The 82,452-nt window shown below is 55.9% G+C and carries 73 protein-coding genes (1 of these 73 cut by a window edge); 38 read left to right on the forward strand and 35 right to left on the reverse strand.

Annotated features, from left to right (window positions below):
* The 3 genes from DMG62_08440 to DMG62_08450 form a co-directional block, all read left to right on the forward strand.
* On the forward strand, positions 1–764 hold the 3' portion of the coding sequence (locus tag DMG62_08440; GenBank protein PYY23388.1) for an acyl-[acyl-carrier-protein]--UDP-N-acetylglucosamine O-acyltransferase. It extends 19 nt beyond the left edge of the window; only the last 764 of its 783 coding nucleotides appear in the window; its start codon lies beyond the left edge, outside the window; its stop codon occupies positions 762–764.
* 116 nt (positions 765–880) lie between these two features.
* Positions 881–1,309, forward strand: coding sequence for a DUF971 domain-containing protein (locus DMG62_08445; protein ID PYY23389.1), 429 nt, complete (start codon positions 881–883; stop codon positions 1,307–1,309).
* A gap of 273 nt (positions 1,310–1,582) precedes the next feature.
* Positions 1,583–1,822, forward strand: a complete 240-nt coding sequence (locus tag DMG62_08450) for a hypothetical protein (GenBank protein ID PYY23390.1) — start codon at positions 1,583–1,585, stop codon at positions 1,820–1,822.
* 195 nt (positions 1,823–2,017) lie between these two features.
* Here the strand turns inward: DMG62_08450 and DMG62_08455 are convergent, their stop codons facing one another.
* Together DMG62_08455 and DMG62_08460 are read right to left on the reverse strand one after the other, a co-directional pair.
* Positions 2,018–2,218 carry a hypothetical protein gene (locus DMG62_08455; GenBank protein ID PYY23391.1) on the reverse strand — a complete coding sequence of 67 codons (201 nt, stop codon included), beginning with the start codon at positions 2,216–2,218 and terminating at the stop codon, positions 2,018–2,020.
* 39 nt (positions 2,219–2,257) lie between these two features.
* The gene (locus tag DMG62_08460) at positions 2,258–2,497 is read right to left on the reverse strand and encodes a hypothetical protein (GenBank protein PYY23392.1); all 240 of its coding nucleotides are present in this window, start codon (positions 2,495–2,497) and stop codon (positions 2,258–2,260) included.
* A gap of 253 nt (positions 2,498–2,750) precedes the next feature.
* On the opposite strand from DMG62_08460, the gene DMG62_08465 reads away from it, so the two are divergent.
* Both DMG62_08465 and DMG62_08470 read left to right on the forward strand, forming a co-directional pair.
* Positions 2,751–3,098, forward strand: a complete 348-nt coding sequence (locus DMG62_08465; GenBank protein PYY23393.1) for a hypothetical protein — start codon at positions 2,751–2,753, stop codon at positions 3,096–3,098.
* Between the two features lie 187 nt (positions 3,099–3,285).
* Positions 3,286–3,522, forward strand: a complete 237-nt coding sequence (locus DMG62_08470) for an NrdH-redoxin (GenBank protein ID PYY23394.1) — start codon at positions 3,286–3,288, stop codon at positions 3,520–3,522.
* Positions 3,523–3,721: 199 nt separating this feature from the next.
* Here the strand turns inward: DMG62_08470 and DMG62_08475 are convergent, their stop codons facing one another.
* Positions 3,722–4,339 carry a hypothetical protein gene (locus tag DMG62_08475; protein PYY23395.1) on the reverse strand — a complete coding sequence of 206 codons (618 nt, stop codon included), beginning with the start codon at positions 4,337–4,339 and terminating at the stop codon, positions 3,722–3,724.
* Between the two features lie 713 nt (positions 4,340–5,052).
* Between DMG62_08475 and DMG62_08480 the strand changes: the two genes are divergently transcribed.
* Complete coding sequence (locus DMG62_08480; protein ID PYY23396.1) at positions 5,053–8,778, forward strand: hypothetical protein; 3,726 nt, start codon at positions 5,053–5,055, stop codon at positions 8,776–8,778.
* Positions 8,779–9,340: 562 nt separating this feature from the next.
* Here DMG62_08480 and DMG62_08485 read toward each other — a convergent pair.
* Positions 9,341–11,239 carry a hypothetical protein gene (locus DMG62_08485; protein PYY23397.1) on the reverse strand — a complete coding sequence of 633 codons (1,899 nt, stop codon included), beginning with the start codon at positions 11,237–11,239 and terminating at the stop codon, positions 9,341–9,343.
* A gap of 295 nt (positions 11,240–11,534) precedes the next feature.
* Between DMG62_08485 and DMG62_08490 the strand changes: the two genes are divergently transcribed.
* The 3 genes from DMG62_08490 to DMG62_08500 all read left to right on the forward strand — a co-directional run bounded on the left by DMG62_08490 (position 11,535) and on the right by DMG62_08500 (position 15,550).
* Positions 11,535–13,877 (forward strand): hypothetical protein, encoded by a 2,343-nt coding sequence (locus DMG62_08490; protein PYY23398.1) that lies wholly within the window; start codon positions 11,535–11,537, stop codon positions 13,875–13,877.
* Positions 13,878–14,201: 324 nt separating this feature from the next.
* Positions 14,202–14,816 carry a hypothetical protein gene (locus DMG62_08495; protein ID PYY23399.1) on the forward strand — a complete coding sequence of 205 codons (615 nt, stop codon included), beginning with the start codon at positions 14,202–14,204 and terminating at the stop codon, positions 14,814–14,816.
* A 224-nt stretch (positions 14,817–15,040) separates the two neighbouring features.
* Positions 15,041–15,550, forward strand: coding sequence for a hypothetical protein (locus DMG62_08500; protein PYY23400.1), 510 nt, complete (start codon positions 15,041–15,043; stop codon positions 15,548–15,550).
* Between the two features lie 26 nt (positions 15,551–15,576).
* On the opposite strand, the gene DMG62_08505 is transcribed toward DMG62_08500, so the two are convergent.
* Both DMG62_08505 and DMG62_08510 read right to left on the reverse strand, forming a co-directional pair.
* The gene (locus tag DMG62_08505) at positions 15,577–16,665 is read right to left on the reverse strand and encodes a hypothetical protein (GenBank protein PYY23401.1); all 1,089 of its coding nucleotides are present in this window, start codon (positions 16,663–16,665) and stop codon (positions 15,577–15,579) included.
* Positions 16,666–16,772: 107 nt separating this feature from the next.
* Positions 16,773–17,645, reverse strand: a complete 873-nt coding sequence (locus DMG62_08510) for a LysR family transcriptional regulator (GenBank protein PYY23402.1) — start codon at positions 17,643–17,645, stop codon at positions 16,773–16,775.
* Between the two features lie 101 nt (positions 17,646–17,746).
* Between DMG62_08510 and DMG62_08515 the strand changes: the two genes are divergently transcribed.
* The 4 genes from DMG62_08515 to DMG62_08530 all read left to right on the forward strand — a co-directional run bounded on the left by DMG62_08515 (position 17,747) and on the right by DMG62_08530 (position 20,830).
* On the forward strand, positions 17,747–18,634 hold the full coding sequence (locus tag DMG62_08515) for a hypothetical protein (protein ID PYY23403.1): 888 nt from the start codon (positions 17,747–17,749) through the stop codon (positions 18,632–18,634).
* Positions 18,635–18,956: 322 nt separating this feature from the next.
* Complete coding sequence (locus DMG62_08520) at positions 18,957–19,505, forward strand: DNA-binding protein (protein ID PYY23404.1); 549 nt, start codon at positions 18,957–18,959, stop codon at positions 19,503–19,505.
* A gap of 50 nt (positions 19,506–19,555) precedes the next feature.
* A complete protein-coding gene (locus DMG62_08525) occupies positions 19,556–19,741 on the forward strand; it encodes a 50S ribosomal protein L32 (protein PYY23405.1) in 186 nt (61 codons plus the stop codon).
* A 21-nt stretch (positions 19,742–19,762) separates the two neighbouring features.
* Positions 19,763–20,830: a phosphate acyltransferase PlsX gene (locus tag DMG62_08530; protein ID PYY23406.1), complete on the forward strand. Its 1,068-nt coding sequence runs from the start codon at positions 19,763–19,765 to the stop codon at positions 20,828–20,830.
* A 17-nt stretch (positions 20,831–20,847) separates the two neighbouring features.
* On the opposite strand, the gene DMG62_08535 is transcribed toward DMG62_08530, so the two are convergent.
* On the reverse strand, positions 20,848–21,246 hold the full coding sequence (locus DMG62_08535; GenBank protein ID PYY23461.1) for a hypothetical protein: 399 nt from the start codon (positions 21,244–21,246) through the stop codon (positions 20,848–20,850).
* A gap of 90 nt (positions 21,247–21,336) precedes the next feature.
* Between DMG62_08535 and DMG62_08540 the strand changes: the two genes are divergently transcribed.
* Both DMG62_08540 and DMG62_08545 read left to right on the forward strand, forming a co-directional pair.
* Positions 21,337–22,308 (forward strand): ornithine cyclodeaminase family protein, encoded by a 972-nt coding sequence (locus DMG62_08540; protein PYY23407.1) that lies wholly within the window; start codon positions 21,337–21,339, stop codon positions 22,306–22,308.
* On the forward strand, positions 22,305–23,459 hold the full coding sequence (locus DMG62_08545) for a hypothetical protein (GenBank protein ID PYY23408.1): 1,155 nt from the start codon (positions 22,305–22,307) through the stop codon (positions 23,457–23,459). The genes DMG62_08540 and DMG62_08545 overlap by 4 nt, the downstream gene beginning before the upstream one ends.
* A 142-nt stretch (positions 23,460–23,601) precedes the next feature.
* On the opposite strand, the gene DMG62_08550 is transcribed toward DMG62_08545, so the two are convergent.
* Both DMG62_08550 and DMG62_08555 read right to left on the reverse strand, forming a co-directional pair.
* On the reverse strand, positions 23,602–24,300 hold the full coding sequence (locus tag DMG62_08550) for a hypothetical protein (protein PYY23409.1): 699 nt from the start codon (positions 24,298–24,300) through the stop codon (positions 23,602–23,604).
* A 3-nt stretch (positions 24,301–24,303) separates the two neighbouring features.
* Entirely contained in the window at positions 24,304–24,696 is a 393-nt protein-coding gene (locus DMG62_08555; GenBank protein ID PYY23462.1) for a MerR family transcriptional regulator, read from the reverse strand.
* An 808-nt stretch (positions 24,697–25,504) separates the two neighbouring features.
* On the opposite strand from DMG62_08555, the gene DMG62_08560 reads away from it, so the two are divergent.
* From DMG62_08560 to DMG62_08580, 5 genes are all read left to right on the forward strand, one after another.
* Positions 25,505–27,010, forward strand: a complete 1,506-nt coding sequence (locus tag DMG62_08560) for a 5-oxoprolinase (GenBank protein PYY23463.1) — start codon at positions 25,505–25,507, stop codon at positions 27,008–27,010.
* A gap of 97 nt (positions 27,011–27,107) precedes the next feature.
* Entirely contained in the window at positions 27,108–27,485 is a 378-nt protein-coding gene (locus DMG62_08565) for a hypothetical protein (protein PYY23410.1), read from the forward strand.
* A 131-nt stretch (positions 27,486–27,616) separates the two neighbouring features.
* On the forward strand, positions 27,617–28,672 hold the full coding sequence (locus tag DMG62_08570; protein PYY23411.1) for an L-threonine 3-dehydrogenase: 1,056 nt from the start codon (positions 27,617–27,619) through the stop codon (positions 28,670–28,672).
* Between the two features lie 49 nt (positions 28,673–28,721).
* Entirely contained in the window at positions 28,722–30,263 is a 1,542-nt protein-coding gene (accC, locus tag DMG62_08575; protein PYY23412.1) for an acetyl-CoA carboxylase biotin carboxylase subunit, read from the forward strand.
* Positions 30,221–30,754, forward strand: coding sequence for an acetyl-CoA carboxylase biotin carboxyl carrier protein subunit (locus tag DMG62_08580; GenBank protein PYY23413.1), 534 nt, complete (start codon positions 30,221–30,223; stop codon positions 30,752–30,754). The genes accC and DMG62_08580 overlap by 43 nt, the downstream gene beginning before the upstream one ends.
* A 51-nt stretch (positions 30,755–30,805) precedes the next feature.
* Here DMG62_08580 and DMG62_08585 read toward each other — a convergent pair whose 3' ends face one another.
* The 4 genes from DMG62_08585 to DMG62_08600 all read right to left on the reverse strand — a co-directional run bounded on the left by DMG62_08585 (position 30,806) and on the right by DMG62_08600 (position 36,761).
* Positions 30,806–31,801: a gfo/Idh/MocA family oxidoreductase gene (locus tag DMG62_08585; GenBank protein PYY23414.1), complete on the reverse strand. Its 996-nt coding sequence runs from the start codon at positions 31,799–31,801 to the stop codon at positions 30,806–30,808.
* The gene (locus DMG62_08590) at positions 31,798–32,871 is read right to left on the reverse strand and encodes a peptidylprolyl isomerase (GenBank protein ID PYY23415.1); all 1,074 of its coding nucleotides are present in this window, start codon (positions 32,869–32,871) and stop codon (positions 31,798–31,800) included. The genes DMG62_08585 and DMG62_08590 overlap by 4 nt, the downstream gene beginning before the upstream one ends.
* A gap of 137 nt (positions 32,872–33,008) precedes the next feature.
* Positions 33,009–33,794 carry a hypothetical protein gene (locus DMG62_08595; protein PYY23464.1) on the reverse strand — a complete coding sequence of 262 codons (786 nt, stop codon included), beginning with the start codon at positions 33,792–33,794 and terminating at the stop codon, positions 33,009–33,011.
* A 240-nt stretch (positions 33,795–34,034) separates the two neighbouring features.
* Positions 34,035–36,761 (reverse strand): LPS-assembly protein LptD, encoded by a 2,727-nt coding sequence (locus DMG62_08600; GenBank protein PYY23416.1) that lies wholly within the window; start codon positions 36,759–36,761, stop codon positions 34,035–34,037.
* Here DMG62_08600 and DMG62_08605 point away from each other — a divergent pair.
* The 4 genes from DMG62_08605 to DMG62_08620 all read left to right on the forward strand — a co-directional run bounded on the left by DMG62_08605 (position 36,552) and on the right by DMG62_08620 (position 40,703).
* The gene (locus DMG62_08605; protein PYY23465.1) at positions 36,552–37,580 is read left to right on the forward strand and encodes a hypothetical protein; all 1,029 of its coding nucleotides are present in this window, start codon (positions 36,552–36,554) and stop codon (positions 37,578–37,580) included. The two genes, DMG62_08600 and DMG62_08605, sit on opposite strands and share 210 nt — an antisense overlap.
* A 53-nt stretch (positions 37,581–37,633) precedes the next feature.
* The gene (locus tag DMG62_08610) at positions 37,634–38,398 is read left to right on the forward strand and encodes an ABC transporter ATP-binding protein (GenBank protein ID PYY23417.1); all 765 of its coding nucleotides are present in this window, start codon (positions 37,634–37,636) and stop codon (positions 38,396–38,398) included.
* Positions 38,399–38,400: 2 nt separating this feature from the next.
* Positions 38,401–40,128 (forward strand): hypothetical protein, encoded by a 1,728-nt coding sequence (locus DMG62_08615; protein PYY23418.1) that lies wholly within the window; start codon positions 38,401–38,403, stop codon positions 40,126–40,128.
* 116 nt (positions 40,129–40,244) lie between these two features.
* A complete protein-coding gene (locus DMG62_08620) occupies positions 40,245–40,703 on the forward strand; it encodes a glutamyl-tRNA amidotransferase (protein PYY23419.1) in 459 nt (152 codons plus the stop codon).
* A gap of 158 nt (positions 40,704–40,861) precedes the next feature.
* On the opposite strand, the gene galT is transcribed toward DMG62_08620, so the two are convergent.
* The 4 genes from galT to DMG62_08640 all read right to left on the reverse strand — a co-directional run bounded on the left by galT (position 40,862) and on the right by DMG62_08640 (position 44,764).
* Entirely contained in the window at positions 40,862–41,893 is a 1,032-nt protein-coding gene (galT, locus tag DMG62_08625) for a galactose-1-phosphate uridylyltransferase (GenBank protein PYY23420.1), read from the reverse strand.
* A gap of 32 nt (positions 41,894–41,925) precedes the next feature.
* Positions 41,926–42,369: a hypothetical protein gene (locus DMG62_08630; protein PYY23421.1), complete on the reverse strand. Its 444-nt coding sequence runs from the start codon at positions 42,367–42,369 to the stop codon at positions 41,926–41,928.
* A gap of 126 nt (positions 42,370–42,495) precedes the next feature.
* The gene (locus DMG62_08635; protein ID PYY23422.1) at positions 42,496–43,860 is read right to left on the reverse strand and encodes an acetyl ornithine aminotransferase family protein; all 1,365 of its coding nucleotides are present in this window, start codon (positions 43,858–43,860) and stop codon (positions 42,496–42,498) included.
* A gap of 307 nt (positions 43,861–44,167) precedes the next feature.
* Positions 44,168–44,764, reverse strand: coding sequence for a hypothetical protein (locus DMG62_08640; GenBank protein ID PYY23423.1), 597 nt, complete (start codon positions 44,762–44,764; stop codon positions 44,168–44,170).
* Between the two features lie 95 nt (positions 44,765–44,859).
* Here DMG62_08640 and DMG62_08645 point away from each other — a divergent pair, with 95 nt between their 5' ends.
* Together DMG62_08645 and DMG62_08650 are read left to right on the forward strand one after the other, a co-directional pair.
* Positions 44,860–45,843 carry an EamA family transporter gene (locus DMG62_08645; protein PYY23424.1) on the forward strand — a complete coding sequence of 328 codons (984 nt, stop codon included), beginning with the start codon at positions 44,860–44,862 and terminating at the stop codon, positions 45,841–45,843.
* Between the two features lie 118 nt (positions 45,844–45,961).
* Entirely contained in the window at positions 45,962–46,642 is a 681-nt protein-coding gene (locus DMG62_08650) for a hypothetical protein (protein ID PYY23425.1), read from the forward strand.
* A 52-nt stretch (positions 46,643–46,694) separates the two neighbouring features.
* Here the strand turns inward: DMG62_08650 and DMG62_08655 are convergent, their stop codons facing one another.
* Positions 46,695–47,021, reverse strand: a complete 327-nt coding sequence (locus DMG62_08655) for a transcriptional regulator (GenBank protein ID PYY23426.1) — start codon at positions 47,019–47,021, stop codon at positions 46,695–46,697.
* A 303-nt stretch (positions 47,022–47,324) separates the two neighbouring features.
* Between DMG62_08655 and DMG62_08660 the strand changes: the two genes are divergently transcribed.
* Positions 47,325–47,564 carry a hypothetical protein gene (locus DMG62_08660; GenBank protein PYY23427.1) on the forward strand — a complete coding sequence of 80 codons (240 nt, stop codon included), beginning with the start codon at positions 47,325–47,327 and terminating at the stop codon, positions 47,562–47,564.
* Between the two features lie 340 nt (positions 47,565–47,904).
* Here DMG62_08660 and DMG62_08665 read toward each other — a convergent pair whose 3' ends face one another.
* A complete protein-coding gene (locus tag DMG62_08665) occupies positions 47,905–48,327 on the reverse strand; it encodes a hypothetical protein (protein ID PYY23428.1) in 423 nt (140 codons plus the stop codon).
* Between the two features lie 224 nt (positions 48,328–48,551).
* Here DMG62_08665 and DMG62_08670 point away from each other — a divergent pair, with 224 nt between their 5' ends.
* Positions 48,552–50,585, forward strand: coding sequence for a M13 family peptidase (locus tag DMG62_08670; GenBank protein PYY23429.1), 2,034 nt, complete (start codon positions 48,552–48,554; stop codon positions 50,583–50,585).
* Between the two features lie 74 nt (positions 50,586–50,659).
* Here DMG62_08670 and DMG62_08675 read toward each other — a convergent pair whose 3' ends face one another.
* The 3 genes from DMG62_08675 to DMG62_08685 all read right to left on the reverse strand — a co-directional run bounded on the left by DMG62_08675 (position 50,660) and on the right by DMG62_08685 (position 54,251).
* Positions 50,660–51,040 carry a hypothetical protein gene (locus tag DMG62_08675; GenBank protein ID PYY23430.1) on the reverse strand — a complete coding sequence of 127 codons (381 nt, stop codon included), beginning with the start codon at positions 51,038–51,040 and terminating at the stop codon, positions 50,660–50,662.
* Positions 51,041–51,233: 193 nt separating this feature from the next.
* A complete protein-coding gene (locus DMG62_08680; GenBank protein PYY23431.1) occupies positions 51,234–53,909 on the reverse strand; it encodes a hypothetical protein in 2,676 nt (891 codons plus the stop codon).
* 9 nt (positions 53,910–53,918) lie between these two features.
* On the reverse strand, positions 53,919–54,251 hold the full coding sequence (locus tag DMG62_08685) for a PadR family transcriptional regulator (GenBank protein PYY23432.1): 333 nt from the start codon (positions 54,249–54,251) through the stop codon (positions 53,919–53,921).
* 34 nt (positions 54,252–54,285) lie between these two features.
* Between DMG62_08685 and DMG62_08690 the strand changes: the two genes are divergently transcribed.
* The 4 genes from DMG62_08690 (at position 54,286) to DMG62_08705 (ending at position 58,321) form a co-directional block, all read left to right on the forward strand.
* Positions 54,286–54,843 (forward strand): DinB family protein, encoded by a 558-nt coding sequence (locus DMG62_08690; protein PYY23433.1) that lies wholly within the window; start codon positions 54,286–54,288, stop codon positions 54,841–54,843.
* Positions 54,844–54,961: 118 nt separating this feature from the next.
* A complete protein-coding gene (locus DMG62_08695; protein ID PYY23434.1) occupies positions 54,962–56,494 on the forward strand; it encodes a glucose-6-phosphate dehydrogenase in 1,533 nt (510 codons plus the stop codon).
* A complete protein-coding gene (gene glk / locus DMG62_08700; GenBank protein PYY23435.1) occupies positions 56,491–57,495 on the forward strand; it encodes a glucokinase in 1,005 nt (334 codons plus the stop codon). Before DMG62_08695 ends, glk begins: the two co-directional genes overlap by 4 nt.
* A gap of 19 nt (positions 57,496–57,514) precedes the next feature.
* Positions 57,515–58,321, forward strand: a complete 807-nt coding sequence (locus DMG62_08705; GenBank protein PYY23436.1) for a DUF3037 domain-containing protein — start codon at positions 57,515–57,517, stop codon at positions 58,319–58,321.
* A 25-nt stretch (positions 58,322–58,346) separates the two neighbouring features.
* Here DMG62_08705 and DMG62_08710 read toward each other — a convergent pair whose 3' ends face one another.
* The 4 genes from DMG62_08710 to DMG62_08725 all read right to left on the reverse strand — a co-directional run bounded on the left by DMG62_08710 (position 58,347) and on the right by DMG62_08725 (position 62,488).
* Positions 58,347–58,589, reverse strand: a complete 243-nt coding sequence (locus DMG62_08710) for a hypothetical protein (protein ID PYY23437.1) — start codon at positions 58,587–58,589, stop codon at positions 58,347–58,349.
* A 106-nt stretch (positions 58,590–58,695) separates the two neighbouring features.
* Positions 58,696–59,835 carry a 5-(carboxyamino)imidazole ribonucleotide synthase gene (gene purK, locus DMG62_08715; protein ID PYY23438.1) on the reverse strand — a complete coding sequence of 380 codons (1,140 nt, stop codon included), beginning with the start codon at positions 59,833–59,835 and terminating at the stop codon, positions 58,696–58,698.
* Positions 59,832–60,326 (reverse strand): 5-(carboxyamino)imidazole ribonucleotide mutase, encoded by a 495-nt coding sequence (gene purE, locus DMG62_08720; protein PYY23439.1) that lies wholly within the window; start codon positions 60,324–60,326, stop codon positions 59,832–59,834. Before purE ends, purK begins: the two co-directional genes overlap by 4 nt.
* 176 nt (positions 60,327–60,502) lie before the next feature.
* A complete protein-coding gene (locus DMG62_08725) occupies positions 60,503–62,488 on the reverse strand; it encodes a tRNA uridine-5-carboxymethylaminomethyl(34) synthesis enzyme MnmG (GenBank protein ID PYY23440.1) in 1,986 nt (661 codons plus the stop codon).
* Between the two features lie 677 nt (positions 62,489–63,165).
* On the opposite strand from DMG62_08725, the gene DMG62_08730 reads away from it, so the two are divergent.
* Entirely contained in the window at positions 63,166–64,152 is a 987-nt protein-coding gene (locus tag DMG62_08730; GenBank protein ID PYY23441.1) for a hypothetical protein, read from the forward strand.
* A 197-nt stretch (positions 64,153–64,349) separates the two neighbouring features.
* Here the strand turns inward: DMG62_08730 and DMG62_08735 are convergent, their stop codons facing one another.
* From DMG62_08735 to DMG62_08750, 4 genes are all read right to left on the reverse strand, one after another.
* On the reverse strand, positions 64,350–65,555 hold the full coding sequence (locus DMG62_08735; GenBank protein PYY23442.1) for an ABC transporter permease: 1,206 nt from the start codon (positions 65,553–65,555) through the stop codon (positions 64,350–64,352).
* Positions 65,552–67,252, reverse strand: a complete 1,701-nt coding sequence (locus DMG62_08740) for a glycosyl transferase (protein ID PYY23443.1) — start codon at positions 67,250–67,252, stop codon at positions 65,552–65,554. Before DMG62_08740 ends, DMG62_08735 begins: the two co-directional genes overlap by 4 nt.
* 23 nt (positions 67,253–67,275) lie before the next feature.
* The gene (gene asnB, locus DMG62_08745) at positions 67,276–69,219 is read right to left on the reverse strand and encodes an asparagine synthase (glutamine-hydrolyzing) (protein PYY23444.1); all 1,944 of its coding nucleotides are present in this window, start codon (positions 69,217–69,219) and stop codon (positions 67,276–67,278) included.
* Between the two features lie 424 nt (positions 69,220–69,643).
* Positions 69,644–69,874, reverse strand: a complete 231-nt coding sequence (locus DMG62_08750) for a hypothetical protein (GenBank protein PYY23445.1) — start codon at positions 69,872–69,874, stop codon at positions 69,644–69,646.
* A 265-nt stretch (positions 69,875–70,139) separates the two neighbouring features.
* On the opposite strand from DMG62_08750, the gene DMG62_08755 reads away from it, so the two are divergent.
* Both DMG62_08755 and DMG62_08760 read left to right on the forward strand, forming a co-directional pair.
* Positions 70,140–70,832 carry a DNA-binding response regulator gene (locus DMG62_08755; GenBank protein PYY23446.1) on the forward strand — a complete coding sequence of 231 codons (693 nt, stop codon included), beginning with the start codon at positions 70,140–70,142 and terminating at the stop codon, positions 70,830–70,832.
* On the forward strand, positions 70,829–72,610 hold the full coding sequence (locus DMG62_08760) for a two-component sensor histidine kinase (protein PYY23447.1): 1,782 nt from the start codon (positions 70,829–70,831) through the stop codon (positions 72,608–72,610). The genes DMG62_08755 and DMG62_08760 overlap by 4 nt, the downstream gene beginning before the upstream one ends.
* Here the strand turns inward: DMG62_08760 and DMG62_08765 are convergent.
* The 4 genes from DMG62_08765 to DMG62_08780 form a co-directional block, all read right to left on the reverse strand.
* A complete protein-coding gene (locus tag DMG62_08765; GenBank protein PYY23448.1) occupies positions 72,607–73,632 on the reverse strand; it encodes an anion permease in 1,026 nt (341 codons plus the stop codon). The genes DMG62_08760 and DMG62_08765 overlap by 4 nt on opposite strands.
* A 33-nt stretch (positions 73,633–73,665) precedes the next feature.
* Positions 73,666–74,280 carry a DUF47 domain-containing protein gene (locus tag DMG62_08770; protein ID PYY23449.1) on the reverse strand — a complete coding sequence of 205 codons (615 nt, stop codon included), beginning with the start codon at positions 74,278–74,280 and terminating at the stop codon, positions 73,666–73,668.
* Positions 74,281–74,496: 216 nt separating this feature from the next.
* Positions 74,497–77,157, reverse strand: coding sequence for an ATP-dependent chaperone ClpB (gene clpB, locus DMG62_08775; GenBank protein PYY23450.1), 2,661 nt, complete (start codon positions 77,155–77,157; stop codon positions 74,497–74,499).
* A gap of 121 nt (positions 77,158–77,278) precedes the next feature.
* Complete coding sequence (locus tag DMG62_08780; GenBank protein ID PYY23451.1) at positions 77,279–77,785, reverse strand: molecular chaperone; 507 nt, start codon at positions 77,783–77,785, stop codon at positions 77,279–77,281.
* Between the two features lie 174 nt (positions 77,786–77,959).
* Between DMG62_08780 and DMG62_08785 the strand changes: the two genes are divergently transcribed.
* The 3 genes from DMG62_08785 to DMG62_08795 all read left to right on the forward strand — a co-directional run bounded on the left by DMG62_08785 (position 77,960) and on the right by DMG62_08795 (position 81,024).
* Positions 77,960–78,637 (forward strand): hypothetical protein, encoded by a 678-nt coding sequence (locus DMG62_08785; protein PYY23452.1) that lies wholly within the window; start codon positions 77,960–77,962, stop codon positions 78,635–78,637.
* A 58-nt stretch (positions 78,638–78,695) separates the two neighbouring features.
* Entirely contained in the window at positions 78,696–79,745 is a 1,050-nt protein-coding gene (gene selD / locus DMG62_08790; protein ID PYY23453.1) for a selenide, water dikinase SelD, read from the forward strand.
* Between the two features lie 67 nt (positions 79,746–79,812).
* Positions 79,813–81,024, forward strand: coding sequence for an 8-amino-7-oxononanoate synthase (locus DMG62_08795; GenBank protein ID PYY23454.1), 1,212 nt, complete (start codon positions 79,813–79,815; stop codon positions 81,022–81,024).
* 14 nt (positions 81,025–81,038) lie between these two features.
* Here the strand turns inward: DMG62_08795 and DMG62_08800 are convergent, their stop codons facing one another.
* Positions 81,039–82,337: a hypothetical protein gene (locus DMG62_08800; protein ID PYY23455.1), complete on the reverse strand. Its 1,299-nt coding sequence runs from the start codon at positions 82,335–82,337 to the stop codon at positions 81,039–81,041.
* Between the last annotated feature and the right edge of the window lie 115 nt (positions 82,338–82,452).

Below are 82,452 nucleotides of genomic sequence, written 5' to 3' on the forward strand. Positions count from 1 at the left end.
CAACTGCGATCGTCGATGCACGCGCAAAAGTTCCCGAAAGCTGCATGATTGGGCCTTATTGCGTGGTCGGTGCAGACGTCGTTCTGGGCGAAAATTGCGAGCTTCTGTCCCATGTAGTGCTCGGCGGACCAACAAAAATCGGCGATAACAACCGCGTTTTCCCCTTTACAACGCTCGGATTAGAGCCTCAAGACCTCAAATTCAAAGGTGAAAAGACCCGTCTTGAGATCGGCGACAACAACATAATCCGCGAAAGCGTGACCATTCATCGCGGCACCCCCGCCGGAGGCGGCATTACACGCGTCGGAAGTAATTGTTTAATCATGGCTTATACGCACATTGCGCACGACTGCATGGTCGCCGATAACGTGATTATGGCGAACGCTGCAACGCTTGCCGGACACGTTACAGTCGAGGAATATGCCGTCGTTGGCGCGCTATGCCCGGTACATCAGTTCGTAAAAATAGGCGCCTATTCGTACATTGGAGGCGGTACAACCATCACTCAGGACGTCTTACCGTACTCATTAACCAGCGCAAAACGTGAAGTTCACGCCTTTGGGATGAACTCCGTAGGCCTTCAGCGCAAGGGATTCAGCAAGGAAAGGCTGCGAAAAATCCATCGTGCGTACCGTGTATTGCTGAATTCCAAGATGAATATCGGCGATTCCGTCGCCAAGTTAAAGGCTGACGGCGACTTAGGAGACGACGTAGAGCGCCTGATTAAGTTCGTTGAGGGCTCGCAACGAGGCATTTTGAAGTAGATTTGCGGCCTGTAAGCGGACGTTTAGCGCACTATAAACGCCAATTCGCGGCACTACCGACGCCATCACAGTCACTTCCGCGCGACCTAATCGCCCCTTGATGTCATACTTTTTGTATGTCCCACGACCCTATTAAGACCGGATCAGCCGAGCAAATGCGCCGCGTTCAGGCCGAAGAGGCGCGTGTTCTGCCCCTTGCGGCCACCGATCCAAGCTCTGTCAGAGTGGAAAAAAGCACTGGTAAGGGCATGGATATTGACTGGAAAGACGGTCACCGGAGCCACTATTCGTTCCCCTGGCTGCGCGATGCGTGCCCTTGCGCGACCTGTAATGAGGAACGCGGGGCCTCGGGACGCAAAATCGGGGAGCCTCCAAAGCCCAAACCGGGCGCCCTGCCTATGTATAAGGAGCCTGCGCGCCCACTCGAAATCGCTCCTGTAGGCAAGTACGCCATCAACTTTCACTGGAACGATGGCCACAGCAGCGGCATTTATTCCTGGGAATTTCTGCGGCGGGAGTGCCCGTGTCCGGAGTGCAAAAAGTAGCTGTCGGCTCGCGGCGTTCGGCCTCTGAATCTAATAGTGCAAACACGAACTCAGCGCCGTTTTGCTGGTAGGAATCCTACAATTCCTAGCTCGCAAAGATGTTAACTGGCCGAGCGCCAATTGCCGCATGCCGAGTGCTCGGCGCGCAGCGCCGCTGCCCAGAGCTGCCACAACCCTTGTGCGGCAAACTCTAATGGTCCCACGGCATCTTTAATTGTGCGGCCGGTAGGATTAGAACGAAACTTCCCCCGTACAATTTAGCTGGAGGACTGCATGAAAGGTTTTCTCATTGGACTCGGAATTGGTGTTGGACTGGGCGTATTGTTCGCGCCCATGAGCGGCGAAGAGACCCGCAACAACCTGGCGGAGCGCGCAAGCGATCTGCAGGACAGCGCTCGTGAGCTGGTCGATCAGGGCAAAGAGCGCGTACGCTCGGGCATCAGCGCCGTTCGTGGCCAGGCACAGAACGTGATGGGACGCACACCGGCGACGGGCACCGAAGGCAACATCTAGCGTCCATCGATTTGAATCAAAAAGGCGGCTTCGGCCGCCTTTTTGCTACTTCACAACCGATCTTTCAACAAGCGTTCTGTGTGTCGGTGACCAGCTCAATGGTAACGTCAGCTTATGAAGTCAAGAACTCACCCCAGCGGCAGCCCGCCTCAGTGATCTCCGTGTTCCGTTTTAGGCTTTTGCGTCGGACGCAGCTCAGTCCTGGCTGAGGGCCTGATCGCCCAGATCCATCCAGCGCCGGATTCGCGCATTTTCTGGACGCCTGCGATCGCGAGTGACCCAATCCGTGCCCGAGGAAATAGTGCTATTGCGCGAGCTCCGCAAGCGGGAAGTATTCGCATCGGGATCTTCTGCCCGTCGCGTCTGATCTGCCGAATTGTTGTCCTCGATGGCCATAACAAACAAATAAAGCGTGCTTGGGGCCCGAAGGGGTGGCTAGCTGTTCTCTTCCTGGTGATCTTCAGCCTTCAGGAGCGTGTCTGCCAGCTCCAGGTAGCGATTCATGTTGCTCTGATCACTCTTTAGCGAGCTTTCCACAAACTTGGGTAATGGGCTCATATGCCGGCGAAGAAGCTGGTGATCAATCCACAAGCCGCGACCTTCCTGTGGAATTTTCCTGGTTTCGGATTTTGGGTCGCGTTTTCCGAGCTTTGCGCGTTTCGTACCAGCACCCATCGTTTGGATACACTCCGACTTTAGGCGTAGTGAGATGCACAACCAGCAGCTCTGGGTTGGCGCTCTCTGTGACTTTTTTTAGGCTCCTTATTACCTCAGTGCCTTGATCCCAAAGGCCCAACTGGTCAAGACTTTGGGGACCAGCCGAGATCGCTATGCCTCCCCAACTGCTGATCGCCGAGAAGAGCGCCTCCGAGCTGCGCGGCGCTTGTTCGGTGGTTACGAATCTGCAATCGTGCCAGGGAGCGCAACCATGATTTCCGCCGATAAACGCGCCAGAGTGGGAAAAAGCGCGGAGCGCCGCCATCCTCGGTTCCTGGTCAACTGCGACGTGCAGGTGCGCTCCGGCGCAACCGCCATACCGGGCCGCGTTCTCGATGTAAGCGAGAGCGGAGTAGCCATTCAAATCTCCAATCCCCTGAATCCGGGAGAACGGGTCATCCTGCAATTCATGCTTCCCAATTCCGAACACCACTTCGGAGTACAAGCCACGGTCAAATACTCCAAGGACGCCCGCCACGGACTCGAATTCCACAAACTACGTCGTCGCGAATCCGACGAATTGTGGCGCATCTGCCGCGCATTATCAGCGACGGCGTAAGGCGCGGCATTCATCTCCTTAATTTTGTCTCGTCTTCAGCAGCCTCGCGTGCGCCCGCGCGTGTGTTGCCGTTGACGTTGGTCTTTCCCTGTTCCCTCTGCCCTGTAACCTGTACCCTACTCTTATGAGCTGGCTCAGATGGCCGTGGCGAAGGGCTGAGGCCGTAGATGGCGCCCCGAAGGTCTCGATGTACACACTCTCAACATGTCCATCGTGTGAGAAGGCGAAGAAATTCTTCACCGAGCGCCACATTCCCTTCCAGTTCACCAACTACGATCTGGCCGACAAGGACACCCAAGACAAGATCATGCGCGAACTGGAAGCTGAGGAACTCCAGGCCTTTCCCTTCGTTCGCATCGGCGATCACACCGTTCAAGGATACGATCCAAAACGGTACGCCAAGCTGCTGGACACTAACTCCTGACTGACCGACGCTGCTGAAGACGAGACAAAATTAAGGACAACCGGCCGCCCTCGGCCGTGTGTTTGCTTCGATCTGCTACGAGGCTTGAAGCTGCAGCGCGATTCCTGCCTTTGCGCAGTTGCAGGCAAAAACACGGCCGAGGGCGGCCGGTTCTCCTCGAGTCATGGCGTGTGTTTGCTTGCACTATTGTGCACTGTTTTTATTCTTGAACGTCCTGCTCATACCATAGCCAGCGATATCTCTCGGGAGTATCTACAAGCCCTCTACGTACGGGATTCATTTTGATGTAGTCAACGCAAGGTTCAAACTCACCGCTGCGCAGCATGCGATCAAACGCTTCGTTTACCCAGACCTTGCCCTGCCGATTCAGTGCTTTGTTGATTCTGTGCGCAGACGCGCTCTTGATTGTGCCGAGAACTTTATAGAACGGAATGGGATTCCCGGTGTTGTCGTTCAGCACTGTCACCAGGAAGTGCACGTGTTCAGGCATCACTACTAAGGCGTGCATGCGGACGCTGCGCTGATGCTCATACATGCAGCTCTCAAAGACAATCGTTCGCGCTTCTTCGGGCAAGATCCATCTTTGATGAGTCGAGAAGCTGACGAAGAGCGGCGGGCCGAGTTGAATATGCGGGAGCTTGCGCCGGTATCGGTAAGGGTTGCGCTGCAGCTTCAAGCGTCGAAGCATAACAGACGCAAGCAAACACAAGCCATGACTCAAGGAGAACCGGCCGCCCTCGGCCGTGTTTTTGTCTGCAACTGCGTAACGGCAGGGATCGGGCTGGAGCATCAAGCGTCGGAAGCATAGCGGATGCATGCAAATACGAGATAACAGGAGAACCGGCCGCCCCCGGCCGTGTGTTTGCCTGGAACTGCGTAACGGCAGGAATCGCGCTCCAGCGTTAAGCCCCCGGAAGCATAGCAGCTGCAGACAAACACACGGCCGGGGGCGGCCGGTTCTCCTTAACTTTATGTCCTTGTTTATCTCCTCTTATCTCGTGTTCGTTATCTCCTCTTCCGGAGTGCTGCGGCACGAGTAGTTCAACGACTTCCGTTTTGGGACGAAGTTACACGCGCGTTTATGAGCAGGATCTTCAGGAATTAGAGACTGCATAGCAGTTCGCAGCCAACACACTGCCGGGGACGGCCGGTTGTCCTTACTTGAGCGCGGCATCATTGAATTGTTTTTGGAATTGAAACAAAGAAAACCCACCCGCTTGTCCCGGTTTTCCTGCGTCCCGTCTCCTCCAGCTTATTTCCCGGCGATTTTGGTGTGATACGACGGCCAATTGTTCTCAAGAGATGATCGACCCTTCAGACATACTACTTACGTTTTCCCGCTTCGGGAATTAGCTTGCCCAAAAACCGGCAACCACACGCATCCATTACCCCGGTAACCTTGTGCACTTAAATAAGGATGGTCAATAGTATCGGCACGAGATTCCAACCTTTTTCCAATCTGGGATTGGGTCTTCAGTAGGCTCGGCGCGCACGCCGAATATCTCCGCACCGGTTGAGGGAAAGCACACTATGAAGCTCAGAACCAGTATTTCGTTGCTGGCTATCCTCTTTTTACTTCCGCAGTTCATGATGGCTGCAGAAACTCACAAAGCTAAGCATGGACCCATGGCCACAACGGCATTGGCTAAACTGCCAATGAGCTTCGAGCCTGCGCAAACCTCAGGTCGTTTTATCGCAAACGGCGGCAGCTACAGGGTCTCCATCGGCGCTGGCGATTCTTATATCGCCATTAACGATGGCGTCGCCGGGCCGAAATCCACGCTGCACTTTGCATTCGAGAACGCGAACCCCGCGGCTTCATTACAAGCTATGGACCCGCTGCCCGGAGTCATCAACTATTATCGCGGTCAGGATTCCCGAAATTGGCGGCTGGGAGTTAAGCCCTACGCAAAAGTTCAGGCGAAGGCGGTCTATCCCGGCATCGATGTTATTTATTACGGAGATGGTCGTCGCCTCGAATTCGACTTTGTCGTGGCAGCCGGCGCTGATCCGAAGGCAATCGCATTCAAGGTGGATGGGGCGGATGAGCTCTCACTGTCGGACCAAGGCGACCTTGTTAGCGGCCTCAGTGGACAAGAATTTCGATTCCACAAACCGTATGCCTATCAGTTAATCCGAGGTAAACGGGTTCCTGTCGCCGTGGAGTATGCACTTAACGCGGCCAACAAGGCCAATCTACGGTTGGGTAGCTACGACAAGAGCAGGAAGTTAATTATCGATCCAACGCTCACTTACTCCACATTCCTCGGCGGCAGCCAGGCCGATACGGGAAATGGAATCTCCGCCGATAGTACCGGCAATGCTTATATCGCCGGGAAGTCCTGCTCGAGCGACTTTATTGGCGGCGCCAGCTTCAAGGGCACGCAAAATGCTTGTGATGCCTATGTGACGAAACTCGACCCAACCGGACAAACCGTGCTGTGGACTACTTTCATCGCGGGCGCGGCACCGGTGCCGAATCCAGCGACAGCTGCGGCAAATGGCGTGGCGATCGACGCCGCCGGAAACGTGTATGTCATCGGCACTACCAACTTCTTCGATCTGCCGTTGCTTACGACACCGGGTGCAACCGATCACAGCTCCGCATACAACGGAGGTGACAGCGATGCGTTTCTCTCGATTCTCAGCTCCACCGGCACCTTGCTTCGCGAGACTTATCTTGGCGGCAGCAACATCGACCAGGGCTTCGGAATAACCGTCGATCAGCAACAGAACGTCAGCGGTGTGGGACAGACATGTTCTCCAGACTTTCCCGCCTATAACTCGATTCAGCCAATGGTCGAAGACTGCGTGGCGTTCATCACAAAACTTGACTTTGGATTGCATATCGCAGGACCGATTCTTCCGGGCGCTTCACCTCTTTCGCCCAGACCCGTCTCGCTTACCGATACAAGCTGCAGTACCGGCGCACTTTGTCCGGCTACGCCCGACGCTACACAAACCTACTATTTCTTTTCCGCATTGTTTGGAGGACAGCCGTTGCCGCCAGAGGGGAGCTGGCCGAGTTTAGGGGGGCCGAGTTATCAGTCGGGGGTGCAAGTTCCGCTAGGAGCCATTACGATTGGCACTCCCAATTGCGGCTTGACGGATCAAAAGCCACCCCAGGTTCTAGTAGCGGAAGGCACGGGAACCGCTGCAGGTTTGACGTGGCCCTGCGGGTCGATCAAGCCCAAAGCGGGAATCCCCGATGGCGCAGGGTTCGCGTGGCTTGACCTTGGTGACGTTCCGCCGGCGCACATCTTTGCAACGACTTCAGCCTACGGAGTGGCGCTCGATCCTGTCGGTGACGTTTTCGCCGTTGGTGGAACCAGTACCGCTGATTTAACTCCATTCATGTTTTATGCAGGTTACGCGGGGATCCATTTCGGAAAGACAGGCGCCTGGGTACTCAAGCTAAGTGGCCTCGACGGCGCCCAAATTTACGCTACTGCGCTTACAACCGGTGCGGACACCGATGCTGCTCCCAATTCCGCCAGGGCAATTGCTGTTGATACCTCCGGACAGGCCTACATTACCGGAGTGTCGTCAGGCAGTCTGATGACGACTCCGGGTTCGGCTAACTCGGGTGCACTAGGCGGGAAGGATGCCTTTGTAGTCAAACTAGACATTCCCGCTTCTCATTTTCTGTACAGCACCTACCTGGGCGGTAGCGGAGACGACCAGGGACTTGGGATCGCGATCGATAACGGTGGCGCCGCTTACGTTGCGGGCAGCACTACTTCACCGAACCTGAAGGTCATCAACCCCTTGCTGGATTTGGCGGGCAATGCCGAGACATCGCTCCTTGGTCCTCAGGATGCCTTCATTGCAAGACTGAACCCCAGCGGTTCGGCATCGACGATGATGGCATACCTGGGTGGAGCTTCTTCTGATCAGGCAAACGGAATCGTATTGGACCAGAAAGGGAATATTTTCCTGGCCGGAACCACGCAGTCGCTGGATTTTCCCATCGTGCCGGCCGCGGCTGGTGCGGCTGGGAAAACGACCTTTGGCGGCGGCACAAGCGATGCGTTTGTGGCGCTGATTAATGGAGCAACCTTCCCCATCGCGGCAATGACTCCGCCGGCTCTGAACTTCGGCAACCAAAATGTCGGCGCAACCTCCGCAACTCAGACGGCGACATTGAAGAATACGGGCACCGGCATACTGAACATCACTTCGATTGGTTTCGCCGGCGCCAGCGGTGACTACACCCAAACCAATAACTGCGGCTCGCAACTTACGCCGGCGGGAGGGGCAAAAGACAACTGTACGATTACAGTTACATTTGCCCCGACGGCTGCGGGATCGCGTCCTGACATCATCCAAATCGCGGACGATTCCGCTAACAGTCCTCAAGCCGTTGCGTTGGCCGGCACCGGTGTCGCCGTCCAGGGTACGATCCAGCTTTCGCCCACGACCGTGGCCTTTGGCAATCAACCGACCGGCACAACCAGCACAGCGAAGACGGTTACGTTAGCAAATACTTCTTTGACCTTTCCGCTAACCATCTCCAGCATCACAACCGGAAATGCCGCATTCAAGCAGACGAACAACTGCCCAGTCAGTCCGGCGACTTTGGCCGCCAACGCTAACTGCGCGATTCAGGTGACCTTTGCGCCTAGCGCCGCGGCCAACCTCACTGCCAGCCTGACAGTTACGGCGGTAGCGGCAAATTCACCGCAATCAGTCTCGCTGACCGGCACTGGCACTTCAGCGGGAGCTTCGGGTGCTCCGGACTTTACGCTGACCAGTTCCCAGCAGTCGATCACCGCGCCCTCGACAGGCGGGACAGCTTCGTTCCAGGTTAGTGCAGCTCCGCTCAATGGCTTTAATCAGGCATTGGGTCTAACGTGCGCGGCTCCTTCTGGAGCAACCTGCTCGGCCTCTCCCAGTTCGTTAGCTATGGACGGCACATCGGTTCCATCAGCAGCAGTGACCGTGTCCATCGCGTCAGGGAGCAGCGGAGGAGGAATCAATCCGAGAACAGAGCTGAGGTTCGGAGCACGACCGATCTTCGCTTCCATTCTTCCCTTCGGCATGTTGGGTGTGGTGGTGGCGGGAAGAAGGCGCCGAGTAATGTTTGTGCTGTTGCTGGTTCTGCTTGGGACAGTCTTGTTCTCCGTCAATTGCGGCGGAGCCAATACAAGCGGCGGCGGCATGGCCCCTGGGACGTATCAGGTGACGGTGACCGGTGCGGCCAGCGGAACTAACGCCATCAGCCACTCGGCAACAATTACCCTGACGGTGAATTAACAAAAATGGGAAAGCTCTTCAGGCCACCTTCGGGTGGCCTGAAGTTTTTTTTGCTGGATCGGCGTGCGTCGCAAGTCTGCGGTAAAGAAGCCCCTCCCCTTCCTCCGTGACTTCCGTGTTCAATTTTTTGGGTTTCGTAGTTTACTCGGCGAAAAAAAGACTGAACACGGAGGTCACGGAGATTGGGGAGGAAAAACGCCGAAACCGCCGCTAAGTCCGCAATCTCACATTTCATCTGAATGAGGGCATACGCGTTGTAAATGGCCCCAATCTAAAATTGCCCAACCGGTATCCACGATCGTAAGGAAGCCCTCCCCACTCTCCGTGACCTCCGTGTTCAAATTTTTTGGGTTTCGTAGTTTACTTCGAGCCCGCGGTCCCATCCGAATGAGGGCATTCATCGCGTTGTAAATGGCCCAAATCTAAAATTACCCAACCGGTATCCACGACGGTTATCCGCGTGAGTAGTTGGTATTGACGGTTTACGTCCAATCGACCGTCACCCAGCGGCTACCCATCCTGGCAACAAAAACGGCGCTGCCGGGATCCCGATTGCCGCTGTTCAGAACGTGGGTCCGACCTCTTGCGATGGGTCACAGACGCCGCTTGTTGGCTGTGTGGGTAATGCAGGCGGGATCTTCCAGGGCGGCGGCTGCGTGAAATCGAAGAACTCGGTCATGTCGTCGGCCCAGGCGTCGCGCCTGGTTAGGGGAGGCACGTTGAAGGTTGTTTCGACCAGCTTCAGGATCGAGGTCAGCTCGCGCGGTTTATGAGAGACGAAGTGCGGCTTCACCCAGGGCGAGATTACCATAATGGGAATGCGCAATCCGGAGAGGTTGAACCGGCCTTGTACGTCGCTTGATGCCAGGATCGGCGCGATGTCGTCGGGCGGCGGAACCTGGAACGGCGGAACGTGCTCATACAGTCCGCCTCCCTCGTCGTAGGTCAGGACAAATGCCGATGACTGCCAGGCGGTGCTCTTCATCAGTGCAGAGAGAATCTTCTGTACCAGAGCCGCGCCGCTCTGAATGTTGTTCTCCGGATGTTCGTCGAGGCCGGTGCTGCCGGCGCGCTCGATAAAGACGAACTGCGGAAGATCGTCATCGGCCGTGGGCGACGACAGCACCGAGTACAAGTTGCTGATGTTATAGACCTTCGGCTTCACATCGCTGCGATAGTAGTCGGCAAAGTCGCTGAGATAGATGTCGCTGTCCTGGTAGTAGTAACGCCAGCTCACTCCTGCCTCGTTCAATGCCCGGAAGATCGTCTTCTGCGACCAGCCTGCTGAGCCGGGAGTGTCGTCGTCTCTGTGCCCGAACGACGTGCCGGTAAACATGTACATGCGATTAGGATTTGTATTTGTGGGCACGGACGAGAAGAAGCGATCGCTGGTGGCAAACTGCGTTGCCAATTCGTAGTAGTAGGGCAGGTCCGTCTGATCGTAGTGTCCCATCTGCCGCGTGCCGTCGGGATCCTTCGTGGTCAGGTTGACGTTCTGCGGGAACTTGTCCATCAGGAACTTGGCATTACTGAAGTCCGTATTCAGGAAGGTATCGGGCGGCTGCAGATCCATATATGCATGGCTTTCATTCCATGCAAACACGAAGGCCTCGGTGCAAACGGTTTTGTAGTGATACGGCTTGACCAACTTTCCCGTTTTGGTCTTCAGGGCGAGGTTGGGGTCGAAGCCGTCAATGTCCGCCGCAGTGGCTCCAGGGACTCTCGCGGCGCGATATGCTCCCAGCACGCCAAAGTAATTGTCGAAACTCCGGTTCTCCTGAAGCATGACGATGATGTGCTTAATGGGATGGGTCGGGACTGGAGGCTGCGCCACACTCACTACAACCTGCTGTGTCAGCTTCGCGCCGCTCTGAGCCGTCGCGGTCGCTGTGTACGTGGTGGTTGCTCCGGGCGACAGCTTGAGCGATCCATTGGGCAACAAAGAACTCACGTCGCCGACGCCTTGGTCGATGGAAAGTGAAGTGATGCCTTGGGAGGCCCAGCTTAGAGTGGCGGTGCCTCCGGGCTGAATCGTGTCGGGCTCGGCGGAGAAGTCGAACTGGACCGGCAAGACCGTGATAGTCAAGTTGGCGCTGGCCTGCTGTCCGTTGGAATTCGTAACGGTGGCAACGTATGTCGTCGTGCCGCTCGGCGGAAATGTCTCTGAGCCTGTGGGCAGCGTGAGTTGACGCTCTTCAGGCGCAGGCAGCGCGGGAGCGAAGCTGATGCTGGACGCATTGCTGGCGGTCCAACTCAGAGTCGTAAGCTGGCCGGCGACAACTGTCTGTAGGTTCGCCGAAAGCAAAATTGTTGGCGAGCCCGGAGGCGGGGCTGCGCCTTTTCCTACCGAGCTCGTCTCTGGGGCTGCGGACCCGGCGGCTCCACATCCGACACAAAGAGCAAGAACAAAAACGGCGGCAACAATCAGCAGCGACTCGAATGTGCGACGGCGAAGATTCACAACCAGGCTCGACCCAGCAGCTTGGATTCAGCAACTCCGGCGAGAGTTGCCGGTAAATCGTCATTGCCATCCTGGCCTATTCGCGTTGCTTATGGCCCCATAAGCGAGGCCTATTTTGGGAACCGCGATTTATGCGGTTACGGGGCGTTCACGTTTTGCGAATGACAGAGCGCTCAGGCCGCGGTTTCTGTGGGTTGCAGCCGGTCTTAAGACCTGGCAACTCGGAATAACACAACCAGCATCTGTGGCTCTGGCCTAAGGCATCCGCACGCGCAACGGCCAGGAGAAGAGTCCGATGAAAAAGCTGCTGTTCATGCTGTGGTTGGGGAGCACTCTGCTTTTTGGCGCAGCGTCGCTGGCGGCGCAGAACACGGTTGACGTTCTCGGCGGCGGGCCACAGCCTGGGAACACCATTGGCTGTGCGGTCAATCCGAATTGCATTCCCGCGGTTTGGTCAACCACCTCGAACGCGGGCTCCGATATTTCTTCGGCGATTGCGGCGAACTTTGTCTTCGCGAAGAATGGCGGCGCACTCGCCACAGACTTTTCCGATTCCACAAATGGGCAAATCTGTCTGGCCGATACTCGCGACCTCACCGGAACTACGCTGTTCGCGCAGATCGCCGCGAATTGTCACGCCAAGGGAGGCCGCGCGCTTCTGCTCATACGCGACAGCGGAGTCACTGCGCCGTCGGCGATTCCGGTATTCACCATATCCACGACGAACGGCGATTTTCTAAAAAACGGTGTGGGATTCAATACGACTACCGGAGTCTCTAACGATCAGATTCGGATCAATGTGGCTGTCGCGACACCGCCGGCGAATCCTACCGGTCAGCATAATTGCCCGGATGGGCAAGCGACTGCTGCATACGCTGGTCCGGGCACGGCGACCTACACGCCGAATGAGAGTCTGTGCCTGCCTGCCGGAGCAGGGCAGGCGGTGGAGCCGAGCATGACCGTCGACTCGCAGGGCACGATTTACATCGAGTCGATTCGCGGCGTGCCGGGAGGCCTTGATCTGTGGCGCTGGTACAAAACTGCTGATGGCGGTCCCAATGCCGACGGAACGTTGCCCTTCAAGTATGAAGGCCAGCCCGATTGCGGAATCTTCTTGAGCGATTTCTGCCGCGAAAGCGGAGTGGTTCCGGGAGGAGGCGATGGCGATGTTGCCTTCAACGGTCCTGATCCCGCGAACATGAGCATTCCCAATTTGGCCGTGGTCAGCCTGAGCGCTGCAGAGGTCACGGGCAGCAACTCCACGAATCGTGCAGATACGTTCAGCACTCCGAACCCGGCTACAGCGGCAGTTCCCTTCGATGATCGCATGTGGATCAATGGCTTCAATGACCCGAACCACGTGTACATGGAGTACCACGATTTTGGAACGACGTCGCAGATCTTTGTACAACGATCAAGCAATGGCGGCCAGAGTTATACCGACGCTACCGGAGTAGCAATTGACGCGGCCACGGAGCCGAGTGTTGGTCCGCCGACCGGCAATATCGCCGGACAGATCAAAGTGGACAACAGCAGTTGCTCGAGTCACGGCAACCTGTACCAGATCTTTGTTGGTCCAGACAATCCCACCGACAATTCGCACAACAGCAGCGCTTATATGAATGCAGCTTATGTGGGCGTCGCTGCAGGCGTGAGCCTCGCGAATCCGGCGCTCACGTTCAAGGACTACAAGATCTTCAGCTGTGGCGCGGGATCGACGTGTTCTACCGGGTTGGGATTGGGCAACCTGTTTCCCGCGTTAGCCGTGGATAACTTCGGCAACGTTTACGCCACGTGGTCGGACAACGCCAACATTTATTACTCGTACTCAAACACGCTCGGGACGCGATGGTCTCCGGCGATCAAATTGACTCAGGGCACTTCCCAAGCTGGGAAGTCAAACCTGTTTCCCTGGATCGCTGCCGACGGCAATGGACACGTCGCCGTCGCGTGGTATGGGGCGGACCAAAGCGGGAATTCGAATACCGTTCCCGCAGCCAGCACTCACTGGAATGTTTTTGTCTCAGAGAGTGTGAATGGCCACGCGATGTCCCCGGCCTTCACCATGAGCCAGGCCACGGACCATTCCAACCACACCGGGCAGATCTCAACCGGAGGCCTGCTCGGCAGCTCCGATCGCAGCCTGGCAGACTTCTTCCAGATTGGCATTGATCCGAATCATCTCGTCAATATCGCCTATGCGGATAACCATGCCGGTCCCTCGGTCTCGTACTTCACCCGGCAAAGGACGGCAGCCGCAGGCATCGCCACGAAAGGGAAATGCGCAGGCACGTCGCATGAGGCTGGCGGCAAAGGCCACGTGAACAGCAAACGCAGTGGACAGGCGACGTTCAGTTTCGGCTACGACGATTCCGTCCAGCCAACCGGCAGCGCCTCCTACAGTGATTCCGGATCTGGGATCAACTTTCAGTCCACCCAACTTCCTACAGCAACGTTTGACGAAGCGGGGCACATCGTGAGCCTTACCGGATCGGGGACCAACAACGGTTCGCCGGTGACCTACAGCATTAGTGCTGCGGACAGCTCGCTGGCCGCTCCAGGGCTGTTCACCATCACTCTGAGCAATGGCTACAGCAACACCGGTACGCTGCTCGACGGAAGCATCACGGTGTATTGACCCGTAACGAAAGACGGAGTCTGCATTGAAAAGCCCGCGCAGTTTGCGCGGGCTTGCTTTTACTGTCCTTGATCATGCGCATGTCTGGGTAAGAGCTGCAGAAATTCAAGGAGAGCATCTAAACCCCTGCACTTGCGATAGATGGCCAACCTTCCGCTGATTTGTGGAGTCCGCAGCTCTCGAAATCGACTCTCGAAAGGCGTCTTCTCCCGGATTTAAGGGTTCTAAATAAGTACAGACTTCGGAGATACCAAATGGGAGCAGCTGCGGTAGATCCCGTGTTGGTACAGGTGTGAAGAAGGACTTCACTGGAGGGAGAAGCCAATGAAATTATTCAATAAGCACTTAGCGTGGACTCTTGCCGTGGCCCTCGGAGGATCGGTGGGCGCAATGAGCGCAGCTGCCCAGGATCGCGACTGGCGTGACCATGATCGCTACGGCCAAGATGGTTATCAGGACTCGTCGAACAATCGTGCCTACCAGGATGGCATGAGGGATGGGCAGCGCGACCGCGCCAGCAATCGCGGTCAACGGTACCGGGGAAGGTACAGCAACGATCCCTCGTATCAGGCAGGGTACAACCGCGGCTACGGCCAGATGAGCGGCAACGGTCGCTGGGACCGTGACCGAAACCGAGCTGGCAACGGCGGATACTACGGGAATGGTGGCTACACCAATGGCGGTTACGGCAATGGGGGCTACAACCGTGGCAATAACCCAGCCCAGCAGGTTGGCTATCAGGATGGTGTGAATGACGGCCAGCAGGATCGCCAGACCGGACACAGCTTCCGTCCGACTCAGCAGCAGGCCTACAAGAACGCTGACCACAACTACAGCCAGGCTTATGGCGACCGTCAGCAATATAGGGACGCGTATCGTTCAGCGTACCAGCAGGGCTATCAACAGGGATACAACGGCGGCGGATTCTATCGCCGTTAAGAGTTAAGCAGAGGCGAACGAAAATGCCCCGCTGCGGCGGGGCATTTTTTGCTGGTAGGCAGATAACGGTCGGCATTCGGGTGCGGCCTCAGATCATCCGTCCAGAGCCAATCGAGGGCAAAAAAGACCCAAACTGCTGCATAACAGTGCAAAATTTGCCTAGTTCCACGGTCTTCGACATGCCGTGATTCCACGGATTCAGAGACTTAGCCTTGGCTCTATAGATGCACAACTTTAAGTTCTTCCCCCAAACACAACGAGGCTATATGTTGCACTCGAGCGCACAGGTTCGGCCAATCAGGGTGGGTATCGACTGGGAACGGCGCCGGCAGCCTCGCCTGTATCTTCCGGTTTCGGTTCGCGTCTCCTGCTTAAGTTCCGTGAGCGATTCGCGGATAGCGGTTATGCGAGACGCAAACATATGCGGCGCCTTCTTCTTTTGTGATCTGGACGTGGCCATCGGGCAGACCGTCTATATACAGCTTGCCAGTCAACAGGCAAAATCTCGCCTCACTGTGAATTGCGAAGCGAGCGTTGTGCGAGTAGAGAAGCCGGCGGTGAACGGCCTCACCGGTGTAGCCGTCGAGTTTTATCGCTTCGAAGTCGAGGATCCCGCGCATGCCAGCGCACCCCTAGGACCTCTTGCCGACTGGAGTGTCGACAGCTTCGACCGGATGTTTGCGCAAAGGCTCGAACTGGAAACGTGCGCGTTCCGCATCCAGGGCGCAGCCTAGCCGGTCTCTCCGGCACGACCTTGATGCTAGTTGTTGGCAGCGTTTTCGTTGGCGGGAAGAAAACGAACTGTAATCGCGTCTGGTCCTAACACCGTAAAAATCATGTGGGTCTCGACCTCGACCGCCTGCCCGTTCCTCATGTAAGGCTCATATCGCCACTGTCTGACGGTCTTGGCGATCGCCGTGGCGAGAACGGAAGCCTGGCCTGGAACCTGGACGTCGTCAACCATCCCCTCGCCGTTGACAATCGCCTTTACGAATATCTGCTTTTTCTCATTTCCGGAAAGTCCTGAATCGGGAATCGAAGGATAAATGACCCTTCGCGGCGCGAGAAATACGCGAAGGCGAGAGCTCGTGTCTGCTGCGGCATCAGCGATTGCTGCATCGCCCAGCACCGATGTCGGGCGAATCGCTTTACCTTTGTCTGGAGACGAGATTGCTGGACGCATTTGCAATGCTGCTGGCGTTACCCCATTGCCAGGAACCGTTTCCCTGGCTGGTGATGTAGCTGCCGCAGCGGCTGACTGGATTCCCGTTGCGGTATGAGCTTGCTCCGACGTATCCGGGCTTAAAGGCTGGCTGACGGGGAGAGGTTCGCGGTGCTTGATCCAGAGGCGTTGTGCCAATGCGCCGCTGAGTGCGACTAGAGACGCTGCGGCCAGAGCTAACGTTAAAGAATATCGGGCAGGCTTTCTCATTGCTCGAGCAGAATTCGCAGCCGCCTCGGCGGCGTGGTGCGCTATCACCCGTGGGAGCTTCCCTAACCGATGCACACTGTTCAGTGACCGCATGCGAGACAAAACGTGCTGCATCATTGCGCCTGGCGGGGCAGATTCGACGATCAAAAGCTTTCGCGGAGGGAAGGCGGCAAACTCTGCTCTTCCAATGACTGGTGCTGGATTCGTCTTTTTATTCGCGGCCCCATAAGCTGTTTGCGAGAGGCACTCCACCATTTTGAGCTGTGTTTGATTCAATATGCGCACGGAGAGACGGCGGAAGTTGCGGAACGTCCAGATAAGATATGCGCGTTGCAAGAAGGATGGTTCTGCATAGCGACATTCGTCGCCGGCAGCGAGTTCCACCACACCACGGCGCAGCTTATCCAAGACCTTCACTGGAACGACCTTGCTGGGGAGGGGCCTAGAATTCTAGCAAAAACCATGCCGTAATTAGATAGCTAACGTCGTATGTTCCGACCTAGCAGTTTTGACGGTTCTTGCGATCAGGCCACGGCCAGACAAATCTCAACAAAGTTCCTTACCAGGGCAGATTCGTGGAGCTTATGCCAGGCCACCCCCACGTCCCACTCAGCTTCGCGCCGGTTGATGTCGCTGAAGCGTACGCCGCTCACGCGCATTTGCCTTGCAGATCGGGGCACGAGTGCAACACCGATGCCGGCGCGCACCAGATTGAGCAGCGTAAACGTGTCTCGCGCCTCCTGCACGACGCGCGGGCTGAAGCCGGCGCTGCCGCATAGCCTGATGCAGTGGTCGTAATAGGTGGTCGATACTTCCCGGCCGATCACGATGAACGGTTCGTGTGCGATCTTCTCCAGCGTTAGCGCGCCGCGAAAACTGCTGGAGGCTGCGATGGTCAGTTGCTCCTTGAGGACCTTTTTCACTGCCAATTCCGCCCGGCGGATGGGTAGACGGAGGAAGCCTACGTCCACCTCGCCGGCGAGCAGGGCCTCGATTTGCCTGGGCGTGGACATGTCCCCGATCTGGATCTCCACACGGGGATGCGCCTCGCGAAATTTGCGCAGCGCGGGAGGAACCAGGCTATGTATGGTCGCGATGCCTACCGCCACACGAAGGCGTCCGGCTTCTCCGCGGACTGCAGCCTGCGTCGCGTCGAAGAGCGAGTCGAGATCGCGAACGATACGACGGGCTTCGCCATACAGAAGAGTGCCGGCGGCCGTGAGGCGAACATCGCGACGGTTGCGTACCAACAGCGGGCCGCCAAGCTTCTCCTCCACACCTTTGATTTGTTTACTTAGCGCCGGCTGCGAAATGTGCAGCAAGTTCGCCGCGCGGCCAAAATGCAATTGTTCCGCCAGCACGAGAAAAGAACGCAGTTCTCGATCCTCCAGTGCCATAACCAATAGTTATCACACGTTGAATTAAGTTTCATTGGAATTATCGAGCAGGGAAGCTTCTAATTGAGAGTTGAGGGTTGTTTCGGGAACAGGAATTAGTCATGACTAGTGCAGGCTTAATTGGGCTCATCGGTACTGTTGCAGCGCTGTGCACGACCGGGGCCTTCGTTCCGCAGATCGTCAAGATCAAGAAGCAGGGCGGAGAAGACATCTCCTTCGCGATGCTCATCGTGTATCTGGTCGGGGTGCTGTTGTGGCTGGTCTACGGGCTGATGTTCCACGCTCCGGCGGTGATCTGGGCAAATGTGGTTGCTGCGATTCTGGTTGCTACTGCTTTAGTACTGAAAGTCACGTGGAGAGGACCTGCTGGGGAAAGCAGCCGCGCCCGCCGCTTACGTGTTGCCGTTGATATGGACGAAGTGATTGCTGACGCGCTAAGCCGTCACCTCAGCCTGTACAACCGCGCGACTGGAGAGAACGTTACCCCTGATGTGATCCGGCAGAAAGGACTGGACGCAGCGATTCCTGCCAAATATCGCGCGGTCTTTGAGAGTCTGCCGCATGAGGATGGATTCTTCGACGATCTTGCAGTGATTCCGAACAGCCAGCATGCATTGCAACTGTTGTCGTCGGAGTTCGATGTCTTCATCACCAGCGCGGCCATGGAGGTGCCGCGATCGTTTGATTCGAAGTTCCGTTGGCTGCGTGAGCACTTTCCGTTCATTCCTACCAGCAACATCGTTTTCTGCGGCGACAAGGAAATCATCGATGCCGACTACCTAATTGACGACCGCCCACGACACTTCGCCGGTTTTCGCGGAACGGGCATTCTCTTCACCGCACCGCACAATGCGCGGGAACATGCTCCGGTTCGTGCAGACAATTGGGATGAAGTACTGGCGATATTGATGAAAAGCCGCTCAGCACTCGGCGTTCAGCATTCAGTTAAGACCGACATCCCTGAGACTCAGGAGCTTGCAATCAGCTAGATTATCTCGGCTTGCGCAAGCGAACTTTCATTTCCAAATAATCGTTGAGATGCGCTTGAGCCGCGCACTGAGGAAGAATCCAAAACAGGCGCCAGACGAAATGATGGTCTTCGCTACGGTGCTCCCAGCCACTTGAAGGTCCTGATGAAGCTGCGCCCCATTCTTGACACCCCTGCTTCACAATCCTTATCCTTAAGTTTTGCCCTGCTGGTCGTATTCTGTGCTGTGGGCTCCTGCGCGAGCCGGCAACCTTACGTGGAGTCGGAAATCCGACGCTGTGGATTATCTCTGCGAAGATCGAAAAGTCTAGGGTAAGCTGGCGATGTTCATCAGTCTTCAAGAGCTAGAAGCAAGAGAAGTCGAGTTCTCTCAGCAACTTGCGCCGGGAACGGTGGAATTGCTGCCGGAACTGCGGCAATCTGGCGTCCTCAAAACCAGGGGACGGGCGGAGCTGCTGGCTGAGCATCGCGGCGGCAAGAATATCGTCAAGGACATCCGCGTTAAGGGCCACTTTTCGACTGAGGTTGAGGCTCGGTGTGCGCGTTGTGTCGAAGCGGTTCCGACTAAAGTCGGAGGCGATTTCGACCTGCTCTATCGTCCGCTGGGCGTTGATGCCGGAAAAGATGAGCGTTCGATCTCAGAGGCTGAGACCGAGATTGGCTATTACTCCGGCAACGGCATCGAACTCGAAGACGTCCTGCGCGAGCAGATCCTTCTGGCATTGCCGGCGAAGATCGTTTGCAGCGAGAGCTGCCGCGGACTGTGTCCCAGATGCGGAAAGAATTTGAATGTCGAGTCCTGCGACTGCGAGGAACAGTCGCCTGATCCGCGATGGGCGGCGCTGGCGGACCTCAAGAACAAACTGAAATAAATTTTGCGCGTGCCCGCCTGGCGGATACGCCGAAGTAAGGAAAAGATCCAATGCCTAATCCAAAACGGCGGCACTCTAAAGCTCGCACCGGACGTCGCCGCGCTCACGACTTTCTCACTCCCCACTCGCTCTCCGAGTGTCCCAACTGTCACGAGAAGAAGATGCCGCACCGTGTATGTCCCAAATGCGGACACTACAAGGGACGCGAGGTTCTCGACACCGAAAAGGCCAGCTAGGTTACAATCGCCCTTCCGCGAATGCCAACCGTAGTCGCCGTCGATGCGATGGGTTCCGACCGGGCTCCGAAGCCCGAAGTCGAGGGGGCGATTCTCGCCTGCCGTCATTACGACGTTCAAGTTGTGCTGGTTGGCCGCGAAGCGGAGATTCGCGAAGAGCTCAAGCGTGAGATCGAGAAGCACCCAACAGTAAAGAATCTGCCGATCGACGTGGTCCATGCCACGGAAGTGATCGGCATGGGCGAGAAGGCTGCCACGGCGGTCCGCAGCAAACGCGATTCTTCCATGCGCGTTGGGCTGAGACTCGTTCGCGAAGGACGCGCTGCCGGATTCGTTACGGCGGGAAACACCGGCGCCGCGATGGCAACCGCCAAAATGGTGCTCGGCGCTTTGCCCGGTGTCGATCGTCCAGCGCTGGCTGCGGTATTTCCAACATCTGCAGGCAAAGCCGCCATTCTTCTCGATGTCGGCGCCAATGTCGATTGCAAGCCACAGAACCTTGAGCAATTCGCAGTCATGGGCGAAATCTACTCCCGCAGTATCTTCGGAACACACAGGCCCAGAGTGGGACTGCTCTCGATCGGCGAGGAAGAAGGCAAAGGCAACGAGCTTACGCGCGAAGCCTATGGATTGCTGCGGCAGCTTCCGCTGAATTTTGCCGGAAATGTGGAAGGGCGCGACCTCTATAACGGCACGGTCGATGTCATTGTCTGCGACGGATTCATCGGCAACGTGGCATTGAAGGTCTCTGAAGGTTTGGTCTCGACCGTGCGGTTCCTCCTGAAAGAGTCGCTGAAATCGACTATCAGCTCCCAGGTAGGGTTCTTGCTCTCCCGCCGCGCCTTCGAAGATTTCAAGAAGCGCCTCGATTACGCGGAATATGGAGGCGCTCCTCTTTTGGGAATTAAGGGCGTTTGCATCGTCGGGCATGGGTCGTCGAATTCCAATGCGTTGAAGAATGCGATTCGTGTAGCCGCACAATTCGCGGAAACTAAAATCAACGACAAGATCGAAAAAGGCCTGAACTCGCAAGGGGCACGCCAGTCTCTCCCCGGTGAACCCTTAGGAGCGGGCAGCGCTCCCATCTAACTTCCTGTTGTCTGCCATCATTTCTTCGGCGTGATGTCCGTCACGGGCAGATCCCAATGCGCCAGAAGGATCTCGAACCTTCTGCCTTCCTCACGTTTGTACGTCGCCTGGTCGGGCCAAAGCTGCTTAATGACAGACTCCTCGTCGGGATCCGAGGTGGTGGCCACCGTTGAATTCTTGAATTTGATGGTGACGCGATAATCCCAACGCGCATCTTCGGTCATGTGGTTGGCCGGAGTTTCGATCTTCACCGAAACCATTCGCCCGCTCTCAATACCTTTCTTGAGCAGGGGGTAGTGATTCTTCAGGAAGAGATCGAGGAACTCCTGCTGGTGTCCCCATTGCACTTTGTAGTAGTACTCCATGGTGTACGGCTGGTTAGCTCCGCCTTGAGGCGGCGCGCCCTGGGCGAACATGGGAAGCGTGAGCACTGCAAACAAGAATGGAATGAGTGAATTCTTCATCGACCCTCCGGTGGTGAGGAGTGAATTTTAGCGCGAGCACGCATGTTCACCTGCACTGATGCCGAACTGGAAGCCCTGCTCGATCCCCTCCAGGTGATCGGCGCCATGCGCGCAGCATTTGCGGGTGGTCTTGAGAAGGTCAGCATGCCGCAACGGTTACATCTTGAAACCGATACGGGCACATTGCTGATCATGCCGTGTGCGATTGCCGGAGACGAGGTCTGCGGAGTGAAGATGGTGAGCGTCAGCCGCGAGGCTCGGCCCGAAGGGCGTGTGAAGGCCTCCTACCTGATGTTTGAAACAAGCACGAGCAGGACGATCGCTGTTTTTGAAGCGAACCATCTCACTGATCTCAGGACTGCAGCGACCACGGCCCTTGCTACTGAGATACTTGCGCGCTCTGATGCGGTTACACTCGGTATTTTCGGAACCGGACGCCAGGCCAAGGCGCATCTGGCAGTGCTGCCGCGAGTCAGAAGTTTCCGGCGGATCCTCATCTCGGGCACAAGTGCGACAAAGACAGAAGCATTCGTGCAGCAAATGCGGCAGCAATGCGAATGTGAGATCAAGGCGGCAGACGCGGAGACATGTGCACGCAGCTCGGATGTGATCTGTACGTGCACGAGTTCCGTCGAGCCTTTATTTTCTGGGGAACGAATTCAACCCGGTACACACCTCAATCTGATCGGCACCTTTCAGCCCTGCGCGCGAGAAGTCGACTCCGCTCTGATTCGCCGCGCCCGGGTTTTCGTCGACACGTATGAGGCTGCTTTCGCCGAAGCCGGGGAGATCCTCGTGCCGCTGCATGCAGGCGAGATTGGGCGCGAGCACGTCTTGGGCGATCTGCACGAAATCGTATCGGCCGTGAAAGCCGGCCGTAGAAGCCGCGACGAGATTACCGCGTTCAAGAGTGTCGGTTGCGCTCTGGAGGATTTAGTGACCGCCAAGCTCGCACTGCGAACGATCCGGAGCCGAGCTTCCGAAACTGCAGGCCGGCGATCCGTCACATCATGAAAGCCGTCAACTCAGATTTCGTGGTGGTAGGAGCTGGAGTGTTCGGCACCTGGACGGCACGCGCGCTCCGCAGTAAAGGGCATTCCGTTACGTTGATCGAGGCACACGGCGCGGGAAACAGTCGTTCGAGTTCGGGAGACGAGTCGCGCATCATGCGTATGGGATACGGCGCCGACGGGCTCTACACGCGATGGGCAGCACGCTCCCTTCAGCTTTGGAAGGCGCTGTTCCAAGCGACTGGCCAACCGTTGTTCGTGAATACAGGCGTCTTGTGGCTCTGCTCGGAGCTGGATCGCTACACGCAGGAGCTTCTGCGCATGCTCGCGACCGAAAGCATTGCCTGCGAAGAGCTCTCAACGACTGAGATCAGCGCTCGGTTTCCTCAGATGAATGTCGATGATATTTCTTTTGGCATTCTGGAGCCGGAAAGCGGAGTCCTGCTGGCGCGTCGAGCGGTGCAGACAATACTCGAGCACGCCGTACGAGAAGGTGTGCGCTATGTGCTCGATGCAGTAGCCCCGCCGGAATCTCAGAACAGGAAGCTCGAGTCTGTCCCAACCACGCGCGGCGAAGCCGTGAGCGGAGGAACGTTCGTCTTTTGTTGCGGCGCATGGCTTCCGCAACTCTTTCCCGAACTGTTGGGCAACCGGATATTTCCCACTCGACAGGAAGTGTTCTACTTTGGGACCCCGCCCGGCGCCCGCGAATTCAGGCCACCACAGATGCCGGTCTGGCTGCACCACCAGGAGAATATGTATGGTCTGCCCGATATCGAGAATCGAGGAATCAAGGTTGCCAGCGACCGGCACGGCTATCCCTTCGATCCTGAAACCGGCAATCGCAGGGTAAGCCAAGCGGGCGAAGAGGAAGTCCGAGCCTATCTTTGTCGAAGATTCCGCTCATTAAGGAATGTGCCTCTGCTTGAAAGTCGTGTATGTCAGTACGAGAACACCTCGAACGGCGACTTTCTGATCGATCGCCATCCTGAAATTGAGAACGTCTGGCTTGTCGGCGGAGGTTCCGGCCATGGCTTCAAGCACGGTCCGGCGCTCGGAGAGTATGTAGCTGGGCAAATTCTACAAACGACTGCTGCAGAAAATCGTTTTTTGCTTGAGCGAAAGTTGCTGGTGCAGCAAAGGACGGTGTACTGAGAAGCGCTTACCTGAATCAGGGGGATTCGCGGCGTAGGGGTGCAGCATGCTGCGTATTGGCGATGCTTCGCGATTACCCGGAAATGCCGGGCGTCCTAACTGCATGGAGAAGACGCAGCATGCTGCGTCTCTACGAAAGACATTAGTAATCCAGCTTCATGGGCAGACGATGCATCACTGCTTGCTCTGTCAAGCCCATCAGGACCGCCATACCGAAACGCGCTGAGGTCTCAAATGGGGCATTCTTTGGTCCCCCATCGAGCTTCCATTGTTTGAAGTTCTCAGGTGTGGCTTTCAGAGTCTTTGCATTCAATTCGCGAAGTTGGCTGAGCAGCGTTGTGCTCCATCCCATCCAGAGTTCTTTGCCGGTAATGTATCCCGCCTTGAATACAAATTGGTTATCGCCCGGTAGCCAGAGTTCAGGGAACAGTATCTGCGAGTATTTTGTTTTGAACCCCTCCGCCGTGCATTTCCTATAAGCCTCATCCTTTTGGAGATCCTCGGGAACGACATCGGGTAATTTCAGTTCTCGATGTTCATCGTGAGCGGCAAGGACAGCGACTGCTGAGTAGCAATCCCAAGCCGGCTTTTCCGTGAAGTAGTCGGAAGAATTATCTTCGCTCCACTTCAGCGGCTGCTTCAGCGCTTCTGCAAGTCCTGACTGCCACGCGAGAACAGCTTCTCGAATCTGATCGGCAGAGAGTCGCGGCGAACTATCCGTAGAAGGCGGCCGAACTACTTGGCATTTCAGGCCATTCAGCCGGGCATACTGCTGAACAAGGGTTTCCCAATTGCCGCTGTGATAACGAGTAAGCGGACCGACGTAGATGTCGAGGCCCATGCTCTATCTTTTAGCGGAGAGAATGCCCAACACGTCGCGCAGTCCTTGTTTGATGCTGCGCAGATCAGTGCCGTTCGAGGCCACTGGCGCGAATGGTAGCGCTGTTTGGGAGCGGTCGCGCTTGGATTCAGCCTTGATGAACTGACGTGCGCCGTTGATCGTGTAGCCCTCTTCGTAGAGAAGCTTTTTTACGCGCACGATATTCTCGACGTCCTTGCGACGGTAGAGGCGCTGGCCGGTATTGCTTTTACTCGGCTTGAGCTGAGGGAATTCCGTCTCCCAGAAGCGCAGCACATAGGCAGGTAAAGAGCAGAGCCTGGATACTTCACCGATGCGGAAGAAAAGCTTTTCCGGGATCACGATCTCTTCCGCTGGCTTTCGCTTGCTTCGAGAGATTGCTGCCCTTGTACCCACGAGCGCATAGTATGTCGGGCTGTAGTCAAAGGTCAATCAAAACTCGAGGCGATTCTCTTGTCATTCCGAACCGCGGTTGGTGCGGTGAGGAATCCCTACGAGTTCCGACTCGGTAGAGCTGGTCGAGGATCGCCGAGCTTTCTGAATTGCGTGCGAGAGATAGTTGAACGTCACGTTTTGGAGGATCGCATGCGCCGGCATGGTAACAGTTCGTAGGGATTCCTCTCCGCCACACAGCGGCGGTTCGGAATGACAACGGGACCACCGAAAATGAAAAAGGCCTTCGAGATTCGAAGGCCGCAAATCAGTTTGCCTGGCAGCAGGTTATTTCTTTTTCGCTGCTTTCTTCTTTGTGGCCTTCTTTTTCATAGGCATGGTTATGTTCCTCCTTGTGGAACGTTCTCCCTTGGTTTGGAGAAGCTGTACAAGCTGCTCCGCTGATTGCATGGGCCTACTAACTACCACAAGATATTGTGCTCACTGATTCGTGATGTCAAGAATTATTCACAAAAGTTCCGGCTCATATAATCGCATTCGCATGCCTGATCCGGTAGAACTGGAAATTTTTCGCGAACTCTTTCACTCGATCGCGGAAGAGATGGGAGCATCGTTGCGGCGAAGCGCGTTTTCTCCCAACATTCGTGAGCGGCGTGATTACTCGTGCGCGGTATTCGATCGAAGTGCGCAGGTAATTGCAATGGGCGATCACATGCCTGTGCATCTCGGCTCGATGCCCATGTCGGTGCGAGCAGCCATCGAGCGCCTTGATCTTGGTCCAGGCGACGTTGCCATGGTGAACGATCCGTTCGCCGGCGGCACGCACCTGCCGGACATCACGTTAGTGGCTCCTGTGTATGTCGACCGCGATCGAACGGAAAACTCTCAGCGGCTAAATCTTCGTGAAAAAAGCTTTAAGGAGGGCCACGACTTCAGTCGTGCCGTGCAAGAAAAAAAAATCAAGCTAATGTCTAAGAGTCTTCTTGTGCCTCAAGTCGACACCGCTAAAGCCGTGCTTCTTCCTAAATCAAGGAAGCCTGATTTCTATGTTGCTTCCCGAGCTCACCACGCTGATGTGGGCGGGGCAGCGGCCGGTTCCATGGGACTCTCGCGTGAAATCTATCAGGAGGGATTACGCATTCCTCCGGTTTTTCTCGTGCGCAGCGGGACGATGCAGCGCGATGTTCTGCAGATGGTTCTGGCCAATGTGCGTACGCCCGAGGAGCGTGAAGGAGATTTAGGCGCGCAGATCGCCGCCTGCAACACCGGAGCACGACGCCTGCAGGAAGTTTGCGATCGTTATGGCTTGTCGCGCATGCATCGGGCAAGCGAGGAACTGCAGGATTACGCTGAACAGATGACCCGATCGCTGCTGGAGGGAGTCCCTCCCGGCACGTATTCGGCAGAGGATTTTCTCGACAACGATGGCATCAGCGATCGGCCAGTTCGCGTTATTGTGAAAATTCGCATCGAGAAGCGAAACCGACGAAGCTCGCAACCGTTGGTCACGATTGACTTCAGTGGCAGCGATCCTCAAGTTGAAGGCAGTATCAACGCTGTCGAAGCGATCACTTACTCCGCGTGCTTCTATGTCTTTCGTTGTCTGCTGGCTGAGGATGTTCCCGCAGCGGCTGGCATCATGCGTCCGATCCGCGTGATTGCGCCGGAAGGGACTGTGATAAATGCGCGTCCTCCCGCTGCGGTAGCGGGAGGCAATGTTGAGATGTCCCAGCGCATTGTGGACACACTTTTTCGCGCGCTTGCCCGAGCAATGCCGGAGCGCATTCCTGCTGCATCGTCGGGGACGATGAATAATCTCACCATCGGCGGGCTCTTCCCTCCTGGCCACGCTCGCGCAGGCGAGCCCTTTGCTTATTACGAGACGATCGCCGGCGGAATGGGTGCGCGGCCCACACAAGATGGAATCTCAGGTGTGCACACGCACATGACAAACTCGCTGAACACTCCCGCGGAAGCGCTCGAGTATGCATATCCATTTCGAGTGACTCGGTACTCCCTCCGTCCAAATAGTGGAGGCATTGGAAAGCAGCGCGGCGGCGATGGCATTGTGCGCGAGCTGGAGCTGCTGTGCGATGCCGATGTCACGTTGCTTGCAGATCGACGGGTGCGTGGCCCTTACGGTCTTGGTGGTGGAAAGGATGGCATGCCGGGACGCAATGCTGTTGTTAAGAGTGACGGAACCGAGATTCCGATCCCGCCAAAGGGGAGTGTTCGTCTACGCAGAGGCGACAAGATCAGGATTGAATCCCCGGGTGGCGGTGGTTGGGGCGAGAGTTGATTCGAAACGGAGCGCCAGGCGGAAGTGCCTTTCCCGAAACGGAATAGGACTTTGCGGCTTCTTCAGAAGTGACTCAATACTATAGCGAGACAATACGATGACTAAGATTCGCACCATCCGAGTGTTTTCGGCAGCCAAGGTGAACGCGCTGCTCTATGGAATCCTGGGATTGCTGATCGCTCCCTTCCTGGTGCTAGGACCGGGACTCGCCATGATCGGCGGAGAGAAGCGAACTGCCGGATTTGGCGGCGTTATTGCGGTTGCCGCGATTGCTCCGATTATTTACGCGGTGATTGGCTTTATTGCGGGGGCGGTGATGGCGTTTATCTATAACGCGATTTCGCATTCTGTGGGCGGAATTGAGGTGGAACTTGATTTGCCCTCTCCGAGTCCGAGCCTGCCTGTGCCAGTGTCTAAGGTTCCGGCTCCCGCTCCAAGCGATATTCCTCCAGCGATCCGTCCGGAATTCGAGTGATAAACTGAGAAGTTTGCCCCACGCTGCCGTAAACACGTCTTTGTTACGGGCAGCAGCTTTCAAGAATGCGGGCTGCATGGTAAAGACGCAGCATGATGCGTCTCTAGCATTGAAGTGAAGGGTTTTGTTACATGCCTGAAACAATGCAGGCCATCGTAAAACCGCAGGCAGGACCCGGGTCCGAACTTCGGGCCGTGCCGCGGCCGGAGGTTGGGCCTGGCGATGTTCTCGTTAAGGTTCAAGTGGCCTCCATTTGCGGTACCGACCTGCACATTTATGAATGGGATGCGTGGGCGCAGAAGCGCATTCGTCCTCCGCTCGTGCCCGGGCACGAGTTCTGCGGGACAGTGGCTGCCATTGGTCGAGAAGTTACCAGCGTGAAGGAAGGTGACTTCGTCTCAGCCGAAATGCACGTGAACTGCGGCAAATGCCTGCAGTGCCGTACCGGCGAGGCGCATATCTGCCAAAACGTGAAGATCATCGGCGTCGATGCTGACGGAGCATTCGCTGACTACGTCAAGATTCCCGAATCGAACATCTGGAAACTCGACCCTTCCATTCCCGCAGACTACGCTTCGATCCTCGATCCTTTGGGAAATGCTGTGCACACCGTGCTTGCCGGCGAAATCGCCGCGAAGACGGTCGCCGTAATCGGTTGCGGTCCCATCGGATTGTTTTCAATTGCCGTTGCGCGCGCCGTCGGAGCTTCCCAGGTCTTTGCACTCGAAGTGAACGAGCATCGGCGCAAGCTGGCAAAGGCCATGAAGGCCGAGCACGTTTGCGATCCGAGCAAGGGCAACGTGAAGCAGTTTGTGCTTGAACGTACGGATGGCACCGGCGTGGACGTAGTGCTTGAAATGTCCGGACATCCCGACGGTATCAAAACCGGATTCGATATTTTGCGGCTTGGCGGCCGTGTCTCATTGCTGGGCATCCCTTCTGTGCCGATCAAGATGAACTTCGCGGAAGATCTGATCTTCAAGGGCGCAATCGTGCAGGGTATCAATGGTCGATTGATGTATAAGACCTGGTATCAGATGCAGGCGCTGCTCAGAGCCGGAAAACTCGATCTTTCTCCAGTCATTACCGATCGCATGCCGCTGAAAGATTTCAGTAAGGGCATGGAGCGGTTGAAGACGGGCGAAGCCAGCAAGATCCTGCTGTATCCGAACGGAACGGGAAGATAGCCGCTTGTTCGCATTCTGATTGTCGTTAAAACAAATCGTGCAATTTCGAATGTCATCGTCTGCGCCATTCAAGAAGATCCTCATTGCCAATCGAGGAGAGATTGCGGTGCGCGTAATCCGCGCCTGCCGCGAGATGGACATTGCTACGGTTGCTGTGTTTTCTGATGTAGATCGCGGGGCACTGCATGTGATGAAGGCCGACGAGGCGTATCACATTGGTCCTGCCGCAGCGGCCGAGTCGTATCTAAACATTCCGCGGATTCTCGAGGTCGCCCTGCGGAGCGGCGCGGATGCCGTACATCCGGGCTACGGATTTCTCTCTGAGAACCCACAGTTCGCCCGAGCTTGTGCTGATGCCGGCGTGAAGTTCATCGGGCCATCGCCATCAGCGATGGAAGCGATGGGATCGAAGACGCGCGCGCGTGAAGCTGCAGATCGCGCTGGACTCCCGCGTGTTCCCGGTTCGGTACGCGCGTTGGAATCTGCTGCGCAGGCCGAAGAGGTTGCCGCATCGCTCGATTATCCGGTGATGCTGAAAGCGGTGGCGGGTGGAGGCGGCAAGGGAATGCGGCGCGTTGATACTCGTCAGGAATTGCCTTCGGCATTCACAGCGGCCCAAAGCGAGGCGCTGCGTGCGTTTGGCAACAGCGACGTGTACATCGAGAAGCTGATCGTCCAGCCTCGCCATATAGAGATCCAGGTTCTCGGCGACGAGCACGGCAATCTTGTATATCTCGGGGAACGTGAATGCTCGGTACAAAGACGCCACCAGAAGGTCATTGAAGAGGCGCCTTCCGCCGTGGTCGATGCGGCCATGCGTCAAGCGATGGGTGAGACCGCTGTGGCTCTGGCGCGAGCGGCCGGATATTCCAACGCGGGTACAGTCGAGTTTCTGGTTGATCAGGACAAGAAGTTTTACTTCCTGGAGATGAACACTCGGCTGCAGGTGGAGCATCCGGTGACGGAGCTGGTTACCGGCCTGGATCTCGTTCACCTGCAAATTCTGATTGCCGCAGGCGCGAAGCTCCCGTTTACGCAAAGCGATCTGCAGTTGCGCGGACACGCAATCGAAGTGCGGATCTACGCAGAGGATCCTGACAATAACTTCTTTCCCTCGCCGGGAAAGATCACTCGCTTGCTGCTTCCTTCTGGTCCGGGAATCCGGGAGGACAGCGGCATTTACGAAGGCTGGACTGTGCCGCTGGATTACGATCCTATGCTGGCAAAGCTGATTGCGTACGCGCCTACACGCGAGCAGGCGATCCGGCGATTGCAGCGGGCATTGAACGAATACTTCGTTGGCGGAATTGCCAGCAACCTGGGATTATTCCGAGAGATTCTCGAGGAGAACGATTTCATCGCCGCAAAAATCGATACAGGGTATCTCGATCGTCTTATCGAAAATCGGCGTAAGGCGGTGTCGCCCTTGAACGGCAACGGCGAGAGAGTCGCCGCTATCGCTGCGGCGCTGATGCAATCGACGCGCAATGGCAAAGCTTCAAGCACAAATAACGGCGTGAATGGCAGCCATCGTTCGGCGGGCAATGGATGGAAGCGCGTCGCCCGCCACGAGGCGCTGCGCGAGCGATGACATTCGAGGTAACCGTCAACGGCCACGACTACCGCGTCGAGCTGGAGCAGACCGAAACAGGAAGCTGGACAGGCCGTGTGAACGGCGAGGCTGTCGCTGTCAACGCTGCAAACACCGCTGCCGGCGTGCTGTCCATGCTGATGGGCGGAGAGTCTTACGAGATCGTTGCCAATCCTGCACAGCAGCAGGTCGCCATAGGAGGCATTCGCTATTCCGTCGAGGTACGCGATCCCCGATCCTGGCGCACACGGCGTGCTCGCCTTGGAGCGCACGATGGGGCCAGGAAGATCACTGCTCCAATGCCGGGAAAAGTAGTTCGCGTAGTTGCCCCGCTGGGTACCGAAGTAGAACAAGGCGCAGGCATCATCGTAATTGAAGCGATGAAGATGCAGAATGAATTGAAATCACCCAAGAAAGGTCGAGTTGCGAAGGTGCTTGCGGCTGAAGGAGCAGCCGTGAACGCAGGCGATGTGCTGGCGGTGATTGAGTGAGCGTTTCGCCTCTCTGGTCCTTCACCAGCAACAGTTGAAAGTATGCGAGATTCACAACACTTCGCGTGTCCCCTTCTTAATGCTCGTGTACGCTGCGTCGAGCACTCGTTGATTCCGTAATCCTTCAATTCCCGGCGCTACAAAGGGAATCCCGCGCTCCACATGAAGTGCAAACGCATCCACCTGGTCCGCATAGGTTGTGTCGTTGGAAATATGTTCGGTGGAGAGTTGGCCGCCAATAGGCTGGGTGTGCAAGGAGATCGCGTGGTCGACGGTAAGAGCATCTTCGGCGCCGGCGAGTCCCTTCTCTCCTGTGATCCATAGCGGCGTGCGATACTCGGCGCGGGTAGAGACGGTGACATGGGCGAGCGTTCCAATTTGAAACTCAAGCAACAACGTCGCCGCCGATTCGACGGCTCCGGAGTCTTTGTCGTAGAGTGCGCGAGCGAATACCGCGCGCACTTCATCCTGCAGAATGTAGCGAAGCGCGTCGATGCAATGCACGGCCACATCGCCCACCGGACCGCCGCAGGCAAGGCTCGGATCGGTAATCCATGTTCTTGGATGCTGGCGCATATAGTAATGAAATTCGGAACGAGCCAGCAAGGGCTTGCCGATCGTGCCGGCGGCAACAATCTCGCGAAGTCGATTGACGCTGGGCTCGAAGCGAAAATTCTGCGCGACTCCCAATGGCACGTGAGCACGTTCCGCCGCAGCTACCATGTGCTCGCACTCTGCGGAGTTCATCGCCATCGGCTTCTCGCACAGCACTGGCTTGCGGTGGTCGAGCGCAATGAGCACATGCGGCAGGTGGAGGGCGTCGGGGGAGGCGACGAAGATTGCATCAACTTCCGCCGACGAGCAAAGAGCTTCCGGAGAGTCGTAGGACCGAAGTGGGAATTTACTGTATTGCTTTACCGCTTCCTGGGCCTTCCGCTGATCTCTCCGCCACAGGCCGGTGACGGTGCAGTGCTTGGCCTGCGAAAAACCGGGCATGAGGCGCCTGACCGCATGCAGGCCGAAACCAAGGATTCCGTAGCGGATCACTTGACGTTCTTCAGCAGGTCGTCAGCGTAGTAGTTGGAAATCTTCGCTTCATTGTGCACGACGTCGTAGTAGGCCGCCTTGAGCAACTGCTCGCGCCCATCGCGCAATTGCTCGCGGATGAACTGCTGCACGCGCGGATCGTTCAATTCGCGCTGACCAGCAGGTTCTTTCGAGATCAGGCGGACAATGCTGTAGCCGATCGTCTTCTTCGTGGCGGGATCGACCATGGGAAGAGGATGACTTATCTCGCCCGGCTTGAGCTTTGAAACCGCAGCGTAAATTTCCGGATTCGTGCGCAGCTGCGATTCCGAGATCATGCCCATATCGCCGCCATTGCCTGCCGTGTCGGGTTGCTCCGAGTAATTCATCGCAACTTGCGAAAAGTCGTCGCCGCTTTCCAGCCGGTTCTCGATCATCTGGATCTTTTTGTGCGCGTCACCTTCGTTCTGCGCTTTGTCGTTCTTCAGATTGCTGACCTGCTGCGCCGGCTGAGAGGTGACGACGATCTGCGCCAGATGGTAGCGCGGCTCAATCAAGTTGAACTGCGCCTTGTTGGCGTTGTAGAAGTCGGTAATCTCTTTGTCGCTGATGTTGATCTTCGACGTGATCTCTTTGTTCAGGACCTTGTCAATGGTGAGATTGCGCCGCACATCGCGTCTAAGATCGTCCAGCGACATGTGGCTGTCCTTCAGCTTCTGATCGAACTGCTCTTTGGTATAAGGAGCCTTAAGCTCGTTCAGCTTGCGGTCAACTTCATCGTCGGTAGCGAGCAGACCAAGCTTTTCTGCACGCTGCATCATGATCTCCTGATCGATCAGCTGTTTCAGGATATTCAGCCGAAGGCTCTCAGACTGTTCGCCGATTGGCTTTTGCCCGGCGTTGGCCGATTGGTTCTGGTAGTACTTCTCCACCTCAGACCGGCTGATGGCCCGCCCGTTTACTTTTGCCATCATGTCAGAGCCATGCTGCGAGTCACCGCAGCCAGAGAGAATCGCGCACAAAATCAGGACTGGAAAATAAAACTGGACGGGAAATTTCAAAGGTCGAGCTCCACACTTTGGAGGTTCCATGGGACGAATGAGGGGAATTGTACAGAGCGGTTCTGGAATTGTGTAATTTGCGACCGCGTAATCGGCCGGGATCTCGGTCGCGATATTTCGCCCCTCATTACTCCATTACAAATTATCAGAGAGCCTGAGATTGCCGCCTATTGATCGCTGTTCTTAGGCACAGGATTAGCCGAAGCCGGCGGGGATGAAGCGGCGGCAGTCGGCGCGGGCGCCGGTGGAGGTGTCTGTCCAGCGTCCTTCAGGGCTCGATTGATCACATCGCGCAACACTGCCTCGGGCTGAGCTCCGGCAAGCTGTTCCCCATTCACGAACAGAGTAGGCGTTGCTTCCACGCCCATCTTGTCGGCCTCGGCCATGGAGGCGCGTACCTGCGCCTCATCTTGCTTTTTCACGCACGCATTCAGTTGGGTCGCGTCCAGTCTGTGTTTCTTGCCGATGTCGGAAGTTATCTGGTCGAGCTTTGCGTACTCTTCCTTGACATCCCGTTTTTCGCCGCTGATCTCCTTCTGATTAGCGTGAGTGTAGTCGGCGAACTCCCAGTAGGCGTCGTTGTTCTGCTCAGCCAGGCAATTGGAGTTAACGGCGGCATGCATCGCCCAGGGATGGAGTGAAATCAGAGGATAATCCTTGTAAATGATCTTCACCTGATTCCCATAGGTCTTCATCAGCTCAGGGAATAGTGTCTGATGCATCTTCGAGCAAAACGGACACTGGAAGTCGTCGTAGTTAACGATGACGACCTTAGCTTCTTTGTTGCCGCGCTCCGGACGTCCAGCAACGTTGATGGATTCCATCACGTCTTTGCTGATGTCGAGCTTCTGCCACTCGATCAGCGTCTTGTTGTCCTTAGACACTAAGAAATCGTGCGAGCTGGTGCGGCCATCACGCGAAAGCGTCACTGGAACTTTGTCATAGCCCGGCATCTCGCTGGCTTCTCGTTTGCCAATGCCCACCTGGATGGATGGCGGCAGGCTGAAGGTGCTCCGAACCTTTTGTTCGATCCGGCGATTTACCGCCGCGTTTTCGTCCGCGGGCTTAGCCGACTGCGCAGAGCAGCCGAGCGTGCATAACAGAGTAGAGACAGCAAATAGTCGAAATTTGAACAAACGACGGACCTCAAAGATGGCAGAGCGCCTCTTCGATTATCTCATGCAGAAAATGCGCTAAAAGACGCGCTCCTGGCGCCTGAGGTTACCAAAGGTCCCGATGTTGGCGAGACTGAAGGCGAAGCGGTACTGACTTTCATTGCGCACCGGTCCCAGCACGAACCGGCGGTATTCAAAGTTGAGTCCGCAGCAGTCCCAGTTGTAGGAGGTTTGCACCGCGGTGTACTGGAGCGACGTAAGGTTCAGATCATAGCCAACGTTGCCGGCCAGGCTGATCCCACGGCGCGAAGGATGACCGAATCCTGCGGTGAGTCGAAACTGATTGAACTTCTCTACTGTGGGGGTTGGGCTGGAGAGAAACACCTCGCCGGGAGCATGCAAGAGTGCGTGGTTCCCGCCAAAAAAATAGGGGCCAACGTGATAGTCCAGGAATACATCGCTCGCGTTAATGCGTCCCTTTTTGGGATCGTAATCGAAGAGCCACTGAAGATCAGTGTGTTGACTGGTGCGAATGTGCAGCCTCGACGTAACCGGCGAGAGCACTCTCGTTTCGGTGAGGAAGGCGATGCCTGAAAACTCGACTGTCGTCTGTAGAACGTTGCGTACTCCGGGCACCAAGGCGCCGCCAAAATATGGGTCGATAAAGTACTTCTGCGCAACTTCCCAAGTCAGGAGTTCTGTGGGAACACGGGAGCAGGGCGCGTCCGGATCATTGTTCTCGCATTTCTGATTTCGGGGCTTCACATAAATGCGATTCGTGAGCCCATACTCCACTTCGTTTGTATCGCTGACGATGTCGGTGCTGTCGAAGCGGATCACGCCGAGGAAGTTGTTCACTCCCGACACATAGTGGTAGGTCATGCTCGGCTCAATCGTGTGCTTCAGGGCTTTGCCAAAGATGCCTTTTTGATAGATCTTTTCCAGGCGCGGCGGACGGACTTCCAATTCGCCTTCGAAATCCTTGCGGTTCAAGGCATCGTTGATGGTGGAGCCGATGGCAAAGGCGGTTTCCGGAGTCTTGTGCTGCGTGTAGAACGTGTCGCGTACAGCAACTCCCGGACGGAATGTCCAGCCTCGCAGAAACACCGGCAGAGCAAGCCGGGGATGTGCATCCAGCCGCGCCACAAGGTTTGCCGAACTGAAAGTCGGACTGCGGCGAGAAAGCCCGGTCGCGGCAACGTCGAATCCGTACAGGAGAGGCGTGCCAAACAGCGGCCGATCAACTGAGGAGGCATCGATGCTCGGCACGTGCAGGATGCTGAACGAGTCTCCGTTATTCGTGCTCTGAAAATTCTGGTAGCGCTGGGCAAGGATTCCCAGCGCGTAGCCATTGTCGTTGCGACTGGCAAAGACGTCGGACTTCACCTCGGAATTAACGGCTGTTTGGAAGTTCTCAGCAAAGGCGACGCGGAATAGATAGCTGCTCAGGTATTCCACGTTCGCTACGGCTCGCACATTCTGAGGAAAATACTGTTCCGCCTGGATCTTGACGTCTTCGCCGCCCTGATCGATGTGCGTCGGCCCCAGGCCGCGATCGATGACTCCGAAATACGTGGCTGTGATATGAGAGTTGTCGCTGGTGAGCGCGCGAAAATTTGCATGCTGAGCGAAGCCGCGTTTCGAGAAATATTCCAGGCCGAGCGTGGCATCCATGCTGCGGTTGATAGCCCAGAAATAGGAGTCCCCGAAGATTGTTCCTTTCACCGATGACTGCCCGAAGCTGGGAATCAGGAATCCCGATTGTCGGCCAAGTTGCTCTACCGGATGCTCGGCAAACGGCAGGTAAAGCACAGGGACGCTGCGCAAGCGGAAGGTGGAATGGTGAAGCTTCGCCAGTCCGCCGATATCAAAATTGATGCGTTCGGCCGTGAAGGTCCACTTCGGATGCGGCAGCTCGCAGGAAGTAACCGAACCATGGTGAACCACGAAGCGATTCGGTCCGACTTTATCAACCACTTTTCCAGAAAAAGTAAATGGATTCGAACTGGTGAGAATCGCGCGGCGCGATCCCAGCTTCAGTCCTGTGGTTCCGTGCACGTCGTAGAACTTGCCGGTGGCATCTGGAATGTTGTATTCGGCCCGCGACGCTTCCATGTGGACGTTGTACTCTCCACCCTGCAATTTCACATGGCCCGTGGCCGTGGCTTCTCCCGAATTTGAGTTATAGCTAATCTCGTCTGCGTAGAGGACGTAATCGCGAAAATCTATCTGCGCGTCACCATGCAGCATGTAAGTCGTTCCCGACTGCTCGAACTGATCGGCCACGATATAAACGAGTTCGTCTCGATATTTCAGTGTTGCTGCCGCGCGACCTTTGGCCTCGGGTGGTTGGGCTTGTGGGTGTGTCTGGGTGGATTGGGGATCCGTCGCATTTCGCGCGCCCGCCGGAGAACCGGAGGCGGCCAGCGAGTCGCTTCGCATGAACGGAACCAGCAGTAGCACCTGACAAACGGCTAGTGCCGTGTTAACAAAGACATTGCGGCGGAAATTCATCCGAATCGCTGAAATTAGCATGCCGGATGAGACGCGTGCAAAAACTGGCACGCGTGCCTGCCGCAACCTCCAACACCCAGTATGGCCTGTCCGCGATGTGGTAGCGATTGCTCTTGCGCCTGCTCCGGCGCTCCGGTGCCCTCGCAGGATTGGCGCCGCCAGGTTTCCCTCCAGGTCCGCGCTCACAAAGTTCGGAAACGGCAGAGACTCGATCCCAACTCGCCACAGCTCGAGTTCGATGAACAAAGTCCACTGCAGATTGGAGAGCCTTCGACCGCCAGTGCGCGTCATTCAAGCTGGCGTTGGGAAGAAGGCATGCTCGCAACCGCTCCTGCGCCTGCTTCAACCGCCGCCATTGAGAATTCGCGCAGCGCAGAACCGAAAGCGGTTTCTCGCCAGGCCGAAGAAGCCCCTCTTCCGCCCGCTTCCCAGATCCATGAGACCAGCGACTCATTGGCCGCTACGCTCTCCGAACGTCCGCCACTCGCGCCTTTCCCGCGAATCAACGGGCCTGTGCCCAAGATCATCCAGTTCCCGCGCATGCAACCGCGGCAATATGAGTTAGCCGAGCCGGTCGTTGATCAGTTGAGAATCTTTGAGGCAATGGAGGAATTGCCGCCTCCGCCCCCAAGTCATCTGATTGAGATCGAGATTGCTCCTGCCCAGCCAACGCATTTTTCACTCGACGAACTCGAGACTCCGCTGCAGACAGCTCCACTCGAACAACGCGCATACGCAGCCGCTGTGGACTCTGCGATCCTGATCGCGGCTATGGGACTTTTCGGAATCACGGCCGAGTTCTTCGCGAACTCGTTGCCAATGACGAAGCCTCTGATCGAGAGCATCGCCATCTGCGGCTCCCTGCTACTGACGATTTACTACTTGCTCACGCTCTCTCTCGGACGCGGGACCGCAGGAATGCGAGCCTCTGGATTGCGAGTCACTACTTTCCTGAATCAGACTCCCTCACGAAACCGCATGCGCTGGCGTGCGCTGGCGACTGTCCTATCGTATGCCGCAATGGGAATGGGATTTGCCTGGGCACTGATCGACGAAGATCGCCTCTGCTGGCATGACCGCATCACTCACACGTATCTCACTTCCAAATAAATAGCTAAATTCATCGGAACCGCCTTCCTCAAACTGGTGTCTATGGCTCTCATATGCTCGAAGTTCGCAATCTCACGAAGCGTTACTCTGCGATCTCCGCGGTTGAGAATGTGAGCTTTACCATCCGTCCGGGTCAAATTCTCGGATACCTGGGCCCGAACGGATCGGGCAAGAGCACCACTGTAAAGATGTTGACCGGATTGATCGAACCCTCTGAGGGAGAGATCTTCTTTCGTGGTGAGAACGTCTCAAAAAACCGGCTCTGGTTCAGCCGCCTCTTCGGCTATGTTCCCGAAGAACCCTATCTGTACACACATCTCACAGGATGCGAGTACCTGCAGCTGGTCGGTCGTTTGCGCGGAATGGAAAAGACAACTCTCGAGCGCAAGATCGACGCGATGCTCGATCTCTTCGGACTGTCGGAATTCCGCGACACGCAGATGTCGTCGTATTCGAAAGGCATGCGGCAGAAGGTACTACTCTCAGCAGCGCTCCTTCACGATCCCGAAGTCCTGATTCTTGACGAGCCCTTCTCCGGGCTTGATGTGACTGCAGCTCTTATCGTTCGCACTCTTCTTCAGGCTCTGGCGGCGGAAGGGAAGATGATCCTTTACAGCTCGCACGTGCTGGAGGTTGTCGAGAAAGTGTGCTCGGAGGTTGTGATTTTGCATCGCGCGCGGGTTGTCGCCCACGATTCGGTCGCACGCCTTCGCGATTTGCGATCGTCTGCTTCACTCGAGGACGTTTTTGCGCAACTCGTGATGCATGAAGATGCGAGTGCCGTGGCTTCGCAGATGATTGCAGTAATGCGGGGTTAAGTGTGCGCGAACGCTACAAAGCATGGCTCGAGGCTACCCATGGCGCTCTGTTTGAGCTGCACCGGCATTATGCGCGGCAGCTCTTCGAGAGCGATCTCATCACCTCGGCTGACGATCTGCGACGTGTGGTAATCACGTGCCTGGCCGGCGTCGCCTCGATTGGTTTCATTGTTCCCAAGCTCTATTACAAGAAATATCAGTACCTGGCTCTTGGTCCGGACACTGACCTGTATCGCCGGGCTGTCTATTCTGATCAGCTCTTCTTCGTGGTGATGACCATGCTGGGCATTGCCGCACTGGTTACATTCCGCTGGGATTCGTTGTTCCCCAATCGGGAGGACTACCTGATTCTTCGTCCGCTTCCCCTCAAGCTGTCGCAGATCTACTTTGCCAAGTTGACGACCCTCTCGGCTTTGTCCTTCCTGGTAATCGGGTTATTGGCAGTTCCCTGTGCCTTCTCCTTCGCGTCTGTAATTTCAGGGAACCACGATCTTGCACCCGCGTGGCTAGAGATGGCAGCTCAGGTGATGGCAGCGTTCTGCTCCGGGATCTTCGTGGTTTTTGCGCTGGCGCTGCTGCAAGTGTTGCTGATGAACTGTGTGCCCCTGCGCTGGTATGCGAGGGTTTCGGTTTCGGCGCAGTCGCTGCTATTGGTTGCGATCTTGTGCGCCATACCCTGGGCCCTCGATTTGCCAAACGCGATTTCCTGGGTCGATTTTCGTCCAGCATGGAGCGTATACGCGCCGCCGCTCTGGTACTTCTCCCTATACGAAAAGTTGCTGGGCCGGGCGGATGCTTACGACAGTCTTCTTGCCGCACGCGGCGCAGTAGCTTCGCTCTGTGTTGTCGCAGGCACGATCCTGGTCAGCGCTATTGCTCACCAGCGCTATGCGCGACGAATCTTCGAATCGGAAGTGCAGACACGGCGTTCGCGATTCAAGGCTATTGAGTGGATCGCCGAGCGAATGTCACGGGATTCCCGAGAGTCGGCCATATTGCTTTTTACGCTGCGATCGCTCGATCGTATGAAGCAGCACAGAATGATTCGTCTTGTCTATGCCGGCGTGGGCTGCGCGTTGGTGCTGGAGAGCGGTATCGGAGTCATTCTCAGCGGCGCTCTGAACAAAGGACTGATTCATCGCGGAGCGGCCTTGGATGCTGTTTTTGCGCTCCCGCTGATGCTCTTCTTTTTCCTCTTTACCGGATTGCGTTATGCATTTCGCATTCCCGTAGATCTTCGTGCCAACTGGCTGTTTCGTCTGGCCGCGCAGAATGCGATTTCGGAACGAAGAAGAGCGGTCCGGCTCATCTATCTGGGATTTGCATTGTTGCCGGCTATGGCAGCAACGGCTCCGTTTCTGCTGGTCGCAATGGCGCCTTGGCGCGGTGTCTACGGCATTGCCTTTGCCGGACTCATTGGCTTTCTCATCATCGAACATGAGCTGGAAAACAGCGACACCATTCCTCTTACCTGCTCTTATCTTCCGGGCAAACGAAACATCCTGCACACCGGGATCATTTACTGGTTTGTAGTCTTCGTAATCACGACGGTGCTGACGGCTCTTGAGGCTATCGGAGGAGCGAATCCAGTGCGGGCGACACTCGTGATTGCGCTGCTCGCGGTCCTGGTCTGGCGAGGCCGGCGCACCGCCACAATCGACGCGCCAGCGCTCCGGTTCGATGACCTGCCTGAGCCAGCCGTGGCGACGCTGGGCTTAGCCGGTGAGTAAATCCCAAACAAATTCTATTAATCCAGTCAATCTCGGAGCAGATCAAAGTCAATGCCGCCCCTTCGGCGCTCCTCGCATCGCTATACTGGCGTGAGCTTTGTAATTCAGGAGCCACTTTGACCATCTCCGAACGCATTACCCAGGACATTACTGCTGCGATGAAAGCCCGCGAGGAGCATCGCTTGAGCACGTTGCGCATGGTGAAGTCTGCGCTCAAGAACAAGGAAATCGACAAGCGCGGCCCGCTCGACGATCAGGAGGCCATGGCGATCCTGAATACGCTCATCAAGCAGCGCAAGGACTCAATCGAGCAGTTTACTAAGGGCGGACGCAAGGAGCTTGCTGATAAGGAGGCTGCCGAAATCACCATGATCGAGGGATATCTGCCGAAGGCAGCGGGAGCGGAGGAGATCACGGCCGTTGTTCGTTCGACCATTTCCGAAATGGGATCGCCTACAATGAAGGACATGGGAACGGTGATGAAGAACGCGATGGCAAAGTTCGCTGCGTCGGGTACTCGCGTGGATGGAAAAGTTGTGAGCGAAACGGTGAAGAAGTTGTTAAGTGGCGGTTAGATCAAGAACTCATGTCGAAGGCACCGACACGCGCACCTCGCGCGCGTTTTAATTACGTAACATCAATCTGCATCCCAAAAAAATATATTGTTGATTTCGATTTTTGGACGATCAGCAAACGCCCGGCCCCGGGCGGCCGCAGGTGGTTCAAGAGAAACTTACCGCGTTCCCGCCAGCTCCGCTGTCTCAACGACTGCTTCTCGCAGATACCTGGCTGCTTCCTCTGGCGACGTGGGATTGATATAGAAACCCGTCCCCCATTCAAATCCAGCAACCTTTGTCAATTTGGGAATCAGTTCTATGTGCCAGTGATAATAGTCGGCATGTTCCTGCGCTGCGAGCGGCGCCGTGTGGAGCACCATGTTGTACGCAGGACGTTCGAGCACCGCGTCCATCTTGCCGATGACCAGTCTGATCATCTGTGCCAGGCTGGCGAAGTCGCCCGAACTGATGTTCTCGAAGGATGCTTCGTGATTCCTGGGAAGGATGCAAGTTTCAAAAGGGAACCGGGAAGCATATGGCGAGACAGTCACGAAGCCGCGGTTTTCGGCCACAAGACGCGCTTCATCGTCGGAGCTCTCCTCGTGAACGATATCGCAGAATATGCAGCGTTCCTTCAGATCGTAGTACTGCCTTGAGCCGTCAAGCTCCTCCAGCACGTGGCGAGGAACAATCGGCAGCGCGATCAATTGTGAGTGCGGATGTTCAAGCGTCGCGCCGGCCGGCTCGCCATGGTTCTTGAAGATGAGAATGTATTTGAAACGGCGATCCTGCTTGAGATCGACGATGCGATCGCGGAAGGCCCCGAGCACATTTTCGATGCTCTTTGCAGGCATGGTGGTGAAGGTCTCGTAATGATTCGGCGTCTCGATGATCACTTCGTGTGCGCCGATGCCATTCATGCGGTCGTACATGCCGTCCGCACGGCGGTCCAGGTTTCCTTCGATCCCCAGTGCCGGATACTTGTTGGGAACCACGCGGACAGACCAGCCGGGCTTGTCCCGTTCGCCTTGCCCATGACGAAAGGCGAGGATCTCAGGCGGAGTCTTGGATTCATTGCCAGGACAAAAGGGACAGAATCCACCCTTGAGAACTACGGTGTGTCGGATGAAATCAGTTGGTCTGCGCGCGCGATCGGTCGCGATAATGACCCAGCGTCCGGTGACGGGGTCCTTCCTCAGTTCGGGCAAATCGGGTCCTCTCCCAGAAGCGAAGGTTCATTTTATGACATACGGAACGCGTCTCTGAACAGAGTTATCCCGCTGCGGTTACTTTCGAGGTAAACGCTTATTACATCGAAACGGAACTCCGGCGACTTTTGTTGCACATGAACAAGGTTGCGCAGGAATTCGCGGGCCAGGGCGGAGAGCGTCTCGCGCTTCTCCTCATCGACTGCGGCCTCAGCCGGCATGAAGCTGCGGCTGCTGCGCGTTTTGACTTCGACGAAGCAGAGGGTTTCCTTGTCCCAGGCAATCAGGTCGATGTCGCCGGGACGTCTCGGAGAGCGGTAGTCGCGGGCGACGATCGTGTATCCAAGCTTGCGGAGGTGGAAGTAGGCTTCGTCTTCGCCGCGTGCGCCTGCGACGAGGTGCGCAGGTCGTTCCGGCGTGCGGCCCAAGCGGGCGGTGAAGTTGTCGAGAGCGCGGAGTGTGGAGCGAAGGAGCATGTATTCCCTTGCGTCATTCAACCATCCGCTGCGGCGGACGGAGAGGAATCCCTACATTAACTCATGCTGCGTGGGTTCAGTAGGGATTCCTCGCCGCAACCGCAGCGGCTTGGGAATGACAAGAAACTAGCCTACCTGCCCGAGGCACTTCTCAAGCACATCCAGCGCGTAATCGCCCTGCTCTTGCGTAATGATTAGCGGCGGCGACAGCCGGATGGATGTCTCGCCGGCACCGAGGAGAAGCACTCCATTTTCAAACGCAAGCTCTACGATGCGATCGCGCACTTTCGATACCGGAGCTTTGCTTTGCTTGTCCTTCACGATCTCGACAGCAAGCATGAGTCCTTTTCCGCGAACATCTCCGACTATCGGATACTTCTGGATCCACGTAGACATCCGCTGCTTCAGCTTTTCGCCCACGCTGGATGCGTTGCGCATGCCTTCGCGCTCGATCACATCCATGCTGGCCAACGCGGCCGCGATGGCTACGGGATTGCCGCCGAAGGTGGACGCGTGCGATCCGGGAACCCAGTCCATGACGCCGGCGCGGCTCATTGTGATTCCGAGCGGCATGCCTGAAGCGATGCCCTTGGCGATGCAAACGATGTCAGGCTGGACTCCAGCATGCTCGATGGCCCACCACTTGCCTGTGCGTCCGGCTCCTGATTGCACTTCATCGGCGACCAGCATGATTCCGTTCTCGTCGCAGATGCGCCGGAGTTCGCGCAGGAACTCCGGAGGCGCGGGAACGTATCCGCCTTCGCCCTGGATAGGTTCGACGAAGATCGCCGCGACATCCTCAGGCGGCATCGTGGTTTTGAACAGGCGCTCTTCAATAAACTTCGCGCAGGCCAGTCCGTACTCGCGTTCGGTCTTTCCTTCGCCGAAGCGATAGGTGTAAGGGTACGGAACATGTGTCACTCCGGGAACGAGCGGGGCGAAGCGGCGACGCTGCTGCGGCTTCGACGCTGTGAGCGAGAGCGATCCCATGGTGCGTCCGTGGAAGGCGCCATAGAAGGCGATGAGCCCTTGGCGCTTGGTGTGATAGCGAGCCAGCTTGAGCGCGCACTCCACGGCCTCGGTTCCCGAGTTCCCAAAATAGAACTTATGCGGACCGGGCATGGGCGCGATCCGGCTGAGGCGTTCGGCGAGCTGCGTCATGGATTCGTAGTAGAAGTCAGTGCCGGACATGTGGATCAGCTCACCAGCCTGGCGCTGAATGGCGCCCACCACGTCAGGATGACAGTGGCCCGTGGATGTGACGGCGATGCCGGCGGAAAAGTCGAGGAATTCGTTTCCATCGACGTCTTCGATGATCGCTCCGCGGCCACGCTTTGCGACCAGCGGATACGAACGGGTGTAGCTGGGCGAAATTAGACGATCATCTGCAGCGATGATGCGCTTCGCATTCGGCCCGGGAAGGGTGGTCTTGAGATTTGGTAGACCCGGTTTTGCCGCAGTTGCAGGACGGCTGAGGGTTTCGGTTGGCATTGGAGTTCTCCTCGCAAGAAAAGCACGGAATCGTGCGGTTTTGGTCGCGGGCTGAAACGAGCAATCTTCGAGATGCTTCTCAGCCCAGGCGAGCGAGGATCGAGCTAGTCGCCGGCGAAAAGGTTGGCGCGAACGTTAGACGGGAGCATGGCTAGATAGCGTCGCGGACCAGCAAGGTAATTCAGCCAGCACGGCGGAGTGCCGTGAACGGTCAGCCCGACGAGCGACGGATTGTAGTCAGCCGCGTACATATTCCCATTCGATTATAGCTGCGTTGCGCAAGTCACCTGTACAGGCCGATGACTACTCACGCTACGTGCGCTGATTGAGCAGAGGTAGAGTCATCGTCGGTCGCTTCGCGCTCTTTCCGATCAACCAGTCCTGGCTCCTGAATATGCAGCAAGTCATTCAGCTTAGTGAGCAGGAAGCTGAGGCTTCCTTTGGGAAGGGTACAGCTGACATTCGCGAGCAAGGGATCGTGAATCTCCTTATATCCGGTGTGCAGGATGATGGGAACCGTCTTATCCTGCTCGCGCAGCATCCTGGCAACTTCGCCGCCGGACATTCCCGGCATGGCGTAATCCAGAATCACAGCAGCGCACTTGATCTGACGGAACAATTCAATGGCAGATGGGCCGTCCTTGGCGCTCAACACACGAAATCCGCGCCGTTGCAGCATGATCCCCAGGGGCTGAAGAACCGCCGCCTCGTCGTCGACACAAAGAATTACATGGTTGTTTTCGGCCATCTGGTCCCCGATCGCGGAATAACCCAAGAATAAAGCCCGGTAGAAGTTGGGTACAAGGAACAAGAGGTCATGTACTGTTTCGGATTTCGTGCAATTATTTTTGAAGCGTGACACGACTTTTGTCGCTCTGATGTGGTGTACCGCAGTTCGCTTCATTTCGACGTTTTTGTGGGATGAAGAATTCCGTCGAAAAGCGGATAGTGGCGAGCGCGCAAACTCCCTAATATCAACAAGTCTCAGCTGATCAAGAAATGGCCACTCTTACCCAAGTCACGGCGCCACAAGAGCAGGAGCAAAGTCATCGCCTGAAGGTTGGCATCAGTTTTGGCCTGGTCTACTTCTTTTGGGGATCCACTTACCTGGCCATCATGATCGCGGTCCGGCACTTCCCGGCACCGGTGCTGGGAGCGCTGCGCTTCCTGATCGCGGGGGCCCTGATGCTGGGCTGGTGCGCATTCACCAGAAAGAAGATCACCATCTCGCGCGGGGACTTCTTGCGATTGCTGTTGGTAGGTGTGCTGTTGCTTAGCGGCGGAAATGTGATACTCGCCTGGGCGGAGGAGTACATCAACAGCGGCCTGGCGGCGATGATTGTTGCCGTAGTGCCAATTTGGATCGCGATGATCGAAGCTCTGTTCGGAGGCGATCGCCTGAACCGGCTTGGCTGGACTGGCCTGCTGCTCGGAATCGGCGGACTCCTCGTTCTGCTCTGGCCTGATATCGCGAATGGAAGCACCCTCGGCCGCAGAGACTTATTTGCCTCGCTGGGCCTGATGCTCGGTTCTTTGAGCTGGGCTTTGGGATCCGTTCTCTCACGGCGATTCCAGCTCAGCGTTGGTCCTTTTGCAGCCACGGGGTGGGAGATGACGCTCGCAGGCATTGTCAACGCTCTGCTCGCGCTTTCCCTCGGCAGCTTTCATCGTGCAGATTGGTCGCGTACCGGATGGCTTGCGATTGCTTACCTCGTCACATTTGGTTCGCTGGTCGGCTTTACAGCTTATATCTGGTTGCTTGAGCATGTACCGACACCCAAAGTTGCAACCTACGCATACGTGAATCCCGTAGTTGCCGTATTCCTAGGATGGCTTCTCGCAGGCGAGCATATTGATCGCTACATGCTGCTCGGAATGGTAGTGATCATCGCCGCCGTCATTCTTGTAACCAGCTCCAAGCTGCGCTCAGGGAAAATGCAGACGCGGCGAGAAATGTCTGGGTGCGAAGCCGGAGCTGATTGAGAAAAGCCGCTTTCAGCACTCCCCTGTCGGCGTTGGTCCGTTAAGCCTTCCGGATTCTGACGGTTTTGCTGATTTGCCGCATTCCGTTTACTCTGAATGCGGAACTCCGCAATCGCGAATGGCTCTGCGCACTTCCTTGCTCTGCATGCTGCTGTCGTTCGCGACAGTCTCCTCGCACGCGCAATCCCCTTACACGGACGCGTTTCATACCGGCGCTAACGAATACCAGGCGTGGGCTGGATATTCTCCCGGGTCGATTACATGGATCGGAAAGTCCGAAGCTCGGCGGATGTTTCAGGCAGGAGCTGGCTGGCGTCGTGTTCTGCTGGCCAACGATTGGATTGCGTGGAAATATACGATCGATATCATTCCAGTCGCTCTGGTGTCTCAGCCCACCGTAAATGGTATTGAGGTCGTGCAGGATCCGAAGCACTTGTTCTTTCCGGCAGTGTGTGGACCTACTTCCTGCGGAATCACAATCGGCAGAAGAACAACCTATGGCGCGGGCTTCGCTCCTATCGGATTTGAGTTCAATTTCCGGCGCAGGCATCGTGTGCAGCCGGTAGCCGGAATCAACGCAGGCTTGCTGCGCTTCTCGCGCGAAGTTCCAATTCCGAACTCGGCGTCGATAAACTTCACCTTCTCGCTATCAGCAGGGGTGCAGATCTTTACCAGCGAGTCCCGGTCAGTGGTGATCAGTTATCGTTACCATCACACCTCGAATGCCGATTCGGGAACACCGTTCAATCCCGGAATTGACTCGAATTTCATCAGTGCGGGATACAGCTTTCACCGATAGCATCTATGGGGGCCTATCGCGGGGCTAACTTCGGGCCACCTGCAGCGCGGGCTTATTCCTTTGCGGGAGAGCTGCTCTTCGTTTCGCTCTTCGTTGCGCCCTTAGTTTCGCCCTTGCTCTCGCTCTTAGTCTCGCTCTTATTATCCGTCTTGGTCGTCTCCGACTTGTCGCCCTTAGCTTCAGACTTCCCTTTATCGTGGCCTGATTTCGCGTAGTCGGTTGCATACCAACCACTGCCTCGAAATTGGACGGCCGGGGCGTGGAGCAGGCGTTCGACCTCGTCTCCGCATTTCTCGCATTTGGGATCAGGAGCCGATACGCTCTGAATCTTCTCGAAGCGATGATGACACTTCTTACACTCGAACTCGTAAAGAGGCACGGTTCTCCTTCAGCTGGACAAAACTATTGCGATTCTAGAGGGTGACAAAAAATTGCGTCAATGTGAGTGTGGGATAGGCAGTTATAGTGTGCTGATTTCCAGAGTGACTGGCCGCGCGGTAACATATGTTCTGTGAGAATCACTGGGAACTGCTTCCTATTGGGCTCGCTCCTCCTCACTGCGATTCTCTCTGGGTGCGGGGGGAAAACCTCTCAAGACTGCGCTTTCACGACATTGAATGTCATACCACAAAGTGCGAGTGCTGATCACACCGCTTCTCCTCCGGCGAATTCTCAACAGTTCTTGGCTTTTGGCGCTGGGTTGCCGTCGGGTTGCGTAAGCATCCTGTCCAATCTGCTGAATGTCACATGGTCGCTTTCGGACTCAGTCAATGCCAAGATCAGCAATGCTCAAGACCAGACTTTTGGAGCAGCAACTTGCACGGGAGCAAGCTCGACACCAATAACGGTAACAGCAACTCTGGATGCCGGACACAACAATGGAAAGGCAGTCAGCGGGTCAGCTTCCTTGACTTGCAAATGACCCCTCGTCCGCGTCACTTCCGCCGCACCGGAATCTCCAATATGCGTTTAGCGAAGTGGAGGTTGAAACCGTTCGCCGGTCTGCCGAGATGAGGAATTCCTTAGGCTTGCACTGTTGAGCAGGGTTGCATAACTCGTAGCGAGGGTCCTGAGTGCGCGGGGTTGCACTTTTCGCGGTTGCTATCTCCTAACCCGTCAATGTGAGTGCAGATAAGGCAAAAGGCTTCACCCACCCGATTCAGGACCGCCTTGCCCTGGTATGGACAAGACCGAGGTGGTTCAGAAGCCTTCGTCTTCCGGCACAAGTGCCGGCTTTCCGCGCGGTGCAACCTCTCCGAACTCTATGCCGCCCGGGCCACTGCGTCTGCGTGACTTGCAGCCGGGTAAGCTCTTGCCGGATTCTCACTCCTGCGTTGCCTTATCCAGCGCAGAGCAAATGCGCAAAAGATGAGTGCACCCATCGCGAGTGGATCCGGCACAAGCGCCACTTTCAGCGACGAGCGCACCGCACGCTCCGTCGCCTGTGGACCATACAGATCAAAAGTTCGTCCGGGATTCGCGGCAATTCTTCGCGGCGCATGTCCGCTTAATTGAGCAGGCACAAATTTCGCAGTCGGAGTTGGAACATTGGCGTACGGATCTCCGACAGCGCTGCCCCAAAGAGCGCACGCAAAGACAACAACTGCGACAAAAACCCTGCAGGAACTCACAGGAACGTTAGATGCCCTGGTGTGCTGCAGGTTGGACGAAATCTGCGAAACCATCTGAGAAGCGGTTTGGAGTAGATGGTCTAAGGCTAGCGCCAGGCGATGAACCGTGTGCACTTGTATCCAAGTTGCTGGTACTTATGTCACTTACGTTCATGGAAATGCTCATCGTCGAGTAGCCGAGTTATCATGTCGTGTTTCTCCGCAATATGTGAGCGTCGGGGCCGTACTGAAAATATGCGCCATCCAAACGTTCGTGCGATGAGCGCTCTGGAGCATACATGCGTCTATTAAAAGCTGTACTTCTGATGTTCTCGTTCGCCACGGGAGTTTTCGCCGCCGATACTTCGGCGCTGCATGGCGTCTACGTTGGCGACATAAATAAATCCGTCAACCCGTGCGTGAATTTTTTCGATTATGCCAATGGCGCCTGGCGTAAGCAGAATCCCATTCCGGCAAGCATGGTGCGCTGGAGCCGCCGTTGGGAATCGGGTGAGACAAACAAGGACGTGCTGCACGGCATCCTCGAAGAGACCGCCACACAATCGGCGAAAGCAAAGCGCGGCTCTACCGATCAACTTGTTGGCGACTACTACGCGGCCTGCATGGACGAAAAGGCGGTAGAGCAGAACGGCATTGAACCCATACATCGCGATCTTGATCTGATCAAGTCCGGTAAGTCCCGCGCCGACCTGCAGAAAGTTATTACTCATCTGAATGAAGAGGCTCTGTTCGCTCCCTTTGCGTTTGGTTCAAATCCGGACCGGCACGAACCTACAAATGTGATCGCCGACTTCGAAGCGTCTGGGCTCGGTTTGCCTGACCGCGACTACTACTTCAAAGACGACGAGAAGTCGAAGGAGACCCGCCAGAAGTATCTCGAGCACGTCGCAACAGTCTTCCATCTTGCCGGATCGAACGCAGCTGAGGCTAATGCTGCCGCGCAAACGGTAATGAAAATGGAGACGGCACTCGCAGGAGCATCGTTGACGAATGTCGAACTGCGCGATCCTAAAGCCACAGATCACAAGATGACTATGGCGGAGGCTCAAAAGCTCAGTCCAAATTTTCAGTGGCAGCGCTACTTTTCCGATCTGAAAGTCAACAGCAAAGTTCCTTTCAACATCGGAGAGCCGAAGTTTCTTGCGGAAGTCGACAAGCAACTCACAACTGCTCCGATTGCAGACTGGAAAACTTATCTCACCTGGCACGTTCTGCGGACGGCATCGCCCTATTTGTCTTCGAAGTTCGTCGACGAAGATTTTGCCTTCAATCAAAAATATCTGAATGGCGCGCAAGAGATGAAGCCGCGCTGGAAGCGCTGTGCCGAGTCCGAGGACAGTCTGCTGGGCGAAGCTTTGGGCAAAAAGTACGTGGAGAAAGTCTTTCCTCCCGAGGCAAAGACGCGTGTGCAGGAGATGGTGAAGAACATCCGCGCGGCTCTCCATGACGACATCGAGCAACTCACCTGGATGAGTCCCGAAACGAAACAGAAAGCGCTGCTGAAGCTTTCGACGTTCAATCCGAAGATCGGCTATCCCGACAAGTGGAAGGACTACTCCAGCGTAAAGATCACTCGCAACTCTTATATGGGCGATGTCATCGAGGCTTCGAAGTTCGCTGTCCGCGACGACCTCAACCTGATCGGTAAACCAGTCGATCGCGGTCGCTGGGGCATGACGCCGCCGACTTCGAATGCCTACTACAATCCGCTGCTGAACGAGATCGTCTTTCCTGCCGGGATTCTTGTTCCCCCACTTTTCGACGTGAAAGCCAACGACGCGGTGAACTACGGCTCGATTGGTCCGATCATCGGGCACGAGATATCGCATGGCTTTGACGATCAGGGCGCGCAGTTCGATGAGGTTGGCCGGCTCCACGATTGGTGGACGCCTGCCGATTACAAGACCTTCCAGACGCGAGCGCAATGTGTCGTCGATCAATTCAACAGCTATACCATTGAGGGCGGTATGCACCACAATGGGAAGCTGGTGCTCGGCGAGAGTATCGGCGATCTGGGAGGCCTACGTCTTGGCTACCTTGCTTTGGAAAAATCCATGGAAGGGAAGCCGCGTCTGCCAGACGTTGATGGCTATACACCTGAGCAGCAGTACTTCATCGCCTGGGGTCAGGCGCGTGGAGATGAGATTCGACCGGAGACACAGCGGCAGATGGTGCTCACCGATCCGCATCCCATTGGCAAGTATCGCGTCATAGGGCCAATGAGCAACATGCCCGAGTTCCAGAAGGCATTTTCCTGCAATGAAGGGGAGCCCATGGTTCGGCCGCCGGATCAACGCTGCGCAATCTGGTAAAGCAATCTCGGAAAAGGGAGCGCCGGGCGTCCTCGCCCGGCGTTCGAAATATTATTTAACTTCTTAAATTGCGGCTATCGGCCGTGATGCTTCTGATAGTCCGCTTTCTTCGTCTGACCCGGAGGCATGGGATCGCCGTGCCATCCTTCTTTCTTTCCTTGCTGCCATCCGGAGCGCCGATCGTGATCACGATCACGGAAGCCATCGCGGTGCTCGCTACGATGCTCGCGGCGCCAGCGCACTTCGCGTTCACGACGTAATCTTATCTCGCGCTCTTCACGTTCCCGACGGATGCGCCGTTCGCGTTCTTCGCGCAAATGCTGTTGTGCGCGAACACGGTCGCCATCGCGCATATGTTGACCGCTGTTGTGCTCGCTCTGCTGGGCACGAGCTGAAGCTGGCATGGCACATAAGGCCAGAAACAAAGGGGCGGCTAAAACGTAGGAAAGTTTCATAGGTTCTCGTCAACTATCAACGAGCATTCTTCATGCCGACTGCGGTTGATTCAGAATGTGAGACTTACGTTGTCAACGGCTCGCCGAGACTGAAATTTTTACATCGGACGCCGCGCAATGTTCACAGTACTGAAGTACATGAACCGTCGGTAGAAACGCTGCACGCTGCAGTTCCACCGCGGGCGGCGCAGTTTCATTCGTACCGCAGTGCGACTATCGGGCTCACTTTCGTCGCGTGGTGTGCCGGAACGAAGGTGGCCAGGAAGGCTACGGCCGCAAGTATCAGAATCACGGCGAGGAATGTAAGAGGATCAGTAGCACTGGTCCCGTACAGCAGGCTTGTCATCAATTGCGTCAGGCCGAGAGCCGCGACGATTCCAATTCCAACACCAACTAGCGTAAGCCGCGTTCCCTGTCCGAGCACTAGACCCAGCACATTGCCACGCTGCGCTCCGAGAGCCATGCGGATCCCGATCTCATGCGTGCGCTGCGCCACGCCATAGGCGATAACTCCGTAGATTCCAACCGCAGTTAGCGCCAATGCAATCGCAGCAAACACTCCGAGCACAAACATCATGAATCGAGAGCGCGACAATGAATCGGAAAGCAGCTGATCCATGGTGGCGATGGAAGACATTGGCAACTCCGAGTCTATTTGCGCTAGCTCGTAGCGAATCGGCGACACGAGTGACAATGGATCGGATGAGGACTTAACGAGAATTGTCATCGTTGAGTACGGCAACTCTGGCATTGGCCAGTATGCATTTGGCTTAGCCTCTTCTCCCGGACCCATCTGACGAACCGAACCAGCCACGCCGATGATTTCTGATGGATTCTGGTCATCCACCTTATCGTCGTGCATATAGATCGACGCCTTCTTGCCTAACGGGTTTTCTCCGGGCAGATACTTGTCTACAAATGCCTGGTTAACAATCACTACATGGTGAACATCGTTCAGCTCAGCTTCAGTAAACGTGCGACCCGCCAACAAAGGTATTTCCATAGTGCGGAAATAGTCTTGGCCGACAACCCTGCTTCCAGTAACAAGACTCTCCGACGCAGGAAGGCGAGGTTGACCGAGAATGTGAACGCCAGTGGCCGCTCCCAAACCGGTCAAGGGTGGATAATTTTCCATGCTCACCGAACGAACGCCAGGAATCCGGCGAATCCTTGCCAGAAACTCATTGAAGAAATTCACCTGGAGAGCATCCTTCCCATACTTTCTTCTCGGCAATGACACTTGGAACGTGAGCAAGTCACGACTGTCGAATCCAGGGTTAACACCAGCCAGGCGCACAAAACTTCGAATGAGCAGTCCTGACCCCGCGAGTAAAACAAGAGCAAGTCCCATCTGACCTACGACCAGCGCATGCCGCATGAATCCTCGGCGTCCGCTTAAGGAAGAGCCGCGCGTCTCATCTTTCAACCCCTCGGCAAGCGAAGAGTGGGATGCTACATAGGACGGCAGAAATCCGAAGACCAAACTCGAAAGCATCGTCGCAGCCGCAGCAAAGCTCAGTAATCTGAGATCAACAGAAACAGAACTCAAGCCCAGCAAACCCTTTGGACTCGCCGCTAAGAGGACATTTGTGCCCCAAAGGGCAAGCAGGAGTCCCAAAGCTCCACCGACTATCGCCAGCAGCAGACTTTCAGTGAGTAGTTGCCGCGCAACGCGCCAGCGGCTTGCGCCGATAGCGGTGCGAATCGCGATCTCCTTTTCACGCCTTGCCGCACGAGCCAGCAACAGGCCGGAGACATTGGCGCAGGCAATGAGCAGCACGAAAGCAACTGCGCAAAAGAGAGTAACGAGCGCGGGCCTCAGATCGCCTGACAGCTGTTCCCGAATAGGGACCACGGTAGCGCCCCAGTGCGCATTAGTGTCAGGATATTGCTGCTGCAGTCGCGAGGCTATGGTATTCATCTGATCTTGTGCTTGCCTTACTTTCCCACCTGGTTTCATGCGCGCAACAACCGTGAGATAGCGGCCCATACCCTGTTTACGATCGCCAAAGGACTCAGGAACGGCCCAGGGAGACCACATTTGCGGTTTTGCGCTAGTGAGGGTTCCGTCTTTCACGTAAAGTGAAAAATCCTTCGGCGCAACCCCGACAACGACCTGAGGCTTGCCATTGATGCTGATTGTTTTCCCGATCAGGTTCGGATCGCCACCAAAACGCTCTTTCCAGAATCCATAATCCAGGATGACGACATCATCCTTGCCCTGCTTCCAGTTCTCCTCTGTGAAGCCAGCACCTAAAATGGGATTTACACCGATGACATGAAAGAAGCCGGCCGTTACGTTCTGAACGACAACTTGTCGAGGATCGCCGATGCCCGTGAGGTTCGCGCGCGTGTCCGCCATCGCGGCCATGCTTTCGAACACAGAGTTCTGGCGTTGCCAATCGACGAAATTGGCAGGTGCAACCACGTTGTGCGGATGCGAGTGCTTAATGCTGTTTTCCCAAACGACCACCAGGCTGGATGGATCACTGTAGGGCAGAGGTCGCAGCAGGAGAGCATCGACTACTGAAAAGATCGCGGTAGTAGCTCCCATTCCGAGTGCCAAAGTGAGAATGGCTACGACGGCGAAGCTAGGATTTTTGCGCAGCATTCGAGCGCCGTAGTGGAGATCCTGAAGCAGGGTCTCGATGAAGCCTACCCCACGCGCCTCGCGAATCTCTTCCTTAACTTTGTCCTCTCCGCCGATCACGAGTCGAGCACGGCGTTCGGCCTCAGCGCGCGAGAGTCCGCCGGCCACGTACTTCTCTACCTGGCGCTCGAAGTGGAAGCGGAGTTCTTCACTCATCTCCGTTTCCACCTGCTCGCGGCGAAATAGTGCGCGTAAGCGAAAAAGCAAATCGTTGAGCATCGCGGTCTCCTAGGTGGTCTCCAGAATCTGTGCGACAGCAGTCGTGAGTTTCCGCCATGAATCTTGCTCACTCTCTAACTGTTTGCGTCCTGCTCGCGTTAGTTCGTAGTACTTCGCCCGGCGATTGTTCTCCGACGTTCCCCATCGCGCTTTGATCCAACCGCGCCGCTCCAGCCGGTGCAGGGCGGGATATAAGGAACCCTGCTGCACCTGGAGCACTTCGTTGGAAATCTGCTGGATTCGCTCGGAAATCGCCCATCCATGGAGTGGCTGGAGATTGATCGTTTTCAGAATCAATAAGTCCAATGTGCCCTGGGGAAGATCGATATGACGGTCCGGCATTGTTCTCCCTGTGTACTTCTACAGGAAGACTATCGTGAGTCCTGTAGAAGCGCAAGAGGAGAGGTTCCTGTATCGTTCAACGCGCACAGTGCTTTCTGCTACGCTTTTGCCCATGGATTTTCCAGCGATCGCCAATGAACTCTCCGAGGCCGTTCAGGCGTGCGAACCCTTGCTACGACAAGTTCGCAATGCTGACGCGACCTTTCGTCCAGCTCCGGGAAAGTGGAGTAAGAAGGAGATCCTGGGACACCTGATTGATTCAGCAGCCAACAATCATCAGCGCTTTGTGCGCGCTGCGTCGCATGGCAGCCTGGACTTTCCTGGTTATGAGCAAGAAAAGATGGTAGGAGTGCAAAACCCTAACGTCGCCGGCTGGGAATTGTTGGTCGAGTTGTGGTCCGCTTACAACCGCTATCTCGCCTATGTTGTCGGTCAGTTGCCAGCGTCATGTGCCCAGGCGCAGTGCGTAATCGCCGGGCGTCCTGCGGTTACGCTTCAATGGCTGGCATTCGACTACGTTGAGCACATGAAGCATCACCTCAACCAGATCGTTGGCAATCATTTTCCGACTGCTTATGGCGCGAAGGCATAGCTGCCAATGGAAATGCGATCTTTTTAGAACCACCGCAAGAAGCGCCACTGACTAGCAACGTGCAGCCATGCAAGACTTGATGCAGGTTTACAATGCTCTCCCGATCTTGCGAGGCTAAATGGCGACGGCAGCGATAGCCAACCTGGAAGACGAGTTCACTCCGACCGACAAGCCTGCGGGTCCATGCGTAATGGTGGTCTTTGGGGCTGCAGGCGATCTCACCAAACGCAAGCTGGTCCCTGCACTCTTCAACCTCGCGAAAGACAAACTGCTGCCGGCTAACTTCGCCGTGGTCGGCGTTTCCGTCGACGACCTCGGTCCTGATGCATTCCGCGAACACGTTACTCAGTTTCTCGATAAGGAAGACCACACCAGCGAAGCATGGAGCTGGTTCAACGAACGCCTTTACTATGAGCGCGGCGATTTTGCTAACGACGACACCTACCTTTGCCTGGCCAGGCAGCTCGGCGAAATTGATGCCCGTTGTGGAACTCAGGGAAACTATCTTTTTTATCTGGCAACCGCTCCAAAATTCTTTGCTGAGATCGTTCAGAGACTGGGACGCCACAATCTGGCGCAGGAGGAGAACGGAAGCTGGCGTCGCGTGATCATCGAGAAGCCGTTCGGACACGATCTGGAATCGGCGAAGACTCTGAATGCGCAGATTCAGAGCGTGCTCGCCGAAGATCAGATCTATCGCATCGATCATTATCTCGGCAAAGAGACAGTGCAAAACCTGCTCGTCTTCCGCTTCAGTAACAGCATTTTTGAGCCTCTTTGGAACGGTCACTATATCGATCACGTGCAGATCACCAATGCCGAGACTGTCGGTGTCGAACGGCGTGGGGGCTACTTCGATAATGTCGGGACTATGCGCGACATGGTGCCGAACCATATCATGCAGCTCATCAGCCTTACGGCGATGGAACCGCCTGCATCATTCAAGCCTGAGGCGGTTCGCGACGAGCAAGCAAAGGTTCTGCACGCGATGAAAGCGTTTCAGCCCGATGATGTTATTCACGACACTGTGCGTGGCCAGTATGGCGAAGGCAGAGTTGGCGAGCTTATAGCCCCTGCGTATCGCAACGAGCCTGGTGTCTCGCCGGAGTCGCGCACCGAAACTTTTGTAGCGATGAAGCTTGCGATCGACAATTGGCGCTGGGCCGGTATTCCCTTTTATGTTCGCACCGGGAAGCGTCTGGCCGCACGTCATACCGAGATCACGATTCAATTCAAGAAGACGCCCCTGCAAATTTTTCAGGACACTGCTGGACACAAATTGAGGACTAACCAATTAGTGATCGAGATCCAGCCCGAAGAAGGAATGATGCTGACCTTTGGGGCAAAGATTCCTGGATCCACTGTGCGTGTCGGCTCAGTGAATATGAGCTGCGAGTACGCCAAGTATTTCAAAACGGAACCAAAGACCGGCTACGAGGTCTTGCTGTATGACTGCATGATCGGTGATCCCACGCTCTTTCAGCGCGCGGACATGGTCGAAGCCGGATGGAGCGTTGTCGATCCCGTGCTCGATGTGTGGCGCGCGGTTTCGCCACGTAAGTTTCCAAACTATGCGGCGGGAAGCTGGGGACCCAAAGAGTCCGACGACCTGCTGGAACGCGATGGCCGTAAGTGGAGGAAAATCTCATGATTCTCGCTGGAGACATCGGGGCGACGCATAGCCGCGTTGCGGCATTTCGTCCGGAGGGCAACAAGCTGCCGCTGGTTGTCGAGAAGGTCTATGACAGCCAGGGCTACAGCGGGCTGACCGATATTGTCGGCGACTTCGTTCGCAGCGAGGGAATTCCCGCGCAGAATGCCTGCTTCGCCGTCGCTGGACCTGTGCGCAGTGGGCGCAGCAAAATTTCGAATCTTCCGTGGACAATCGATTCCAAGGACATTGCCAAGCAACTCAATCTCAAAGCGGTCGGACTCATCAACGATCTCGAGGCCTACGCTTACGGTCTCGATTCGCTTGCCTCGAAAGATTTTGTGACGCTCTATGAAGGATCGGAAAACGCCGAAGGCAACACTGCCGTCATTTCGGCTGGAACGGGTCTGGGGGAGGCGGGACTGCTCTGGGACGGATTTCGCCAACATCCCTTCGCCTGCGAAGGCGGGCACTGCGATTTCGCTCCACGCAACGAAGTCCAGATTGAACTCCTGAAGTTTCTCCTCACACGGCACAAGACCGTCAGCTACGAGCGAGTACTCGCTGGACCAGGAATCAAGAACATCTACGAATTTGTGCGCGATACTAAACGCGCGGAGGAACCTGCGTGGCTTCATGAACAGATGAGCGCGAGCAAAGATCCGCCAGCGTTGATCTCGCAAATGGCGCTTGAAAAGAAAGCTCCAATCTGTGAGCAGACGATGTCCATCTTCGTCAGCATTTACGGAGCGGAAGCCGGCAACTGCGCACTTAAGTTCATGTCGCTCGGGGGAATGTTCATTGGTGGCAGCATTGCCGCCAAAAATATTCCGCTGATGAAAGGACCAGAGTTTCTGGAAGCGTTCTTCGATAAAGGACGCATGCGACCGTTGCTCGAATCGGTGCCGATCAAGATCGTGCTCAACGATGATGCCGGATTGCTTGGCGCCGCGCGGTACGCTTGCATACAGAAAGCATTTGGCAGCGCCCAGTGGGCATAAGCTCTGGTGAGGCGGGTTGATGGACAACGCTACACAATGCGACTTCCTGCTGATGCGTTATGTTCCTGATCCGTTCAAGAACGAGTTCGTCAACATTGGGGTGCTGCTATTCACGCGTGAAGATGATTTTGCGGATGTGCGCTTCACGCGCGACTGGGCAAGAGTGCGCTGCGCCGATCCGCAGGCTGATGTCGAAATTCTCGAGGCGCTTGAGTCCGACATTCGGCAGCAATTGCAAAGCGGCTCCAAATCTCGTGAGCAACTTGTCTATCGTTTGCAGGACACTCTGTCGAACGGATTGCAACTAAGCGAGTCGAGTGCGCTACTCTCGGAGTCTCCCGTACAGGATCTTCAGCGGCTGGCGCAGACGTATCTAGAGCGGCCGAAACTGCAACGCGAGCCGCGTCTCGGAGCGCGGCAACGGGTCTTCGCCGAGATGCGCAACGCCTTCGAAGCTGCCGGAGTGTGGGATGCGATGAGCAAGAAGATCAAGGCAGCGAAGTACACACATCGCGGCGATCCATTGAAGATCGACTGCGGCTATCGCCCGAATGGCGTCATCAGGCTCTTCCATGCAGTCTCGCTTGCCACTGAACCCGACAACGCAAAGATCATCGCATTCAGTTATGCAGCGCTCTCTGAAGGAATCGCACGCGTGGAGCATGCCAAGACAGATTTAACAGCGATTGTTGAGGATGGTCTAAGGCGGGAAGATGACGTGATCCAATTCGCGATTCGAACTTTGGAACAGATTTCGATCAATGTTGCTCCTGTGAGCCAGTTACCGGGGTTAGCGGAACGGGCTCGCCATGAGCTGCGCCTCTGATCGAAATAAAGTTCCTTAATGGGAATTACTCAAAGTCCTTCATCATCTCGCGAAGGCGCATGGCGGCCGTCTCATTGCCATCGGCGCGCCAGCTGTGCTTGTCTTTCACGTGAGCTTCAAAGACGCTTTTAAGCTCACGCTGGCCGGCAAGAGGGTCCATAGTCGCCGCTGTGCTTAGCGCGAAAGTCTGATGGCACGCCGAGCACTTGGCAACCAGCGAGGAGCTTCCATCAGGAACCGAGATTATGAGAGTGGGGTTCTTCTCCATTCGGACTCCTTTAACACCTGTCACGTCTAACACCCAACCTATCCAGTTTCTTCTCTATTTCTAAGCCTCACAAGTTCCAGTGGTAACACCAAGGTAACCAGCCGCTTCATAACGCTGCTCGCGCCTTGAGCACCCGATGCACCGCCTCTTGCGCAGTGTCTCCAATAGCCGAAAGGTGCCCCATCTTTCGTCCCGGGCGCGGCACGCTCTTCTCATACAAGTGCAAACGCACGCCGGGAATTGCCAGGGCGCGATCGAAAGCCGGTGGATGGTGACCTAGCCAAACGTCGCCCAGCAAGTTCGAGATCGCTGCCGGCTTGATCAGGCTGGCGTCGCCAAGCGGAAGATCACATATCGCGCGCACCGCCTGCTCAAACTGGCTGGTGACACATGCGCGTTCGCTGGCGTGGTAGCTATTGTGAGGACGCGGCGCAAGCTCGTTTACGAGCAGCCTTCCGTCCTTTAACAGAAACATCTCAATGACGAGCAGGCCGACAATCTGAAGCTGTTGGGAAATCTGTAACGCCAGATCGCTTGCCTGCTTATGCAGATCTGGCGATAGCGAAGCCGGAATCGCGGACCAATCCAAAATCTGTTCCTCATGATGATTCAGTGCCGGTGGATAGACAACCGCTTCGCTACCTGGACGGCGCGCGACCAAAACGGAAATCTCCTGCTCTAAGGGGAGCGCAAGCTCCACAACGCAAGGTCGTGAGCCCAGCGCTTTCCAGAGTTCGTCCGCCGAAGCGGAAGCAGAGCTCGGCTGCACGCGGATTTGGCTGCGGCCATCGTACCCGCCTGACCTGGATTTAATGAAGCAGTCACGAGCAAACCGCTGGACAGCAGCGCCAAGTTCCTGCGCACTCGCCGCCGGGCTCCATTCCCCAATCGGGAATCCACTGCTTTGCAACCAGCTCTTCTGGCGTATCCGGTCCTGCACGATCTTCAAGACAGCAGCCTCCGGACGAACCGGAGCATGCCGGGCCGCCTCTTCCAGGCTTGCGAGAGAGATCTGTTCGATCTCGAGCGTCACTACATCAGAGCCGCGCGCCAGGTCGGCGGCCGCATGGGCATCGTCGAACGACGCCGTGAAGCAGCTATCGACGACGAAGCTCGCGGGGCAGGAACGATCGGGATCGAGTACCTGTACGCGGTATCCCAAGGAACGAGCAGCCATGGCAGTCATACGTCCAAGCTGTCCGCCACCGAGAATCCCGATCGTCGCGCCAGGGAGAATGGCGCTCACGAAGGCAGCTCCATACTGAGCACTTCTTTTTGTCGCGCGAGCCGCCATGCGCGAATCCGCTCGCGCAGTTCAGGATTGTGCAGGGCGCAAATCGATGCTGCGAGCAGAGCCGCGTTGGCGGCTCCCGGTTGTCCGATGGCGAGCGTGCCCACCGGAACCCCCTTCGGCATCTGCACAATTGAAAGCAACGAATCAACGCCGTTGAGCATAGTTGCCGGAACGGGAACTCCCAGAACGGGAAGGATAGTTTTTGACGCCACCATGCCGGGCAAATGTGCCGCGCCGCCAGCGGCCGCGATGATCACCTGCAGCCCTCGCTTCTCTGCACTCGAAGCATATTCGAACATCCAGTCCGGCGTGCGATGAGCGGAGACTACTCGTTTTTCGTGTGGCACCTGCAATTCGCGCAATATCTCAATCGCGGGTTCCAGCACTTGATAGTCGCTGCGACTGCCCATGATTACGCCGACCAGCGGCGGAGTGGAGGTCATTCGCAAATCCTAGCATCTGCGTGTGCGGGCGTTCGGCACTCAGCGTTCGGCATTCGGCCACTGACCAGTTGCGGCATTCCAAGCATTGTTCTGATGTTCACAAACAATTCGACTGCCCCTGTTTCTACCGGCGGAAAGACACGTTCGTGGCCGAACGCCGAATGCTGAACGCCTGCTCATCCAACCTGCTGCATCCGCTTTCCCTGAATTTCGATATACACATTGATCAGCGAAATGGCCGCCGGCGTTACTCCTGGAATCCGGCTGGCGTGGCCCAGGGTTCGCGGACGCACGCGCGTGAGCTTCTCGTTCATCTCGCGCGACAGGCCGCTTACCTGCGAGTAGTCGAACCATTCCGGGATTGCGCGCTCCTCGGCTTTCTTCAGCCGCTCGATTGAGCGCTGTTGCTGCTGCAGATAGCCAGCGTATTTGATTTCTGTTTCGACGGACTTTAGCTCATTGCGAGCTTGCGAGGAAAGCTGCGCTCCAGTCGAGTCACAGGCTTCGAAGAACGTGGACATCAGTTCGCGCAGTGCAGGCACAAAATCCTCGATTGCCAACTCAGGACGCTTGAGCAGCTGTGCATAGGTTTGCCCAGAGGCATTGCTAAACGAATTAGCCTTTTCCGGTGTGACTTGCGCCAGCTTCTCGAGATTGGCCTTTGTTGTCTCCAGCAGTTTATGTATTGCCGATGCGCGATCCTGCTTGGCGAGATAGTCACGCCATGCTTCGTCCGAAATCAGGCCGAGCTTGCGTCCGTAAGGAGTGAGCCGGCGATCGGCGTTGTCGATTCGGAGTTGCAGGCGAAACTCCGCTCGCGAAGTGAACATCCTGTACGGCTCGTTCGTGCCTTTGCTAATCAGGTCGTCGATGAGAATCGCAGTGTAGCCTTCCGTGCGGTCGAGGATGAATGGTTTCTCACCCTTAACTTTCAGGGCGGCATTGATGCCGGCCATGATTCCCTGACACGCCGCTTCTTCATAGCCGGACGTGCCGTTGATCTGTCCGGCCAAAAACAGCCGCGAGATCTTCTTCGTCTCGAGCGTGCGCTCCAGTTCGGTGGGATCGATAGAGTCGTACTCGATTGCATATCCCGGACGCAGCATCTCCGCCGTTTCCAATCCGGGAACGGACTTGACTACGGCGAGTTGCACGTCGATGGGCATCGACGTGGACATGCCGTTTACATAAATCTCATGCGTGTTCAGCCCCTCCGGCTCGAGGAAGAGTTGGTGCTGTAGCTTGTCCGGAAACTTGACGATCTTGTCTTCAATCGACGGGCAGTAGCGCGGACCGATGGACTTGATCTGTCCCGAGTACATCGGCGAGCGATGGACGTTGTCGCGGATGATGCGATGCGTCTCCTCGGTGGTAAATGCAACGTAGCACGGCACCTGCTTCTGATGAATTTTCTTCGTGCGGAAGCTGAACGGAGTGGGATCTTCGTCGCCGGGCTGTTCAGCGAAGCGCGACCAGTTGATCGAGCGACCGTCGAGACGGGGCGGTGTGCCGGTCTTCAGACGGCATCCACGCAATCCAAGCAGCTTCAGCGACTCGCCCAGTAATTGTGATGGGGGTTCACCTGAACGTCCAGCAGGATAGGTCTGCTCTCCGCAGTGGATCAGGCCGTTGAGAAATGTTCCAGTGGTGATAACGACTGCATCGGCGCGAACGCGGCGTCCATCGCGGAGCTTGATTCCTGTGGCGACTCGTCTTGGCTCGGTATCGGGGACACTCTCAGTGTGTGGCGAAGACAAAGCATCCTGCGTCTCCACGATGAGCTCCGCTACTTCCGCCTGCTTGATGTAAAGATTGGGCTGACTCTCGAGCACTTCGCGCATCTTGAGCCGGTACTGCTGCTTATCGCACTGCGCGCGTGGAGACCAGACTGCCGGTCCGCGCGAGGTGTTCAACAACCGAAACTGGATACCTACTGCGTCAGTAACCTCACCCATTACGCCGCCCAGGGCATCGACCTCGCGAACAAGGTGCCCCTTGGCAATACCGCCAACTGCCGGATTGCAAGACATTTGGGCGATCAGGTCCACATTCAACGTGAATAGCGCGGTTCTCAGGCCCATGCGCGCACAGGCCATTGCTGCCTCACAACCGGCATGCCCGGCGCCTACCACCACCACGTCGTAATATTCGGTGAAAGACATCTGTATCTATTTTAGGTTACAGGGGATAGGGAACACGAGACAGCGGGACAAAGGCTCCTTAGTATTTCCTCGCTGTCCGACTTATCTCTAAGCGACCCGCTGAATTCTCAAGTCTCCTGAGTTGATATGAACCTTAAAATTCTCAAGATTCACCCAGTTTCCCGGCGTCTGCACCAAAATTGAAGCGTGGAGCGGGCATTCGATACAGGAAGTATGTTGACGATATGTTGCTAAGTTCCTTCGGGTCCCTTCAGGTCCCATAAGATCCCTAGGGATATCCCTCGTTGATCCCTAGGATTTCGATGGGATGTCCCAGCCGATCCCATCGCTCATCGAAGGAGCAGTGCCATTTCCATAGTTTCTGACAGCTCTAAATTGAGCGAGTACTTTAAAAGGCATGGGGATAATCCAAGTTCCGTGACGCGGCTGTTGTTGTCGCTACTGTCCCGAAATGGCAGTGTAGCGAACAAATAGCGAATAGTCAAGGCATTACTACCTCATAGCGAATAGTCAAGGCATTACTACCTCATTTTTCTTTGTCTTCGCGTATCGGATGTCACTTTCCATACTTTCGTGCTATTACGTCGGTAATTCTCGTAAGCCGGTTTTCGGCCGAGGCTCAAAATCGTCGGGATAGCATTGGAGGAGCTATATCCCCCCCGAGGATGTCGGAGTAGATGACGCCCGAAGCCCTCATCTTAAGCAGCGATTCCGAACTGTCTCACATGGTTCGGGCCGCAGTGGAGCGCTTCGGAATCACCGCCGGCATTGCGTTAGGCGCGAGCGACGCACTCAAGCATCTCGAACGCAACAAATTCGACCTTGTGATCGTGGACTGTTCCGACCTCGATCAGGGCTGCGCAGCTTTGCGCAAGATGCGGTTGAGTCGGACGCATCGCTCGGCGGTGTCGATCGCGATCATCGGGGATCGAGGGCATACGAAGTATGCCTCTGACTCCGGTGCCAACTTCGTAGTTTCGCACGCCAACTATGAAGTTGAGATCATGGGGACCCTGCGCTCGGCCTACGGGCTGGTGCTTCGCGAGCGCGGTCGTTACAACCGGTTCCCCTCAACGTCGGCAGTAACGGTTCGCTTGGGGGCTTTGGTCGCAGAAGGAAGAATACGAAATATCAGCCAGGGTGGGCTTTGCATTAGTGGGATCCGCGATAGCTTGCAGGGTCAGGTGCAACTGGAATTCGCGCTAGAGGAAAGAGGCGTACCTGTACACGCAAGCGGGAGAGTCGCATGGCAGCGAGAGGGCCTTTTCGGGATCGAGTTTGTAAGCATGACTAAGGCTAGCCGCTCGGAACTGGAGCAATGGTTAGCGGAACAGTTTGAGATACAGAACAAAGTGAGACCCAGGATTAATCTTACGAATCGCGACGAGAACATCATCCCAATCGAGAGCGCCCGAACAAGCGCAATGCATAATGCTGGAGAAATTCATCCGATCGTGACCGCCATCATTCGTGGCGGACCGGTTCGCGCCAGATGCTCGTCTTGTCAGACGACAATTACGTTTGGGGATACCATCAACGCGCCCTTGGAACAAGAGCGCAAGCTTCGCGAGGCCTTTGTAGCGCACTTGCATGAAAGGCATGAAGGCGAGATGGAACGTGCGTCGGCCGACTACAAGGAATCTTCCTCCAGCAAACAGAATTAACTTTCCCAAGCAGGCCGATTTTGCTTACGGGTTGCGGCCGTCCTCGGCCGTTACAGAGGCTGACAAGACGAGCAACGCCTCCTGAAAGAAACTTTCTAACGCAAGTTTTAAGCGGGTGAATCGGAGTCTTGCTCAAGAGCATAGACATGTCGGCCTTGTACCGGCTGAAGGCGGCCGGAACCACGTAAGCAAAATCTTCAGACTTCCGTGCGCAATGCTTCCACAGGACTCAGACCGGCTGCGCGGCTGGCTGGTTGGTATCCGAAGAGCAGTCCCACTGCGCTGGAGACTAACAGCGCGAATGTGACAGAAGTCCAGGAAATATCGAGATTCACAAAATCCCTGAAGAAGGCTGCTGCCGAAACTACGAGCGCAACCGCACAGAATGCTCCCGCAATGGAACCCGCCGAACTGATGAAGATCGCTTCCATCAAGAACTGAAGACGAATCTCCGATGATCTAGCGCCGAGCGCTTTGCGTAGCCCAATTTCCTGCTTACGCTCGGCGACATTGGCGAGCATGATGTTCATAATTCCAGTTCCGCCCACGGTTAATGTCACCAAGCCGACGGCAAGCAGTACCAGAGTCATGGCCAACGAAATGTCTCCCGCGGTCTGGAGTAGTGAAGAAAGATTGTCCACATCATAGCGAGCCTCGCGACGATGCCGTGACTGGAGCACACTCTTGATATCCGAGGTCAATGCGTGGACCTCAGTAGAGGACGATGCTTGAGCATAGATGACCTGCAGAAAAGCTTCGCCCGTAACCAGCTTTGCCACAGGAAAGGGAACCAGAATGGTCTCCTTCTGAATCTCCGACTGACCAAAAGTAGGAACTCCCTCACTAAATGCGCCAATCACGGTGCAACGAAACTGATCGATGCGCAGCACTTCTCCCAGTTGCAAAGTGGGATTCCGCTGCATAATCGGATCGGTTACGAGACAGACTTTGGATCGCCATTGATAATCCTGTTCGTCGAAGTAGCGGCCCGACGTGATTTGCAGGTTTCGAATCCTGAGAAAATCGCGCGTCGCTCCCACGAATCGAGCGTGTCGGGGCCGGCCGCTGACTTGAAAATCAACTGGGGCATCGTAGGTTCCCGCGGCTGCAAGTACGTTTGGTAAATTCCGAATTGCTTCAAGGTCGCCGAAGGTGAGTTCGTCCTGAAGGATGACCGGACTTCCATTCCGATTCAGGGTCGCATAGGCAAGATTCGCGCCGATTCCCTCGATGCGAGAAACGATATATCGCTTTCCTGTCCCGGCAATCGTCAACACCAGCACGAGTGAGGCGCTTCCGATCAGAACACTTAACGTGGTGAGAGATGCCTTCACCTTGTCGGCTCTCAGCGCCGCCACAGCGAGACGAAAGCATTCCAGCCACTGCTGCATAGGTTCACTCATCGAATGGGCAAATTTGTCAGCAAATAATTACCAGCGTTGCGCGCGACAATGTGCAGTCTTGAGGCGCCAACCAACTCCTCGAGATGCGGCACATCTGTGCCATAGGCGAGCAGGTACCATCGCGATGGCTGTGACCAGCGCGATTGGAACGCCTGATCGTCGATAAAAACCTGCGGAGCACGCGGAGCGTAGGAGCCGTACTCCAGATTGTCTCGACGTCCATTCAGCAAGAGCGCAGTGCGATTTGTGTAAAAGAACACAGAAGAAAATGCGTAATAGGCATCCGCCTCGATCAGCTGACCAGGGGGACTCTGTTCCAACGCGCGCGCCAGTGGATACGAACCGAGGTAGGAATCGAAGCGAACGAGCGCCACTCGTGCCGCTTGGAAAAATAAGATCATCGAGGCCGCAATCACAACGACGGCTCTCTTGGCCGAGGTCGCCGCTCGGAAGATCATCAAACCCAACACTCCCATCGCGAAGGCGGAAGCCGCAATCGCCAGCGGCAGCTTCAGATCGGCGAAAGCTCGCAGAGTGAGATCGCCGAAGTGGCCCAGAGAAAGCGTGTATAGCTCGGGATGTTGAGTCAGCGCCTGAGAGATATCACCCGACGCAGGAATTCGCCATACCATTACCAGCACGGCAGCAAGCACGACAAAGAGCAAGCCGAAAATGACCTGCAAGGTGCGAATCCCATGGCGAATGTGTGAATCTTCGGTTGCCAGCGCCGAGCCCATCAACAACGCGATCGCGGGGTAGATCGGCATCGAGTAGTACTCCTGCGTGGTTGAGAACGTGAAGAAAACCATCACGCTGCCAATCCAGCAAAGTGCCATCAGTCGGGCGCGGCCGGAGCGTGTAGCCGGGCTGTAAGAAAGTTTCGCCGCCGCCGGCAAGAAAGCTGTCCAGGGAAACAGCCATATCAGATTCAAGAGCCAGAACAGAGCGCGAGGCACTGTGTTGTAATCGCGCGGATAACGCAAATTCAAGAAGCGCAGCAGGTGCTCATTAAAAAAGAAGAACCAGAAGAACCCTCTGTACTCGCCGGGACCGCTGTGCAGCGAAAAAGCCAGATACGGCGGATTGCGCAGGGTAGCCAAAATATGCCAGGGAGCAGCGATGACGGCTGCGATTCCCAAAGTGGAAAGAGGATGTAAGCGGCGCCACGAAAGTCGTGCGAATAGCTGTCGCGTGCAGGCCATATACGCAAGGCCGGCGATAATGGGAAAAACAACTGCAATCAATCCTTTGAGCAGGAGTCCAACCCCGAGACAGACGCCAAGCAGAACCCTGTCCCGCTGCCGCGGACTTTCATCGGGATCGAGCAAACGCAGCCATGCCCAGATCGCTCCGGTGATGGTGAGCGTCAAAATTGCATCTGGAATCAGAATGCGAGTGAAGAGGAAGAGTCCAAGGCATGTAGCGAGCGCAATGCCAGAGTACATCGCGGCTGACTCATCAAACGCCCAGCGTGCGAAGCGATAAGTGACCCAGCACAGCAGGATCACGCTAAGAGCGAGAGGCAGGCGCGCAGCCCAATCATGCACGCCAAAGACGCGGTATGAAGCCGCCATCATCCAATAGACAAGCGGTGCCTTCTCGAGGTAGGGAACACCGTTGAGACGCGCGGTGACATAGTCACCGGAGGCGAGCATGTTGCGGGCGATTTGCGCCTGGACGGCGTCGACGTCGTCCATGAGCCGCGGGGGACTGGCGATGCTTATGAGGAAGACAAGGCTAGCTGCGGCGACGACGATTCCGCCAGCTCCAAATCTTCGACGAGCACCTCGGATACCTGCTCCGTTGCCGGCAGCTCGATATTCCAGCGCTTCATCCACATCAATAACACCATGAGTCCCCATAATTGGTAACCAGCGTTTTCTCTCCTCTCTAAGTGTCTCTGTATCAAGCCTTCAATGGCCGGCCAGCGAAAGAGGCCGGTGGCCTCAACTGCATCGCGAGTGACCGTATCGAGCAGGAATTGCCGCAGCGATCCGCGGAACCAGTCGTGGACCGGAATATCAAATCCCATTTTGGAACGATGCAAAACACGTGCCGGAAGCTTATCGGCCATTAGGCGGCGCAGCACATACTTCGAGGTACGTCCGTTGAGCTTGAAATTGTCCGGTAAGCTCGCGGCAAAATCGACGATCCTGGGGTCCAGAAATGGCGGCCTGATCTCTAGAGCGTGCGCCATGCTCATACGGTCGACTTTGTACAGAATGTCATCGGCCAGGTAGTACCGTTGATCGAAATCGAGATAGCCCTGTAGTCCGCGATCGGGTCGCATCTCAGAAACCCAGCTTCCCACTTGACCGGAATTTGCGAATAAATAGATCGACTGTTTTTCCTTCTCGGAATGAGTGCCATTCCAGAAGACATGTGCCATTTCGGGAGAGAGCAGGCAGCCCTCAAAGAAGCGCTTGGCCTTGTAGTCAAAACTGATCCGGCCGTCCTGGACAGGCAATCCGGTTGCACAGGCGAGCGCCGCACGTCGCAGGAAACTGGGTAAGCGGCGAACGATTGCGCTGTACTGATTGGCTTGGTAGGTGAGATATCCGGCAAAAAGCTCGTCGGCGCCTTCTCCGCTCAAAGCGACTGTGGCATCTCGTCGCGTAAGTTGCGAAAGAAACCAGGTGGGCAAAGCACCCGCGTCGGCGCCCGGTTCGTCGGAGTAGTACGCCATCTCCTCAATCGCTTCCGCGAGATCGGCGTCAGGATGAAGATCGAACTCGACGTGCTCCGTTCCGTAATGCTCGCTCACATGACGGATATGCTGGCTTTCGTCGCCGGAACTTCCTTTAAACGTAATGGAAAAGGTCTTGACGGGTTTATCGCTTTGCGCGGCGGCGTAGTGCAGCACGGAGGAGGAATCCAGTCCTCCACTCAGCCAAATTCCTACAGGAGTGTCTGTGACGAGCTGTTCCTTCACCGCATCGGCGAGCAGTGAGTCCAGCTCTTCGGAAGCCTCGTCAATGCTTGCAGGCGCCCTGCGCAAATTACGCTTCCCGAAATCGACCAGTCGGGCTCCGCCGAATTGCCATTCGAGCATCTGACCGGGCATCAATTTGACGATGCCCTTTACCAGCGTGAGCGGAGCCGGAACGTAGTTGACGCTCAGGAAGGCGTCAAGCGCCTCGAGGCATACATGCCGTGTCACGTTGGGATGAGCAAAGATGCACTTCAGCTCGGACCCAAAGAAAATCTCTCCCTCATGCAGACAGTAATAAAGAGGCTTGATGCCCATGCGATCGCGCGCAAGAACAAGCCGGCGCTGCGACTGAACCCACAGACCGACGGCAAACATTCCCCGGAATCGCTCGAAGCACGAATCGCCCCAATGCAGAAAGGCATTGAGAACTACTTCGGTGTCACAGCGCGTGTGAAAGCAATAGCCTGCTCGTTGAAGTTGGGAGCGCAGCTCCTGATGATTGAAGATCTCGCCGTTAAAAACGAGAACCACATCTCCATCAGGGCTCTTCAACGGTTGGTCGCCAGCGCTCAAGTCCAGGATCCGCAAGCGCGTTGCCCCGAGCGAAACCTGTTCAGATTCGAACTCTCCCTGGTGGTCTGGACCGCGGTGAACAATTGATCGCAGGGCTGAATTCAGTACTCTTTCCGGTAGACGTTTGCTGACGTGAGTGAATCCTACGATTCCACACATGGTTAGGCTCGCGCTCCCCGGGACGAAGCGGTGTCAGTGTTAGACAGCCTGATCGACGCTTGGCTTTTTTCCGTCAGGAGAGGCTGAATCATGTCTCTTAAGGTGTCCAAAATTGCCACATTAGAAGCCGATTGTAAAGGAATGTTAAGTAACCTTTGATGAATGTGAAGCTGTTACCTCGATGATTTTACGGAGCTTGGCGCAAAAACTCCTGCAAAATCTGGAGTTTCCACCAACATTTCTGAGGATGGGCGGAGGGCAAAGCCGAATGGCAGGTGGGCGAATACCACTTTAGTGGCAGACGCCCGATTCCGGCGAGTGAAATGATCGTCCGAGAAGACGTTATTGGCTACGCAGCAGAATCGACACTTCGGTCAAATCGATAGCCAACGCCGCGCACTGTCTTGAAACGACAGGAGGGTTGCTACTGCGCGTGCATTCGCGCAAAGCCTTTTACGCTGATCGGAGAATGCACCAGGGGATTTCTCAAGGCTGACCAGAGCATTGCGAGATGATCGGGGCAGAGATGAACATCTTTTAAACTGCCGTGAACCACTTGCACATCCACCGCGTAACGCGCGCGATGACCGCATGCGGGAGTATTTGCGTCAATCTTTGCGCATTCGCAGCAATGAGCAGGGTTGTTCTGAGTCATAAATGGCCTCGGTGCTTGTTGTTCTGTTTCGCGAGTGTTCTTGTTTGGTAACGCGGGTTCATTCTACCGAAGACGACCCATTCCGGAAGTGGGAAACGTCATCTTACGCCAAGCTCGAATCTGGCTCTCTAAGAAAACAAATAGCTTACTCTGAGGCGATGCACCAGCGGTGGTTCGCAAAATTAACACATTATTAACATGAACACCCAGTGAATTTGCGGGGGCGAGGGCCATGAATGGAGTTAGCTCCGGCTAGAATACGCCTGTGAAACGCACGATTTTTGTCGTCGAAGACGATCCCGATATTTCGCGGCTGGTGAAGCATCATCTCGAAGGGGCGGGAATCGCAACACGTCTTTTCCCAAATTCGAAAGGGGTAATTGCTGAAGCGATACGCCAGCATCCATCCGCCTTTCTCCTGGACATCATGATTCCCGGTGAAGATGGAATGGAACTCTGTCGGCAGATCCGGGCCACAAGCGAGCTTGCTCCCATTCCGGTAATCTTTCTCACCGCAAAGGCCGAGGAGGTGGATCGGCTCGCTGGTTTCGATCTGGGAGCCGATGACTACATCACAAAACCATTCAGCCCGCGGGAATTGGTGGCGCGCCTAAAAGCGGTTTTGCGCAGGTTTGAGCCTCCATTAACCCACCAGAAGATCCGGATGGGAGAGCTGGAGATTGATTCCGGAGCCATGAGTGTTGAAGTTCAGGGCAAACCGATCACAACCACCGCAACTGAGTTCCGCCTCCTCGAATATCTGGCCTCGCGCCCTGGACGAGTATTCACGCGCGAACAACTGCTGGATGCGGTGTGGCGCGATACCAGCTACGTGACCTTGCGCTCCGTCGATGTGTATGTACGCCGGATTCGCGAAAAAATCGAGCAGGATCCTGAGAACCCCCGTTATCTACGAACGCTTCGTGGAGTGGGATATCGCTTCGAGGCACCGAAGTGAAGAGTAGCGTCTTCCTCAAATTGTTGGGAGCTTTTCTTGCTGTCATTCTGCTGGGGACACTTGTCCTGAACCTTGAAATCGGCAGAGAGTGGACGCAATCGCTCACTGCGCAGCTGGAGAAGTCACTCCAGCAAGAGACGCGTCTGTTCGCATATCGCGTTGACAATGACACGACGCATCCCCTGCAGAATATGGTCAAGCAGGTCAGTGAGGCCACTGGCGCGCGCGCCACGATCATCGACCGAAATGGGAAGGTGCTTGCCGATTCCGAAGCTGATCCCGAAACAATGGAGAATCATGCACAGCGGCCCGAGTTTGTGGCTGCGCTGAAGGGCGCAGAAGGCGAGGCGAGCCGCACGAGCAAGACCCTGGGAATCGATTTCCTGTACACCGCCGCGCCAGTCAAGAACGGCGCAGTTCGTCTTGCCTACCCACTGGCGGCGATCAAAGAAAGCTCGGAAAGAATTCAAAAATCTCTTATCCGCGGCTCTCTTCCGGCCCTGCTGATCGCGGTAATCCTCGCCGCGGCGGCGGCGGTCCTGATTGCCCGTCGCTTGCAACGGATTGTGAGCTTTGCAGAACGCATTGCCGCCGGAAATCTCTCTGCCCGCATCGAGGTGGACAGCGCTGACGAAATCGCACGCGTTGCGATGGCCTTGAATATAACGGCCGAGCGCCTGGAGCAAAGCTTTACCGAAGTTGAGTCCAGTCGCCAACAACTAGAAGCAGTGCTTAACAGCATGCAGGCGCCGGTGATCGCGGTGAATCGCGATGAGCGTGTGGAGTGGGTAAATGGCGCGATGAATCGTCTGATGCCCAACCGTGTGCGTTTGCATGCGGCATTACTCGAGACTATCCGTGAACCCGATCTGCTTATGGCTGTACGCGAAACAATTCAGACTCGCCAGATTCACACAACTCGGGCCCACATTCTTCCCGGCCGAACCTACGAAGCAACAGTTGCTCCGATGCTCGCCGGGAGCGCAGTCGTGCTGCTGCACGACCTTACTGAAGTGGAACGCGTCGAAAAGACGCGAAGGGACTTCATCGCCAACGTCTCGCACGAACTCCGCACGCCCCTTACATCGATTCAGGGATACGCGGAGACGCTGCTCGATCTCAACACTGCGGATCAGGCGACTCGGGAATTCCTCGAAATTATTCGCAAGAACACCACACGCATGTCGCGTCTCACCCAAGACCTGCTGACGCTGGCTCGCGTCGAGTCAGGCGAGCAGCGCTTTCGGATGCGGGAAATTCCTGCATCGCAACTCATCCGCGAAGCGCAGCAGTATTTCGGCGAAATGGCTCACCTTCAGGGAAGCGAACTCTCGATTGACTTAGGCAAAGATGGAATGGTGAAAGCCGATCCTGAGGCTGTCCACCAAGTGTTTTCCAACCTGATCTCAAATGCCGTCAAATACTCTTCGCCTGGAACCCCCATCGTGATCGGTGCCCGGATGCGCGATCATGACGTGGAGTTTTTCGTTCGCGACACTGGGCCTGGGATCGCGTCGGAACATCTGCCAAGACTTTTCCAGCGCTTCTATCGCGTAGACAAAGCTCGCTCGCTCGAGTCTGGAGGCACCGGGCTAGGGCTCGCGATCGTGAAGCATATCGTTATCGCTCACGGTGGCTCAGTTCGCGTGGAAAGCGAACTGCATCATGGATCGCGCTTTTTCTTCACACTACCGCGGGCCGAAACAGCTGTCCCCACGGACGCAAGTGACAAGGTTCCTGAGATTCCACAAGGAATTGCAGCTCAGGATTTGAATTAGGCCGTGGAATGAAACCAGCGGATCAGCCAAAACAATAACGCCGCTACCAGTCCCGAAGCGGGAATCGTCAGGATCCAGGCCCACACGATTTTTCCCGCGACTCCCCAGCGCACCGCCGCAAGCCGCTGTGTTGACCCGACTCCGACTATGGCTCCCGTGATGGTATGAGTCGTGCTTACGGGGATGCCGGCTGCCGCGGTTCCAAACAGTGTGATTGCGCCGGCAGTTTCAGCACAGAAGCCGCCGATTGGCTTGAGTTTTGTGATCTTGGATCCCATCGTATGAACGATCCGCCATCCTCCAAAATACGTTCCAAGTCCCATGGCGAGGTTCGCCGCGAGGATAATTGGCCAATGAAAGCGTCCCCAGGTGGACGAGAACTCGGATCGAGTCATGATGCCGGCGGAGTAGAGCGCGCCGGCAATAATCCCCATCGTCTTTTGCGCGTCGTTCCCGCCATGACCAAGGCTGTAAGCAGCGGCCGATAGCAACTGCAAACGACGGAACCAGCCGTCCACCTGCTGTGGCGCCGAGCCGCGGAAGATCCAGAACATCATCGTCATCAGCACCCATCCCAAAACAAGTCCCATTATGGGCGCTACAACGACGAAGATGAGAGTCTTCGTCCATCCATGAGGAACGATCACTGCGAAGCCTGAGCGGGCGATCGCCGCTCCCGCGTAGGCGCCGATTAGCGCGTGCGAGGATGAAGTAGGTAGACCCCACCACCAGGTCAGGAGATCCCACACGATTGCACCCGCAAGACCGCTGAGGACCACATATTGGGTGATCTGGTGGATATCAATCATGCCCGAGCCAATCGTCTTTGCGACTGCAATTCCGAAAATGAACGCGGCAATGAAATTGAAAATTGCGGCCCAGACAACCGCGAGCCGCGGCGAGAGCACCCGCGTGGAAACTACGGTTGCGATGCTGTTGGCTGCGTCATGGAACCCGTTGAAGAAGTCGAAGCAAAGTGCCAGCAGGACGGTAATCGCTACCAGGAGTGTCGTGGTATCCAAGCGGGAGAGTCTCCGAACTGCTTGAGTTTCGAGCTACGCGCTCTTCACAACTACTGATTCGATTACGTTAGCGGCGTCTTCAGCCTTGTCGGTTGCAGTTTCCAGTACTTCGTAGAGCTCTTTCTTTTTAATCAGCGTAATGGGATTGGTCTCAACTTCGAATAGTTGAGCGATGGCTCCGCGAGCGATGCGGTCGGCCTCGTTCTCCAGACGATTAATTTCGACACAATACTGGAGCACATTGTTCTTCTTCTCCAGGTGAGCCACCGCCTGGCAGAGCTGTTCCGACTGACGGACGATCACATCCGCAAGCTGAGGAGAGGAGGGCGTAAAGTCTGTGATCTTGTACATCACCAGGCGCTCGCCGGCAGCGTGCACAAAATCCAGCACGTCGTCGATTGAAGAAGTCAGTTCGTGAATGTCTTCGCGATCAAAGGGGGTAATGAAAGTCTGATTGAGCTTCGTCAGCAGGGCATGCGTCATTTCATCGCCGCGATGCTCGATCGTTTTTAGTTGTTCTACTCGGGTCTCGACGTCCTTCATGTCCTGCAGAATCGCCTTCAACAGCCGCGCACCATCCGTAAGGTTATTGGCCATCTCGGAGAACATTTCGAAGAACTTCGTCGTCTTTGGAATGAATCGAACCATTTGTTAGCACGCCCATTATTACGAATTGATGAATATTTCACGCATCAGGTTCTTCGGTCAAACCAAGGTCGCGCACGATTTCCACGCCAACTCATGTCTTCATCACGCGCAGCTAAGTTAGCTTCACCCCATCAGGTAATAAGGGCGTTGCACAAAAAGCACTCAGCGTCTCCAACCTGTTGCAGACCAAATGCTGAGTGCTGGATGCTTTCTTAGTTAAGACGGGCTCTCGACAGTCTCCAGCGGACTGGAGCGCTCGCCCGTTCCCGGACGCTCCACCTGGAATCGTAACTGGTGTTTTCGCGAATCCGCATCAATCACGACGTGATCGCCGTGCAGGATCTCTCCGTCCAGGATCTTCATCGCCATCGGATCCTGCACCAGGCGCTGGATAGCCCGCTTCAATGGGCGCGCGCCGTACGCACGGTCATAGCCTTCTTTGAAGATCATCTCCTTCGCAGACTGAGTAAGTTCGATGGAGATTCGGCGATCGGAGAGCATCTTGCGAAGATCCGCCAGCCGCAGATCGACGATGCGCACCAGCTGTGCCTCTCCCAGGGGACGGAACAGAATGATGTCATCGACCCGATTCAGGAACTCAGGACGGAAGTGTTCCTGCACTACATTCATCACCTGCGCACTCGCGCTCTCGAACGACTCCGGCGTCTTTAACGCGTCGGCATTCAGGTACATCGCGCCTAAGTTCGAAGTCATAATGATGACAGTGTTCTTGAAGTCAACAGTCCGGCCTTTGCTGTCCGTTAGGCGCCCATCATCGAGGATCTGCAGCAACAGATTGAACACATCATGGTGTGCCTTCTCGATCTCATCGAACAGAATTACCGAATATGGACGGCGACGCACGGCTTCAGTCAACTGACCGCCTTCGTCGTAGCCCACGTACCCCGGAGGAGCTCCGATCAAGCGGGCAACTGCGTGCTTCTCCATGTACTCCGACATATCGATTCGGATCATGTTGTGCTCGTCATCGAAGAGAAACTCGGCGAGGGCACGTGCCAGCTCGGTTTTTCCGACGCCGGTTGGTCCAAGAAAAATGAAAGAGCCAATTGGACGCCGGGGATCGCTCAAACCCGCGCGCGATCTGCGAATAGCGTTCGAGACGCGCTCCAGCGCTGCATCCTGACCGATGACGCGTTCTCGCAGCCGCGCTTCCATGTTGACCAGCTTCTTTACCTCGCCTTCCAGCATCTTCGAAACGGGAATGCCGGTCCACTTGGAGACAATTCGAGCAACGTCCTCTTCATCCACCTCTTCTTTAAGCATGCGGCTTACAGGACGGACTCCGTCGCTTTCCGCGCTGAGACGCTTCAGCTCGTCCTCCGCTTGGCGAAGCAGACCATAACGGATCTCTGCCACGCGCTGCAGATTGCCGCGGCGCTCTTCCGTCTGCTCCTCTATCCTCAGCTTTTCAATGCGCTCTTTTAGCTCCTGAATCCGCTGGATTGCCTGCTTCTCTTCTTTCCAGCGCGCTTTCAGAGCGTTGGCTTGCTCACGAATTTGAGCCAGTTCCTTTTCGAGGTCGGCAAGGCGCTCCTTCGAATTGGAATCCTTTTCGCGCTTCAACGCCTGCCGCTCGATTTCCAGCGATGTCGCCTTGCGCTCAAGCTGATCGATCTCGGTCGGCATGGAATCAATCTGAATGCGCAACGAGGCCGCTGCTTCATCGATAAGGTCTATCGCTTTGTCGGGCAGAAAACGATCGGAGATGTACCGATGCGACAGTGTCGCCGCCGCCACGATTGCCGAATCCTTGATACGAACGCCATGATGAACCTCATAGCGCTCTTTCAGCCCACGCAGGATCGAAATCGTGTCTTCCACATTGGGTTCGCCCACGAAGACGATCTGGAAGCGCCGCTCGAGGGCTGCGTCTTTCTCGATGTACTTGCGGTATTCGTTCAAGGTGGTGGCGCCAATCGCACGCAATTCTCCGCGTGCCAAAGCCGGCTTGAGCATGTTCGAGGCGTCAATGGCGCCTTCCGCGGCGCCGGCGCCGACCAGAGTGTGCAGCTCGTCGATAAACAGAATCATCTGTCCTGATGAGTCCTCGATCTCCTTCAGTACAGCCTTCAAACGATCCTCGAATTCGCCGCGATACTTCGCGCCGGCTAACATCGATCCGAGATCGAGAGAGACTACACGCTTGTTTCTGAGAATCTCAGGAACGTCGCCGGAAACAATGCGCCGTGCTAGTCCTTCAACAATTGCAGTCTTGCCTACGCCAGGTTCCCCAATCAGTACAGGGTTGTTCTTCGTGCGGCGAGAGAGCACCTGGATTACGCGGCGGATCTCCTCGTCCCGTCCAATCACCGGATCCAGCTTTCCCTTGCGGGCCAGTTCAGTGAGGTCTTTGGCGTACCGCTCCAGTGCCTGATATTTGGCTTCGGGGTTCTGGTCAGTCACTTTCTGTGATCCGCGCACTTGCGTGAGCGCCTGCAGGATCTTGTCGTGCGTTGCTCCGGCACCTTTGAGCAGTCGCTGAGCAGGTTCATTCGAAAGCTGCGAGAGCGCCAGCAGCAGATGCTCAGCCGAGACATATTCGTCCTTAAATGTGTCAGCCTGCTTGAACGCCGAGTCCATCCCCTTCTGCAAAGCCGGTGACATGGCCGGCTGCGCTGCCGCTCCCGAAACCTTTGGCAGCTTGCGGATCTCAGCGTTGGCTTCGCTGAGCAGCTTCTCCGGCCCTACGCCAATTCGACGTAGTACGGGAACAACAATACCTTCCTGGTCCTCCAGCAGCGCTGCGAGAAGATGAATCGGCAAGAGCTCAGGATTGCCATTCTCCGAAGCCAGTTCGCTGGCCTTCTGCACGGCCTCCTGCGATTTAAGAGTCAATTTGTCCCAACGAATTGCCATAAAAATTCCTCGTCAAAAACGCGTGCTGAAAAAGATTTTGCGGTGAGAGGAGCGAAAAAGAAACGGGAGACGGGCGCTGGGCCCAATCTCCCGTCTCAAACCAAATGTACTCCTTTTTTGATTAGGCTGCGCTCTTGCCCTCTGCTTTGGTGCCCTCGAGCGTCTTCTTGCCGCTGCCAACGCTGCCGCTGCCGATGTTCACTTTGATCTGCTTCGGCTTGGCTTCTTCACGCTTCGCCAGCTCAAGCTTCAGTACACCGTTTTCATAGCTGGCATTCACGTTCTCAGTATCGATCGTGTTCGGCAAAGTGAAAGAACGGGAGAAGCTGCCATAGCGGCGCTCAATACGCTGGAAGTTTTCTTCCTTCTCTTCCTTCTCGAATCTGCGTTCGCCGCGGATCGTAAGCGTATTGTTCTCGACCTGAACATCCAAGTCTTCCTGCTTCACGCCCGGAATTTCGAGCTTCAGCGTGAGCTTGTGTTCGTCTTGATAGACATCGACTGCAGGTACGAAGCTGCCGCTGCTGGTGAGTTCATCCTGGCCACGTCCGTAGTCCTGGAACAGGCCATTGACGCGATTCTGCAGAGTCGCGAGTTCGCGGAAGGGATCCCAACGCGTGATAACCATTTGTTTCAAGCCTCCTGATGTTTTTTACAAAATCTGAACGTTTAGCCTTGTCGGCTCACTATCTTAGATGCTGTCTAAGCACAACAGAATCATAAAATATTAGTATCTTACTGTCAACAATAAGAGCAATGATTGATTTCCTTATATTTCAACGTCTTAGCGACCACAAACGCGATGCGAGTACTGGCAGATGGCTATGCAGATCGCTATAAGTTACCCCTAACATCGTCCGGTTTCGGACAGAGCGTCCCATCTCTGAAGCGTAGTTGCGCGAGCGCAAGCTATTTGGTCCCAAAGATCCGCTTTTTGTTTCTTGCACTTACATGTAGGAACCGGTCGGCAGCTCAGTTGCGTATTGTTCCCGGAAGGAATTCTTCAGGGAAGTTGCGAGGGCGCATGAAGCAACACCGGGAAGCCATTCTGTTCTCGACACTGCTGAGCTGCTTGGTCCTGTTTTGCGGATTTGTAGGACGAGGTGAGTCGGTTAGCGTTCGATCCGCTGAAGACAGCATTACGCGTCACATCGCGCAGCTTCGGTCGAAAGAAGCCCAGGAGCGCGCTGCCGCAGCTTATTGGCTCGGCAATCGCGGAACTGCAGCTGAGCGAGCCATTCCCGCTTTGGTAGACCTTCTTGGTGATCAGACGCCCATTGAGGTCTCGAAATACCGCAAGCCGGATACGTTCGATGTGCGTAAGCTGACCCTGGGCGAGGAAGTGGCCTCAGCTCTGGTCAATATTGGGAAATCGTCAACGGACGCGCTGATCAAAACGCTGATCACGTCTCCTGAACCTCACGCCAGAGAGAATGCTGCTTGGGCTCTCGGGGCCCTGCATCGTCGCCAGTTGATCTAATTTCCTCTCCGCTGTTGTCATTCCGAACCGCCGATTCGCCACGCGTAGAATCGAATTTATGGAAGATCGTCGTCCTTTGCGCCTTACGGAGCAGGTGAAGGCCGCAGGTTGAGCGTCGAAGCTGAGTCCGGCGGCGCTGGACAAGGTGCTTGGGAAATTAGCCCGGCAACATGACGAGAACCTGCTGGTCGGCTTTGATACGGCTGACGATGCGGCCGTGTACCGCCTGAACGACGATCTTGCTTTGGTGCAGACCGTCGATTTCTTCACGCCGATCGTCGACGATCCCTATATCTTCGGCCAAATCGCGGCTGTGAACTCGCTCAGCGATGTCTATGCCATGGGCGGGGAGCCGATGAATGCGCTGGCCATAGTCTGTTTTCCCGAAGCCGGAGACCTCGAAGTGCTTGGAGAGATGCTCGCCGGCGGCCTTTCCAAGATGCAGGAAGCCGGCTGCATCGTTGCCGGTGGCCACAGCGTTCGTGATCCTGAAATGAAACTTGGCTACAGCGTCACGGGACGCGTCCATCCTAAGAAGTTCTGGGCGAATGCGAAGGCCAGAGTTGGCGATGCGTTGATTCTTACCAAGCCGATTGGAACTGGAGTAATCTCAACCGCCATAAAGCGCGGAGAAGCAAAGAAGGAATGGATAGACGGCGCCATGGCCTCGATGACAAGACTGAACCGGCGTGCAGTCGAGGTCATTCATCAGGGCGGCTTCGAGGTTCACGCTGCTACTGACATCACTGGCTTCGGCGTGATTGGGCACGCGCGCGAAATGGCGCTCGGAAGCAAGACTAGCATTCGTATCGAATCCAAATTGATCGAACTCCTGCGCGGTGCCTTGGAATGCGTGCAGCGCGGATTCATTCCCGGCGGCCTGAAGACCAATCGCGAGTTTGCAGAAAGCTGTGTCGCTTACGAAAGAGGCATTCCGGAAGATCTGAAAACTTTGCTCTATGATCCCCAAACTGCCGGCGGCCTGTTGCTTTCTGTTCCGGGCAGGATCGTTAAGGGCCTGATTGCCGCAATGGAAGTCGCCGGAGTGCCGGCGGTGCGGATGGGCGAGGTGCTGCCGAAAGGTGAGAAGCTGATCGAGGTCGTCTGATTATGGTGAGTAGTGCGGCTGAGCGCCGACTGCCGATAGCCGAGCGCCCGGTTTATCCTATTCCGTCATGCCAACTGCAACCCGCGTAGATCCGCTTTCGTACCTCACCGATCAAATTAATCAGCTCAAGGAAAAAGGCACTCACTTCAAGCTCCGCGTGCTCGAAGACGAGCAGGAGCCGGTGTGCACATTTGACGGCAAGAAAGTCATCAATCTTGCCTCAAACAATTATCTAGGACTGACGACGCATCCCAAGCTGCGCGAGGCGGCGCTGGAAGCGACAAGAAAGTACGGCGTCGGATCCGGCGCCGTGCGCACGATCGCGGGCACGATGCGCATCCACATTGAGCTGGAAGAGAAGATCGCGCGCTTTAAGAACGTCGAAGCCTGCGTCGTTTTTCAGTCTGGATTCGCAGCGAATGCAGGAACCGTTTCAGCGATTCTGGGAAAGGAAGACTTCATCATCTCCGACGAGTTGAACCATGCCTCGATTATCGATGGCGCGCGACTCTCGCGGGCGAAGATCCTGGTCTTCCGCCACAAAGACACCGCTCATGCCGAAGAACAGCTCGCTTCGGTGAAAGATCAGCCGGGACAGAAGCTGCTGATCATCGACGGTGTCTTCTCCATGGATGGCGACATCGGGCCTCTGCCCGCGCTCTGCGATCTTGCGGAGAAGTATGGCGCGATCATGATGGTCGATGATGCCCATTCATCAGGCGTACTCGGCCGGAACGGCCGCGGCACCATCGATCACTTTAAGGTTCACGGTCGCGTGGACATTCAGGTCGGCACTCTGTCGAAAGCGATCGGAGCTCTGGGCGGATATGTCTGCGGCACTCGTGAGCTGATCGATTTTCTCTATCACCGCGCGCGGCCCTTTCTGTTCTCGACCTCCCATCCGCCATCGGTCGCAGCGACCTGCATCGCGGCCTTCGAGGTCCTTGAGCAGGAGCCGCAGTTAATGGAGAAACTCTGGGAGAACACGCGCTATTTCAAAAAGGAACTCGGCAATCTGGGCTTCAATATTGGCGGAAGGAACACTCCAGCGAGTGAGACGCCGATCACGCCGGTCATTGTCGGAGATGGAAAATTAGCGATGCAGTTCTCCCGCGAGCTATTTAACGAAGGCGTAATGGCGACTGGCATCGCATTCCCAACAGTTGCCGAAGGCAAAGCCCGCATTCGCACGATCATGACTGCCAAGCACACACGCGCGCAGCTTGATCAGGCACTGGCTACATTCAAGGAAGTGAGTAAGCGATTAGCGATTCTTTAAAAGGCCGTTGCTTGTCAATTGCTCGTTGTCTTTGCTTGCTGTTTCTCAGGCGCGCCGAGCTGCTTTTTGAGCAATGCTACGGCCATCGAATAGCAAGTGTCTCGTTCCTCGCGCAGGTCTTCTGCTGTTGGCAAGCACTTCTGGTCAGGAGTTACACCCTTCGCTTCTAAATCCTCGTTATTTGGAAACAGGATTTTCCCGACAGAGATCTGCACCCCAAATGGCACAACTCGATCTGTGCCCAGCTGCTCATGAAAAAATCTGGATGAAACCACTCTTCCGGCAGTCTGGTCGCCTATGACAGTAGCTTTGTGCTTGAGCTGGAAATAGCGCGCAAAGATTTCGGCTGCGCTTGAACTTTGACTGTCTACGAGGATGACCATGGGAACCGAATAAGCTCCTCTCGCTGGCTTGAGCTTTCGGGGCTCGGTACCTTTACGAGTCAGCACATCCGCCATGTTGTCCGGTTCGGAAATGAAGTGGCTGGCGAACGATGCGAGGGCGTCCTCTCTGCCTCCGAAGTTACCTCTCATATCAATGATGAGTGCCTTCGCCTTGCCTGCGAGTGTGGCGAAGCTACCGATCGATTCGGGCTCCAGCATGAATGTCTTGACCGCAAGATAGCCGATGTCGTCGTTTTCCTCCGCCTTGGTGAAACGGAACTCTTCTTCCTTCTCTGCGTTCTCAGAATTCTTGATTAAATCCCAGATATTCAGGTCATTGTTCATGTCGAAGACCATTGTGCTCGAGATGATCTTCGCGGGAATCCTTAGCTTCTGCGGAGCGCTCTTTCCGCGCATGAATACAAGCTCGAGCTGGCTCACGGGCTGGAGCGCATGGAAGAAGAGCATCATCTTGTCGAAGGATTGGCGTTCTGCGTCGAAGCCGTTGACTAGAACAATGCGGTCTCCGAGCTGAAGTCCGGCTGCTTGCGCCTGGCCTTTTTCCTTGATCTTGGTTACATATATCTCGTTTCCATACGCCTTCGCCTCAAAGCCGAATTGCGGAACCGAGACGTGACCCGGAGACAGGAACATCGTATGCGAATCGTTTAAACGATCCACTAAGCCGAAAATCGTTGTGTAAATCTGCCCAACGGACTGCGCCTTGTCGATCATCTCGACCGCCTGAGCATTGAGCTCGGTCCAATTCAGGCCTTTGAGATTGGGATCGTAGTAGTTCTTCTCAATGTCCTTGGAAACAATCTTCAGGATCTGTTTAGCTCGGGCTTTTTCGTCCCCAAGCGAGTCGGCGAAAGCAAGTGTGGCAACAAGCAACAGAACGACGCAAACCGAAATTCTTCGAATGGGCAAGAATCGTCTCCCGAAAAACACGCGACAGATTACTGTGGCCGGCGGCGTTCTGTAAATCAGAAATTCCGTTCGGCTGATTACGCAAGTGGCTTCCCGAAAGCAGCCAGTTGAGCTT

It is taken from the genome of Acidobacteriota bacterium (genome assembly GCA_003225175.1).
In the GTDB taxonomy this organism is placed as follows: domain Bacteria; phylum Acidobacteriota; class Terriglobia; order Terriglobales; family Acidobacteriaceae; genus Gp1-AA112.

Bases quoted from the DNA above. Each gene is read 5' to 3' on its own strand.
- DMG62_08545 (PYY23408.1), top strand. From the start codon at position 22,305: ATGAAAGCCGTCAACTCAGATTTCGTGGTGGTAGGAGCTGGAGTGTTC.
- DMG62_08640 (PYY23423.1), bottom strand. From the start codon at position 44,764: ATGAAGCGAACTGCGGTACACCACATCAGAGCGACAAAAGTCGTGTCA.
- DMG62_08635 (PYY23422.1), bottom strand. From the start codon at position 43,860: ATGCCAACCGAAACCCTCAGCCGTCCTGCAACTGCGGCAAAACCGGGT.
- DMG62_08450 (PYY23390.1), top strand. From the start codon at position 1,583: ATGAAAGGTTTTCTCATTGGACTCGGAATTGGTGTTGGACTGGGCGTA.
- DMG62_08605 (PYY23465.1), top strand. From the start codon at position 36,552: ATGGCCTGTCCGCGATGTGGTAGCGATTGCTCTTGCGCCTGCTCCGGC.
- DMG62_08490 (PYY23398.1), top strand. From the start codon at position 11,535: ATGAAAAAGCTGCTGTTCATGCTGTGGTTGGGGAGCACTCTGCTTTTT.
- DMG62_08695 (PYY23434.1), top strand. From the start codon at position 54,962: ATGGCGACGGCAGCGATAGCCAACCTGGAAGACGAGTTCACTCCGACC.
- DMG62_08480 (PYY23396.1), top strand. From the start codon at position 5,053: ATGAAGCTCAGAACCAGTATTTCGTTGCTGGCTATCCTCTTTTTACTT.
- DMG62_08515 (PYY23403.1), top strand. From the start codon at position 17,747: ATGACTAGTGCAGGCTTAATTGGGCTCATCGGTACTGTTGCAGCGCTG.
- purE (PYY23439.1), bottom strand. From the start codon at position 60,326: ATGACCTCCACTCCGCCGCTGGTCGGCGTAATCATGGGCAGTCGCAGC.
- DMG62_08525 (PYY23405.1), top strand. From the start codon at position 19,556: ATGCCTAATCCAAAACGGCGGCACTCTAAAGCTCGCACCGGACGTCGC.
- DMG62_08520 (PYY23404.1), top strand. From the start codon at position 18,957: ATGTTCATCAGTCTTCAAGAGCTAGAAGCAAGAGAAGTCGAGTTCTCT.
- DMG62_08670 (PYY23429.1), top strand. From the start codon at position 48,552: ATGCGTCTATTAAAAGCTGTACTTCTGATGTTCTCGTTCGCCACGGGA.
- DMG62_08750 (PYY23445.1), bottom strand. From the start codon at position 69,874: ATGACTCAGAACAACCCTGCTCATTGCTGCGAATGCGCAAAGATTGAC.
- asnB (PYY23444.1), bottom strand. From the start codon at position 69,219: ATGTGTGGAATCGTAGGATTCACTCACGTCAGCAAACGTCTACCGGAA.
- accC (PYY23412.1), top strand. From the start codon at position 28,722: ATGTCATCGTCTGCGCCATTCAAGAAGATCCTCATTGCCAATCGAGGA.
- DMG62_08725 (PYY23440.1), bottom strand. From the start codon at position 62,488: ATGTCTTTCACCGAATATTACGACGTGGTGGTGGTAGGCGCCGGGCAT.
- DMG62_08710 (PYY23437.1), bottom strand. From the start codon at position 58,589: ATGGAGAAGAACCCCACTCTCATAATCTCGGTTCCTGATGGAAGCTCC.
- DMG62_08780 (PYY23451.1), bottom strand. From the start codon at position 77,785: ATGGTTATCACGCGTTGGGATCCCTTCCGCGAACTCGCGACTCTGCAG.
- DMG62_08600 (PYY23416.1), bottom strand. From the start codon at position 36,761: ATGACGCGCACTGGCGGTCGAAGGCTCTCCAATCTGCAGTGGACTTTG.
- DMG62_08455 (PYY23391.1), bottom strand. From the start codon at position 2,218: ATGGCCATCGAGGACAACAATTCGGCAGATCAGACGCGACGGGCAGAA.
- DMG62_08630 (PYY23421.1), bottom strand. From the start codon at position 42,369: ATGCTCCTTCGCTCCACACTCCGCGCTCTCGACAACTTCACCGCCCGC.
- DMG62_08730 (PYY23441.1), top strand. From the start codon at position 63,166: ATGACGCCCGAAGCCCTCATCTTAAGCAGCGATTCCGAACTGTCTCAC.
- DMG62_08530 (PYY23406.1), top strand. From the start codon at position 19,763: ATGCCAACCGTAGTCGCCGTCGATGCGATGGGTTCCGACCGGGCTCCG.
- DMG62_08580 (PYY23413.1), top strand. From the start codon at position 30,221: ATGGAAGCGCGTCGCCCGCCACGAGGCGCTGCGCGAGCGATGACATTC.
- DMG62_08460 (PYY23392.1), bottom strand. From the start codon at position 2,497: ATGGGTGCTGGTACGAAACGCGCAAAGCTCGGAAAACGCGACCCAAAA.
- DMG62_08550 (PYY23409.1), bottom strand. From the start codon at position 24,300: ATGGGCCTCGACATCTACGTCGGTCCGCTTACTCGTTATCACAGCGGC.
- DMG62_08645 (PYY23424.1), top strand. From the start codon at position 44,860: ATGGCCACTCTTACCCAAGTCACGGCGCCACAAGAGCAGGAGCAAAGT.
- DMG62_08500 (PYY23400.1), top strand. From the start codon at position 15,041: ATGCACAACTTTAAGTTCTTCCCCCAAACACAACGAGGCTATATGTTG.
- clpB (PYY23450.1), bottom strand. From the start codon at position 77,157: ATGGCAATTCGTTGGGACAAATTGACTCTTAAATCGCAGGAGGCCGTG.
- DMG62_08535 (PYY23461.1), bottom strand. From the start codon at position 21,246: ATGTTCGCCCAGGGCGCGCCGCCTCAAGGCGGAGCTAACCAGCCGTAC.
- DMG62_08560 (PYY23463.1), top strand. From the start codon at position 25,505: ATGGTGAACGATCCGTTCGCCGGCGGCACGCACCTGCCGGACATCACG.
- DMG62_08510 (PYY23402.1), bottom strand. From the start codon at position 17,645: ATGGCACTGGAGGATCGAGAACTGCGTTCTTTTCTCGTGCTGGCGGAA.
- DMG62_08770 (PYY23449.1), bottom strand. From the start codon at position 74,280: ATGGTTCGATTCATTCCAAAGACGACGAAGTTCTTCGAAATGTTCTCC.
- DMG62_08785 (PYY23452.1), top strand. From the start codon at position 77,960: ATGCGAGTACTGGCAGATGGCTATGCAGATCGCTATAAGTTACCCCTA.
- DMG62_08610 (PYY23417.1), top strand. From the start codon at position 37,634: ATGCTCGAAGTTCGCAATCTCACGAAGCGTTACTCTGCGATCTCCGCG.
- glk (PYY23435.1), top strand. From the start codon at position 56,491: ATGATTCTCGCTGGAGACATCGGGGCGACGCATAGCCGCGTTGCGGCA.
- DMG62_08685 (PYY23432.1), bottom strand. From the start codon at position 54,251: ATGCCGGACCGTCATATCGATCTTCCCCAGGGCACATTGGACTTATTG.
- DMG62_08665 (PYY23428.1), bottom strand. From the start codon at position 48,327: ATGGTTTCGCAGATTTCGTCCAACCTGCAGCACACCAGGGCATCTAAC.
- DMG62_08705 (PYY23436.1), top strand. From the start codon at position 57,515: ATGGACAACGCTACACAATGCGACTTCCTGCTGATGCGTTATGTTCCT.
- DMG62_08595 (PYY23464.1), bottom strand. From the start codon at position 33,794: ATGCCGGGCTATGACAAAGTTCCAGTGACGCTTTCGCGTGATGGCCGC.
- DMG62_08675 (PYY23430.1), bottom strand. From the start codon at position 51,040: ATGAAACTTTCCTACGTTTTAGCCGCCCCTTTGTTTCTGGCCTTATGT.
- DMG62_08795 (PYY23454.1), top strand. From the start codon at position 79,813: ATGCCAACTGCAACCCGCGTAGATCCGCTTTCGTACCTCACCGATCAA.
- DMG62_08650 (PYY23425.1), top strand. From the start codon at position 45,962: ATGGCTCTGCGCACTTCCTTGCTCTGCATGCTGCTGTCGTTCGCGACA.
- DMG62_08470 (PYY23394.1), top strand. From the start codon at position 3,286: ATGTACACACTCTCAACATGTCCATCGTGTGAGAAGGCGAAGAAATTC.
- DMG62_08495 (PYY23399.1), top strand. From the start codon at position 14,202: ATGAAATTATTCAATAAGCACTTAGCGTGGACTCTTGCCGTGGCCCTC.
- DMG62_08475 (PYY23395.1), bottom strand. From the start codon at position 4,339: ATGCATCCGCTATGCTTCCGACGCTTGATGCTCCAGCCCGATCCCTGC.
- DMG62_08565 (PYY23410.1), top strand. From the start codon at position 27,108: ATGACTAAGATTCGCACCATCCGAGTGTTTTCGGCAGCCAAGGTGAAC.
- DMG62_08740 (PYY23443.1), bottom strand. From the start codon at position 67,252: ATGGACGACGTCGACGCCGTCCAGGCGCAAATCGCCCGCAACATGCTC.
- DMG62_08680 (PYY23431.1), bottom strand. From the start codon at position 53,909: ATGCTCAACGATTTGCTTTTTCGCTTACGCGCACTATTTCGCCGCGAG.
- DMG62_08445 (PYY23389.1), top strand. From the start codon at position 881: ATGTCCCACGACCCTATTAAGACCGGATCAGCCGAGCAAATGCGCCGC.
- DMG62_08570 (PYY23411.1), top strand. From the start codon at position 27,617: ATGCCTGAAACAATGCAGGCCATCGTAAAACCGCAGGCAGGACCCGGG.
- DMG62_08465 (PYY23393.1), top strand. From the start codon at position 2,751: ATGATTTCCGCCGATAAACGCGCCAGAGTGGGAAAAAGCGCGGAGCGC.
- DMG62_08735 (PYY23442.1), bottom strand. From the start codon at position 65,555: ATGAGTGAACCTATGCAGCAGTGGCTGGAATGCTTTCGTCTCGCTGTG.
- DMG62_08590 (PYY23415.1), bottom strand. From the start codon at position 32,871: ATGGAACCTCCAAAGTGTGGAGCTCGACCTTTGAAATTTCCCGTCCAG.
- DMG62_08540 (PYY23407.1), top strand. From the start codon at position 21,337: ATGTTCACCTGCACTGATGCCGAACTGGAAGCCCTGCTCGATCCCCTC.